The following is a 99,840-nucleotide window of genomic DNA, read 5'->3' on the forward strand; positions in this document are numbered from 1 at the left end:
TGTTTTCCGGCCAGGACTTCAACAGCCTCCTTACCCCGGTGGGCAAGGAGATGCTGCGCCAGCAGGCCACCAGCAAGGTTCAGGAGCTGGCGAAGAAACTGACCGGCCAGACTGCCATCGAACAGGTATTGTTCACCAATCTCGTCCTGCAATAGGTAACACCATGGCCGTGCAAGATCTGCTCTCTCAGGATGAAATCGATGCCCTGCTGCACGGGGTCGACGATGGCATCGTCGAGACCGAGACCGATGCCGAGCCGGGCACCATCAAGGGCTATGACCTCACCAGCCAGGATCGCATCGTCCGCGGACGCATGCCGACGCTGGAGATGATCAACGAACGCTTCGCCCGCTATACCCGGGTCAGCATGTTCAACCTGCTGCGGCGTTCGGCGGACGTCTCCGTGGGCGGGGTGCAGGTTACCAAGTTTGGCGAGTACATCCATTCGCTATACGTCCCCACCAGCCTCAACATGGTCAAGATGAAGCCACTGCGCGGCACCGCGCTGTTCATCCTCGATGCCCGGCTGGTATTCAAGCTGGTAGACAACTTCTTTGGCGGTGACGGCCGACACGCCAAGATCGAAGGCCGGGAATTCACCCCCACCGAACTGCGCGTGGTGCGCATGGTGCTCGACCAGTGCTTCGTCGACCTCAAGGAAGCCTGGGGCGCCATGCTCGACTGCCAGTTCGAATACATGAACTCCGAGGTCAACCCGGCGCTGGCCAACATCGTCAGCCCCAGCGAAGTGGTGGTGGTGAGCACCTTCAACATCGAACTGGATGGCGGTGGCGGCGAACTGCACGTGACCATGCCCTATTCGATGATCGAGCCGATCCGCGAAATGCTCGACGCCGGTTTCCAGTCGGACGTGGACGACCAGGACGAACGCTGGGTCAAGGCCCTGCGCGAGGACCTGCTCGATGTGCGCGTGCCGCTGGAGGCGACGGTTGTCCGGCGCCAACTCAAACTCCGCGATATCCTCAACATGCAGCCCGGCGACGTGATTCCGGTAGAAATGCCGGAGGAAATGCTCATGCGAGCCAACGGCATGCCCACCTTCAAGGTCAAGATGGGCGCACGCAAGGGCAACCTGGCCCTGCAGATTCTCGAACCGGTCAGCCGCGGCCGCTGAGCGACAACCGTTTTCTTGTCCGGGCCGAGGCCCGGCGTAGCACGAGACCCATACGATGGCAGACAACCCCGAAGAACAAGCCCTGGCGGATGAGTGGGCTGCGGCCCTGGTCGAGGCCGGCGACGCCAGCCAGGACGACATCGACGCCCTGATGGCCCAGGGTACCCAGGTCGAAACCCCCAAGCCGCCCAAGGCGCCGGTGGAAGAATTTGGTCAGAGCAGTGGGGGGTTGGCGGTGAGCGGCATGGAAGGTCCCAACCTGGATGTGATCCTGGACATCCCGGTGACCATCTCCATGGAGGTCGGCCACACCGATATCTCCATCCGCAACCTGCTGCAACTCAATCAGGGCTCGGTCATCGAGCTCGACCGTCTGGCTGGCGAACCGCTGGACGTGCTGGTGAATGGTACGCTGATCGCCCATGGTGAGGTGGTGGTGGTGAACGAGAAATTCGGGATCCGCCTGACCGACGTCATCAGCCCCACGGAACGTATCAAGAAGCTGCGGTGATCCATGAAGAGTCTGCTCCTGCCGCTGGGTCTCCTGCCCCTGACCGCGCGTGCTGCCGAAGCCACTTCACCGGGGCTGGATGTGGGGGCCCAGCTCGGCCAGCTGCTGCTCGGCCTGTTGCTGGTGATCGCGCTGATTCTCGGTCTGGCCTGGCTGGTGCGCCGGGTACAGCAGCAGGGACCACGCGGCCAGCAGCTGATCAAGGTGATCTCCACCCAGCACCTGGGGCCGCGCGAGCGGCTGGTACTGGTGCAGGTCGGTCAGGAGCAGTTGCTGATCGGCGTCGCCGGGGGGCGCATCACGCCGTTGCACAGCCTGCGCGAGCCGGTGCGGCTCGGCGAGACGGAAGCGCCGGCCCCGGAATTCGCCCAGCGCCTGCTGGAGCTCATCAGCCGCGATCCCAAGGCGAAACCATGACCCCTTTGCGTCTACCGGCCGGCTTGGGACGTACCCTGGGCTGGTTGCTGGGACTGGCCGTGCTGCTGTTCGCGCCCCTGGCGCTGGCGCAGCAGGCCGGGCAGGCCAATCCGCTGTCGATTCCCGCCATCACCCTGAGTACCAATGGCGAGGGGCAGCAGGAGTATTCGGTCAGCCTGCAGATCCTGCTGATCATGACCGCGCTGAGCTTCATCCCGGCGTTCGTCATGCTGATGACCAGCTTTACCCGCATCGTCATCGTCTTCGCCATCCTGCGCCAGGCGCTGGGGCTGCAGACCACGCCGTCCAACCAGGTGCTGGTGGGCATGGCGCTGTTTCTCTCGCTGTTCATCATGGCGCCGGTGTTCGACCGTATCAACACCACCGCCGTGCAGCCCTATCTCAACGAGCAGCTCAGTGCCCAGGACGCCATCGCCCGGGCCCAGGTGCCGATGAAGGACTTCATGCTGGGACAGACCCGGCAATCGGACCTGGAGCTGTTCATGCGGCTGTCCAAGCGCACCGACATCCCCAGCGCCGATCAGGCACCGCTGTCGATCCTGGTGCCGGCCTTCGTCACCTCCGAACTCAAGACCGCCTTCCAGATCGGCTTCATGATCTTCATTCCCTTCCTGGTCATCGATCTGGTGATCGCCAGCGTGCTGATGGCCATGGGCATGATGATGCTGTCGCCGATGATCATTTCCCTGCCGTTCAAGCTGATGCTGTTCGTGCTGGTGGATGGCTGGGCACTGATCATGGGCACCCTGGCCAGCAGCTTCGGCACCGTCTAGCGGTGCCCCTTTGCGTGGAGAAGCGAAATGACCCCTGAAGTCGCCGTCGACCTGTTCCGCCAGGGTCTCTGGCTCACCGCGTTGCTGGTAACGGTGCTGGTGGTGCCGAGTCTGATCGTCGGTCTGATCGTGGCGGTCTTCCAGGCGGCGACCCAGATCAACGAACAGACCCTGAGCTTTCTGCCACGGCTGATCGTCACCCTGTTGACGCTGATCGTGCTGGGCCCCTGGATGGTCCGGCAGCTGATGGAATTCATCCAGACCTCGGTCGCCAACATCCCGCGGCTGATCGGCTAGGCCATGCTGGCCCTCAGCGACGCGCAGATCGGCGGCTGGGTCGGCAGCTTCCTGTTTCCGCTGTTCCGCATCGCCGCGCTATTGATGACCATGCCGATCATCGGCACCACCCTGGTCCCGGTGCGGGTGCGGATGTACCTGGCTCTGGCCTTGAGCCTGGTGCTGGTACCGACCCTGCCACCGATGCCTCAGGTGGACGCCATCAGTCCCCAGGCGCTGCCATTGATCGTCGAGCAGATCCTCATCGGCGCGGTGATGGGGTTCAGTCTGCAGCTGTTCTTCCATGTCTTCGTGGTGGCGGGGCAGATCATTTCCACTCAGGCGGGCCTGAGCTTCGCGTCCATGATCGATCCGGTCAACGGCGCCTCGGCCCCGGTCATGGGGCAGTTCTTCACCATGCTGGTGACGCTGCTGTTCCTGGCCATGAACGGTCATCTGGTGGTGTTCGAGATCCTCGCGGAAAGCTTCGTCACCCTGCCGGTGGGCGATACCCTGAGCGTCGAGCACTTCTGGCAGGTCGCCGGACGACTGGGCTGGGTCCTAGGCGCCGGCGTCCTGCTGGTGCTGCCGGCCATCACCGCGCTGCTGGTGGTCAATATCGCCTTTGGCATCATGACCCGCGCCGCACCGCAGCTGAACATCTTTTCCGTCGGCATGCCGCTGATCGTGGTGCTGGGCATGGTCATTGTCTGGCTCGGTACCGCCGATATCCTCTCTCACTATGAAAGTCTCGCCAGCGAGGCGCTGCGATGGCTGCGCGAACTCGCCCGAGCCCGCTAGGAGATACGCCACATGGCTGAATCCGATGGCGAAGACCGCACAGAAGACCCCACGGAGAAACGCAAGCGTGATTCCCGGGAGGAGGGTCAGCTCCCGCGATCACGCGAACTCGGTACGGTGGCGGTCATGCTCTCGGGAGTCGGCGGCCTGCTGATGTATGGCGCCTTTCTGGGCGGCAAGCTGCTGGAGGTGATGCGCAGCAACTTCTCACTGCGGCGCGAAGAGGTCATGGACGAGCGCTTCATGGGCACCTTCCTGCTGGCCTCGGGCAAGGCGGCGATGATCGGGATGCTGCCGATGATCGTCCTGGTGGTGATCGCCGCCATCATCGGTCATATCGCCCTGGGCGGCTTCCTGTTTTCCGGCAAGATGCTCGCGCCCAAGCCGAGCCGGATGAATCCCATGTCCGGCATCGCCCGGATGTTTTCCAAGAATTCCCTGGTGGAATTGCTCAAGGCCCTGGGCAAGTTCTTCATCATCCTCGGCGTGTCGGTACTGGTGCTGATGAGCGAGCGCACGGCGCTGTTGCAGATCGCCAAGCTGCCGACCGAGCAGGCGCTGCTGCACAGCATGCAGGTGGTGGGGCATGCCACCCTGCTGCTGGCCCTGGGATTGCTGATCATCGCCGCCGTGGACGTACCCTTTCAGATCTTCAGCAATCGCAAGAAGCTGATGATGACCAAGCAGGAGATCAAGGACGAGTACAAGGACAGCGAGGGCAAGCCGGAGGTCAAGGGCAAGATCCGCCAGATGCAGCGGGAGATGGCGCAGCGGCGGATGATGGCCGAGGTACCCAATGCCGATGTGGTCATCACCAACCCGACCCACTTCGCCGTGGCGCTCAAGTACGACGCGGCCAAGGGCGGGGCGCCCGTACTGGTGGCCAAGGGCAGCGACTTCACCGCGCTGAAGATCCGCGAGATCGCCCAGGAGCACCAGGTCTCGCTGCTGGAGTCGCCGGGACTGGCGCGGGCGGTGTATTTCTCAACCGAGGTGGATCAGGAGATCCCGGCCGGTCTCTACGTCGCCGTGGCTCAGGTCCTGGCCTATGTCTATCAGCTCCGGCAGTTCCGTGCGGGGCGCGGGCGCAAGCCCAAGCTGTCCGATCTGCCCATCCCGCCAGATTTGCGGCGGGATGAGGAGGGGAAGGCGCCTACTTGATGACGCCGCAGGCGACACGGGCGCCGCCACCGCCCAGGGGTTTGGGCTGGTCGGAGTAGTTGTCGCCACCGGCATGCACCATCAACGCATGCCCCTTGATCTCTTCCAGACGTTTCAGCCGCGGCGCCAGTACCGGCTGGGTGGCCTGGCCGTCGGCGGTCACATAGAGCGCCGGCAATTCGCCCAGGTGACCGTCGTCCGACCAGGGCGCGCTGTGCTTGCCGGTATTGCGTGGATCCAGGTGGCCGCCCGCGGCGCCCCCGGCGGTCAGGGTGCCGTTCACCTCGGCCGCGCCGCAGTTGGGCTTGGTATGGACATGGAAGCCGTGGATGCCGGGCTCCAGGCCCTTAAGGTCGGGGGTAAAGACCAGACCGTACTTGGAACGGGTCACCTGCACGCTGCCGACGCTTTCGCCTACACCGTCGGTGGTGACCTTGTTCACCGGGATCGTCAGGGATTCGGCCGCCTGGGCGGTACCGACCAGGCAGGTGGCCAACAGCGTCGCGGTCCAGATTTTCATGGTGATGTTCCTCGGATAGGCGCGCTAGCGCGGGTCCCTAGACAGACTCATGGCCTGTGCCCGCGGTTCAGCCAGCGGCTCAGGCGATCCGTAACCAGTCCTGTATCACCCGCGGGAAAACCTCGCTGATTCAAGGTCTTGAGCAGTTGGCCCGGAGCTTGCTCAAGCCCCTGCGAACAGTGCGCTGCGTCAACTTTCCGTGACGCCGGCACCGGCAAGCGAGGAATGGGTGTGAAAGTCGACAAATCCCTGATGATGGGCAACATGCGTGGTCTGGCGCGCGGCAACCTGGGCGTGCCGCTGGCCGTCTTGGCGATGCTCGCCATGATGACCCTGCCGATGCCGCCGTTCCTGCTGGACGTGCTGTTCACCTTCAACATCGCCCTGTCGATCGTGGTCCTGCTCGTCAGCGTCTATGCCCTACGACCGCTGGATTTCGCGGTCTTCCCGACCATTCTGCTGGTTTCGACCCTGCTGCGTCTGGCGCTGAACGTGGCCTCGAGCCGCGTGGTGCTGCTGCATGGCCAGGACGGCCACGACGCCGCGGGCAAGGTCATCCAGGCCTTCGGCGAGGTGGTGGTCGGCGGTAACTACGTGGTCGGTGCGGTGGTGTTCGCCATCCTCATGATCATCAACTTCGTGGTGGTGACCAAGGGTGCCGGCCGCATCTCCGAGGTGTCGGCGCGCTTCACCCTCGACGCCATGCCCGGCAAGCAGATGGCCATCGACGCCGACCTCAATGCCGGCATCATCGACCAGGCCGAAGCCAAGAAGCGCCGGACCGAAGTGGGCCAGGAAGCCGACTTCTACGGCTCCATGGACGGTGCCAGCAAGTTCGTCCGCGGTGACGCCGTCGCCGGCCTGCTGATCCTCTTCATCAACCTCATCGGCGGCATGGCCATCGGCATGGCCCAGCACGGTCTGCCGTTCGGCGAAGCGGCGCGCATCTACGCCCTGCTGACCATCGGTGACGGTCTGGTCGCCCAGGTTCCCTCGCTGCTGCTGTCGGTCGCTGCCGCCATCATGGTGACCCGGGTGTCCTCGTCGGAAGACATGGGCCAGCAGGTCAATCGTCAGATGTTCGCCTCGCCCAAGGCGCTGGCGGTCTCAGCCTTCATCATCATCGCCATGGGCCTGGTTCCGGGCATGCCGCACCTGCCGTTCCTCGGCCTGGGCGGCGCCGCCGCCGCCGGTGCCTGGCTGATCCACAAGCGCCAGCGTCAGGCCAAGCAGACCGCCGAGGTCGAAGCCAAGAAGCAACAGGACCTGGCCCCCGTGCAGCGCCCGGCCGAGGCCAAGGAGCTGGGCTGGGACGACGTGACCCCGGTGGACATGGTCGGTCTGGAAGTCGGCTACCGCCTGATCCCCATGGTCGATCGCAACCAGGGTGGCCAGCTGCTGGCGCGGATCAAGGGCGTGCGCAAGAAGCTGTCCCAGGACCTCGGTTTCCTCATGCCTTCGGTGCACATCCGCGACAACCTGGACCTGCTGCCCAACGCCTATCGTCTGACTCTTATGGGGGTGAGCGTGGCCGAAGCCGAGATCTATCCCGATCGCGAGCTGGCCATCAACCCCGGCCAGGTCTATGGCACCCTCAATGGCGTCGCCGCCAAGGATCCGGCATTCGGTCTGGAGGCCGTCTGGATCGACGTCACCCAGCGCGACCAGGCCCAGTCCCTCGGTTACACCGTGGTCGACGCCAGTACCGTGGTCGCCACCCACCTCAACCAGGTGCTCTTCAAGCACGCCCACGAGCTGATCGGCCACGAGGAAGTCCAGCAATTGCTGCAGGTGCTGGCCAAGAGCTCGCCCAAGCTGGCCGAAGAACTGGTGCCCGGCATCGTCTCCCTGTCGACCCTGCTCAAGATCCTCCAGCAGCTGTTGCAGGAGCAGGTACCGGTCCGTGACATCCGTACCATCGCCGAAGCCATCGCCAATGTCGGGCCGCGGAGTCAAGATCCCGCCGCCATCGCCGGTGCCGTGCGCGTCGCGCTGTCCCGCGCAATCGTCCAGAACATCGTAGGAATGGAGCCTGAGCTGCCTGTTATCACCCTTGAGCCAAGGTTGGAACAGATGTTGCTAAGTAGTATGCAGAAGGCCGGTCAAGGCGCCGAGGACGGCATGTTCCTCGAACCTGGCATGGCCGAAAAACTGCAGCGTTCCCTCGTCGAGGCGGCGCAGCGTCAGGAAATGATGGGTAAGCCAGTGGTGCTGCTGGTAGCCGGTGCGATCCGCGGGATGATGTCCCGCTTCGCCCGGATGGCGGCACCGAACATGAGTGTGCTGGCCTACCAGGAAATTCCGGACAACAAGCAGGTCACCATCGTCGCTACCGTTGGCCAGAATGGCTGAGGTCTAGATCATGCAAGTCAAACGTTTCTTCGCCGCCGATATGCGTCAAGCCATGAAGCTGGTACGCGACGAGCTGGGCCCGGACGCTGCCATCCTCAGCAACCGCCGGGTCGCCGGCGGGGTCGAGCTGACCGCGGCGCTGGACTACCAGGCTCCGGCACCGGCCGCGCCCAACGCGGAGCTGCAGGCGGAGTTGCGCAAGACCCATGCGAAGATCGCCCAGGCCCATGCCGACCTCAGTATCCGTGCGCCGGGCGTCCCCTCGGCCGCGCCGAAGGACAAGCAGTTGCTCGGCGCCATCAGCGCCGCCGACAGCCGCCGCGAGCCGGTGATCGCGCCGCCGCGCGCCCCCCAGCCGGCTGCCGCCGCGCCTGCCGCCAGTGCCGCGCCGGAAGACCGGCGTGCCCTGGAAGCCATGCGCAGCGAGCTCAGCGGCCTGCGTGAACTGCTGGAAGTCCAGCTCGGCTCCATGGCCTGGACCCAGGTGCAGTCCACCCGTCCGCAGCAGGCTGGCCTCTGGCGTCGCCTGCAGCGCATGGGCCTGCCGGCCGATCTGGCCCGGCACCTGCTCGACAGCGTGGCCAAGATCCAGGATCCGCGCCATGCCTGGCGCATGCTGCTGGCCAACTTCGCCCAGCTGGCCAAGACCACCGACGCCAAGATCCTGGAGGAGGGCGGTGTCGTCGCCTTCGTCGGTCCGGCCGGCATGGGCAAGACCACCACCCTGGCCAAGCTCGCCGCCAATTACGTGCTCAAGTACGGCCCCCAGAGCCTGGCGCTGGTCAGCATGGACAGCTTCCGCATCGGTGCCCAGGAGCAGATCAAGACCCTGGGCCGCATCCTCGACGTGCCCGTCACCCTGGTCGATCCTGGCCAGTCCCTGGCACAGGCCCTGGCCCCCCTGGCGCGCAAGCGCCTGGTGCTGATCGACACCGCGGGCATGCCCGCCAACGATCCGGCGCTCAAGGCGCAGCTCGAAGCCCTGGCCAACCGCCAGCTGAAGATTCGTAACTACCTGGTGCTGGGCGTCACCAGCCAGAGCCAGGTGCTCAAGGCGGCCTACCACAGCTATCGGCGCTGCGGCCTGAGCGGCTGCGTGCTGACCAAGCTGGACGAAGCCGCCAGCCTCGGCGAAGCCCTGGGCCTGGCCATCAGCCAGCGCCTGCCGGTGGCCTACATCGCCGACGGCCCGCGCATCCCGGACGACCTGCATCCGGCGCGCAGCCACCAGTTGGTAAGCCGCGCCGTGAGCCTGCAGGCACCTGAGGAGCCGAGCGAAGAAACCATGGCTGGCATGCTGGCCGGCCTGTATCAGAGCAATGCCCGCCGCGCCGGTTAGCGCAGACGAACGGTAGTGGTGCATCGCATGCCTGGGCACGCCAAATGCACTTGGTCTAAAGTGTGACGGATTTCAATCAAAGGTATCAGGCAATGGGTAGCATGCATCCCGTCCAAGTCATAGCGGTCACGGGCGGTAAAGGCGGTGTCGGCAAGACCAACGTGTCGGTCAACCTGGCCTTGGCCCTGGCCGATATCGGGCGGCGCGTCATGCTGCTCGACGCCGACTTGGGCCTTGCCAACATCGACGTTCTGCTCGGCCTGTCGCCCAAGCGCACCCTGGCCGACGTCATCTCCGGCGAGTGCGAGCTGCGCGACGTGCTGCTGCAAGGCCCGGGCGGCATCCGCATCGTCCCGGCGGCCTCGGGCACCCAGGCGATGGTCAATCTGACGCCGGCCCAGCACGCGGGCCTGATCCAGGCCTTCAGCGACATTAGCGAGAACCTCGACGTGCTCATCGTCGATACCGCTGCCGGCATCGGCGATCAGGTGGTCAGCTTCGTTCGCGCCGCCCAGGAAGTCCTGGTGGTGGTGTGCGACGAACCCACCTCCATCACCGACGCCTACGCCCTGATCAAGCTGCTCAATCGCGACCATGGCGTCACCCGGTTCCGGGTTCTGGCGAACATGGCGCTGACGCCCCAGGAAGGTCGCAATCTCTTTGCTAAGCTGACCAAGGTGACCGACAGATTCCTGGATGTCGCCCTGCAATACGTGGGCGCCATTCCGTTCGATGAGGCGGTGCGCAAAGCCGTGCAGAAGCAGCGCCCCGTGTTTGAAGCCTTTCCGCGTGCGAAGGCCTCGCTGGCCTTTCGTGCGGTGGCCCAGAAAGTCGATGGCTGGCCGCTGCCGGCCAATCCGCGCGGCCATCTCGAGTTCTTTGTCGAGCGCCTTGTGCAACCAGCCATCGGTACCCACGCATGACAGCATCCAGCGGGCTTCGCATGTACAGCAAAACCTCGGAACGTACCCAGCAGGAGCAACTCATCAACCGCTATGCGCCGTTGGTGAAACGCATCGCCTACCACCTCCTGGCGCGTCTGCCGGCCAGCGTGCAGGTCGAAGACCTGATGCAGGCCGGCATGATCGGGCTGCTGGAGGCCTCGCGCAAATATGACGCCGGCAAGGGCGCCAGCTTCGAGACCTACGCCGGCATCCGCATCCGCGGCGCCATGCTCGACGAGGTGCGCAAGGGTGACTGGGCGCCGCGCTCGGTGCATCGCAATACGCGTATGGTCACCGACGCCATTCGCGCCGTGGAGGCACGGACGGGTCGCGACGCTAAAGATTCCGAGGTCGCGGCCGAACTTAAATTGAGTCTGGATGAGTACTACGGCATCCTTGGCGACACCATGGGGAGTCGCCTGTTCAGTTTCGACGACCTCATGGAGGGTGGTGAGCATGGGCTCGAGGAGAGCGGTTCGCATGAACTCGAACCCGGTCGCGGTCTGGAAGATCAGCGCTTCCGCAAGGCCCTGGCCGACGCCATCGCCAATCTTCCGGAGCGTGAACGTCTGGTGCTCTCGCTGTATTACGACGAGGAACTCAACCTCAAGGAAATCGGCGAGGTGCTGGGCGTGAGCGAGTCACGCGTCTGCCAGCTTCACAGTCAATGCGCGGCACGCCTGCGGGCGCGGCTGGCGGAATGGCGTTCGCGTTAACCGGCTGGTACTCAGGCTACTACGATTGCTTAGACGCGCCTCATGGCGTGTGTGCGGATTAGGACGGAGGTCGACTTGGACAAGAACATGAAAATCCTCATCGTGGACGATTTTTCCACGATGAGACGCATCATCAAGAATTTGCTGCGCGATCTGGGATTCACCAATACCGCCGAAGCAGACGACGGCAACACCGCACTGCCGATGTTGCAGAGCGGCAACTTCGATTTTCTCGTCACCGACTGGAACATGCCTGGCATGACCGGCATCGACCTGCTGCGTCAGGTCCGCGCCGACGCGCGGCTGAAAACCCTGCCGGTGCTGATGGTGACCGCCGAAGCCAAGCGCGAGCAGATCATCGAGGCCGCTCAGGCCGGCGTGAACGGCTATGTGGTCAAGCCTTTCACCGCCCAGGTGCTGAAAGAAAAGATCGACAAGATCTTCGAGCGGGTGAACGGCTGAAGAAAGCCGCGGGGACGTTATGGATCAGCTTGGCTCCAACAGCTTCAGCGACTTCGAGTCGAATCTCAAACAGCACGCCCAAGAGTTGGTGAAATGCCTGGAAAGCGGCGATTTCACCCAGGCCGTGCATGTCATCAACGAGCTCAATCAACTGCGTGACCGGGGGCTCTATCAGGAAGTCGGCAAGCTGACCCGCGAGCTGCACAACGCCATCGTCAACTTCGAGATCGATCCGCGCGGCATGGCCGGCGAAGAGGTCTCCCAGATCAGCGATGCCACCGATCGTCTCTCCTACGTGGTGAAGATGACCGAGAACGCCGCCAACCGGACCATGGATCTGGTGGAGGAGAGTGCCCCGCTGGTAGGTAACTTCGGTGACGAAGCCCGTGCCGTGCATGCCGACTGGAAGAAGTTCATGCGCCGGGAAATGGGCGCGGACGAATTCCGCGAGTTGGCCAAGCGCGTCGATGCCTTTCTCAGCCACAGCGAGAGCAGCGCCGAACAACTGTCGTCCAAGCTCAACGACATCCTCCTGGCGCAGGATTACCAGGACCTCACCGGTCAGGTGATCAAACGCGTGGTCAACCTCGTCGGGCAGATCGAGAAAGACCTCGTCAAGCTGGTGATGATGGCCAGCCAGGTCGATCGCTATACCGGCTTCAGTCACGATCACACCGCGCTGATCGAACAGAATCGAAAAGAAAAGACGATGAAGGGTGAAGGTCCGCAGATTCATGCCGATAAGCGTGAAGACGTCGTGGCCGCTCAGGTCGACGTCGACGATCTTCTATCCAGTCTGGGCTTCTGACCCAGACCCTCTTGGGGAGTGCAGGAATGAGCTTCGACGCCGATGAAGAAATCCTCCAGGATTTCCTGGTAGAGGCCGGCGAGATTCTCGAACAGTTGTCCGAACAATTGGTCGAGCTGGAAAGCCGCCCGGATGACATGGATCTGCTGAACGCCATTTTCCGTGGCTTCCATACCGTAAAGGGCGGTGCCGGTTTCCTGCAGCTCCATACCCTGGTCGAGTGCTGCCATATCGCGGAAAACGTATTCGACATCCTGCGCAAGGGCGAACGCCGCGTGGATGCCGAGCTGATGGATGTGGTGCTGCAGGCACTGGATTCCGTCAACGAGATGTTCGGTCAAGTCCGTGAACGCGAAGAGCCGACCCCGGCCTCGCCTGAATTGCTGGCGGCCCTGGCCCGCCTGGCCGAGCCCGCTGGCAGCGAGCCGGCGCCGGTCCCGGCTGCGCCCGTGGCTGCCACCCCGGTCGTGGCCGCCGCGCCGACCGCCCCGGCGGCCGCCGAGCCGGAGCTGAGCGATGCCGATTTCCAGAATCTGCTCGATGCCCTGGGCAGCGAGCCGAGCGCGGCAGCGGCAACGCCTGCGGCCGCCAGTGGCGACGACATCACCGATGACGAATTCGAGGCCCTGCTCGATCAGTTGCATGGCAAGGGCAAGTTCAACGAGGCACCGGCCGCCGCGCCGGTTGTCGCTGCGGCTCCTGCCTTGGCTGCGGCTGGTGGCGACGACATCACCGACGACGAGTTCGAGGCTCTGCTCGACGAATTGCACGGCAAGGGCAAGTTCGTCGCGGACGAGGCCGCGGCACCGGTTGCAGCAGCGCCTGCTGCGGCGGCTCCAGCCGCCGCGACGGGTGGTGACGAGATCACCGACGACGAATTCGAATCCCTGCTCGATGAATTGCACGGCAAGGGCAAGTTCAGTGGTCCTGCGGTAGCCGCCGAGTCCGTGGCTGCGCCCGTTGCGGCAGCGCCGGCGCCCGTCGCCGCGCCTCAGCCTGCGCCGGCACCCGCACCGAAGCCGACGCCGGTCGCCGAGGCCGCGGCGCCCAAGCCTGCGGTGGCGGCAGCGCCTGCCGAGCGTCCCACCAGCGAGGCGGAGACCACCGTGCGGGTCGATACCGCGCGCCTGGACGAGATCATGAACATGGTCGGTGAACTGGTGCTGGTGCGTAACCGCCTGGTCCGCCTGGGCCTGAACAGCGGCGATGAGGCCATGGCCAAGGCCGTGTCCAACCTCGACGTGGTTACCGCCGACCTGCAGACCTCGGTCATGAAGACCCGGATGCAGCCGATCAAGAAGGTCTTCGGCCGTTTCCCGCGCCTGGTCCGCGATCTGGCGCGCAGTCTGAAGAAAGAGATCAACCTGGAGCTGGTGGGCGAAGAAACCGACCTGGACAAGAACCTGGTCGAGGCCCTGGCCGATCCGCTGGTGCACCTGGTGCGCAACGCGGTCGACCACGGCATCGAAGGCCCTGCCGAGCGAGAAGAGAACGGCAAGTCCCGCGCCGGACGGGTGGTGCTCTCCGCCGAGCAGGAAGGCGACCACATCCTCCTGTCGATCTCCGACGACGGCAAGGGCATGGACGCGGATCTGCTGCGCAACAAGGCAGTGGAGAAGGGCCTGCTCGACCGCGACGCGGCCGATCGTCTGACCGAGACCGAGTGCTTCAACCTGATCTTCGCTCCAGGTTTCTCCACCAAGGCAGAGATCTCCGACATCTCCGGCCGCGGCGTGGGCATGGACGTGGTCAAGACCAAGATCAGCCAGCTCAACGGTACCCTGAACGTCTACTCGACCAAGGGCCAGGGCTCCAAGATCGTCATCAAGGTGCCCCTGACCCTGGCGATCATGCCGACGCTGATGGTGATGCTGGGCAACCAGGCCTTCGCCTTCCCGCTGGTCAACGTCAACGAGATCTTCCACCTCGACCTGTCCCGCACCAACGTGGTGGACGGCCAGGAAGTGGTGGTGGTACGCGACAAGGCGCTGCCGCTGTTCTACCTCAAGCGCTGGCTGGTGCCCAATGCGGCCCATGTCGAGCAGGGGGAAGGGCATGTGGTGATCCTCTCGGTGGGCACTCAGCGCATCGGCTTCGTGGTCGATCAGCTGGTGGGCCAGGAAGAGGTGGTCATCAAGCCCCTCGGCAAGATGCTGCAGGGCACGCCCGGCATGTCCGGGGCGACCATCACCGGCGACGGGCGCATCGCGCTCATCCTCGATGTGCCCAGCATGCTCAAGCGCTACGCCCGTCGCGGGCTCTGAGTCGGCCAGGTACGAGCGGCGTCGGGCCCGTACCCGGCGCCATCGGGTGGCCTGCGCCGCCCCAGGTTAGGAGTTTCAACGTATGCCGGTAAAAGTACTGGTGGTGGACGATTCCGGCTTCTTCCGGCGTCGGCTCAAGGAAATCCTGGCGGCCGATCCCAACATCTCGGTGGTGGGCACGGCCAGCAACGGGCGCGAAGGGGTCGACCAGGCCCTGGCGCTGCGACCCGATGTCATCACCATGGACTACGAGATGCCGATGATGGACGGCATCACCGCGGTCCGCCACATCATGCAGAAGTGCCCGACCCCGGTGCTGATGTTCTCCTCGCTCACCCATGAAGGCGCCCGGGTCACCCTGGATGCCCTGGATGCCGGCGCGGTGGACTACCTGCCGAAGAATTTCGAGGACATCTCGCGCAATCCGGCCAGCGTGCAAAAGCTGCTGTGCGAGAAGATCCACCATATCGCCCGCTCCAACCGGCGCTTCGCCGTGGCCCCCAGCGTCGCCCCGGCGGCGCCCGCCAGTGCCTCGGCCGCGCCTGCTGCAGCCCGCCCGGCACCACGTCCGGCGGCGCCCAGCGGCGCCCAGTCCGCGCATGCGCCCGTGGCCCCGGCTTCGCCGCCGCCCAAGCGCAAGCACTATCGCCTGGTGGCGATCGGCACCTCCACCGGTGGCCCGGTGGCCCTGCAGCGGGTGCTCACCCAGCTGCCAGCCAATTTCCCGGCGCCGCTGGTGCTGATCCAACACATGCCCGCGGCCTTCACCAAGGCCTTCGCCGAGCGTTTGGACAAGCTCTGCCGCATCAGCGTCAAGGAAGCCGAGGATGGCGACCAGTTGCGTCCGGGGCTGGCCTTGCTGGCACCCGGCGGCAAGCAGATGATGGTGGACGGTCGCGGGATGGTGAAGATCCTGCCCGGCGACGAGCGCCTCAACTACAAGCCTTGCGTCGACGTGACTTTTGGCTCCGCGGCCAAGGCCTATGCCGACAAGGTGCTGGCAGTGGTCCTGACCGGCATGGGCGCCGACGGTCGCGAAGGCGCGCGGATGCTCAAGCAGGTCGGCAGCCAGGTATGGGCCCAGGACGAAGCCAGTTGCGTCATCTACGGCATGCCCATGGCCATCGCCAAGGCCAATCTGGCCGATGCCATCTATGGCCTGGACGACATCGGCAGACACCTGACCGAGGCCTGTTCGTGACGCCAGACGTTCACCGGCCGGAAGGGCATTGAGCGTGGACGTGCTCAGTCTCATCGGCATCCTGCTGGCCTTTACCGCCATCATGGGTGGCAACCTGCTGGAGGGCGGTTCCTTTACCGCCCTGGCCAATGGACCGGCCGCGCTGATCGTGGTCGGCGGCACCCTGGGCGCCGTCCTGCTGCAGACCCGCCTGCCGGTGCTGCGCCGCGCCCTGACCATGCTGGCCTGGGTGTTCGTGCCGCCACGGCTGGACCTCGTCGGCGGCATCCGCAAGGTGGTCAACTGGAGCAACGTGGCGCGCAAGGAAGGCCTGCTGGGCCTCGAACCCCTGGTCGCCCGCGAAGCCGATCCCTATGCCGCCAAAGGCCTGCAGTTGCTGGTGGACGGCACCGAACCGGAAGCCCTGCGCAGCATTCTCGAAGTGGACCTCTACGGCCAGGAAGACCGTGACATCGCCGCCGCCAAGGTCTACGAGGCCATGGGGGGCTATGCGCCCACGGTGGGCATCATCGGTGCGGTGATGGGCCTGATCCACGTCATGCAGAATCTGGCCGATCCCTCGCAACTGGGCAGCGGCATCGCCGTGGCCTTCGTCGCCACCATCTATGGCGTCGGCTTCGCCAACCTGCTGTTGCTGCCCGTCGGCAACAAGCTTAAGGCGCTGGCTCAGCAACAGTCCCGCTATCGGGAAATGTTGCTGGAAGGCCTGATGTCCATTGGCGAGGGCGAGAATCCCCGCTCCATCGAAATGAAGCTGCAAGGTTTTCTGGACTAGGAGGACGCCGCATGCCTCGTCGTCGTCGCCGTCCCGAAGAACACGAGAACCACGAACGCTGGCTGGTCTCCTACGCCGACTTCATCACCCTGCTGTTCGCTTTCTTCGTGGTCATGTATTCCATCTCCTCGCTGAATGAGAGCAAGTACAAGGTGCTCTCGGACAGCCTCTCGGGCATCTTCAGCCAGCCAGAGCGCTCGCTCAAACCCATCCCCCTCGGCGACCAGCGTCCGGCGGGCGTGACGCCGACGGTGATGGATGCGAGCGCCGCTCAACCGGCCAAGGGCACCCCCAGCGATCCGCTGCAGCAGATCGCCGACAGCGTGCGAGCCACCTTCGGCGATCTCATCGCCGGTGACCAGCTGAACATCAAGGCCAGTGAAATGTGGCTGGAAATCGAGCTCAGCTCCAATCTGCTCTTCGCCAGTGGCGATTCGCTGCCGAGCAATCCCGCCTTCGGTCTCATGGAGAAGGTGGCCAAGATTCTGGCGCCGTTCAAGAATCCGATCCAGGTACAGGGCTACACGGACGACCGCCCCATCAGCACAGCGCTGTACCCCACTAATTGGGAACTGTCGGCGGCCCGAGCCGCCAGTATCGTGCGGCTGCTGATCGGCAATGGCATCGCCCCGCAACGCTTGGCCGTGGTGGGCTATGGCGCCTATCAGCCGGTGGTCGACAACACCAGTGACGTCAATCGAGCCCGTAATCGGCGGGTCGTCCTGCTGATCTCGCGCAATCTCGACCTGTTCCGGCCGCAGAGCACCTTGCAAAATTCGTCGACTGGCACACAATCTGCAGCATCGCCTGGAGAACCGGCGCCCAAGGTGGCGCCTGTCAAATCTTCGTCGCCGGCTGCTGAGCCGGCACCTTGACCCGGCTGGTCGTGTCGTCGGGAGGAAGTCTGCACATGAGAGTCTGGGCTGTCGCCAATCAGAAGGGTGGGGTGGGCAAGACCACCACCACCGTTGCCCTCGCCGGGTTGCTCGGCGATGAGGGCAAGCGCGTCCTGTTGGTGGATCTCGATCCCCACGGTTCCCTGACCAGTTATTTCGGTCAGGATCCGGACAGTCTCGAACACAGCGCGTTCGACTTGTTCCAGCACGGTGGCCAGGTGCCGGAAGGCCTGCCGAAGCGGCTGCTGCTGCCCACCAGCCATCCACAGCTGTCGATGCTGCCGTCCAGCACCGCGCTGGCTACCCTGGAACGTCAGTCGCCGGGTCAGAGCGGCCTGGGCCTGGTGATCTCTAAGAGCCTGGCTCAGCTGTGGAACGACTTCGATCATGTGTTGATCGACAGTCCGCCGCTGCTCGGCGTACTCATGGTCAATGCCCTGGCGGCCAGCCAGCATCTGGTGATTCCCACCCAGACCGAATTCCTCGCGCTCAAGGGGCTCGAACGCATGGTCAACACCCTGACCATGATCAACCGCTCGCGCAAGCAGGCACTGCCCTACACCATAGTGCCGACCCTGTTCGACCGCCGGACCCAGGCTTCCATCGGTACCCTCAAGGTCTTGCGCAACACCTATCCGGCCCAGCTGTGGCAGGCCTTCATTCCCATCGATACCCGGTTGCGCGATGCCAGTCGCTCCGGCCAGGTGCCATCGCGCTACGAGGCCAACAGCCGCGGCGTCATCGCCTACCGGGCGTTGCTGCGGCATCTGCTCGAAGGCGCGCCCAGCAGCCAGGTGGCCTGATTCAAGTTTTCCACCCCTCCGGCCGATAGGCTGGACAACTCACCCACGTAGAACGCCATGAGCCAACCGACGTCCCTCGACAATCGTCCTCAGCGTGTCCTCCAGGGCTATCTCGATGCCCTGTTGCTGGATGCGTTCCTGGAACTGCCCACCGCCGAGGCCACCCCAGTGGAGGCTCCCGTGGTGGCTGCGGCCGCGCCGATCGTCAGCGTGAGCGAAGACGAATTCGCCGCTGCGGTGCGTGAGGAGCTCGAACGGGATGCCGCGTGGCAGCCCCGAGTCGTGCCGCTGGCCACCCGCCGTGCCGGGATCGCCCCGCCCGAGGTGCTGCTGCCTGAGCCCCAGGCGCTGCTGGCGCCGGAAACCGACATCGAGCTGGACTGGCGCGTCCCCGAACTGACGCCAGTCGCCGAGCCGGTGCGTCCGGTGGTGGAGGGCATTGCCGTGGGGACTCCGGCGGTGCAGCCGGTAGTGGCGGCTGGCGTACCGCCCAGCGCCGTATATCTGGAAGGTCGACCCGAGTGGGGTGAAGAGCCCTTCGAATGCCTGCTGTTCGACGTCGCCGGCCTGACCCTGGCCGCTCCCCTGGTCTGCCTGGGCTCCATCTATCCGCTCGCCGCCGAAGAGTTGACGCCGCTGTTCGGTCAGCCAGACTGGTTTCTGGGCCTGCTACCCTGCCAGGCTGGTAACCTGCGCGTGCTCGACGCCGCACGTTGGGTAATGCCCGAACGCTATCGTGACGACTATCGCGAAGGGCTGAAATTCGTGATATCGCTGCAAGGCCTGGATTGGGGGCTGGCCGTGCATGGCGTCAGCCATTCGGTACGGCTGGATCCTGCCGAGGTCAAATGGCGGAATCAGCGGGCCACTCGCCCGTGGCTGGCCGGTACGGTGATCGATCAGATGTGTGCGCTGCTGGATGTGGCGGCGCTCGCTGAACAGGTGGTGGGTGGCCGTCGCTAGGGCTGCTCGCTGCAACTAACCAGCGGGTTCGCCCGCTTCGCCGCACGTGCGGTATTTGACGAGGCTAGGGAACATGAAAAAAACGTCCGCACAGGGTTCCGAAGATCCGGTCCTGCAATGGGTCACCTTCCGCCTGGATAACGAGACCTATGGCATCAACGTGATGCAGGTCCAGGAAGTCCTGCGCTACACCGAAATCGCTCCGGTCCCCGGTGCGCCGAGCTACGTGCTGGGCATCATCAACCTGCGCGGCAACGTGGTGACGGTGATCGACACCCGTCAGCGCTTCGGTCTGTTGCCCACCGAAGTGACCGACAACACCCGTATCGTCATTATCGAGGCCGACAAGCAGGTCGTCGGTATCCTGGTCGACAGCGTGGCCGAGGTGGTCTACCTGCGGCAGTCGGAGATCGAGACCGCGCCCAACGTTGGCAATGACGAATCCGCCAAGTTCATCCAGGGCGTGTGCAACAAGAACGGCGAGCTGCTGATCCTGGTCGAGCTCGACAAGCTGATGACCGAAGAAGAGTGGTCGGAGCTGGAAAGCATCTGATGCTCGTCGGGCTGATCCTGCTCAGCGTCGCCCTGGGGCTGGCCTGTGCCGGCCTCGGTGGCTGCTGCTGGCTGCTCTGGCAACGCCAGCAGCAGCAGGCGGCCAAGCTGGCCGAGCGGGAGGCCCTGGTCGACAAGCGCATGCAGATCCTGCTCAAGCGTCTAGAAACCTACCAGGCCGGGCAGGTGCGCATGGGTGAGCAGGTGCAGGGGCTGGCCAAGGTGGTGGCACCCTTGCCCGATCGGTTGACCCAGATCGAGCAGAGCGACCCCACCAGTCTGTCGTTTTCCCAGGCCGCGCGTCTGGTTGGACTGGGCGCCAGCGCTGATGATCTCACCCAGGCCTGCGGCCTGTCCCAGGCCGAAGCCGAGCTGGTGGCCCGTTTGCATCGGCAGCGCCAGCAGCGTTCCGGCTGACCGCCGCCGCCGCAGGATCGCCGCCTTAGCTGACTATCCAGTGATAGAGCGCGATCACCACCAGCACCGCCAGCACCGGCTTGGCGACGCGATAGGCCTTGGGGTGGCGCCGCTTGAATTTCTTCACACCGCCGCCGATACGATCCCCGAATCTCTTGCTGAAGGCATAGGCCTGGTTGATGCCGCCGACGCGTTCGCCTTCGACATTCTGCGGCGCCGTGGCGCTGCCCAGGAAGCGGCTGACCGCCTGGTTGACGCGGGTCAGCAGACGATTGCGCAGAGGGCGCTCCACGTCGCAGAAGAGGATGACCCGGGTCTGGTCGGTCTCGTTCTTGACCCAATGCACATAGGTCTCGTCGAACATCACGTCCTCGCCGTCACGCCAGGCATAGGGCTCGCCGTCGACATAGATGCGGCAGGCGTCCGAGTTGGGCGTGGCCAGACCCAGGTGGTAACGCAGCGAGCCGCCGAAGGGATCGCGATGGGGATTCAGATGACTGCCGCCCGGCAGCAGGGCGAACATGGCGCCCTTGACGTTGGGAATCTGCCGCACCAGTTCGACGGTGCGCGGGCAGAGGGTCTGGGCGGAGGGCAGCGGTTCGCCGTACCAAGTCAGGTAAAAGCGCTTCCAGCCCTTCTTGAAGAAGGAACCGAAGCCGGCGTCATTGTCCTTTTCCGCGGCGCGGATATAGCCCTCGTCGAACAGCCGTAGGGCTTCGACGCGAATCTCCTGCCAGTTGTCCTTGAGCACGTCCAGCTCGGGAAAGCGGCTGCGATCCAGGTAGGGTTTGGAGGGCACGCTGGAGAACAGGTACATCAAGGCGTTGTAGGGCGCGAACACCGCGGAGTGGTTGACCAGTTGGCGCAGGAAGGGCAGGCGAGCGCGTCCGCGAAGATGGACGAAGAGCACGCTGGCGACGAAGAGCAGGACGATCGCGAAGGTAATCATGGGCGAATGGTGATCGGCAGCGCCCGAACCAGGGGCGGATAGGTAATGACTGCATTATTTCACCCCAGAGAAAGGCTTGCACTCGCTTCGTCGGCTGCGCAGGATGGACACCCTGGCGCGCGGCCGCTTCCGAGCCGCGCCCCCTTGGATGATCTAGACGAGTCGTATCGATGAGCATGTCCCTACGCGACCAACTGCTGAAAGCCGGCTTGGTCAATGAAAAGCAGGCCAAGCAGGCCGTCAAGCAAAAGCAGAAGCAGACCCGCATGGAGCATCGTGGGCAGACGGAAAAGGACCGCTCCCAAGAGCTGGCCGTCCAGCAGGCCCAGGCGGAAAAACTGGCCAAGGACCAGGAACTCAACCGTGCCCAGGAAGAGAAGAAGAAGCGCAAGGCCGAGCAGGCGCAGATCAAGCAGCTGATCGAGACCAGCCGCCTGCCCAAGCTGAGCACCGAGGACTACTACAACTTCGTCGATGACAAGAAGGTCAAGCGCCTGTCGGTCAACGTCATGATGAGGGACAAGCTCAGCAAGGGCAGCCTGGCCATCGTGCGCTACGAAGGCCGCTACGAGGTGGTGCCGCGGGCTACCGCCGAACGCATCCAGGAACGCGATCCCAAGCGCGTGGTGCTGCTCAACGTGCAGAGCGGCGAGCCGGATCCGGACGATCCCTACGCGGCCTATCAGGTGCCGGACGACCTGATGTGGTAAGGCGGCGGGTCAGGCGTTCTGTCTGACCAGCATATAGATGCGATAGACGGCGATGCTGGGGATCAGCTGCAGAAAGCCCGACAGGGTTTGCAGCATGATCTCCGGCACCGCGGCCTCGGCGAACTGCCGGGTGATCCAGGCGTCGAGCAGCCAGGCCGGCAGCACCGTAGCCAGGATGCAGGCCAGCAGGGTGAAGAAGTGCCCGCGGCTCAGACGCAGACTGCCGCGCAGGGCGTCCAGCGGTGCCCGTCCTTCAAGGACCAGCAGATTCTCGGCGAAGGCCAGCTTGGCCATGATCAGGAAGCCCGGCACGATCAACAGCGAAAAGCCCAGCATCACCAGCCCCGAGGTCAGGGCCGCGAGGAGGGCGAAGCGTGGCCAGAGCAGCAGGGCGGCGCCCCAGGCGCCGCTCAGACGCGGTGTGGTGCCCTGGGTGCGTGCTTCCAGAAAGATCAGCAGCGCGGCGGTGTACAGCGGATAGCAGAGCAGGCTGACCAGCATGTCCCACAGCCCGCCGTCGACGCCGAAGCGTTCCAGCACCTGATAGCGCAACAGGGCTTCGAGCAGCAGCCAGGGCAGGGTCAGGACAGCCAGGGGCCGCAGATTGCGAGCAAAGAAAGACAGCGAGTCGCGCAGGATATCGACAGGGTTCATGCAGCTCTTCCAGACGGGCAGGAGGGCAGTCTAGCAGGGCGACCCGGTCGCCCGCAGGCGTTCGAGCATGGCCGTGCTGGAGGTGACGGTGGCGTATTCGCCGTGCAGATTGGCCATGGCCATCGCATGGACTTCTTCGGCACTGCGCGGCTGCCCGGCGAAGTCGCGCTTGGCGAAGGTGTAGCAGGCATCTTCGGCGACCCAGGTGGTGAAATCCAGATTGCCGGCGCTGCGCGCCGTGGCCTCCACCGAATTCTCGCTGGCTACGCCGCAGATCAGCAGCGACGCGATGCCGCGCTGGTGCAGCCAGCGCTCCAGACCGCTGTTGGCGAAGGCGTCGGGGACCTGCTTGTCGAACACTGGCTCGCCGGGCAGGGGCGCCAGAGCTGGCTGGAATTCCACCCCGGGCTGGCCCGGCCAGAACACCGAACTCGGACTACGCGACAGGTGCCGGACATGCAGCAGGGGCGCTCGGGCCTGACGCCAGGCCGCCAGCAGATCGGCCATGCGCCGTTCGGCTTCGGGATGGTTGCGCGGCCCCAGGTGCTGGGCGCGGATCCCCTGTTGCTGGTCGATCAGGATGAGCAGGGGCGGCATGGGAGGCCTCGCTGACAAAGGCTCAGATTCCCGCAGCCCTGGCCGGTTGTCCAGTCATGGATGCCCACCCGGAACTACCCATTAGGGCGGCTCTTCAGATGGAAAGGGCATCCACGGGTCACTGGCTGAACCCCTGCTGAATGCCTTGTGGACTCAACTTGAAAAGCGACCACTGCGCCTTTATCTGGCATAACGGCGCACAACCTTGCGCCTTTCGACATCCAGGCCGTTCCCAGGGGAAGGCCACCAGTAGACCGTCTGCGGGAGGGTCATCATGCAACGCGAAGAAAGCCAGCTGATCGAAGGTCTGTTCGACCGTCTCAAGACCACGGAAGCCCAGACGGCGCCCCGTGACCGGGAAGCCGAGGCATTGATCCAGCAGCGCCTGCGCGAGCAGCCCGCAGCGCCCTATTACATGGCCCAGGCGATGCTGATCCAGGAGGCCGCCATCAAGCGCCTGGACCAGCGCGTCAAGGAACTGGAAAGCCAGATGGCCCAGGTCCAGCAGAATCGTCCAAGCAGCGGCGGCTTTCTCTCCAGCCTGTTCGGCGGCGGTAGCAATCAGCCCGCGGGTGGTCAGGCACCGGTCAATGCCGCGCCGTCGCGGGGCTGGAACGATCCTGGTCCGGCCGCCTCACGTCCTGGCACTCCGGGCTATGCCCAGCCCAACCCCGGCTATGGCCAGCCTGCCCCGGGCTATGGCGCGCCCCAGGCGGCGCCCTCGCGCATGGGCGGCTTCATGGGCGGCGCGCTGCAGACCGCGGCCGGGGTCGCCGGTGGCGTGCTGGCGGCCCAGGCCATCTCGGGTCTGTTCCATCATTCGCAGCCGGAGGAGATCGTCAACGTCATCAACGAGACCCCAGCCGCCGATCAGGGCCTGGCCGATGCCGGCGCCCAGGGTGGCTGGTCGGACAACGCCAGCTACGACAACGGTGGTGGTTTCCAGGATGCCGGCTACCAGGATAACGGCGGCTTCCAGGATGCGGCCGACTATGGCGATACCGGCGGCGGTTTCCTCGACGACAGTGGCGACGACGATTCCTTCATCTAGCCTGTCGTGTCGAGCCAGCCCTGGTGCCATGAGGCCCCAGGGCTTCTTTGTCGGCGCTTTCAGCTGGAGGCAAGCGGCAGCGGGCGTTCGAAGGGTGTCGACAGCACCACCACGGTACGGCTCATGCCGAATTGGGTGAGGGTATCGATGAGGGCCTCAAGTTCGCTCATGTCGCGCACGGCGGCGCGTAGCATCAGACAGTCCTCGCCGGTGACCCGGTGGCAGGCGAGAAGCTGGGGGAGGGCTTCCAGTTTCTTCAACAACGGTCCCTGGCTGGTGCTGTGCAGACGCAGGGAGATCAGGCATTCAGTGCCGTAGCCCAGGGCGCGGCGATCGATGCGGGCGCCATAGCCGGTGATGATGCCGGCGTCCTCGAGTTTGGCGATGCGCTCGGCGATGGCCGGCGCGGAAAGACCCAGCCGGCGACTCAGGTCGGCGTAGCTGGCGCGCCCCTCTACCAGCAGCAGGTCGATGAGGCGGCGATCAATATGGTCCATTTCCGTTTCCTGCCTTCGAATCGAAGGTCACTGTCCTTAAAGTCTGCTGAATCAAAGGCTGGTTAGGCCCTTTCTGTCTCGACTGTATCTTAGCCGTCCGGTCGTGCGCTCCTACAATGTCAGCCTGACCCATCAGGAATCTCTCGCGCATGGATACCTCCGCCTCGCCCTGCCTCGCGCCGCGCCTACCCACCTGGCTGCCCTTGCTGGCGGCCTTTTTCGCGCTCTATGTGGTCTGGGGTTCCACCTATTTGGTGATCCGCATCGGCGTGGCCCACTGGCCGCCGCTGCTGATGGCGGGGCTGAGGTTCCTGATCGCGGGGAGTCTGCTGCTGGGCTGGCTGCGCCTGCGCGGTGTGCCCTGGCCCAGGGCGCGTGAGACTGCGGCGGCCGCGGTGATCGGCATCCTGCTGCTGGGCGTGGGCAACGGCGGCGTGACCCTGGCCGAGCACTGGGGCGTGACCTCCGGTATTGCCGCGCTGTCGATCGCCACGGTCCCACTGTTCACCCTGCTGTTCGGCCTGCTCTGGGGGCAGCGCAATACCCTGCTGGAGTGGGCCGGTATTGCTCTGGGCCTGGTGGGGATCGCCTTGCTCAACCTGGGCGATACCATGAGCGCCACGCCGCTGGGGGCCGCGGTAATCCTGCTCGCGGCGGCGGCCTGGGCCTTCGGCTCCATCTGGAGTCGCTATCTGCCGTTGCCACGCGGGGCCATGGCCAGCGCGGTGGAGATGCTGGTGGCCGGTGCGGTGCTGCTCGGCGCCAGCTACCTTAGCGGCGAGCGCCTGCAGCACTGGCCGGCTCTGGGCGGCTGGCTGGCGCTGGGCTATCTGGTGGTGTTCGGTTCGCTGATCGCCTTCAGCGCCTATCTCTATCTGCTGGGGCGGGTACGTCCGGCCGCCGCCACCAGCTACGCCTACGTCAATCCGGTGGTAGCGGTGCTGCTGGGCACCCTGTTCGCCGGTGAGCGGATCGGTCCGGCGGAAATGCTGGCCATGCTGGTCATCGTCGGCGCGGTGGTGCTGATCGGGCTGCCGCAGTGGCGACGGCGCTGAGAGCCTGATCAAAGTCTGCTGCGCGTCGGCCAAACTGCGTTGAAAAGGCCTGGAAGGCCAGCCCCGTCGGAATGCTCATTTACCGCTCGTAAACTCCGCTTCCTCAGCCATTTTCGCCTTGCTTGGCTCTAGCTCGCGAGACGTTGAACAGGCTCAGAGGGCAGGCTAGGCTGGCGCGTCATCCCAGCGGAGTCCGCCATGAGCCAAGCAGTCACCCCCGCCTTTGCCGAAGAGCCGCTCGAAGCCAGCGAGATCCGCGTCCTCGGCAGCCTCATCGAAAAGCAGCTGACCACGCCGGAAAGCTATCCCCTGACCCTCAATGCCCTGGTGCTGGCCTGCAACCAGAAGACCAGCCGCGAGCCGGTGCTCAACCTCACCCCGGGCGACGTGGGGCAGGGGTTGCGGCGTCTGGAAGAGCGCGGCCTGGCGCGCCTGGTCATGGGCAGCCGTGCGGATCGCTGGGAGCAGCGGTTGGACAAGGCCCTGGAGCTACCGCCGCCCCAGTGGGTGCTCTGCGCGCTGCTGTTCCTGCGGGGCCCCCAGACCCTGGGTGAGCTCCTTGCCCGCAGCGGTCGGATGCATGCCTTCGACGATACCGAGCAGGTGCGCCACCACCTGGAGCGCCTGATCGCTCGCGGTCTGGCCACCGGCCTGGGTCGGCAACCCGGTCAGCGTGAAGAGCGCTATCTGCATCTGTTCGGCCATGTGGCGGAACGCGATGCCCAGGTCGCCCAGCTCGGGAGCGCCGCCGAAGGCAGTCCGTCCGCAAGCGGACGCGAAGGCCGACTGGAGGCACTGGAAGCCCGGGTCGTCGCCCTGGAAGAGCGCCTGGCGCGGCTGGAGGAGGCCGCTCAGCGCGGATAGAGCGGCGGCAGGGTATCGTGCACGGCCGCGGGCGTCAGCGGCGGCAGGGCATTGATCGCCTGCCACAGCGTCTCGCCCTGCCAGCGCTGACCGGCTTCGCTGTAAAGCGCCCCATTGAGATCGTCGAGGGCAGCGGCCAGGGGCTCGAATCGCGCGCCCATGGCCGCCAGGGTTTCCGGCTGCTGCCGCGCCCAGGCGTCCAGGGCGTGGCGGGTCACATGGGGATCGTTGCTTTGGCAGGCACGGCGCAGCTCTTCGCGCTGCAGGCGACTGTCGAGATCGGGGGCCGTCGGCAGGACCGCTGGCTGGCGGCGGGCGCGCCACCAGAGGCCGAAGCCGAGCAGCGTGGTCAAGGCGAAGAAGGCCGTCGCCAACTGCCAGCGCCAGAGTCCCTTGGCATTGACGCTGGCCTGGGGAGCGACCGGAGCCGCTACGGGCTGCAGGGTCGGATCCTCGGCGACCACCAGCGGCTGAGCGGGCAGGGTGGCGCGTTCGAGGGTATCGGTCTCGGTGTTCCACCAGACCACCTCCACCGGCGGCAGGACCTTGTCCCCCGTGGACGTGGGTATCAGGGCGACCCGTTCCTCGCGCTGTCCGACCAGGCCGCGCGCCTGGGTCTGCAGGGACAGCCGCGGCTGCTCGGCATAGCGCTTCACGCCCTCGATATCGGGCAATACCAGCGGGGGCAGCTGACCGGGCGCCAGGCCTTCGGCACGCAGCTGCAGGGTGCGGGTCAGGGCGCTGCCTTCGCGGGCGTCTGCCGGCGCGGGATTCCATTGCTGCGTCAGGGTCAGGCTGCGCGCCGGCACCCAGGGGGTCTGCGGCGGATAGCTGGCCGGCTGCGGCAGGACTTCCAGGGTCAGCGCGGGGGTGCGTAACTGGATCGGCTGACCGGCACGGGAGCTGTCGTCGAGACCGCCGGCCAGGGTGGCGCTGAAGGTCTGGGGCGGCAGCACCAGGGTGCCGCTCTGCAGCGGATGGATGGCGTAGCGCCATTCGATCACGCCATGCCGTACCCCCTCGACGTCGCGCTCGTAGACCTGCGGGGTGCCCAGCAGATCCACGCGCGCCTCGCTGGGGTTGGGCGGGGTGAGCACATGGTCGTCATAGAGCGCCACGGCGTGGTAGAGGCGGATGGTCAGGATGGTTTCCGCCTGCACATAGAGCCGGGTGCGCTCCACTGCGGCTTCCAGATAGACCGGTTCGCGGGCTTGGCGCTTGGCGGCAGTGGCCTCCACGGTGACGGTCAGCGGCTGGCTGCGGGCGCCGCCCAGGGTCAGGGCGGGAATGGTCAGGGCGCCGCTGGCCTTGGGTTGCAGGGTCACGTTCCAGCGGGTGGTCACCCGCTCGCCGGGCGGCAGGCTGTTCTGTCGCACCCCGAGTACCCGGAAGTCCTGGTCCAGTGGGCCGAGATCGGGCTTGCCGAACTGGGCGGGATCGGTGGTCTCGAGAATGAGTTCCAGGGTCTCGTTCTGACTGAGCTGACTACGCTCCAGGCGCGCACTGAGATCCGCCGCCTGGACCAGGGGCGCGAGCAGCATGAGGGGCAGCAGCAACGGATGGGACTTCATTGCAGCGCGTTCTCCTCGCGTTGTTGTTGCTGGTACCAGAACTTGCGGCGCAGCAACTCGGCCGGGTTGTCGGGAATCTCTCGCAGCCATTGCTCGGCGGCCTGACGCTGTTCTTCCGCCAGGGGATCTTCGGCATAGGCCGGCGCGACGAGCCAGTCCGCGCCGGCCTGGGCCTGCTGCTGCGGACTGGCCGCAGCGGTCGCCGTGGACGGCGAGGTACTGCTGCTGGCCGGCTCGTCCGCCTGGGCGCTGCTCTGGCTGGCGTTCTGCGCCTTGCGACTGCGGGCGGCGGCCTCGGCCTGGGCCGCGGCGCGCTGGGCGAGCAGGCGTTCGAGACGGTTGCGATTACGCAGGGCAGCGGTCAGATCGGGGCGCAACACCAGCGCCGCCCGGTAGGCGCGCAGAGCCTCTTCCAGGCGTCCGGCCATGGCCAGGGCATTGCCGCGATTGTAGTGGCCGTCCGCCGACGGATCCCGGGCGAAGGCCGCGGCGGCGCCGCTGAAGTCGCCCGCGCGATAGCGTGCCACGCCGCGCCAGCGCTCGTCGGTGAAGAGGTCGGCGGCCGCCGCGGGCTGGTCGTCGGCCAGCAGCTGCAGGGCCTGTTGATCGCGGCGCAACCAGAGGTCGTCCCAGCTGCCGGCTTGGGCGGGAGGCGGCGTCAGCAACAGGCAGAAGGGCAGGCACAGCAACCAGCCGCGGCGTGCACCGCAGGCGACCAGAAGCAGTAGGGGCAGGAGCAGCAGGTAGCCCTGGTCGCGCCAGTCCGAGGGGCCCTGGCCATCGCCGGCCCGCACAGCGTCGGGGCGTTCCAGCAGACCGAGGCGACGCAGGTCGCTGTCGTCGCGCTGCAGACGTTGATAGCGCCCGCCCAGCTCGCGGGCGACGCCCTGCAGGTGGCCTTCGTTCAGTCGAGCGATGCGGATGCCGCCGGCGGCGTCGCTCAGGTAGTTGCCGGTCTCGGCTGCCACCGGGGCGCCCTGAGGCGTACCCGGACCGAGGATCGCCAGCTGGCGCAGCCGACCTTGCAACTGACGCTCGATCCCCTGCCGTTCGCGGTCATCCAGGTCGCTGGCGATGAGCAGCAGTCGGGCGCTGGCACTGGGGGCCGGGCCGAGCAACTCCAGGGCCTGGGCGATGCCCAGGTCGGCGCGCTGGCCTGGCACCGGCATGATCGACGGCCGCAGCGCCTTGAGCAGATTGTCCATGGTCGGCAGATCGTCGGTCAGGGGTACCAGAGTGTGAGCGCTGCCGGCATAGACGACGAAGGCGGTCTCGCCGTCCTGGCGCGCCTTGAGCAGGTCCTGCAACTTGCGCTGCACCGCCAGCAGGCGATTGGGGGTGACGTCGGTGGCGAGCAGGTCGGGCGTCAGCGCCAGCACCACCACCAGCGGATCGTTGCGGCGAAAGTTCTGCTGTTCGCCCTGCTGCCAGCTGGGGCCGGCCAGGGCCAGGCAGGCCAGCAGGCCGGCCAGACCCAGCAGCACCAGGCCGAGGGGCGAGCGCTGGCGCTCGCTGTCGCTGAGCAGCCAGGGTTGCAGCGCCGGCGGCAGCAGCGCCTGCCAGCGCCCGTGGCGATGGCGGCGCTGGCGAAGTGACCAGATCACCAGAGCGACCGGCAGCAGCGCCAGCAGCCACCAGGGACGCAGGAACAGCGGCAGCCAGTCGTTCATGTGGCCTTGCCTCCGCGCCGCCAGCGCCGTGGCCACGGCAGGCGGCCAAGGGCCAGGGCCAGGCCGAGCAGCAACGCCCCGGCCAGCGGCCAGGCATAGAGCTCGCGGGTGGGACGGGCCTGGTCCGGCTGCTGGCGGATGGGTTCGAGACGGTCGAGCTGGTGCGACACGGCGGCCAGTTCGGCGCTGGATCTCACCCGGAAGTAGGCGCCGTTGGTGACCTCGGCGAGGTGCCGCAGCATGGGTTCGTCAAGGTCGCTGGGCGTCGTGCCGGCACCCAGGGTATCCGGGTCGGCGCCGATGCCCAGGGTATAGACGCGCACCCGCTCGCTGGCCGCCAGGCTGGCTGCCACCGCGGGCGTCAGCACGCCGCCGTTGCTGGCCCCGTCGGTGACCAGGATCAGGGTGCGGCTGTTGTCCGGGCGCTTACGCAGGTGCTTGACCGCCAGGCCCACGGCGTCGCCCACCGCCGTGTTGCGCCCCGCGAGTCCGATCTGGGCTTCTTCGAGGAGGGCATGCACCGTGCGCCGGTCGGCGGTCAGGGGCGCCTGCAGATAGGCCTGGGAACCGAACAGGATCAGCCCGACGCGATCGCCCTGGCGGCTGTCGATGAAGCGGCCAAGCAATTGCTTGACCAGGCTCAGGCGGCTGACGCTCTCGTCGCCCAGCTGCATGTCCGGGGTGTCCATCGAGCCGGAGACATCCACCGCCAGCAGCAGGTCGCGACCGCTCACGTCCAGCGGCTGGGGCGGTCCCACCCATTGCGGCCGGGCCGCCGCGCCCAGGATCAGCAGCCAGCCCAGCAGAAAGGGCAGCAGACGGCGGGCGCCGCCCAGGCCGCCGGTATGGCGGGTGCGCCCGCCGAGGTGTTCGAGTTCACCGAGGAATTCCACACGCAGGGCCGCCTGGCCGCTGTCGGCCGCCGGCAGGAGTACGCGCAGCAGCCAGGGCAGCGGCAGCAGCAGCCACAACCAGGGCCATGCGAATTCAAACATGCTTGCGGATCCAGGTGGCGACGGCGTCCTGCAGGCCGTCGATGGCGCGGTCGTCCAGCCGGCAATCCGGGCGATAGCCGCCATCGACCAGGATCATGTAGCGCGTCAGACCGGCCGCCGGACAGCGCGAATCGAGAAAGGCCAGCCAGTCGCGCCCGCTCAGGGTCTGGCTGAGCTGATCCGGATAGCTGGCCCGGCAAAGGCGCTTGAGCAGGGCGTTCAGGGCCTGCAACCAGGGCCCGGCCGGAGCACCATAGGGGCGCGGCAGCCGCGCCAGCTCGGCCAGGGCGGTGGTGCGCAGGTCCTCTTCGGTAGTCGGCTCGACGAGGGGCGCGCTGACCAGGGGCCGCCGACCATGGCGGTGACGCAGAAAGAAGCCCAGCGCTACCACGACCAATACCAGCAGCCACCAGCCCGGCGCCGGTGGCCAGAAGGCCGGTTCCGGCGGCAGCCGTAGCGGCTCCAGACTTGGCAGCCCGGGCGTCACGAGGTGTACCCCGGACGGTGCTGGCGCAAGAGATGCCGCAACTGCTCGATCAGGTCGTCCGCGGTGGACAGCGGCAGCAGCGGAATGCCCAGCCGCAGACTGAGTTCCGTCCAGCGTTCGCGGCGCTGGGCGGCCTGCTCGGCATAGCCCTGGCGGACGTCGGCGCGGTCGGTATCCAATTCCACTTCCGCCTGGCCACTGGCGAAGCGCAGCAGACCGGCCTGGGGTAGTTCGTGATCCAGAGGATCGGAAAGCGGCAGCAGGACCAGGTCACTGTGCCGCGAGAGCAGGGTGAGATGCTGCTCGGTGGCCACGTCCAGGCTGCGCTCGTCGCAGATCACCAGCGCCAGGCTGCCGGGGCGCAGCACCTCACGGGCGCGGCGCAGCACCTGGTTGAAGGTAATGCGCGGCACCTGGGCCAGGGCCGGATCCTGCAGCGCCCGATTGGCGTTGATCAGGTGATCGAAGAAGCGCAGCAGATTCTGCTTGCTGCGCCGTGGGCGGACCTCGTGCAGGCGTTCGCCGCCAAAGATCATGCCGCCGATGCGGTCGTTGTGCTCCAGCACCGCCCAGCCGATCAGCGCGGCCAGGCGTCCGGCCAGCACCGACTTGAATTGCCGGCGGGTGCCGAAGAAGGTGCGCGGACTCTGCTCCAGCAGCAGATAGACCGGCCGCTCGCGCTCTTCGTGGAAAAGCTTGGTATGGGGTTCCCGGGTGCGGGCGGTGACGCGCCAGTCGATGGCCCGTACGTCGTCACCGGGCTGATAGGCCCGTACCTGGTCGAAGTCCACGCCGCGACCGCGCAGGCGCGAATGGTGCAGGCCGATCAGCGGGCTGCGCCGTCCGGCGGCGGAAAACAGCTGCACCTCGACCACCCGGTGGCGCATCTCGATGAGCTCGGCCAGGCCCAGGGTCACGCCGTCGCGCTCGGGCATCTCAGGCCACGGCTACCAGATCGAGGATGCGTTGCACCACCCGGTCATGGTCGATGCCGGCGGCCTCCGCCTCGAAGGACAGGATGACGCGATGACGGAGGACGTCGAACACTACCGCCTGGATGTCCTCCGGGCTGACGAAGTCCCGCCCGGCCAGCCAGGCATGGGCGCGGGCGCAGCGATCCAGGGCGATGGAGCCGCGCGGACTGGCGCCATAGGTGATCCAGTGCGCCAAGTCCTGGTCGAAACGGCCCGGGGTACGGGTCGCCATGATCAGCTGGACCAGGTACTCCTCCACGGCGTCGGCCATGTACAGACCGAGCACCTCGCGGCGCGCGGCGTTGATGGCCGCCTGGGTGACGCGCTCGGTCGGCAGGGTCTCGCCGTCCAGGGCTTCGCCACGGGCCTGGGCCAGGATGCGGCGCTCCACCGAGGCGTCGGGATAGCCGATCTTGACGTGCATCAGGAAGCGATCGAGCTGGGCCTCGGGCAGCGGATAGGTGCCTTCCTGCTCGATGGGGTTCTGGGTGGCCATCACCAGGAACAGGTCGGGCAGGGGATAGGAGGTGCGGCCGATGCTCACCTGGCGCTCGGCCATGGCTTCCAGCAGCGCCGACTGCACCTTGGCCGGCGCCCGGTTGATCTCGTCGGCCAGGACCAGGTTGTGGAAGATCGGGCCCTGCTGGAAGGAGAAGCTCGCCGTGTCGGGACGATAGATCTCGGTGCCGGTGATGTCGGCCGGCAGCAGGTCGGGGGTGAACTGGATGCGGTGGAAGTCCGCTTCCAGGCCTTCCGCCAGGTCCTTGATGGCCTTGGTCTTGGCCAGCCCCGGGGCGCCTTCCACCAACAGGTGACCATCCGCCAGGACTGCGATGAGCAGGCGCTCCACCAGGGTTTCCTGGCCGAGGATCTGGCTGGTCAGGTAGGTGCGAAGCACCTGCAGAGCGTCACGGTGAGCCATGGGGCATCCTGAATACGGCGCTGGAGCGGTCAAGGGTGCTGGATTTTACTGCAAGCGGCGGCTGCCGCCCATGCCTGCGCTGACGTCGCGTCCAGAGCAGCCCTTGACGAAATTTTGACGTGCTCCTGCTCAGGCTGGGCGACTGTCGACGCGGCAGAGGTCTCGCTTCGGCATGGCGCGGTGCGGCAAGACTGGCGTGCTACCGCTGGATGGTTAAACTCCCACGCCTACCGACCGCGCCCGAGGCCTCTGCGTGGCCGATCCCGAGCCGCTGGCCACCCGCCGCGAATCCCTGCTGCTTTTGACAAGGTGTTTTCATGTCGCAAACGGAAGTCCCCCAAACCCCGCGCGCCGCGGGCGCTCGCCCGCTGCCGACGCTGGGCAGCCACCTGAGCTTCGTCCTGGGCTGCGGCCTGGCGCTGCTGGTCATGTTCACCCTGCTGCGTCTGGCGCTGCTGGGCTACAACACCGATCTGATCGGTGAGTCGCCCTTCGCGACCTTTGCCGAAGCCTTCTTCAACGGCGCCCGCTTCGACCTGCGCCTGGTGGTCTATATCTGCGCCCCCTCGCTGTTCTGCCTGTTCAGCCTGAGAGCCATGGCCGCACGCCGGCTGCAGGCCGGCTGGTTCACCCTGGCCGCCAGCCTCTGCCTGTTGCTGGGCGTCGCCGAGCTAAACTTCTATCGGGAATTCCACCAGCGGCTGAATAGCCTGGTGTTCCAGTACCTGCAGGAGGACCTGCACACCGTCACCAGCATGATCTGGAACGGTTTCCCGGTGGTGCGCCTGCTGCTGGCCTGGGCGGTGGCGACCCTGCTGCTGGGCCTGGTGTTCTTTGGCATCGAACGAGCCACCCGGCGCCATGCCGTGCTGCGACCGGCCGCCTGGTACCGCCGGGGTGCGGTGTTCATGCTCTGCCTGGTGGTGGCCGTCATCGCCGCCCGCGGCACCCTGAGATCCGGGCCGCCGCTGCGCTGGGGCGACGCCTATACCACCGATTCGATGTTCGCCAACCACCTCGGCCTGAACGGTACCCTGACCCTGATCGACGCCGCCGAGAACAGTTTTTCCGATCACCGCGACAACAGCTGGAAGGCCACCATGCCGGCCGCCGAGGCGCTGGCCACCACCCGGCAGCTGCTGCTGACCCCGCGCGATGAGCTGATCGACGCCGACAAGGCCGCCGTCCGCCGGATCTATACCCCGCCCGCCGACGGCCAGCTGCCCAAGGTGCGCAACGTGGTGGTGATCCTCATGGAAAGCATGGCCGGTCGCTACATCGGCGCCCTGGGCAATGAAGACGGCATCACGCCGAACTTCGACGCCCTGGCCAAGCAGGGCACCCTGTTCACCCGCTTCTTCTCCAACGGCACCCATACCCACCAGGGCATGTTCGCCACCATGGCCTGCTTCCCCAATCTGCCGGCCTTCGAGTATCTGATGCGCATGCCCGAGGGCGCGCACCAGTTCTCCGGCCTGCCGCAGCTGCTCAGTACCCGTGGCTTCGACGACGTCTACGTCTACAACGGCAACTTCCAGTGGGACAACCAGTCCGGCTTCTTCAGCAACCAGGGCATGACCCGGTTCGTCGGGCGCGAGGACTTCGTCAATCCGGTGTTCATGGATCCAACCTGGGGTGTCTCCGACCAGGACATGTTCGATCGCTCGGTGCAGGAACTGGACAAGCTGGCCAAGGCGCCGGACGGCAAGCCCTTCTATGCGCTCTTGCAGACCCTGTCCAACCACACCCCCTATGCGCTGCCCAAGGACCTGCCGGTCGCGCCGGTCACTGGCCACGGCTCGCTCGACGAGCACCTGACCGCCATGCGCTACGCCGACTGGTCGTTAGGTCAGTTCTTCGCCAAGGTCCAGCACGAGCCCTGGTACCAGGACACCCTGTTCGTCATCCTCGGCGACCATGGCTTCGGCAACAACGAGCAGATCACCGAGATGGACCTGTCGCGCTTCAACGTGCCACTGCTGCTGATCGGTCCGGGCGTGCAGGACACCTTTGGTGCCCGTCGAGACACCGTGGGCAGTCAGATCGACGTGGTGCCCACCGTGCTGGCGCGCTTCGGCAAGCCGACTCAGCACCAGTGCTGGGGCCGTGACCTGCTGGGCTTGCCCCAGGGCGATCAGGGCGTGGCGGTGATCAAGCCCTCGGGCAGCGACCAGACCGTGGCCCTGGTCACCGGCGATCGCATCCTGGTCAAGCCACGCGATCGTGACGCCGTGCTCTATCGTTACCACCTGGGCACCCAGGCCGGTGGCGAGGTGCTCAAGGGCGATGCCAGCGCGCCCGAGCTGCAGAAGCGCCTGGAGGCCTTTATCCAGACCGCCACCGCCAGCCTGCTCGGCAACACCACCGGCATGAACGACAGCAAGGCCGCCGCCGCCCAGCGGCAGTAACCCTTGCCCATGAAAAAGGCCGCCCGCGGGCGGCCTTTTCTTTGGTCGGCAGAAGTCAGGCGGCGATGACCACGTCTTCGGCCTGCAGGCCCTTGTCCCGCTGGATCACCGAGAACTCCACGCGCTGGCCTTCCATCAGCACCCGATGACCTTCGCCGCGGATCGCGCGGAAGTGCACGAAGATGTCGTCGCCGGTGTCGCGGGAGATGAAGCCGAAGCCCTTGGAGGTGTTGAACCACTTCACCGTGCCGCGCTCGCGGTCATCGGCCAGCGGCCGTGCCGGGATCGCTGCGGCCGCTACGGGGCGCGCCGCCGGGCGAGGACGAGCCTCCGCATCGAGCGCGGGCGCATTGCCGGCCGGGATGCGAAACTTTTCCGGCAGACTGGCCAGGGCGGCGACCAGGGTCAGACCCAGGGGCAGCAGCTCGGCCGGCAGCCCGCCGATCTGCTCCAAGGGCGCCAGCAGGATAAAGGTTTGGGCCACGACGGCGATCACCAGCAGGGCGCTGGCGAGTTTCTGGGCGCCACTGCTGCGGCTGCGGGAGAAGGGTGTGAAGAGGAGGGTGGCAAGACCCAGCAGGGCCAGGTGGATGGACTCGGGTTGATCGAAGGACGAGGTGTCGGACTGCAGTCCGGGAATCGCCGATAACAGGAGCGCAGCAGCGCCCACCACGACATGGACAGTAGATAACGTGTTCAATGTGAAATCACCTTGGGATAGAGAACACGGGTCTGCCGAAACTGCCGAAACAGTGCTCGACAGCGGCGTGACCCGGCGCTAGGTGCGCGTCCTTATTAAACCCAAAAGGTGAAGGCCACTCAATCGTGGCACCGTCGCAGGTCCGCGCCTGCGACGGTGCCCGGACTCAGGCGGCGAGCAGGCTGCGCAGCATCCAGGCGGTCTTCTCGTGGGTCTGCATGCGCTGGGTCAGCAGATCGGCGGTGGGCTCGTCGTTGACCTTGTCCAGCAGCGGGAAGATGCCCCGCGCGGTGCGCACCACGGCTTCCTGACCCTGCACCAGCAGGCGGATCATCGCCTCGGCGTCCGGTACGCCTTCCTCTTCCTTGATGCTCGACAGGCGCGCATAGGCGGCGTAGGTGCCCGGTGCCGGGAAGCCCAGGGCGCGGATGCGCTCGGCGATGTCGTCCACCGCCACGGCCAGTTCGGTGTACTGCGTCTCGAACATGAGGTGCAGGGTGTTGAACATCGGCCCGGTCACGTTCCAGTGGAAGTTATGGGTCTTCAGATAGAGGGTGTAGGTGTCGGCCAGCAGGCGCGACAGGCCCTCGGCGATCTGGGCGCGATCCTGTTCGGCGATGCCGATGTTGATTTCCATGCTGATGGCTCCTGTGCGGCGGTTACGAAAGGCTCCGAGGCTATCACAGAACCGCTGGCCGTTTAGCCAGTGTTGGCATGTCGAGCTGCGTGCCCGGCTACGGTAAAATCGTGGCGGATGATATAGAATCTCCCGTTCAGTCGAGCGCCCGGTCTTGCTGGCCCGGCGCCTCCACGCATTCAGCCTGTTCTAGAGAAGCGAAACCACGACCATGATGCGCAGCCACTATTGCGGCCAGTTGAACGAGAGCCTGGACGGCCAGGAAATCACCCTCTGCGGTTGGGTCCACCGCCGCCGTGACCACGGCGGGGTCATCTTCCTCGACATCCGCGATCGCGAAGGCCTGGCCCAGGTGGTGTTCGATCCGGATCGCGCCGAAACCTTCGCCAAGGCCGACCGCGTGCGCAGCGAATACGTGGTCAAGCTCACCGGCAAGGTACGCCTGCGTCCCGAGGGCGCGCGCAACGCCAACATGGCGTCCGGTGCCATCGAGGTGCTGGGCTATGAGCTGGAAGTGCTCAACGAAGCGGAGACCCCGCCGTTCCCGCTCAACGAATACACCGACGTCGGTGAAGAGACCCGCCTGCGCTATCGCTTCATCGACCTGCGTCGTCCGGAGATGGCCGAGAAGCTGAAGCTGCGTTCGCGCATCACCTCCAGCATCCGCCGCTACCTGGACGAAAACGGTTTCCTCGACGTGGAAACCCCGATCCTGACCCGTGCTACCCCCGAGGGTGCCCGCGACTATTTGGTGCCCAGCCGCACCCATCCCGGCAGCTTCTTCGCCCTGCCGCAGTCGCCCCAGCTGTTCAAGCAGCTGCTGATGGTCGCCGGCTTCGACCGCTACTATCAGATCGCCAAGTGCTTCCGTGACGAAGACCTGCGCGCCGACCGCCAGCCGGAATTCACTCAGATCGACATCGAGACCAGCTTCCTCGATGAAAAAGACATCATGGACATCACCGAGACCATGGTGCGCAACCTGTTCAAGGAAGTGCTGGACGTCGAATTCGGTACGCTGCCGCACATGACCCTGGCCGAAGCCATGCGTCGCTTCGGTTCCGACAAGCCGGACCTGCGCATTCCGCTGGAACTGGTGGACGTGGAAGACCAGCTCAAGGACGTCGACTTCAAGGTCTTCGCCGGTCCGGCCAACGATCCCAAGTGCCGCGTCGCCGCGCTGCGGGTACCGGGCGGGGCGAGCATGCCGCGCAAGCAGATCGACGACTACACCAAGTTCGTCGGCATCTACGGCGCCAAGGGCCTGGCCTACATCAAGGTCAACGAGCGCGCCGCTGGCGTCGAGGGTCTGCAGTCGCCCATCGTCAAGAACATCCCGCTGGACAACATCAACGTCATCCTCGACCGCGTCGGCGCGGTGGATGGCGACATCGTGTTCTTTGGCGCGGACAAGACCAAGATCGTCTCCGAAGCCCTGGGCGCGCTGCGCATCAAGCTCGGTCACGACCTCAACCTGCTGACCTGCCAGTGGGCGCCGCTGTGGGTGGTCGACTTCCCGATGTTCGAGGAAAACGACGATGGCAGCCTGACCGCCATGCACCACCCCTTCACCTCGCCCAAGTGCAGCCCGCAAGAGCTCAAGGCCAACCCCGGTGCCGCGCTGTCGCGCGCCTACGACATGGTGCTCAACGGCACCGAACTGGGCGGCGGTTCCATTCGTATCCACGACAAGAAGATGCAGCAAGCCGTCTTCGAGGTGCTGGGGATCAGCGAAGCGGAACAGGAAGAGAAGTTCGGCTTCCTGCTGGACGCCCTGAAGTTCGGCGCACCGCCCCATGGCGGCCTGGCCTTCGGCCTGGATCGTCTGGTGATGCTGATGACCGGCGCCTCGTCGATTCGTGAAGTCATCGCCTTCCCGAAGACCCAGAGCGCGGCCGACGTCATGACCCAGGCGCCCGGCGCCGTCGACGCCAAGGCCCTGCGCGAGCTGCACATCCGCCTGCGCGAGCAGGCCAAGGCGGAATAAGCCTTACCGGAGGAGGGCGCCCAAGTCGGCGCCCTCCGTTTCCCTTTTTCATTGCGTCGCGGCCCTCGCGGCCGGCGCAGTCTTCGTCAAGACATTGGAGTAGCTTATGGCCGGTCATTCCAAATGGGCCAACATCAAGCATCGCAAAGAACGCCAGGATGCCAAGAAAGGCAAGATCTTCACCAAGATCATCCGTGAGCTGACCGTGGCCGCGCGCCAGGGCGGCGGCGTTCCAGCCGACAACCCCCGTCTGCGCCTGGCGGTGGACAAGGCGCTCACCGCCAACATGACCCGCGACACCATCGACCGGGCCATCGCCCGTGGCGTGGGCGCCGGCGAAGGCGAGAACGTCGAGGAACTGACCTATGAAGGCTACGCCCCGAGCGGCGTCGCCATCATCGTCGAAGCCATGACCGACAACCGCAACCGTACCGCGGCCGAAGTCCGCCATGCCTTCAACAAGTGCGGTGGCAACCTGGGTACCGACGGCTCGGTCGCCTATCTGTTCGAGCGCAAGGGCCAGATCAGCTACGCCCCTGGCCTGGACGAAGACGCCCTGATGGAAGCCGCGCTGGAAGCGGGTGCCGATGACGTGGTGGCCAACGACGATGGCTCCATCGACGTCTTCACCAGCTTCGCCGACTTCATCGCCGTCAACGAAGCCCTGACCGCCGCCGGCTACAAGGCCGACGAAGCCGAGGTGACCATGATCCCCTCGACCTCCGCGACCCTGGATCTGGATACCGCGCAGAAGGTGCTCAAGCTGATCGACATGCTCGAAGACCTGGACGACGTGCAGAACGTCTATTCCAATGCCGACATCCCCGACGACGTCATGGCGCAGCTCGGCTGATGTCCCTCTACGAGCGCCTGCCGCCCGATGCGCCCGGCACCCTGGTGCTGGGCATCGACCCGGGCTCGCGGCTGACCGGCTTTGGCGTGGTGCGCGACACTGGGCGGGGCTGCGAGTACGTGGCCTCCGGCTGCATCCGCACCGGTAACGGTCCGTTGCCTGAGCGGTTGCAGATCGTCTATCGCGGTGTGCGCGACGTCATCGCCCAATACGGGCCGGTCACCATGGGCATCGAGCAGGTGTTCATGGCGCGCAACGCCGACTCGGCGCTCAAGCTGGGTCAGGCTCGGGGCGCGGCCATCGTCGCTGGCGCCGAGGGTGGCCTGGAGATCTCCGAATACACCGCGAGCCAGGTCAAGCAGGCCGTGGTCGGCAACGGCGGAGCGGACAAGCAGCAGGTGATGCTGATGGTCATGCACCTGCTGCGGCTGACCGAAAAGCCCCAGATCGACGCCTCCGACGCCCTCGCCATCGCCCTGTGCCATGCCCATACCCGGCAGAGCCTGGTCCCCCATGGCCTGCTGGCGACTCGCCGCCGCGGCGGCCGGCTGCGTCTCTAGCTTCATCCGCTCAAACATCTCGCTCCAGAAGTAGGAAGGTATCCCTGTGATCGGTCGTCTACGTGGCACCCTGGCGGAAAAGCAGCCGCCCCATCTCCTGCTCGACGTGGGCGGAGTCGGCTACGAGGTCGAAGTGCCCATGACGACCCTTTATCGGCTGCCGGCCCAGGGCGAGGTCGTCACATTGCATACCCACCTCGTGGTACGGGAAGATGCGCACCTGCTGTACGGGTTTGGCGAAAAACGCGAGCGAGAGCTGTTTCGTGAGCTGATCCGACTCAATGGTGTCGGCCCCAAGCTGGCCCTGGCGTTGATGTCCAGTCTCGAGGTGGATGAATTGGTTCGTTGTGTTCAGGCCCAGGACACCTCTGTCCTGGTCAAGGTGCCGGGAGTGGGCAAGAAGACCGCCGAACGCCTGCTGGTCGAGCTCAAGGACCGCTTCAAGGCCTGGGAAAATCTGCCGACCATCGCGCCTCTGGTTCTGCCGAACCAGGCCGCCGGCGCCGCCAGCGCCGAGGCCGATGCGGTCAGCGCCCTGGTCGCCCTGGGCTTCAAGCCCCAGGAAGCCAGTCGCGCCGTCGCTGCCGTGGAAGGGGAAGACCTTTCCAGCGAGGAACTCATCCGTCGCGCCCTGAAGGGCATGGTCTGATCCCATGATAGAAACCGATCGCCTGATCTCGGCTGGTGGCCGCGACCGAGAGGAATTCCAGGATCGCGCCATCCGTCCGGTGCGCCTGGCCGACTACATCGGCCAGCCGGTGGTGCGCGATCAGATGGGCCTGTTCATCCAGGCGGCCAAGGGCCGGGGCGAGGCCCTCGACCATACCCTGATCTTCGGCCCACCCGGCCTGGGCAAGACCACCCTGGCCAACATCATCGCCCAGGAAATGCAGGTTTCCCTCAAGAGCACCTCAGGCCCCGTGCTGGAGCGCCCGGGCGATCTCGCGGCGCTGCTGACCAACCTGGAAGCGGGCGATGTGCTCTTCATCGACGAGATCCATCGGCTCTCGCCCATCGTCGAGGAGGTGCTCTATCCGGCGATGGAGGACTACCAGCTCGACATCATGATCGGCGAGGGTCCGGCGGCGCGCTCCATCAAGCTGGATCTGCCGCCCTTCACCCTGGTTGGGGCGACCACCCGTGCCGGCATGCTGACCAACCCGCTGCGTGACCGCTTCGGGATCGTCCAGCGCCTGGAGTTCTACGGCACCGCGGACCTGGCCACCATCGTCACGCGTTCGGCCGGCATCCTGGGCCTCGCCATCGAAGCCGAAGGGGCGATGGAGATCGCCCGCCGGGCACGGGGCACGCCGCGGATCGCCAACCGCCTGCTGCGGCGGGTACGGGACTTCGCCGAGGTCCGCGGGCAGGGCCATATCAGCCACGACATCGCCAGTCGTGCCCTCGACCTGCTGGACGTCGATGCCCAGGGCTTCGATCACCAGGATCGCCGTCTGCTGCTGACCATGATCGACAAGTTCGACGGCGGCCCGGTGGGGGTGGATAGCCTGGCGGCAGCCATCAGCGAAGAGCGTCACACCATCGAAGACGTGCTGGAACCCTATTTGATCCAGCAAGGCTATATCATGCGCACGCCGCGCGGGCGGGTGGTGACCCGGCATGCCTATCTGCACTTCGGACTCAACCTGCCGACGCGTCTGGCCCAGGGCGGTACGCCCGATCTGTTCGAGGTCAATGGTAACTAAATGCAGTTGCGAACATTTCTGATTGGCAACGGCGAGGCTAGGTTCTAGAGTATGCACGCGCAATCGCGGAGCCCGTCGCCGTCCGTCCTCAGGTGTCGTGTCTACTACGAAGACACCGATGCCGGCGGCATCGTCTACTACGTCAACTACCTCAAGTTCATGGAACGCGCCCGCACCGAGCGACTGCGCGCGCTGGGCTATGCCCAGTCCGAACTCGCCCGGGACGGTCTGCTCTTTGTCGTCCACAGCAGCGAAGCGCGCTACCATGCGCCCGCGCGCCTGGATGACGAACTGCTGATCGGCGCCGAGGTGGTCGAGGCGAAGCGCGCCAGCCTTAGGTTTTACCAAGAGGTGCGGCGGGCAGAAGACGAGGTCCTGCTCTGTGAAGGGTGGGTGACGGTCGCCTGCGTGCGTGCTGACAGCTTCAGGCCCCGGGCGATCCCGACGGCCATGCGAACGGTTCTTGCCGGAAATCCGGCGTCAATTCAATCAGGAGATTAAGCGTGCAACCCAACGTCGACCATATGTCCATGTGGAGCCTCGTCGCCAATGCCAGTCTGGTAGTGCAACTGGTGATGCTCATCCTGGTCGCAGCCTCTGTCACGTCCTGGATCATGATCATCCAGCGCGGCAATGCCATGCGTGCCGCCAAGCGTTCCCTGGATGCCTTCGAAGAAAAATTCTGGTCGGGCATCGATCTGTCCAAGCTGTATCGCCAGGCCGGCAGCAACCCCGACCCGGACTCCGGCGTCGAGCAGATCTTCCGCGCCGGCTTCAAGGAGTTCTCCCGCCTGCGTCAGCAGCCCGGCGTGGATCCCGATGCCGTGATGGAGGGTGTCTCGCGCGCCATGCGCGTCGCCATCTCCCGTGAGGAAGAGAAGCTCGAGCAGGCCCTGCCGTTCCTGGCCACCGTCGGTTCCACCAGCCCCTACGTGGGTCTGTTTGGTACCGTCTGGGGCATCATGAATTCCTTCCGTGGCCTGTCCACGGCGCAGCAGGCGACCCTGGCCACCGTGGCGCCCGGCATCGCCGAGGCCCTGATCGCCACCGCCATCGGTCTGTTCGCCGCCATTCCCGCCGTCGTGGCCTACAACCGCTTCGCCGCCCGTTCGGAAATGCTGATCAACCGCTACTACACCTTTGCGGACGAGTTCCAGGCCATCCTGCACCGCAAAGTCCACGCCAGCGACGAATAAAGAGGTATCCCATGGTTCCTCGCCGCCAGAAACGCAAGCCCGTCGCCGAGATGAACGTGGTGCCCTACATCGACGTGATGTTGGTGCTCCTCGTCATCTTCATGGTGACGGCGCCCATGCTCAATCAGGGCGTCAAGGTCGACCTGCCCAAGGTCGACAGTCAGGCCCTGCCGCAAGACAACGACAAGCAGATCCTCACCGTCTCGGTGAAGTCCGACGGTACCTACTACTGGAACGTCGGGTCCGAGGTGGATACCGATCAGAAGGCCAAGTCCGAGACCGCCGTGTCGCTGCCGCAACTGAGTCAGCAGGTCGGTGCCATCATGCGTCAGCGTGCTGACACCCAGGTGTTCATCCGCGGTGACAAGGCCGCCAACTATGGTGTCGTCGCCGGTGCCATGGGTGCTTTGCAACAGGCCGGCGTGCCCAACGTCGGGTTGATTACCGAGGCGCCTTGATGCGACACCGCGAGCGTTCGTCGTCCGAAAGTTATTTCTGGCCGGTCATCTGGGCAGTCGCCCTGCATGTGCTGATTTTCGGCCTGCTGTTTGTCAGCTTCGCCTTTACCCCTGAATTGCCCCAGTCGCGCCCGGTGGTTCAAGCGACCCTGGTCCAGCTCAAGTCGAAGAGCTCGGCGCAGGTCCAGACCGAGCAAAAGTTGGCAGGGGAGGCGAAGAAGACCGCGGCCAAACAGTACGAGCAGGAGCAGCTGGAGCAGCGTCGCGAGCAGCAGGAAGCCCAGCGTGAAGCGGCGGCGGCCAAGGCGGCTCAGCAACAGAAGGAAGCCCAGCACCAGGCCGCGGAACAAAAGAAAGCCGACGACGCTCGAAAGGCGCAGCAAGCGGAAGCGGCGGCCAAGGCCGCCGAGGCCAAGGCTGAGGCCGAGAAACAGTCCGAGGCCGCCAAGGCGGCTGCGGAAGCCAAGCAGGCTGCCGAGCAGAAGAAGCAGGCGGACATCGCCAAGAAGAAAGCCGACGAAGCCGCCAAGCAGAAGGCGGCCGACGAAGCGGCCAAGAAAACGGCGGCAGAAGCGGCCAAGCAGAAATCGGCGGAAGAAGCCAAGCAGAAGGCCGCAGCCGAGGCTGCCAAGAAGGAAGCGGCAGCGGAAGCGGCGAAGAAGAAAGCGGCTGACGACGCCAAGAAGAAGGCTGCCCAGGCAGCTGCACGCAAGGCGGCAGAAGACAAGAAGGCTCAGGCGCTGGCGGAGCTGTTGTCCGATGATACCCAGCGGCAGCAGGCCCTGGCCGAAGAGCAGGGCGACGAGGTGGCATCGAGCTTCGATGACCTGATCGTGCGTCTGGTCAGCGAGCAGTGGACGCGTCCGCAATCGGCGCGCAACGGCATGAGCGTCGAAGTGCAGATCAACATGCTGCCGGATGGGACCATCACCAGCGCGACGGTGACCCGTTCTAGTGGCAACAAGGAATTCGATAATTCAGCGGTATCGGCCGTGCGTAACGTCGGTCGTATCCGTGAGCTGCAGCAGCTGGATCGCAAGACCTTCGATCAGCTGTACCGTCAGCGCCGCATGATCTTCAAACCGGAGGACCTGAGTCTGTGAACACCCTGATCCGTTACATTCTGCTGGGCCTGGTCCTGGTGGTGGGCTCCGCCCAGGCGGCCGATCCGCTGGTGATTTCCAGCGGTAGTGATCGCGCCATCCCGATCGCCGTCGTGCCATTCGGGTGGCAGGGTGGTCAGCCACTGCCGGAAGATCTGGCCAACATCGTCAGCGACGACATGCGCAATTCTGGGGTGTTCTCGCCGATTCCGCGCCAGAACATGCTGAGCCAGCCGAGCCAGGCCAGCGAGGTGATCTTCCGCGACTGGAAGGCCCTGGGCGCCAACTATGTGCTGGTGGGCAACGTCGTGCCCAACGGTGGTCGACTGCAGATCAGCTACGCTCTGTTCAACGTGTCCACCGAACAGCAGGTCCTGACCGGCAATGTCGGCGGCAGCACCGATCAGCTGCGCGACATGGCGCATTTCATCTCCGACCAGGCCTATGAAAAGCTGACCGGGGTGAAAGGTGCATTCTCCACGCGCATCCTCTATGTGACCGCCGAGCGCTTCTCCGCGACCAACACCCGCTATACCCTGCAGCGCGCCGACTATGACGGTGCCCGCTCGGTGACCCTGCTGCAATCGCGCGAACCCATCCTGTCGCCGCGTTTCGCGCCGGACGGCAAGCGCATCGCCTACGTCTCCTTCGAGCAACAGCGTCCGCGCATCTTCCTGCAGTACATCGATACCGGTCGTCGCGAGCAGCTGACCAACTTCGAAGGTCTGAATGGCGCTCCGGCGTTCTCGCCCGATGGCAATCGTCTGGCCTTCGTGCTGTCCAAGGACGGCAACCCCGAGATCTATGTGATGGACCTGGGCTCCCGTGCCATTCGTCGTGTGACGAATGACTCCTCCATCGATACCGAGCCGTTCTGGGGCAAGGATGGTCAGACCATCTACTTCACCTCCGATCGCTCCGGCAAGCCGCAGATCTACAAGGCCAGCGTCAGTGGCGGGGGTGCTGAGCGCGTGACTTTCGTTGGCAACTACAACGCCAACCCGAAACTTTCGGCGGATGAAAAGACGCTGGTAATGGTGCATCGCCAGGAAGGTTTCACCAACTTCCAGATCGCTGCGCAAGACCTCCAGCGCGGCTCTGTGCGGGTACTTTCCAACACCAGCCTCAACGATTCGCCCACTGTTGCGCCCAATGGCACCATGCTAATCTACGCCACCCGCCAGCAGGACCGAGGCGTACTGATGCTTGTCTCCATCAATGGTCGCGTCCGGATTCCTCTTCCCACCGCCCAGGGTGACGTGCGCGAGCCTTCCTGGTCTCCTTACCTGAACTGACGGCTAATTAGAAAAGTCCTTAGAAACACCAACATTGCGGTTCTTTTAGGAGTTACATGATGGAAATGCTGAAATTCGGCAAGTTCGCTGCACTGGCTCTGGCCATGGCTGTCGCCGTGGGCTGTTCCTCCAAGGGCGGCGACGCCTCCGGTGAAGGCGCTGGTGCTGGCGCTGGCGCCGGTGCTGTCGACCCGAACGCTGGCTACGGTGCCAACGCCGGTGCCGTTGACGGCAGCATGGGCGATGAAGCCGCTCTGCGCGCCATCACCACCTTCTACTTCGAGTACGACAGCTCCGACCTGAAGCCGGAAGCCATGCGCGCTCTGGACGTTCACGCTCGCGACCTGAAGGCCAGCGGCCAGCGCGTCGTTCTGGAAGGTCATACCGACGAACGCGGTACCCGCGAGTACAACCTGGCGCTGGGCGAGCGTCGTGCCAAGGCCGTTCAGCGCTACCTGGTGCTGCAGGGCGTATCCCCGGCTCAGCTGGAGCTGGTGTCCTACGGTAAAGAGCGTCCGGTTGCCGTCGGTCACGACGAGTCTTCCTGGGCTCAGAACCGTCGCGTCGAGCTGAAGAAGTAATAAACGATGTCCAAGCGCCTGCAGTTCTTGATCGCCCTGACCCTTGGTGTACCGGTTGTCGCCGCGGCTCAGGTTCCCGTACAGGATGGTAGTTATGGTGTTGCCCAGTCCGCTGGGCAAGGCTATGGCAACGCAGGCGCGGCCAGTGCCGGAAACGGGGCTCCCGTTTCCGGCATGGGTCAACTGTTCATGCAGTTGCAACAGATGCAGGATGACATCGCTCGCCTGCGTGGCCAGGTCGAGGTTCAGGAAAACGAGATCCGCCAGCTCAAGCAGGAAGGATTGGATCGTTACCAGGATCTGGATGGTCGACTCTCCCAGCTTTCTTCCGCTCCTGCCAATGCAGGTGCCGGAGCCGCTGCAGGCGCCGCCCAGGGTGGCGCCATCGCGGCAAACAACGCGCCAACGCCGCCTGCTTCCGCGGGGGCACCGGCCGCCAGTAGCGAACCGGGTGATCCGGCGAAGGAAAAGCTGTACTACGACGCTGCCTTCGATCTGATCAAAGCCAAGGATTTCGACAAGGCCAGTCAGGCGTTCAACGCCTTTCTGCGCAAGTATCCCAATAGCCAGTATGCGGGCAACGCCCAGTACTGGCTGGGTGAAGTGAATCTGGCCAAGGGCGATCTGCAGGCCGCTGGCCAGGCATTCGCCAAGGTCAGCCAAGCCTATCCCACCAGCAACAAGGTGCCGGATTCGCTGTACAAACTGGGTGGCGTCGAGCAGAAGCTCGGCCGCACGGATCGGGCCAAGGGCATGTACCAGCAGGTCATCAGCCAATATCCCGGAACCTCCGCTGCGCAGCTGGCGCAGCGGGATCTGAAAAGCCTGCCCTAGCGCAGGCTTTTTTCTTCTATCTCCCGCAACGGAGGCGGATGGCCTGTTTAGCCGTCACGCCCGTGGCTTCTATGCAAAAAGATACCCTACGTCTTACCGAAATCTTCTATTCGCTCCAGGGTGAGGCCCGCACCGTCGGTCTTCCCACCGTCTTCGTCCGGCTCACCGGCTGCCCCCTGCGCTGCCAGTATTGCGATACGGCCTATGCCTTCACCGGTGGTGAGATCCATCATCTCGATGCCATCCTGGAGCAGGTCGCCAGCTACCGGCCACGCCATGTCTGTGTGACCGGTGGCGAGCCGCTGGCGCAGCCCAATTGCCTCAAGCTGCTCGAGCAGCTGTGTGATGCTGGCTACGAGGTATCCCTGGAAACCAGCGGTGCTCTGGATGTCAGTGGCGTGGACCTGCGCGTCAGCAAGGTCGTCGACCTCAAGACCCCGGGATCCGGGGAAATGGGGCGCAACCTCTACGCCAACATCGCTCATCTCACACCGAACGATCAGGTCAAGTTCGTCATCTGCTCGCGTGAAGACTACGACTGGGCGGTTTCCAAGCTGATCGAATATCGCCTGGATCAGCGGGCGGGGGAGGTGTGGTTCTCGCCCAGCCATGGCCAGGTGGTGCCGCGTGAGCTGGCGGAATGGATCGTGGCCGACAATCTGCCGGTGCGTTTCCAGTTGCAGCTGCACAAGATTCTCTGGAACGACGAGCCGGGACATTGAGCATGAGTCAGCCTAAAGCGGTCATCCTTCTTTCCGGCGGCCTGGATTCCGCCACCATCGTTGCCATGGCCAAGGCCCAGGGCTTCGCCTGCTACACCATGAGTTTCGACTACGGCCAGCGCCATCGCGCCGAACTGCAGGCCGCCGAGCGCGTAGCGCGTCAGCTGGGTGTCGTCGAGCATAAGGTGATCGGCCTGGATCTCAACGGGATCGGTGGCTCGGCCCTCACCGACCCGGACATCGCCGTGCCGGAGACGCCGGGCGAGGGCATCCCCGTTACCTATGTGCCGGCGCGCAACACCGTGTTCCTGTCGCTAGCCCTGGGTTGGGCCGAGGTGATCGGCGCTCGCCATCTCTTCATCGGGGTGAACGCGGTGGATTACTCCGGCTATCCGGATTGCCGGCCGGAGTTCGTCGAGGCCTTCGAGCGCCTGGCCAATCTCGCTACCAAGGCGGGTGTGGAAGGGGATACCTTCAGGATCGAAGCCCCGCTGCAGTACCTGTCCAAGGCGCAGATCGTCGAGACTGGTACCCGGCTGGGCGTGGACTACGGTCTGACCGTGTCCTGCTATCAGGCCAACGGCGAAGGCGAAGCCTGCGGCCGCTGCGACAGCTGCCGTCTGCGCGCCGAAGGCTTCAAGGCGGCCAAGATTTCCGACCCCACCCGCTACCAGTAAAAAAATTCATCTAGGGTGTTGATTCTCCTGAGAAAATCGCTAGAATGGCGGCCACTAACGGGTCGTTAGCTCAGTCGGTAGAGCAGTTGGCTTTTAACCAATTGGTCGTAGGTTCGAATCCTACACGACCCACCATCTTCACCCAGAACCCTCCTTGCGGAGGGTTTTGGCGTTTCTCGCAGCTAATACAAGCAGCCGTCTGTCGCGAAACATAGCTTCGCAATGAAGTGATGTCAAACCGCGATATGTCATGTCTATCGCGCTCTGGCACTGGCTTAGGCGGCTGGAAGGCATGCTATTACGGTCGTTCTCTATCGAAAGGACACGCGCACTCCTTGAGAGCTAGTTCTCAATTTCAGATGAACGGCCTTTTCGATGAGGTGAAGCGGAGCGCTTAGCCTGACTTGGCCCGAGCTTCGAATCGGCGTATCTGGGTACTGGTAACAGCCCCCGATCGCGAAGACCCATCGCTCTTTAGTAGCTGCTCTGTTTTTGAGAGCAACTGATCCAGTCCGCCTGATGCTAGGAGCTGACTCAGCTTTCTTACCTGTCGCGCCATCTCCTCTAGCCCTAAGGAGCCTTCAGCTTGCGTAGCTACGGTCTCCTGTTGCAGTGCTGCTTGCGCAATGCTTGGAGGTACGGGAGACCCTTCAGTAAGGTTCGAATGATGCTGGACCAGGTTCTTGCTGGTAGGAGGAGGGGGCGGTAGCGCGGGCACCTTCTGGTGCGCTGGTGATTTTGCAATGGCGGGAGCAGCTGCGCCGTAGTCAACGCGTGCGCGCTGCCGGTGCTTAGGTTTGGCTGCTTCAACCCTATCGTTCATCGCGTCCCGCATTACCTCATAGTCGGGCTCGATGTATTCCATCGTGGTCGCTAAGTTCGAATGGTTCAAAAGCTGCTTGGTGACGTGGATGTTTCGGTCAGGCTGACGCATCAGGTCGCTAGCCAGCGTGTGCCTGAAGCGGTGTGGCGTCATTCTCACGCCGGTCATGCCGATCAGCTTGGTGTACATCGACTCGACCTGGTTGTCGTTCATTTCAGTACGGCGGTAGTAGGCTGAGAAACGATTGACGTTGAATAGCTGATCCTGCGGTTCAAAACCGCACGAAGTCGCGGTGTCTATCAGACGGATTATGTGTGGGTAGAGTGCCGCAGGGATCGGTACCGCAAACTCACGGTGTGTCTTCTCAAGCTCCCCACGGATCACGATCAGATTCTCTTCCAGGTCAACGTCCTGTAAGCGTATGGAGAGCAGCGCATTCAGTCGTATGCCGGTCAGATGGAAGGTTTCGAACACTATCAGCCAGAACCAAGCTGGGGTAATTTTGGCTCTCTTTTGCTCTCTGCGTTCGTCTTGCTCCAGAAGAATCAGGATGTCTCGGGCCCGCTCGATCGCGCTTCGTGCCACTGTTTTCTTTCGTCGCTTCGGAGGGACCACGCTCGTTTTCTTAAACGGGTTACGGCGCAGATCCACGAAACCTTCGTCAATGCCAAACTCGGCAATAGTCTTGAGGTGGCTGCTGTAGGTATTCCAGCTGCGCTTACTGAGCCCGTCCTCGAGTAACCGCTTGCGCCACTCGATGACCTGCTCTCGATCCAACAACTCAATCGCGACATTTCCGAAATGACGGACGAAAGCTCGGGTTGCCGCCCGATAGATTTTTTCGGTGGCAGGCCGAAAATCGCTAAGTACGATGAATTTTTCGGTGAGCTCAAACACAGGCAGATTCATTCTCCTGCCTCCGCGGCTTGCAGCCGGACGCTAGGATTGTCGAACACGGGCTGAGTGAAAATCGCCGTGGGATCCTGCAGGAGATAGCCTTTGAGTGATTTGGATTTGCGGGGGCCGACTACCTCACAGGTCCATATGTTGAGGTTGTCTGCTGTCTTCCGATTGATCTTCAGCTTTTCAAATGCTCGCTGTACCAGTTGCCAGGCTTCTACCCCGCGGTCCTTGGCCTCTTTCTGGAGATGGGGGTGTTCCAGCGCGTAGCGCTTGAGCAATCCGGGGCTGACCAGAAATGCAGTGCCCTCCACTGTATGGATCAAGGCTTTGGCATCATTGATCACCAGCTTATGGGAGAGCACCCCATGGCGAGCCCAATCTACAAATGCTTGTCCCAGTCCTTCAGCACCGGTTACAGGTTTAACCGGTGCTGGCTGCACCTCACCGCTGGAGATCGTTTCCTGGGCGGAATCATCTCTCTCAAGTTGGACACTTGTTGAGGCTTCAGGAGGAGTGAGAAAGCCGAATAGATCATCGGCGAGGGCAAGGGTGTCGGCCATGGGATCAGAACTGCTCTGCAATGCGGATAACAGAGGCGTTTCGGTTGTGCCGGGAAAATCTGAAGGTGTGACATGCGTCACGACTTGTGATAGGTCTGACTTATGCTCCGTTGGCTCTGGGTCGGTACTTAACGCTACTTCCGGCGACACATTTTCTTCAGTTTGCTCCAGAGTTAGAGTCCCTGTGAAAGGTGCTGGACGTTCTGCAGGATCTGGCCAGATCAACGCGGGTGCGACCTTTAGAAGCGTGAAGGTATTTTTCCAGCCGCGACCGGTGTCGATCGTAGCTTTCCAGATAGCTTTGTCCTGACCGTTTACCTGGATGATGGCCTGGTCTTGGATCAGGTTGAAAAAGGGAGCATTCGAGCTTGGAATGCCTTCAACACCCTGGGAAAGCATCAGTGCCCGCAACTGGTCTGAGGCAGGCTTGCTGACGAGCCATAGCGCATCCTGGGTCAGCCACCCATCCGACGGCCCATCTGGCTGGTTCAGCTTGAACTTCTCTATGACCAGGGTACGTAGCCCGTCGGCCAGCTGACGCTGGATCGTATTTTTCGGTGCCTCCATCGCGCGTTGCGGGTTGGCGCCAAGCTCTTGAGCGACACTCGCCTGGTCAGCCTGGACGATCATCTCTCCGAGTACGCCGGCATGCTGGTATTGCCCGGCCAAGACGAAGATCAGCGATGACCAGAGCTCACGATAGCCGCTGAGCCAGTCCAGTACGTGGGGCGGCAGCACCTGGAAATAGACGAGTGCTGAGGCAGCGCCATGAAGCTGGTAGTCGCGACCTTTGACGTATCTGAAGCGGTAGGGCTTCTCAATGCGACCGTGCCAGGGGTGCCATGGCTTGCCGTCTTCGAGGACGACCTCGATGTCGACGGCGATCTTGCCCAAGTCGTGGAGGAGGGCGCCGTAGGCTACCGCTGCTGACCATGCTTCGGCTTGGGCTGCTTGTGACTCAGGCGGTGCGCCGATGGGGAGGAGATAGTTCTGCCGGATCTTCAGTGCATAGGCGACGATCTCCAGGCCGTGGTCTAGCAGGCCCCCAGGGTAGGCGTGGTGGTGGTTTTCCGAAGCGGGGAGCTGCTGGACCAGGTCGGCGTAGCGTTCGAGGGGCGCGCGGTACAGCGAGGCGAATTGCTCGCGCGACAGCGACGTCCGCTGCCAGATGTTTTCGATGAGCTTCTGCCGGCGCGGGAGTGCCAGAAGATCCCTACCTGGGGACGGCTGTGTGAAACCTTGTTTGCCTGAGCCCGAAGGAGGGGATGGTGGGGCTTTCTTCCTGAAAAAGAGATCGAACATGGCATGCCCTTGGTGGTTCTTGGGCCTGCGTTGTCGATCAGCGAGGTCGGCCGGACAATGGTAAACCGCTATCACTACTCAGGAGGTTGAGCCGGCGGATGGCTACCATTGGAGAAGGTCAGGGCACCCTTTGCCCTCGCAGCCATGAAATGACCCCCAAATGTTGGACAGGGTTGGTTTCAAGCAACGAGCACTGGTCTGAACGGGAACTAGAGAGGTGGCCTCTGCGAGATCGCCTCACGCAAGGTATCAAACGATGCTTCGCTAGGACTCACCAACGCAAAGTTGTAGCCCTGTCCTGACCAATAGTCAGCCGTAACATCGCTTTCCCTACGAGATCCGTGGCCAACGTCGCGCTGGCTGTTGGGATGCCGCACATAGAAGATCACTTGGCGCCCTTTCGTATCCCGGTAGAGCACCATCGCGGCGGCGCCGGTGTCCGTGGCCATGAGACGACCACCCACTGGGATCAAGCCGAAGCGCTCCAGGTTAGGGAGGGCGGGCGCCTGCACAAATGTCCTTTCAAGCCAATGCTGAATCGCACCGTCCTGGCCGGTTACATCGACTGGCGGCCGCCCCTCGGCGCTCGCAAATAGTCGATAAGCCTCCACGGCATCCGCCATTGGAACGTGCGCCCGCCGCAGCATCGATTCCCGTGCCTGCCACCCTAAGCCGCTACCCAGGCCTAACGTCAGCACTAGCGAAGCGAGATAAGTCATACGTCTTTTACGTCTGGCGACTATCCGGTGTCGCACGACTGCTGGCATAAGGTGTGTCGGTAAAGGCTCAAGCACGGGAGAAAAAATCAGCCGTAGCCGACGATTCTGCTCGCGGATATCAGCTACCCGTGCGGCATCTTCCGGATGGGTTGCAAGATAGCGCATCACCTCCTCGTGCCGCAGCGCATCCAACTGATTGTCGGCATAAGCCATCAACTCTTCAGGAGTAGGAGGTCGATACATCATTTCAATACTCGCAAAGCGGCGGTAGCCAAAGGACTTTCGTGGATCTGTCTCAAGGCCGCGCGTGCCCGCGCCAAACGAGACATGACGGTTCCCAGTGGAATGCCAAGCGCCTGTGATACATCGCGATAGCTCATGCCTTCCACCGCGACCAACAGCAGCAGGGCACGCTGTTCGTCATTGAGTCTCTCAAGATTCGTCAACGCTTCTTGATCCAGATAGATCGTCTCAGCCGAAGGCTCAACCGGGACCTCTTGGAATCCCAGCCACTCCAACAGACGACCATAGCGGCGCTCACGACGTCGGCCATCAACGAATTGGCGGTACAGGATGGTGAACAGCCAGGCTCGCACATCACCGGCGGGACAGCGCGTGTTCCCATGCGTAAGCGCCCGTTCTAGACAACTCTGGACCAAGTCATCGGCGCTGGCTTCGTGACGAGTAAGCGATCTTGCGAAGCGACGCAGAGACGGTAGTAGCTGAGAAAGCATGGCGTCATCAAGCATGGACATTCCCCTGGTATCGCTGACAGACGCTTGAGCTGACCTTTTATTCCCCACAATTTTTATTTTTGTAGGTATGGAATAACCCAGACCGTACAAACGTCTGCATTGGAAACTCACCAGTCTGCTGGAGCGCCACGTGTTTTCAGTCAAACACCCGTTGTTGGCAGTCACCCTTCTGGTGCTCGTGCTTCCCATTGCCTGGGCCGAACCTGATAGCAGCGCCGCCACGGCGCAGGCCGACAACCGCCAGGCCATGGATCAGATGATGGCCGCGATGCACAAGCCCAGCAGTGGCAACGTAGACCGCGACTTTGTGACCCAGATGACGGCACATCACCAGGGTGCGATCGAAATGGCACGGATCCAATTGCGGTATGGCCATAACGAACGCCTACGCCGTCTGGCCCAAGAGATCATTGTCACCCAACAACAGGAAATCGCCGTCATGCAGCAGGCGCTTTCTGAATTGCCCGCCTCTCCAACTCGGTAATCCTCATGCCTCGATTGTCGCTCACCCCGCTCGCCGCTGTGTTGTTAGTAATCTCCTGCACCGCTTCAGCCGGTCAAGTTCCGCGTGCTGCTGCACAACCGGACATCACGATTAGTTCCCAAGACCGTGTGTATACGGCGGAGCAGTTCTCCAACACGGTATCGGTGATTGATCCCAGCACGGAAAAATTGCTCGGCGTCATCACCCTAGGCGACAGCCAACCCAAGAACTTGAGTCCTTTGTACAAGGGCGAGCTACTGGTGCATGGCTTGGGATTTTCGCCAGATGGGCGAACCTTGGCCGTCGTAGCGATAGGCTCGAACTCCGTGTCCTTCATCGACACCGCCAACAACCAGGTGAAGGGTAAAACCTATCTGGGTCGCGCGCCTCATGAAGCCTTTTTCACCCCTGACGGCAAAGAGCTCTGGGTCACGGTACGGGGCGAGGACTATATCGCCGTGATCGACCCGGTGACTTTCAAAGAGAAGACGCGAATTGGCGTACCGCCAGGCCCTGGCATGCAGATCTTCTCCCCTGATGGCCGCTATGGCTACGTCTGCTCCTCGTTCACTCCGGAAACCGTAGTGGTTTCGGTTGCCGAGCATCGAATTGTTGGCCGCGTCGCTCAGGCGAGTCCCTTCTGCCCCAACATCGCTGCGTCTGCAGATGGCCAACAGGTCTGGCTCACCCTAAAAGATGTCGGTAAGACCCAGGTGTTCGCAGCCAAACCGCCGTTCAGCTTGATTAAGACGCTTGATACTGGCGCGATCACTAATCACGTCAACTTGGTTCGCAATGCCCGCGGAAGCTTCGCCTATGTAACGGTAGGCGGAGAAAATCGAGTCAAGGTCTTCCGAACCGATGATTTCAGCCAAGTCGCCAGCATTCCTGTTGGCGCTTTGCCCCACGGTCTCTGGCCGTCAGGAGATGGCACGCGGTTGTACGTGGGACTAGAGAATGCTGACAGTGTGGCCGTCATCAATACGCTGACCAATAGCGTTGAAACCACTGTACCCGTGGGGCAGGCGCCCCAGGCTTTGGTCTACGTTCCCCGCGCCGCTACCCAGGGCGCTGGGCTGGCAAATCTTAAGCCGTTAGGGAGCGCCGCCAAGAGTATTCAGATCGCCCTGGCTCCGCCGGGTCAACACGAACGTCATACCACTCAGGTGACACTTTTCGACCAGGGCTTGACTCAGGTCCTGCAGGCCTCGGTTACGGGCCTGGTGGCCAAGCAGCCCTATGTACTAGCGTTGGCTCGTCATGCAGACGGTAGCGGCGCTCTTGAGTCTCTCGCCGCTTTTCAAACCAATCCCGCCGGCGCAGCTATCGTGAATGCGGTAGGACCGATACGCCAACTGGTTCAGCAATCCCAGGCGGATGAACAGCGCTACCTCGTCATCGCACCTGGTGCAGCCGATGCGCCAGGTGCTCCCGTGCAAGTGCAAGTGCTCCAATCGAAATACTAATAACCAATAACCATCGAGGTCCAGCATGCTCAGACAAGTGTTGATTGCCACTGCCATTTTCTCCATGACAGGGCTGGCCGTGGCGGCCACGCCCGCCAAGGTTGGCGACACCACCTTGGGTAAGGTGCTTGTGGATGAAAAGGGTATGACGCTTTACACCTTCACCAAGGACAGCGAGGGTAAGTCCGCCTGCAACGGCCCGTGCGCCAAGAACTGGCCGCCGCTGATGGCACCGGCAGGGGCCAAGAGCGGTGACGGCTATACCGTAGTACAGCGTGAGGATGGTAGCCAGCAATGGGCCTATAAGGGGCAGCCACTCTATACCTGGGTAAAGGACAGCAAGCCCGGTGAAACGACCGGTGAAGGTGTCAATCAAGTCTGGCACGTCGCGAAGCCTTGATCGTGGAGCAGTCCCTGCGGACAGCGGGGACTGCTTATCTATTTAGTAGATTACTTTTTATATCATATTCAATTTTTCAGATAATCGAGCCGGGCTAGACTGTTTGCATTCCTCAGCGGAGCTCACCTCATGACATTAAAGGATGCTATAGCCCTGCGCACTGGCGGCAAGCCGCTCAGCCAGCTCAAGCAGCCGCTCGAAGTCGTTCGCCAGTTCACCCCCAACTGGTTTGCGGCAACGATGGGCACCGGTATTTTGGCAATCGCCTTAGCGAGTTTTCCCGCGTCGGTACCCGGCTTGCGTCTGATCGCCGAAGGACTGTGGCTGTTCAACATCTTGCTTTTCGTTCTATTCAGCGGCTTGTATGCCGCTCGCTGGATCTTGTTCTACAACGAAGCCAAGCAAATTTTTGCCCACTCCACCGTATCGATGTTCTTCGGCACCATTCCGATGGGGTTGGCAACAATCATCAACGGGATGCTGATCTTTGGGCTGCCACGATGGGGTGAGGTGGCTGTCACGATTGCCACCGGACTTTGGTGGGTCGATGCGGCCATGGCACTGGTTTGCGGAGTAGCGATTCCGTACCTGATGTTTACTCGTCAGCAGCACAGCATCGATCAAATGACGGCGGTATGGTTGCTACCTGTGGTAGCCGCCGAAGTGGCCGCTGCCAGTGGCGGGCTGTTGGCACCGCACCTAGCCGATGGCGGGCACCAATTCACCGTGCTGGTGACCAGCTATGTGCTTTGGGCCTATTCGGTACCTGTCGCCCTAAGTGTCCTCGTGATCCTGCTATTGCGGATGGCACTGCACAAGCTGCCTCACGAGAACATGGCTGCATCGAGCTGGTTATCGCTTGGCCCCATTGGTACAGGTGCGTTGGGTCTGCTCGTGATGGGCAGCGACGCGCCGGTCATCTTCGCTGCTCACGGTATGGCCGGAATTGGCGCCGTCGCGCAGGGGCTAGGCGTAATTGGCGGGATCCTACTATGGGGACTCGGCTTGTGGTGGATGAGCCTTGCCATACTGATCACGCTGAAGTACGCGCGCCACGGCATCCCTTTCAACCTGGGATGGTGGGGTTTTACTTTTCCACTGGGCGTCTATGCCGTCACGACGCTACGTTTGGGAAGCACGCTTGGGTCAGGTTTCCTTACCGTCTTCGGTGCCTTTTTGGTCGTCGCCTTGACTGCTCTGTGGGCGGTGGTCGCGGGACGCACCCTAGCCGGTGCCTACCGCGGGACGCTGTTCGTCTCGCCTTGCATTGCTCATCTGCAACCACGCAAATGAGGTCGATTAGGTGGCGCCTCGCTGAGCAACGCTACCAAGCTAGGACCATCAGCCCACTCTCTACGACGAGTGAGCTGATGAGTCCGCAAATGGGGCTCAGTGAAAGCCATCCCTTGATGCCGTTGGTTACCGCGGCCGCCTTAACCGATTCAAAGGTGCGTCAGCTCAGGACGAGGATGACTCTGTCTCTTGGGAAGGGCGGTGGCGTCCTACCGTGCCAATCTCGGCAGGCGTCTTGATGTAGAACAGTGCCAAGTCTTCCGATTCGAGGCGTTGAAACAGCATGTCGTGTTGAATTTGAGTCAGCGCCATCGTTACCTGGATGGGCTGATCGGCAAGCTCAAAAAAATGAGCGGAGTGGCGTTTTCCATCTTGGCCAAAGCCTTCAGCCGCCACTGACAACGTTGCGCCACTTAGGTGAAGCTCTTTAGCAAGATCCAGAAGCCAATCTCCAATCTGCTGATGTTCATGGCGACGATTTTGTTCGGTATAGAACGTAACGAGATAGTCGTTCATGCTATTGCCTTTAGCGTGGGTGCAGCAGGTTGATGGTCAAGATACCCAGGGCTGTCATGCACAGGGACCCCACGACATGAACGCTGATTGCAGTCAGCGCCATGAGCAGCCTTCCTTGCTGGATTAGCATCAGTGTCTCAGCAGAAAACGTCGAGAAGGTGGTTAAGCCGCCGCAAAATCCGGTGATCAGAAACAGCCGCCATTCAGGCGCAATCCCGGGCCAAGCAGCGAAGATGGCTACGGCCATTCCGATGATGTAGCCACCTACAAGATTCGCAACGACCGTCCCAGGCGGGAGCGACGGGAACCAGGCATTTAGCTTCAAGCCCAGTATCCAACGGAGCCAGGCACCCAAGGTCGCACCGAGTGCGATGGCTATGAGCGGCTTCAGCATGGAACGTCTCCCAAGGGGAATGGAAGACTAGGGGCCGGGGAGGGATATGGTCGGTGCATAGCGCTGTCCTCGAAAAAGACAGGGCGCACCTACGCACCCTGCCAAGGGGTTACGTAGGCATCATCAGCACGAGGCGGTTTGAGGAGGAATGCCATCTCCTTAGCGGATCATAGCAGCGCAGCAGATGACTTTGAAGATGGCTCGTTCTTGAAGCCGACATGCCTGCCACTGCTTATTGAGACCCGGAGCATGCCTGCACTCCTCAAACGCCGAGGGTCTAGAAACCGATCGACTCTGCGGTAGCTATGAGGCAAACGTCCTATTCGTCACAGGTATTCACAGCTTTCTCTATTGCCAGACGATATTCAGCTGGACTGCGCCCACCCAGTGCCAATTTGATTCGCTCCTTATTGTAGTAGTCGATATAGGCCCGAATTGCTACTGCCAGCTCCTCTACGCTTGAGAACCTGTTGCAGTGGAAAAGCTCAGATTTTAGTACTGCAAAAAAGCTTTCCATTGCCGCATTGTCGAGGCAATTGGCTCGCCTTGACATACTCTGAGTCAGTCCATGCTGACGGATCAGCTGTTGGTAGGCAGGGTATTGATAGTGCCAGCCTTGATCGGAATGGATGAGCGGTTTCTCATGAGGCCGAAGGGTCTTCAATCCGTCTTTCAACATACGTAAGACCATCTCGAACGATGGGCGCTCACTTATCTCGAAAGCCACAATTTCCTTATTGAAGAGGTCAAGAATCGGTGACAGGTATAGCCGGTTTTGATTGACACGAAACTCCGTTATGTCAGTCGCCCACCGCTGATTGGGCTGCGGTGCGGTAAAGCGGCGTTCCAGCAGGTTAGGCGCCACGCAGGACTCCGGCCCTGTGAATGGACGATAGCGACGGCGTCGCAGCGTGCACTTTAACGACATTTCGCCCATCAGCCGCTGTACTGCCTTGTGATTGATCTGCTGCCCCTGATTGCGTAGCGCCTGCGTGATGCGGCGATAGCCATAGCGACCCCGATGATGCGCGAACATCGTCCGGATGCTCTCTTTGCGGGCACCTTGTTTGTCTGGTTGGCGAGTGACCTTGAGGTGGTAGTAGAAGCTGCTTCGAGGAAGACATGCTCCCTGAAGAAGCGCATCAAGTGGATATCGTGACCGCAACTCCTGCACGATAAGTGCTTTCTGCTGATTGTCCAGGTCACTGTCCTTGAGACCCAAGCTCATGGCTTTGCGCAGAAAGGCGTTTTTGACCTGCAGATAGGCAACCTGCTTTTCCAGCTCTCGGACTGGGTTTGCGATGTGGGGCTTGAAAGCGGATGGATCTGGAACGGGAAGAAGGGGCAAGGAGTCACCTCTGCGTTTGCTGGCCAACCCCTCGATACCATACCTCTGCCACGCATCGACCCAGCGCTGCATTTGGGAGCGATTGAGACTAAATCGCTCACTAGCCCGTCGGATTGATAGGCCTTCGACGATCTGTCGCACCACCTCGATCTTGAAATCGATGCTGTGATAACGATAACGCTTTTGTAGAGCCGCTTTTCCGTGATTGGCATAGGCGCCAATCCATCCTTTTACCTGCACCACGCTGACGTCATGCACCCTAGCGAGGTGGCCGTAGCTGCAATCGCCCTTTTGGTACTGAGCGACGATCTTCAATTTGAACGCTAGAGAGTACTTGGGCATGGTACGCCTTCAAGGCAGCGTCCAACTTTCGGGGGTCATTTCACCAACGGCGGAGCCCTTTCTGGTAGGGCTTTTACCCTTAAAGCCCCCTTCCATTCCGTCCTTTGCTCCAGCCCATTTGGCCATTAACCCTTTGTTTTATAAGCCAATAAATGCGAAATACAGTGAGGCTTAGCACAAAATAGCTGTTGCAGGCTATGAGGTGGGGGCGTATAAATGATGTCATTCCACCACTACATGTCCGTGAGGGGTCTTGAAGTAATGGCCACTTCCAACGCTATCCCTGCGCAAATCGGTAACGCTATAGGACGCTTGCTGTCTGCTGTTCTCATTGCAGAGGCTGCTGTCTGGCGAGTAGCTAAAAAGACAGGTCTGCCAATTTCTGTGATTGGTGCCCTGCGTTGGATAGTTAGGGCGCTTGCCATAGCTTTCATGGCCTACACCTCACTATACCTTCTACTTCCGGCGTTGCTTGTCATCGGCGTTGGATTGGCCTTTTCCAAATTACCAGCTGGCACTACTGAGCTGTTCAGTTCCCACGTTTACCGAGACGGTACTGAAGGACATGGTTATTACTGCGAAGTGAGTGGTAGACGGATCTCTTGATCCGCCTACCTTTCATAGATCTATTCTCCTAATTCGTCCTCACTTTGCGCCATTTGCAGCTACTTTTTGAGCTACATCCGCTCCCTTCTGACTGGATGCCTTAGCGTCCTGTGTACCTTTGGTCAGACCGTCAGCTAGTCCTCCCACCTTGAAGCCGGTCCACGTCATAGCTGTCATCCAAAACGCCGGCAAGATCAAAAACATCGCGCCCATTACGTAGTTCAGCAGCATGTCGCCCTGCATGTTGCTCAGGCCGATGATGGGATCGAAGTTCGCATGGGGCGCGGTGTTATTCACCTTGTAGATCCCGGTGCCATACAGCGCGTCCATGATGGTGCTGTCGACCCACCTCGCTAGTTGCAGCCAGAAATCCACGAATATAAGCGCGAACTGGGCGAATGTAAGGGTCATCGCTACCTTGAGGTCATAAGTCCCCAGTACCAGCACGATGGGGATGCAGATGATGAAGGCCATCTTGAGAAAGGCCATCACCATCGGTGCGGCCTGCCGGACGCTATCCATTGCCGGGAAGTAAGCGAGTGACCCTACCGCCTGTCCAAGACCTGCAGTGACCCTGGCGGCGTCGTTATACAGCGAGCTGCCGATCTGGCCGCCGTAGTCCCCGTATACCTGCCCCTGCGTCAGCGTTTGCTTCTTCGGGGACACCAGGTCCCGAATCACTGAGTCATTCACCTCGTCCTGAGACATGAAGCTTGCCCACTTAGCCAGCTTGGTCAGGATGTCCGGCTCAACCTGTGCCAGCAGTCGTGCTCTGAGGCCCTTAGAGCCGTCCGACCACCACTGGGTGCAGGTGGGATAGCCACCGCCGCCCGTGGTCTGTGCCAGGCCCGCGTCCCGGGTAGCATCGTAGGGCCATGCCGTACGCGGGGTATGGGAGCGGAAGCCCGAGCTGCCGTCGCTGTAGTAGCCGCTGGTATTGAGGAAGTACTTCGAGCCGATCCAGCTGACGTCCAGGTACTGCTTGTCGGTCAGGGTGGGCTGGGTCATGAATAGCTTGGCACGAGCCCGGGCGTAGCAGTCGTTGGTGAAGTCGGCGACCTCCTGGGCGAGGAGGGGATTGTCGATCCGCTCGGCGTTGACCTCCATGCGGAGCTGCTGCAGATCCTGACCACAGGGAATGCTGGCCACAGCGCCGGCCGCCATGCCCTTCGACAGGGCGTGGACCACCATCCACCAGACCGGCACCTGGGCGCTCTTGCCGTTCAGGGTGCTGAACGACGTCCCCCAGCCCGTTCCGTCCGGCTTGGGCAGGTCGACCTGGCATTGCTTGGAGCGGGTCTGGTCGTACTGGATGGTCGAGAAGCTGACGTTCGCATTCGGGAGCGGCATCAGGCCGAGCATGATGACGACCAGGGCCACGAAGAACCGGTTCTCGATGCGCGCCAGGCTCAAAGCCCCCTTGTTGCCTTCGTCCTGGCCCTCGCCGCGGGCGCGCAGCCACTCCTGGATGATGATGGCGGCGAACGGCGCGGCAAACAGACCGGTCCCGCCGATCATCTCCCATATGCCGCTGTTGATGATCCAGCCCACGAGGGTCAGGTAGTACTCGAGGTAGTCGTTGGTATAGAGCTGCATGGCAATCTCCTACAGCACGCCGGCGTTGCGCAGTTCAAATAAGCCGATGACCGCCAGAGCCAGCGCTTCGCAGCGATAGATGCGGCCACGCTCATCGGTCATGGCTATCAGCCGGCGTCTCACCGGCCACCAGCAGCAGATCAGTCCGGCGTACAGGCACAGCCGCCACACCAGGAAGTGGGTATGGTGATTGGCCTGCCACTGGCGGTAGCTCTGCAGGTCGCCGAAGCCCCAGGCCGTCACAATCACGAAGCCCAGGGCGATAGCTACCGCCAGCAGGAAGGGCCAGAGCAACGACCAGGTCAGACGAAGGCCGCGCTGGCCGATCCGGAGTCCGGTTCGAACGCGCTGAGTCCACGAGGATGTCGTCATGGTCATTCGCCTTTCTTCGCCGGGTTCTCGGTGCGATCAAGCCGGTTCGGCAGCGGATCGCCCTGGAAGATGCCTTTGGAGGCGTCCTTGCGGATCGAGGCGCGCTGCAGGATGGTGGTCGGCGAGTTGCCGGCCAGCTCTCGGCGCATGTCCAGCTCGGTCTTGAGGTTCTGGATCTCGGCCTGCAGGTTGGCGGCGTTCTGGTCGACCTGCGTCTGGGCGACCTGGTTGGCGGCGACGTTAGGCTCTTGGCGGCCGGCGGCCAGGGTACGCACCAGCGACAGCGCCTTCTCGATGACATCGGCCAGGGAGACCTCGGACACGAGCCGCTTCGCCAGCACGTCCTGGTCTTGCTCGGTGCGCAGCGACTCGATGATGCCGCGGGTGATCGGGATGGAGTTGCTGCCGGCCGCGGCCAGGTTCTCAGCGGTCATCGGCTGGGTGCCGGCGATCAGTGCATTCACCGCCTTGAGCTTGAAGTCGTAGGTCTCCTGAATCAGCGGGGTGAGCCCCACCCCGGCCTGGGTCACGGTCTTCTGGCAGTTATCGCAGGTCTGCTGCTGTTGCTCGCCCAAGACGCGGGTAGCGAAGGTCGCGGCCTCCTGCGGCGACGACCAGGTGCTGCAGACGAGGCCGCCGTTGCAGCTGCTGGCCGGGATCGAGCCGGTGGCAGTGGGCGAGCGGCCACTGAGCAGGTTGTAACCCGCCTTGGTGACGTCGCTGACCACCTTGATGGGCTGCTGGCTACTGCCCCCGGCTTTGCTCCCGCCGACCCAGGTTACGCCCTCATTCCCGCTCTTCTGCTCGACCTGGTTGATCGCGGCGACGGCATCAGTGGTGCCGGCGGCGGCCGACTTCATTGCCTCACCCTCGGCAAGCTTGTTCCAGCCGACCTGGCCACCGGCGACATCGAGCATCTTGTCGGCGATCGCGCGGCAGGTGCCCTTCGAGCGATCGAAGTCCAGGCGCGCCTGGCCAATGCCGTTGGTGATGAGGTTGTACAGGCCGGGGTTGGCGCGCTGCAGGATCAGGCCGGGTAGGGAAGCAACGGCGCCGGTGGCGTTCTGCAGCACCGAGCTCATGATGGTCTGGAAGCCCTGAGTAGCCCCGTTGAGCTGGTTCTGCAGTGTGTTGGTGAGGCTCATGTTTCCGCAGATCAGGTTGGTGTTCCAGCCACCGCCAATTTGGATGCTGTCCATGTTGCCGACGCTGCCCATCGACACGGCATTGCCACCGCCGATGCTGTAGAGCACGTCGTCGCCGATGACGCTGCCCTGGGACTGCACACGGTAGGGCTCGGTCGCCTGGACAGCGCTGCCGAGAAGAAGGCCGGCCAAGCAAGTGCTGGCCAGCAGGGTGAGGCGAGTGGTGCTCATGATCGACGGCTCCCTGATCATTGAAAGTCGGTGCTGCCGAGGAAGACCTGGCCTTCACGCTTGCAGCAGCTGTAGGGGCGCCACAGCGCCCAGGCATAGGCGCCCACGGCGTCCTGGACGTGTGGGCCCGGGTTGGGAAATGCGGCGCAGCTCTGGCTCAGCGTCGGCGTGAGCTCCTGCCACTTGCCGGTGGTGGCATCGCCCTCGAGCAGCTCGCCAGCGGGCCAGTAGCCGTCTTCGGGTTGGGCCAGCAGCGACTGGTAGACGTGGATCTGGCCAGAGCGCGTGACCACGTCGCCGGCGCGTTGGGCCATGACCGCCGCGGCCTTGTAGTCGTCGGGCTGATGCAGGAAGCCGCTGCGCGGATAGACGTTGCCCCACAAGTCACCGGACAAGGTGCCGCCCACTTCACGCTTGCCCGGGATGAGGGCCTCCGGGTAGACGGACTCGGGGATGCCGTACCGCCAGGCCAGGTAGTCGTAGTTGCTCAGCAAATAGGGCATGTAGGCGGTACCGGCGCCCTTGCAGACGTAGCCAGAGCCGCTGGCGAACTGGGCGAAGGCGTAGCCGCCCGGGTGACCGATGACATCGGTGTTCTTGAAGCGGGCGCTGATCGTAGTGTTGGCCTGGGTCGCGCTGTCGCCCGGATCGTTGCCGCCGGCGGCGACACTGCTAACGGGGCTGAAAGAGGCCATCTCCGTCCACGGGTTCTCGCCGGTATTGGCGTAGCTGGATACCACCGCATCGGGCACGAAGTGTCGTACCTTGGCCGAGGTCTTCACCTTGCAGCCGTAGGGGGTGCAGAACAGCCAGTAGCAGATGCCGACCACCTTGTATTCGAGGCAGTCGGGCGAGAGCGAGGACGACACGATGGTCGCGGTGGTGACCGCCGCGGTAGCCTGCAGGCTGGTGGCCAGCGGGATCGCCAGGGCAAGGCGCCGTAGACGCTGCACAGGCCGACTCATCGTCCACTGCTCCGGTAGCGCTCAATGCTGGCCACGGCGGCCGCCACGTCAGGCTGGCCATAGACCACATACTGACGATCCACCACGACGGCCGGCAGCTTGGCCACACCCAGGCTCCAGGCATCGGCCACGTCCTGGTGCGCCCTGGCAAGTTCCCGCCCCAGCTGCTGCGCGGAGGCCGAACGCATCCGCTGCTGCATGATGGCTACGGCCTGTCGCGGATCCGCCGGCAGGCCTTCGGAGAGTTGCTGCTCAAGGCGATCCGGGGCATCCAGGAGCACAACCCGGGCGCCGGCGCTGTTGACGAGCGGGTGAGCGGCGTCAGAGACGGCCAGCACATCCGCTGTGGCGAAGGGGGAACAGCATGTGGCCAGGGCAAAGCCCAGCAGGCGTGCTTTCAGGCCTGCTGAGACGGTAGGAGGAGAGATGGGCATGCGCGGTACCAGGCAGAGAGGTGGCTGGTACAGGAAACGCGATCAGGAGGACTGGGTCAGCGGGAAACCATATCTACATGCCAAACGGTTGCAGTACCGTTAGACGGCGGATCATTGCCGCTGATAGCTAGTGGCTAGCTCTCATAGTAAGTAGTAATGCTAGTCTCCCCATCAGGACATGACGTACTACCAGAAAAGGAAGGGATGCTATGAAGGTGCTACAGACGTTAGGCGCTCACGGCGGTGCACAGACCGGTATATTCCAATATCGCCGAACTCCTGATGGCGTTCATATTGACGCTAGTGTGGGTCGAGCTCAGTTGACTCCTGATAATGTCTTGCTGAGCTCCGTTGAGTGGCAGGCATTGCTGACAGAGATTCGGGCGGTTTCGAACAATACCTTCAGATTGACGGGGCAGGGCCCCTTTGCCAATCCACCGAGCCAAAGCCTTTATTCGTTGATAAATCGAGCGATTCCCAATCCAAGTGCTGGTTGGCATTGGAATGACTCCTGGCGCTCCTACGTTTGCGCGATTTTGGAGCATGAAGGAAGTATTGATCTGTATCACGGTCCTCTGGGGCAAGGTCACGCGGCCATCATTAACCTAGCTAGAGACGTGTAGATTCGGATTCTTGAGACAATTGCTTTGGTCGCTTATGGGAAAGCTCCGAGCAGCGTTGGGATCTCACGGTGGTGTCGCGGCGGTGTAGCTCGGCGTCGATCACTCGTAGCAAATAGGTGAGGCGGCTGTTGAGCCGCCTTAGGGTCCGATCGGAAAGGCTGGCCAGCCAAGAGGGGATGTCATTGGCGCTGCTGCGCATCCGCATCTCCCTGACTCGCCAACCAGTCCATAGCCGATAGCATGCCGGCATCGTCCAGCAGAGCCGAAAGCCGAATCGTACGACCAGACCGGTTGTCCCGGAGCTCGAAGGTAGGGGTGGCATCGATCCGCTTCTGCGCTGCGGTTGCGGTCTGCTCAGCCACTACCCGCCGCACGGTCGTATTGTCCTGGATGCACGCCTGCAGGTGCTGCAGCGATACGGCTGGTTGCAGGCCGAGCTGTTCGATCGGCACTGCCAGGCCGGTACCGTTGCCGCGGCTGTGCTGGTAGACCGCTTCGACCGCCCGCCAGAACACCGGATTACCGCCCAGCCAGCCGGCGCAGGTGACAAGGCGTGCTTCCTGCTGCGCTGCTTCGCCGTGCACGGGCAGCGGCAGGTGATGCCACTGCCAGCTCAGCGCTTCGTGCCGATCAATTAGCTGCTTGACCTGCGGGTAGGCTTCCTTGCAGTAAGGGCATTCCAGGTCGCCGTACTCGATCAGCGTGAAGCGGGCTTTGGCATTCCCATAGATGAACGTCGGCGGCTCAGGAGTAACTCGTGGCTCCACTGCTGCGAGCCATCCAAAGAGGTGCCATAGGACATAGAGCAACACGGCCAGCAGTATGAGTGCCATTGCTGCTGGTTGCCGAGATATAGCTCCCCTAATCATGCCGAAGCTTCATGGGCAGAAGGCTGATCGATTTGCCGGCCCAGCACGTCGCGATGCAGCACCTCCAGCAGCGCCTGTTGTGCGTCATCCGGCTGCGGATGCTTGGCCAGCCAGTGCTTGAGCGCTGTGTCGAGCTGGGCCTCGATCTCACGGCGATCCACTGCGCGTGATTTCACTGCCTGCAGGTTGCTGATCAAGACCGGTGCGCAGATCTGCAGGGCCGTGAGCGTCTCGGGCAGGTGCGGCTGCCGAAGCAAGCCAGTCAGGCTGTCGATGAGGTCCTGGGTGAATTGGTCCATCGCTCTCATCGCCGGGCTCCTCGAGCCGGTGGCAGCTGGAAGGGGTAGGGTTCGATCCCTCGCAACCGGTCCAAACGGGCGGCGACGGCCAGCGCGGCGCCCAGCTCGTCGGTGCCGAGCTCTTCCATCAGCTGGGCGCGCTCCGCTTTCTCTTCAGGCTCCGTCATCGCCAAGGCCAGATAGAGACTGGGCGGTACCGCGCGGAAGAGCGTCTCCATCGACTTGGACAGCACTACGCCTTCGGTATAGGCGCCGCTCTGCTTGCGCGCTGACAGCATCAGCTCCTTCTGCGCGGTACTCAGATTGCGGAATTTGGAGATCTTCTCGACTTCATCCGGCGGCATGTTCAGGCAGATCCACCACTCGATCATGTTGAGCATCGGCGCGCCGGAAATCGGGATGTCATCGATGTTCTGGGTCGCCAACCAGAACCAGGCGCCGAGCTTTCGCCACATCTTGGTGATCTTCATCGCATAGGGCAGCAGCAGCGGGTGCTTGGTGATGATGTGGCCTTCGTCGGTCAGCTTGATCAGCGGCCGGCCCTTGTACTGGTCACGCTCAGCGATGTTGTTGATCGAGTTCAGCAGCGAGATGTAGGCGATGCCGAGCTGCGCCTGATAGCCCTCTCGGGCGTAGGTGGCAAAGTCCACGACAGTCAGGTCAGCCTCTGGCCAGGGCGTGCCGGGACGGTTGAACATCTCGCCGTCGGCGCCCATGCAGAACATCTCCATGGCCTCGGCCATCTCCTGCAGGCGCTCCCGTCGCGGAGCTGGCAGGCGTTCGTCACGTGAAGCTTCGCTCAGGGCATCGCGCACGTCCTGGGTGAGGACCGTCTTCTCTGCCTTGGAGCAGGCCTTGGCCGCATTGATGATGGCGTGGCGGATGGCAGCGCGGTCGGCGCGCGTCATGCGGGCGTCTTCCTTCTCCTCGCCGCCGGTGATCATCAGGCGCGCCACGATCTCCATCTCGCCGAGCACGTCGCGTTGATCGTCCTCCAGGTCGGGCTTCGGGCTGCTGGCTTTGTCAGAGGCGTCGAGGTCCTCGGCATCGAGCACGGCCACGTGAGCCGGATCCTCGGCCAGACGGATGGCGTCGGCGAAGGGTGCCAGGCTGACCCCGGCGCCGGGGACCAGACGGACCTTGTGAACGGTCAGGCCAAGACGCTGGGCAAAGTCCGCCAGCAGTCCGAAGCTGTTACCGGCTTCGGCCACGAAGATGCGCGGCCGGTAGATAGCCAGCCACTGGATCAAGAGGTTGTTGAGGGTGGCTGACTTGCCCGCACCGGTAGGACCAAAGACGAAGCCATGCGCATTCATCTGGCGATCGAGCTTGCTGAGCGGATCGAAGGTCAGCGGACTGCCACCGCGGTTGAATTGAGTGATACCCGGATGTCCCGTTCCGGTTGAGCGGCCCCAGATGGGCGTCAGGTTGGCGACATGCTGAACCAGCATGAGCTGGGTGTACCACTGCAGCGCTCGTGGCTGGTTGGGGTCAAAGTTGCCGGGCAGCCAGCGCAGGTAGCTGTTGAGGGAGGCTACCTCATCCTCGGGTCGTACCGGCTCGATACCGGCACTGGTCAGGATGCTGGTGAGGTCGTTGCAGCGCTGCTCCAGCTCCTGCTCATCTTTACCCCGGACGTAGAAGGCCACGCTGCCTTGGTAGAGCTTGTGCTTACGCCCGATCAGCTGGCGGGCGTCCTTGATGGCCTCTCGGGTGAGTGCAGAGGCCTGGTTGTCTCCGACGGCTTTCTTGTGCAGCTTGTTGAGGTGGGCTTCGAGCGTGTCTTGGGGCGTGGCCACCAGCGTGATGGCCAGCACGGTGTCCTCGGGCATCTCATCGAAAAGTGCATGCAGGGCATCGCCAAAGGTACGCTCGCCGGTCATGTGGCCGGTCATCGGCGCTTTACGCAGCCGATCCAGCATCACTACACGATGGGGTTGGCCATCGAAGAACCACAGGCCCTTCTGCGCATCCGAGCGAGGCTCGCGGTACATCAAGCACTGGGAGAAATCGGTCCCGCTGGCCAGGAAGGGAATGGTGCCTTCGGCCAGCAACTCGTCCTGGTCGAAGGCGCTGTTGACCACCTCGAAGAACCGCTGCTGGTCCTTGGCCGAGGTGCCCAGGTGATCCGGGCACGGATTGAACCATTGCAGGAGCCAGTGGCGAATGGCGCGCTCATCCATGCGATGAGCCGTCACGCCGGCGTTGCGCAGCGCGCCGGTCAGCCGGCTGCAGATGTTCGCCAGGTAGGCGGCGGGCGCCTGCCCCCTAACCAGACCGTCGCCGATGCTGCGGCGGGAAACGACCATCCGGACGCGCCGATGCTGACCACGCCAGGGCAGGTGGGATACGGCCGTGTCGTTGAATAGACCGCCAGGCTTGGCGATGGCATGCAGGTGGTGCTTCATCAGGCTCTGATAGAGCTTGGTGAATTCGGAGCCGCGGGCGCGCGGCTGGATGTAGTTGGCCAGCCCCGTGAGATAGCTGTCGAATTGGATCTCGTCGCGGGCATAGAACTGGATGACCCAAGGACTCTGCTCCAGCTCATCGAAGGCATCCTGCAGAGCGTTCTCCAAGGCGTCGCGGGCCTGGCGAAGCCAATTGGCTTCGCGGCCCTCGGTACCGATCGGCACCAGGTCGAAGAAGGCGGCCAGCGACTTGCCGTCCTCCAGCAGCATCGCCTGATGCTCGGGCAGGTATTCGACCCAGGGCAGTAGGTTGGTAAAGCTGGGATTGACCTGGTGCATGTTGGCGATGTCAGCGACCGTCGCGGGCTTCTCCTTGCCCGTCATCCAGGCACCTGGCTCAGGGATACCGTGTGCTTTCAGGCGGTCCAGGTAGCGCTGGTAGGCGGCTTCCTCGTCGACCTCAAGAGCGCGGGTGGCACGGATGGATTCGGGATGCAGGGCCGGCTCAGCGCTGGCTGATAGACCCGCTTCCTCAACCGGCTCAATAAGCTCTGGCTGGCTAGGCACAGGATCTGGCTCAGCCGTCGAGGTGTCGGCGGTTTTCTTGCCACGCAGGCGTTCGAAGATGCCCATCAGTAGTTCTCCACCCGCTCACCGGGCATGGCGTACTGCACACGCTGGTAGAGCGGGAAAACGGTGGTGTAGCCGGGGATGGGGGCCGGGTCGGAGCCGGCCAAATGCGGGAAGACGTACATGACCAGGTCCGGATTGGGCAGGCGTTTGAACTGGCTATAGATCTCGTTCTGCGCGGTGCGCGAATAGCCGGCGTTGTCAGCCAGCGGCCGAGCCTGGGCCGTGTCCACTGGACGGCGCAGCTCTGCCCGGGCATCGACGAGTTGGCGACCCTGGCTGCTGCCGTCCGAGCCGGTGGTACCGGCGTTCCAGACGTCCATCATGGTCTGGTCGCCATGGGGGAGCATCTTATCCTTGTCGACCGCGCAGCCGCTGGCCAGTAGGGACAGAGCCAGTACAGCCGCTATCTGAAGTCGTGTGCGATTAATCGAGGGCAGCCGAGGCATGGCGAGCTCCTGTCCGATAGTCGACCTTGCGGCCCTTGAGTTCGTAGTCGATGGCCAGCTCCTGGTCGAGGTGGATGGCCACCTTCGCCCCGGGTTGCACGTAGACGGCGGCAAAGGCCTGGCCGTAGAGCTTGTTCACCCAGGTGGAGATGTCGCTGACGCCCTGGTTCAGAATCTTGCCCATAGCCTCGTTGCCGGACATGCCGGTCGTGCCGATGGTGCCGTTCGGGGTCTGGACGTAGCTGGAGCTGGTGCCGTCGTTCTTGATCAGCGAGGCGGCGCCGGCGCCGGCGGCGGTGATGAGTGCCTGGGAGCCGATGTACTGGGCGGCGTTGCTGCGGCGCTCGCCCGCGATGCAGGGGATACCGTAGGGATCGCTGATCCAGCCCATGCCACCCTGAACCGCAGCGGGCTGGCCGTTGGTTGAGGCGTTCTGGTTGTTCTGGCCGTTGCTCTGCTGACCGCCGTTCTCCTGCGGCGCCGGCAGCGTACGCACGGTGCCGTCGGTGAAGACGAAGGTCATGCTGCGGATCTGGCCGCGCACACAAGACAAGGACCAATCGCCCGAGGCGGTCCCGCTCACGACGGCGCCGGCGACGTCGGGCAGGTCGATGCCGTTGGCGGTCAGGTTGTCGGGGCCGATCAAGACCTTGAAGGGGTAGGGGTCGTTGACCGTGCCGTCGACCGGTACGCGGCCCACCAGGGCGGTCATGGACACCGAACCCATCAGCGTCGAGTTCTGCGGCAGGGTGTAGACCTTGCGGACCTTCTTGCGGGTCTGCTCATCACCCCCCATGCCATCGGCTGCGCGCTGAGCGCCACCTGAGGCAGCGTCCAACGTCTTCTGGCCGGCGGCGCCGAAGGCGGTCGGGAAGGCGAAACCGCTGGCGGCCTGGCTGCTGCCGGCAGCAATGGGCTTGCCAGCGGCATCTACTGCGGTGCCATCCTGCGGCTCGATCCAGACCAGGTCCGAACTACCGCTACCTTTCTTGAACTGATTGCCTTCTCCGGGAGCAATGCCGAGCCCGATGGGCATGTCCGTGCCCGAACCCCCGTTGCCGCCTCCTTGGTTACCCATCTGCGACAGGGTGTTGAGCTGCTTCTGCAGACCATCGAACAGACCCTGTGTCTGCTTCTGCTGGCTCTCCAGGCCCTGGTTGATGCCTGCCTGAACGCGACTATCGACCGTGGTGTTGATGTTGCTCAGCTGGGCCTTGAGACCATCGTTCTCCCGCTTGGCCTCTTCGTTGTCCCTCAGGACCTTGTTCAACTGCTCTTTGAGCTGGCGACTTTCGACGACGATGGTGCGCAGGGTGTCGTTGGCCGTGTCGCCCTCGATCCCCAGCGCCTTGGCCTGCTCCGGCGTGAGCTGGGCGGACTGTGGCTGCTCGGGCGTTTGCGGTTTGCCTTTGCCGAATAGGGTCACACCGACATAGACCACCAGGACCAGAACCCCCAGCAGCGCATACTTGAGGAGCGGATTACTTCTGAGCTGCATGACGGGCCTCCGCAGTGACGCGAGGATCTGCGGCGCCCAGGCTGGGCAGCAGCGATTGGCCAAGGCCATGATCCCGGGTGACCAGGTACAGCACCGTGGTGTCGCTGGCATCGCCCCGGGCGCCGAGGTAGGGGTGCTGGAAGGTCGCGGTCGCGAAGTCACCCATGAGCTCGCGCGGATCCAGGGCTAGGCGCTGGCCGGTCTGGTTGCGCAGCTTCACAGCGGTCACCCAGTGATCGTCCAGACGCCAGGCGCCCAGCTGGCTGACCTCAACCGGCAGCGCCGGTAGCAGCGTCGACAGATCCAGGCGCTTATCGACCTTGACCTGGGCGACGCCGTCTACTGGCTCCACGGTGCGCAGCGGAGCATAGAGCATCTGGGCGGCGTAGCGGGTGAGCACAACGGGGATCGGCGTTTCCCGCTTGGGCGGGGCCGGCTCGTCATCATCCTCTTCGGTCTGGCGGCTGGCCTTGGCCGTCGATTTCGGAGCCGGTGCAGCGGCTTGGCCGTAGCGAGTAGGCGTGGTGTCGCCTGGCACGATCTTGATGGGCTCAAGCGCAGCCTGGCCTTCCAGCGCCGGCGTTGCGGCGATGTCGACCAGCATGATCTCGCCGGTGGCTGCATTCTGCAGCTGCAGCCGGCTGGGCTCGATCGGGTCTTTGGCCCGTAGATAGATCGCGCCGCCGGTGCTCTGCACCCTGAGCTTTTCAGCGATGGCGGGAGGGACGCCGACACGCACGTTGGCATCAACGAATAGGATTCGCTCCTGGCCTACCACGAGCGGGATGGCCAAGGGGACACGTTCCCACTTGCGAATCTCGATGGCCTGGGCAAGGCTGGTCAACAGCAGTCCACCCAGCATCAAGGCGAGGGAGCGGCGGGATCTCATGGTGTACCTCGAGCTTTGACTTCGACGCCGGCCTCGATCCGCTGCGGCTGACCGCTGTAGCAGTCCCACTTCATACCCCAGGGGTTCTTCTCGGGATCGACGTCGGACCTGACGATGTGGAGCGGGTAGCGCGTGAGCGCCGTCTTGACCTTCTCGCCGCCCAGGTACTCGTTTGCAACGACATCGAGCATTACCGTCCACTCGCTATTGCCGAGCACCTGGACACGCCGGGTGGGATCGTCGCCATAGCCCGACCCAGGGATTTCCGCGACATTGCGCACTCGCTTGCGGAGCTCGCCGCTGTTGCGTTTGAGTGCTTCATCCCCCTCCAGATAGGTCTTGCAAGAAGGGGTGATGAAAGGGGTCAAGCGGGCGATGTTGTCGCTGTAATTCTTTTCGCCGTCAGCTGGCCAGCTGTTCATCTGCTGGAAGATGTAGAAGGCGTAGGAATAGACCGACTCGGGAGGGATCTCCCACCAGGGACGTGTGCTTCCAGATCGCAGGTCCGGCGGCACGTGCACGGTCAGATCCTTGGGCGCGCTGTACCAGCCGTAGCCGTTCCAAATTGCGATGCCGCTGACCAGGCCCAGGGCAAGGCGCAGGGTCGTGATATGGGCGCGCTGCGAATCGGACAGCTTCCACGCGCGGCTCATAGCCCCACCATCCGCTTGCAGGTCCAGGCACCACTGCGGATGACCAGGCGGCGACCCGCCAGCCCCCAATGCGCGAGGCGCCACTCGACTTGACGCCAGAGCCAGGTTTCCGGACGGCCGCGCTTCCAGCGACGCAGGATCCGTCCGGCGAGTACCAGGCCCAGGGCGCCACACGCCAGCGCGGCGAAGATTGGCATGGCTGGTGTGACGAAAAATGCAAACGGGATGCCGACTGCGAATCCAAATGCAGCAGAGATGCCGACCGTGGCGAACATCTCGTCCGTGGTCAGGCCGCCGACGACGACGGGTTGAAGGTTGAGGCGATTCGGCAAGAAGCGAAGGGTGCCGTCCTCATGCAAGTCCTGGGTAATGTCCATCGGCGCGGTCCTGCGTTACATGATGCCGGTGGCTTTGGTGACGATGAAGATCACCAAGCCGATGAGGACCACGCCAACGGTGATCGTCACGCCCAGGTCCTTCCAGGTTTTCTTGCCCACGTGGATCTCGTGGTAGACGGTAATGCCGTGCGCGGCGACGACGATCAGGCAGAAGGCGCATATGGCCAGCGCAAACAGCGAGATGAGATCGAAACCGTAGTTTTTCAGCGTTTCCAGCCAGGTAGAGCCTTCGCCTCGCGAGGGGGCTTGGGCCTGGGGAAGGGCTGCTTGGCTGATTGCAGGCAGCAGGGCTGCGCTTGCCAGGGCGGCTTGTGTTCCGGCGCGGGCGCCGAGAGTGAGCAGGTGTTTGAGGGACAGCATGGATTTCTCCTCGAGGGGTTAATGCAAAATGAGCCAGGACAGTGCGCAGTAGAGGAGCAGCCCGCGAATGAGAGCGCCCTTGGCAGCTGCGGCTTTGAGGTTCTGGTTCGCCCAGCCCTTGTAGAGGCTGATGGAAAGCCAGGCGAACCAGAGGGTGACGACGGCCATGGCCAGCGAAAGCCAGAAGGTGTTGCTGGCCGCCGGCGTAAGGCCGCTGGCCGCCTGAAAGGCAGCGGTCTGCGCGGCGGTCATGCTCATGCCTGGGCGCCTTCACGCTGGTACTGGCCGGAAAGCTCGGCTGCATCGCGAGGCTGGGCACGGCTTGGAGCCAGGTAGTCCTGCAGGCCCTGGCGGATCCGGGCGATGTCGGCGGCGAGACGGTTGTAGTCCAGGTGATAGCGGGAGCTGCCATCGCTGGGCAGCTCAGCGCTGCGCCTGGCGACCGCCTCGACAGCGTTGAGCTGGCGGATCATCACGTCGACGTTGGCTTGCTCGCTGGCGGTGCCGGCGGCGCGAGCGGCGCCCGTCGTGAGTCCAAGCGTGAAGACTAGGCTACTGACGAGACGGAAGCGGGCGAAGAGCTTGCGTGGAGGAGGGGACAGTTTCACAACGGGGCCCTAGGCAGCGGGTTGATGCCGCACAGGATGCCGAGGGCCACCAGGGAGGTCAGCGGGAAACCATTACTGCACCCAAATAGGTTGCAAACCCGCTTGATTATTGGCTCTGCGAAGGGATGATGAGGCGCTTGAAAAACAGCAGAAAGCCGGTGGCCACCGCGTAGCCTACGCCCCACCCCTGGTTGCCCTGGGCGGTCTGCTGACCGATCTGGGCCCGGCCTTCCAGCACCGGCTGCACGCTGACCAATTCCCAACCGTCAGCGCCCAGAGCCTGCAGGCGAGCCTGCCGTTCTGGATCGGCCAGGAAAGCAGCGACGTCTGGGGTGCCGGTCTGCTGTTCGTGCTTGAACATGAGCCAGCCGCGCTCTTGGACGCGGTAGGTGAGAGGGGAGAATTCAGTGTGGTATTCGAAGCGGGCAGGGGACATGGACGGCTCCAGTTCGATGGGGTGGCCATCGTCCTGTGGTCCACAGTAGCCTCACCAGGCTAAACCGTATCCAGGTCTCATGAGGTTACGATCAGGGCGTCGAACGATCCGCTTGGCTATGCTGTCATCAGACAAATAACGGGAGGTCGTATGACCGACATTGCGTTTCTTCCCGAAGATGCCAGACAACGCTGGCGGGACCTGACTAATGCGATGGCTGTCATGGGGCTAGGGCATCTGGCCAGGCTGTACGGTCAGCTCGAAGGCTATATTCTCGCGCTGCTCGACTTTGGGTGTGTCACCGCACCGCAAGGCAAGCAGTTGCTCAAGGTGGCGGCCGACCTATTCAGTCAGTGTCGGTCTGAATACCTGAAGCACAAACAAAAGCCGCGTCGGCATATCGCTGGCGCAGTGGGGGAACGTATCAGGCTGAGTCAGCGTTGATCCTAGTTCCCTTGCCGAGCATACCTATCGGCTTCATCAACGTTCTGTCCGACCACGCGCCCAATCCAAGAGCGCTTGCTGCAGCTCCTTTATCGTCGATAGGCAAAGCGTCACGAAAAGCGAAAAAAGGGGGGCTTGCGCCCCCCCTTTACTCACTTCTACCACTCAAGTGGCAGAGGGATCTGCGGCTCCGGCATGCTACGGAAATGCCACCGGACGTCTTCCCAACGACCAAGACGAAAGCGGCGATAGCGACGGACATAGACGGATTTGACGCGAGGTATTTTACGCCGACGACGGCTGCTGAAGTGGTGTCGCATGTCTGGTCTCCTTGAGCAGACAAACAGCATTACGATCAGCTACCGGATGATCAGCAATACATTGACCCGAAGTCGACGTAGAGCGATAGAATGAATTCCCCGGTAGCGCCTAGGTGTTGCCTGGAACCACGAGTGGCTGCGTTTAAGCCGTGAGAAGCGCGCAGCTCACTCGTTCTTCTAACGATCCTTGTCAGCAAAGATGGCGTCCTGCCTCAGGGGCTGACAGCTCACCCCCCTAAATCTATAACTCGGGCGACAGGTTAAGCCCTCCACGTTAGGGAAGACAGTCTTGACAGAGGGGTGTTTCGCCGTCCCGAGCACTATAGTTATCTGTGGATAAAGCGCTAGGTCGTCCACTATGAGTGGATTTCGTATGGAGACAACCTGTGGATAAAGTTTGTATAAGCTGTGATTAAGGCCTCCGGCGATGACCTAAATTTCACTGTATGTCTGACCTTTTTATGAACTTTATTCGCGCTGGTTATTTTTTGATCAAATTTAGGATGACGGTTCGCAGATCGCCGTCACCTTATTCCTGCGTGTGATGCTCATTCTTTTTCTTATATGAAATCGGTATTGTCTTAGGATTAGACGCTCGCTGAAACCCGTTCTGTATTCCGCAATCTGTTCACTCGATAAGTAGGCTTAGGCATTCATTTCGGCGTCGGCGCGAGGCTTCCATGCAGCTCCTTGTACCGCTGCATGATGTCGATCACCAACGAATTCACCGCCAGGATGTGCATGGCTCGGGTCACGGAGACGTAGAGCAGGTTCAGCTCATCGTCGCGGCTGGCTCGGTCGATCTCCGGTGCCAACGGATCCGCGCTGAAGTCGTCATAGAGCCCTACGAAGTCCCATTCCAGGCCCTTGGCCTTATGCGCTGTAGTCAGGGTGACGGTGGCATCCAGCTCGCTGGCCACCGCGCAGCGCCGCAGCTGTTCGATGCGCTTAGGCAGGTCGAAGTAGGCCTCGATGATCCGCACCGAGCGCTGCATCTCTGGATCCTGAGTAGCCTTGGCGATCTCCTGGTACTGCTCGAAGTCCCGGTAGTCGCGCAAGAGCTTTTTCTGCTGCACCAGGTCATTGCGACCTCGGCTGAACTGGAACAGGTCCTCGAGCTCGCGCAGCGAATAGCTGTCGATCCCGCCAATCCAGTACATGCGGTGGCCACCCTGTTTTTCCAGGCGAAGAGCGTTCTCGATCACCCCACTGACGGTGCGATGCAGCCAGGTGCGGTGGGCGAGGTCCTCAGGAAGCGATCGCTTTACCAGGGTGCGCTGGCCGAGGCCCTGCAGCTTCACCGTCTCGCCCTTGAACGACAGGATGACGTTGGCCACGTGGGCCACCGCCGGGCCGAAGCGGAAAGACTGGGTCAGGTAGTGCTTCTCGGCGTCCGCCATCCAGGTCGCGCTGAGGGCATCCTGGGCACCACGAAAGCGGTAGAGCTGCTGGTGGCGATCGCCGACCATGACCTGGATGGTGCGCTGCCGCTGCACCAGGTCGGCGATTACCGGGTTCACGTCCTGGCCCTCATCGAGCAGGATGGCGCCGAAGCGGTTGGACAGGTCCGGGCGACTCATCTGGTAGAGCTTGAGATAGCCGTCGTGGGTGATCTGCACGCCGGCGTCCTGCAGGTCGATCATGCGCTTCCAGACGCTGATGGCCATGCCCACCACCTGGGTGATCCGTCGCTCCTGCAGCGGCGTCAGGCCGCGGCCTTCGTAGCGGGCGAAGTGGCGACCGTCTAGGGCCATGTCGGCGCTTGCCATGAAGGTGTTGAGAGTGTTGACCACGTCCCTGGCCAGCTCCCAGTCCTGGGTGTCCAGCACCCGGGCAACCTCGGTGATGCGCAGATTGCCGGCCTGCTTGTGCTGGTACTGGGTGCCATAGACGGCATAGGCGAGGCCGTGGGCGGTCTTGCAGGTTACGTTGCGCGGAAAGCGATTCTTCGCCGCCATCTCCACCGACTTGTTGTAGCAGAGGTAGAGCATCTTCACGTCCGCATGGGCGCTGGCGTAGCCCACCAGGGTAGTGGTCTTGCCGGTGCCGGCAAAGGCCTGGATCAGCAGCTTGCGCGCGTTTGACGCGATGGCGGGGGCTTGCTCAGAGGTCCACTGCATGGGGTATCTCCAGATCGGCTGGGACAGGGGTTCAATACCACCCCTGCATATTGATGGGCATGAAGGCGCTCCTTGTGGCCAGGTTGCGGCCACGGAGCACGCCGGTGGCTACAGGTATTTCTTGAACGAAGCGGTAGTGAGGTTCACCGACAAGGCCAGCAGCGCTGCACACGGCAGCAGCACCAGGAGTGGGCTCACACTGATAGGCAAGGCGAGGTACAGCGACCAGGGCAGCAGGGCCAGCGGAAGCATGGTGCTACGGGCCTTGTGGTAGAAGTAGCTCGACTCGCGGCCGGCGCTGAACTTGCGGATGTCCCGCCGCACAAGGCCGTCGATGAAGCCGACCAAGGCGGCCATGGCGAAGAGCGGTACCGCTAGGATCAGGATCACCAGGCGCACGCAGAACACCAGGATGGTGAAGAGGGCAGATAGGCCATAGGTCTGCACCGTCGTGACACTCTGGGCGGCCAGGTAGCGCACATCGAGCTCGCTCCGCGGGCCGGCAGCCGCCAGTTGCTGCATCCCGGTCAGCCACTGAACCAGTCCTGTTTTCACAAAGAGCCAGTCGTAGAGCAGCCCTACCAGCCAGGTCGCCGTGTGCCCGGGCTCCTGAACCACGACGCTGGAGAGAAATCCCTGGGACAGCCAGCCCAGCTCGTGATCAAGCATGCCTTTCGCGTGGTGCCAGCCAGCCTCCGGCCAGAAGAAGTAGAGGCAAAGCCAATCAACCAGGATGGCACCGCCCAGGGACAGGAACATCACGCCGATGAAGTGAAAGGGGAAGCTGAGCACCGACCCGATAAAGGTCTGCTCCTTGACCTGCTGTTGCTGAGCGCGCTGGGCGACGTCGGCCATTATCGGCGTCCTCGAGGAGCGGCGCTGGCGCGCCGGGCGATGGAGAAGAGCGCCTGGCGCTCGGCGGCAAGATCCGGCTGATGCTGGAAAGCTTCCCATTCGGTGCCTACAGCTCGCCCTGCCGGCGGCCAAAGGTTGCCGCGGGGCCGCACGACCTCGGCCACCTGGCGGCCGGTGGCCACCAGCAAGCCCCAACCCGGCGGTAGGTCAGCGGCCTGCAGCAGCCCTTCGGGACAGAGGTAGAAGCGATAGAGCCCTAGGCCGCCGGCGGTGCGCTCAGGCTTGTTTCGGTCGGCCAGGAAATCGGCGCGGCTGGTCTTCACCTCGATCAGCGTCGAGCAGTTGCTGCGAAAGCCCAGCACATCCGGCTGCTCGCGTGATCCGAAGCACCGCAGCTCGGTTGCGACCAGGGGAAAGCCCTGCCGGCGCAACCAAGCGGCGCCCAGGGCGACGAGACGGGCATGATCAGGTTCGGTGGTCATGCCGCGTCTCCTTCGTCTGCAGCGCCTTGGGCCATCTGCCGGAAGTCGTCCTGCAGGTCCAAAGGCAGATCGTCTGCGACCCGGCGCTGCCCTGGGGCCTCCCACCACTCACTGCCGGTGGCCTGGCCCACCTGGTAGGCCTTGCGCATCTTCTCGGCGAGCTCCTGCAGGTCCTTGGGCATCGCTTCATCCGGATCCACCGCCGGCAGCGGCATCCGCACCTTCCATAGGTTGCCGCCCTCGATCAGTGCGTAGCATTGGCCCTTGGGTAGGCCCACCACATGGGCGGGCTCCAGCATGGGCACGCTGGTAGCGCTAAGCTGGTCATGGGTGTTGGAGGTGAAGGCGGTCTTGCCGTTGACGGCGTCGCTCGCGCTGCTTGCCGGTGTGGCGGTGAAGACCTGCACCTTGGGCAACTGGTTGGTCAGCAGCTCAGCCGTCGCAGTCTCGCGGACCCGCAGCATGAAGAGGTTGTTGAAGTTGCCGATGATCTGCCCGGCCTTGGCGCGGTTGCCGATCTTGGCCTCGATGTCGGATAGGGTCTGGGTGTAGGCCGTCACCTGCAGGCCGGCGCCGCCACCCTTGTTGATCATGGGGATGAACTCATCGCCGATCAGCTCGTTGAACTCGTCGGCGTGCAGGTTGATGGCCACCTTGCCGCTGGCCTCCCCGGGCAAGCCATCATCGATGCCGTACTTGTAGATGTGGCCGGCAACCGAGACCAGGTCCGAGAACATGGAGTTGCCAACTGCCGCGGCGACCTCGGTGTCGGAGAGCGCGTCCAGGCCGACGTAGACTACTGCGCGTTTGCGCACCACCTGCATCCAGTCGAAGATCGGCCGGGGGTCGTTGACGTCGTGGTAGTCCGGCGCGATCAGCTCGGCCATGCGACCGGTGGTGAGCTTTTCCAGCAGCGGTAGCAGCGAGGCGACGATCTTGTCGAAGTAGGTCTTGTCATAGCGTACGGCGCTGCGCAGGCCATCCATGACCGGATCCAGCACGCGCGTCTGGTTCAGGTACTGGTCGATCGCGATGACCCGCAGCGGTCTGCCCTTCATGTTGAACGGGACGTTCTTATCGTTGAGCTTGCTTTCGATGAAGATGATCTTTTCCCAGGCCTTGGGGTCGTGCTCATCGAAGTATTTCTGGGCGTATTCCAGAAACAGCCCTTCGATGTTGATCACGTGCTGCTGGATCTGCAGGTAGTCCGGCCGCCGGCCGAGAGCGACCAGGGCCCGAGCGATGATGTTGACGAAGCGCCAGGCGAATTCCTTGAACGCCGCCGAGTTGCCCTCGCTGGACAGCTGGCCCGCGACACGGGTGGCCACCTCCGAGATCCGACCAAAGCGGCCCACGGCGTTGTAGCGCGCGGAGTGGTCCGGCCAGCCCAGATGGAAGACGTAGAACTCGTTGGCCCGACCGGCGCGTTCGCACTCGACGTACATGCGCTTGAGCAGGTCGGCATCGCCCTTGGGGTCGAAGACGATCACCACCTCATGCTGACCGCGCCGCTTGCGGCGGATGTCCTGGGTGATGAAGAGCTCGGCCAGGCGCGTCTTGCCCACCCGGGTAGTGCCCAGGACGATGGAATGACCTACCCGCTCGCCCAGCGGCAGGGTGACGTCATGCTCCTCGGGCTCAATACCATGCAGCCGTGGTAGGCCGCCCACCGGGGGCAGCGGGCGCAAGGGGTTCACGGCGTTATCCCAGGCCGTGGCCTTGGCCAGCAGGGTGAGCGGGAAGGGCGCGAACTCAAGGCGCGCCTCGAGGCGCCGTGCCTTATTGGTCCACTCCGACGGCTCGACATAGGGCGCGTACTGCGGCAGGTAGGTGTCGACCAGGCGCTGGGTGTGCTTCTGCTCCCAGCGAAAGCCCTTACCCACGAACAGCCGCTCATTGCTGACCGGGATCTCCTTGCTGGTCATGCTGTAGTACGACAGGCGCCGGATGTTGCGCCGATAGCGCAGCACGCGCAGCGCCTGGCGCAGGCGGTAGATCCCGAAGCCAAGAAAGGCGACGGCCGTGACCAGGCCGAACAGTGGCGTCAGGGCGATGGCCCAGGGTGCGAACACGCACAGGAAGGCCATGGCCAGGCACACTTGGACCGTGTAGAGCTCAACGGCAGGGCGTAACAGCGTGTCCAGTGCATGGTTGCGGGCCATGGCTAGCGCTCCTGCTCGTCAGCGCCTGGCAAGTGCAGTCCAGCGGCATGGTCCCTGCGGATCGCCTCGGCTTCACCGGGTGGAAGTGCCGCTTCGAAGCGCTCACAGAGGGTTATCTCATCATCCATTGAGCGTCCGGTGATCTCGCCGCCATGGAGATCGACCAGAACCTCGACGTCACCGGCCAGGGCAGCGCGTGCTTTTTCATGGTCAGGTAAACGAATGACCATAGTCAGATAGAACGAAGCCCCCGATCGTGTTGGGCCGAAGGTGACGTGATGACCGACGTCTTCGTCCTGAGGTGGGCCTACCTCATGCGCACCTTGTTTAATGGCACTAGCAGCAGCTGGGCATGGAATCTGAGACTTGGGCACTGGGACCTCCTATTGCTCAAGGGCAGTGGGGGTGATGAGTACGGGGTAGTGGGCGAGCCCCAGGCGGCTGGCCAGGTCATCACCAATGACAGGGCTGACGGTCAGGCCGCCGGTCCAACTGCGGATCACTCCCAGGCGTTCGGCGCTGGCGACGTTGACGGCCAGGCCGACGGCGCCCAGGCGCCGGAGCGTCTCGCCGCGGCTGGCCAGCCACCGACGGGATAGCTCGTCGTCACCCACCAGAAAAAAGGGCTGCAGACCGGGTGCGTTAAGTGCACGGCCCTGGACGGTACCGGGCGTCAGCCGCGGCGATCGCACCGGGAAGCCTTGCGCCATGCTGGGCTGTGGCAACGGTGCCTGACGCTGCGCGGGTGCAGGCTCAGGATTGAGTCCCTGGTAGTAGGGCAAGGCGGAGACGCCGCCGCGGTCTTCGACCACGGTGAGACTGGCGGCCTGGACTGCCAGCGGAAGCGTCAGGGCGAGGAGCGAGAAAATGCGTTTCATGGATTCGAGGCCAGTAGATTCAGGCCGGTGACCCGGCTTAGGTGTTTGGCGAAGAGCTCGCGGTACTTGGCAGCAGGCGCGCCGCCGGCAGGCCGGTGGTAGCGGCCGGCGACGTTGATCCAGTCGCCGCCCTGTGCACGCAGCTCAGCGAGCATCCGGGCCGCGACTTCCAGATTTTTGTAGGGGTTGAGTGCTTCGCAGGGCGAGACGCCGCGGCCGAAGCGATGCCCGTTCCAGCCCATGTTGACCTGGGCGATGCCAACGTCGACCCGCTTGGCGCCGGCGGTGTTGAGCGCGACCAGCAGCGCGGTACAAGCGTCGGCTCGGGTGGCGAAGCGATAGCCGGCGCCGGCTACGTTAAGGGTCCAGGGCCAGGGCACCAGCTGCGTGCCTTGGCCACGTAGGCGGGTACCACTTTCCTGCAGGGCAACCGAGTACAGGACTTCGGAAGGGATACCGGCTTGGTAGGCAGCCAGTTGATAGGCCGGTGGCGGGGTCTCGGTCGCAAGTGCGCCGGCTGCGAGCGCCTGCAGAATCACGCCGGCGCCGAGCGCCTTGATCATTGCCTGAGCCATTGCCCGTTCACCTCGCGGACAGCCGCCGGCAGCTCGCCGCCGAGGCCCAACTGGACCCAGCGGCCAGCGTCATGGTTGAGGGTGATCTGCCGCGTACGCACCTTGGCCGGATCTATGCCGGCGAGCACGGCCCAGCGGCGGATCCGGGCATCGTCGTTCTGACTGCCGATCAAGTAGAGGTCGAAGGCCTGGCCAGCGCTCTGCAGCGCCTGAACCCGCTCGGTGCAGGCGGCGCAGCTATCGGTCACGAACACGGCGAGCCGTCCGTTGCCGCGTACGGCTGGGCTTGCCTGGGGCGCCGTCTGGCCGCCGGCCTGCACCGGCTGCAGGTTCGGGTAGAGGCGATTCCAGGCATCGCGGTAGGCCTGATCGTAGGCCAGCTCCTTCTGCACTCGCTGCGCCTCGGCGCGGACCTGCAGCTCGGCGTACCGGCGCCGCTCAGCATCGGACTGGGCCTCGATACCCAAGGCGGTAAGTGGATCCAGACCGGGCGAGTAGACGCCACGACTGCCCTGCATCAGGGTGCGGTAGCGTTGAAATTCCTGGCTGCTCAGACCCCATTCCTGGGCGACGGCACTGTCATTACGCTGGACCGTACTTTGGCGCTCAGCGCTACCCGTTTCGCCGGAGAAGACTTGGGGGGCGACAAGGTCGGCGGTGAGTGCCGGTGCGGACGGCGAGAGCAGGATCAGGGCGATCGCAAGGCTCGCCGGAAGGAGAAGGGACTGTGGGCGCATGAGTTGCCTCTACTATTTGACGGAAAGGGTGCGGGTCGCGCCGTCGACGCTGAACTGCGCCTGGCGGTCGTCGAGATTGGCCAGCCGCCAGCGGGTGCCGCCTACGTTGTCCCCTGGGCGCACCAGGTAGAGCTCGCTGAGTTGAGTGCTGCCGGGCGGTGCGACGGAGAGGAAACGCTCGCCACCGCGGTACTCGATGCCCACGACGGTGAAGGGGGGAGGGGTGTCGATCGGCTTTGGTGGCTCAGGCTTGCGCGCGATTGCCGGAGCGCTGCGCTGCTTGGGAACGATCAGCGGGGGCGGTGCCTTGGCAGGCTCCACAGCTTTTCGGCGCAGGTCGCCAAGGTCGTTTTGCAGGCCTTCGATCTTCGCCTCGAGCACGACCAGGTCGCCCGCCTGGGCCATGCCCTGCAGCGCGGTCTGATTGGCACGCTGGATCTCCACCAGCATGGCCTGGGCGGTGTCGATCCGTTGAGACAGCGCTTGCTGACTGGCCCGGAAATCAGCGTCCTGGACAGGCTTACCGCCGGCGAAGCCATCCATCTGGTCCTGCATCTTGTCCAGACGCTGGGTGATGGCCTGGACCGTGTTCTGGTCTGCCGTCGCGTTCAGGTCACGATTGACGTGGGACAGCTCAACGTAGAGATAAAGGAACGCGCCCGACAAGGCGGCAAAGCCGATGGCAGCGAGCGTTTGGGAGAGGGAAGGGCGCTTCATAGGGGACCTCGCACAGGATGCCGTGCACGGTCGCAGAAGCGCGGAAGGGGGTCAGCAGCAAACCTTATCCAGGTCTTAGGAGGTTAGGTTTTGGGCTTGATCTGGCCATAGGTCGGCCTTCGGCCGGCTGAGCGAAGCAGTCAGGTTATGCTGTTGGCTTTCACAAAGGGACGATCAGGATGCTGGTGATTCGGCTGGAAACGGGGAGGGTTATTAACCTGGAGCGCCAGGTGAGTACCTCGAATGGGTATGGGATCTGGGAATACCATCGGAGCCAGAGCTCTACGATGTTTAGACCCGATTTCACAGTCTATCGTCATGTGGCTTTGAAGCCGGCCGATCCGCAGGCTGGACAACAGGTGACCGTGGCGATCTGCCTAGCTGGTACGCCGGAGAATGAATGGAAGCCCTTCCGGGTAGGGATCGCTAGCTTCGACGGAATCTGATTCGTCCCCCGTTGCTATCGAGATGCCTTCACCTCTTTATGCGGGATCTAGAGCAATGCGATTTAAAGACGAGCTTCGTGATATTGAGCCGATCACGGCCACTGAGATGTATCGAATTGAAGGGCCTATCCCGAGCTATATATACGTGGAACGTGCGCTCGCAGAGCTAGCTGAGGCTGAAGCGAAAGCCAACGCCGGCTTCTTAGAAAAGCTTGGACGGGGCGTAGGCGCCATCAGATCACAGCCCAGCTGGGAAGGCTGGAAGGGATGGGGTGCAGCACGCAAGTTGAAGTGCGCAGCTCTGGCAGCAGCGGGCTGGCACTACGACGAGAGTCACCTGCCCTATGAGCAAGCCGCCCGCGCATATGAGAAGGTGCGCCAAGTTCTGCTTTCACCTCAGTGCAACTCTGCGCAAGAGCTGCTGGAGCTGCTTGATAGGACCTAGCTGATCCGGGGTTGGAAGCTATCTGGACAGAAAAATCCTGTGCAGTCGGAACGACCACGTTATACATCCAGGTTTCGGGCGATATGGCGGACCAGATCCAAGGGATACTGAGCCTGAACGACGTTCAGCATCAGGTCGCGCTGCCGCTTAGGAAGCAGCTTTACACAGCGCCGTGCCGTATCGCGGACGGCACTTTCAGTCCCGTGAATTCGTACCGTCAGCAGCAGAGCCAGCGTGCAGTAGGTCAGATCACGCTGAGTAGGCTTGGGCATGTATAAATCTCCAGTCGTCGGCGACGAGTGACGTCAGATGGACAGCATAGCGATTCCTTTGCTAACTGTATAAATACACAGTCTGACGAAAGGAGGCTCGCTTTGCCATGTCTATCGAATTTGTTGCCAATCTGGCTCCGTCTGAAACGGCCCTACCAGTCTTCCTCTTCCGTGTCCCCTGCGGGTTCCCATCGCCTGCGCAGGACCACCTCGAGTCGGTCATCTCGCTCGATGACCTACTGAACATCAAGGCTCCACACACCTACATCGTCCGCGCTACCGGGGACAGCATGATGGGCCTCGGCATCTTCCCGAATGACTTGCTGATCATCACGCGGGCACGTGAAGCGGTGCCAGGTGATGTTGTGGTGGCGGCGCTCAACCGCGAGCCGTTGATCAAGACGTTGCAGAGAAATGCCAGCGGCCAGTACGAGCTGCACTCGGCCAATCGCCACTACAAACCGATCCCTGTGCGGGAAGAAGACGAATTCGAGGTCTGGGGCATCGCTACCGATTGCCTGCGGCGCCTCGGTCATGCCTGACCAGGTCTATGCCCTCATTGATTGCAACAGCTTTTACTGCAGCTGCGAGCGAGTGTTCAGGCCGGACCTTAACGGGGTGCCGGTGGTCGTGCTTAGCAACAACGATGGATGTGTCATCGCGCGTAGCGCCGAAGCCAAGCAGCTCGGGATCAAGATGGGGGCGCCATGGTTCCAGCTGCGGGAGTTTGCGCGTCAGCATGGCGTTCAGGCATTCAGTTCCAATTACGCGCTCTATGGTGACGTCAGTGACCGGGTGATGCGGACGATCGGCAGCCTGGTACCCGCGTACGAGATCTATAGCATCGACGAGTGCTTTGCTGATCTGACCGGTATACCGGAGCCGCTGATCGACGTGGGCCGAGCGATCAAGGACAAGGTCTTTCAGTGGACACGGATTCCGGTCGGCGTTGGAATCGCTAATACGAAGACGCTGGCCAAGCTCGCCAATCATGCGGCCAAGCGCTGGATCGATCGCACCGGTGGAGTAGTAGATCTCCGCGATCCAGAGCTACGAGACAAGGTACTGCGAAAGCTGCCGGTCGACGAGGTCTGGGGCGTCGGCCGCCGGCTGAAGGTCAAGCTCGAAGCCATGGGTATCCAGACGGCTTGGGATCTCGCCCATTACGATGCCTGGTCATTGCGCAAGCAATTTAGCGTCGTCCTGGAGAAGACTGCTCGGGAGCTCAGGGGGGTGCGGTGTCTCGACCTCGAAGAGGTCGAGCCGCCAAAGCAGATGATCTGCAGCAGCCGGATGTTTGGCGCCCGTCAGTATCAGCTTTCTGCTCTGGCTGAGGCGGTGGCCAGCTACACCTCGCGAGCGGCAGAAAAGCTCAGGGCTCAGAACTCCCTGTGTCAGATCCTTCGTGTCGGCATTCAGACCGGCATGTTCAATCCCGAGCAACCCCGCTATGCCAATAGCGTGACCCTACAGCTGCCCTATCCCACTGATGACACCCGAGTGCTGATCCAGTACGCCCAGTTCGGGCTGGCCCGGATCTTCCGGGAAGGGTACGCATACTCCAAGGCCGAGATTCTGTTGGCCGAAATCTGCCAGCGCGGCGAGATCACCGGTGACCTCTTCACGCCTGCGCAGCCTGCTATTGCTGACCAGCTGATGGCCACCCTGGATGCGGTGAACCGAAAGTACGGCCGTGGCACCTTGCGCGCAGCGCGGATCCGCGAAGCACCAGGATGGAGCATGCGACGCGAGTTGCTCAGCCAGGGGTTCACTACCAGGGTCGACCAGGTCTGGACGATCTAAGAACGCGCGATTGCGGTGTGCATTTAGGGTAGTCCCTAAGCCACACACTAGTATGCATGCCGTTCCGTATGGTTTAGGGTGGGTAATCAGCACTAAAATGGCACGCGATCAAAACCACACACTAAAACCATACAAACGGACGCCGAAATGATCATTCGTGCCTATTTGCGAGCATCGACTAAGGAGCAGGATGCCAACCGAGCGAGGGAGCAGCTCAAGGCATTCGCTTTGGGTCACGATGCGAAGATCACTACGTTCTATGTTGAGAACGAATCAGGGACCACGGTCGGACGTCCTGAGCTGCAGAGGCTGATAAGCGAGGCACAGGGAGGTGAGGTGTTGCTTTGTGAAGCTGTTGACCGGCTGAGCCGACACGAGCACGACGACTGGAAGCAGCTCCGGGCTCAGATCGACGGCGCGGGCTTGCGCATTGTGGCAGCAGACATGCCCATGACCTGGGCTGCGCTCAAACCAATCGAAGGCGACCCGATGTTGGCGTGGATGCAGAGCGCCATGACCAACATGCTGCTCGACGTAATGGCCGCGTTTGCACGGAAGGATTATGAACGCCGCAGGCATGTGCAAAAGCAGGGCATAGAGAAGGCTAAGGTCGCAGGCTTGTATCGCGGGAAGGCACCCAATCAGGTTCTTCACCAGAAGATTCGCGACATGCTTGGTGGCCCGTATTCAGTACGAAAAATTGCTCACCTGCTTGGCTGCTCACCGAGTACGGTGATGAACGTAAAGCGAATGGTAGACAAAGGTGCAATTGGTCAAGCATAGGTGATGATGCGATTCTCGTATCACAGGGTTTTAGCTGATTAACTAGAAGTCGATAATTAATCTCGCCGCATTTTTTTGCAAGGATGTAGTCATGAAGTTAGTTTCGCAGTTTAATGATTTTTTGCAAGATACGGTTAATCTAAATCAGACCAGGTTTAATCAGCTTGAAAGTAGTATAGGGGCTGTTCAGCGGTTTCTATCAGGCTCTAGCTGGGAGCCAAAAATCATTCGATATGCTTCTCACGGATCGTGGGCTCATAAGACCATCATCAAGCCTGTTGAAGACGCTTCATTTGATGCGGATTTGCTAGTGTATGTGGATCCAGTGGATGAGTGGGAGCCTAAACAATATATAAATTCCCTGTACGAGGTTTTCCGTACAAGTGCTGCGTACTCAGATAAAGTGAGGAAATCCTCACACTGTATCACTATTGAGTATGCCGGTGAGCGAAAGATAGACATTGCACCATGCATCAAGGAACGTACTTATAGTGATTTCTATGAGGTTTGCAATAGAAATAGTAACGAGTTCGAAGAGTCTAGACCGGGCGATTATACAGATTGGTTGATCAATAAAAACTCGGAGTCTTCACTGAATAATTTGAGAAAAGTGACGCGGTTACTCAAGTATCTCCGCGATATAAAGACCACCTTTACATGCCCTTCTTTTCTACTCACTACGATGCTGGGTGAGCGTATTCAAAATGGAGATAAATCAAGTCCTAAATTCTCTGACGTACCGTCCGCACTAAAGGAGGTGGTTGGCAGGTTAGATGACTGGCTTCAAAGTAATTACTTTCTTCCTGAGATCCACAATCCTGTGCTTTGGGGTGAGGTTCAAAGTAAGTGTTGGGATCAAACAAAGTATTCAAACTTTAGAAATGTGATCAATCGATACCGCGGCTGGATCGATGAGGCATATGACGAGCAAGATAAAGATGAAAGTATAGCGAAGTGGCGTCGAGTTTTTGGAGATGAATTTGCTAAGGCTGAGGTGGTAGAAAAGGCTGCTCGTATTAAGCCCGTAGTAGTCGCAGCGTTTGAGTCGGCAGGTTCATGGAGTGATATGGTGTCTGCGGTTATAGCCTTGGGTCGCCGCGCTCTTCCGGAAAATTTTACGAAACTTCCTCATATGGAGAGGCCGAAGTGGCGTAATGCAGGAAATGCTCCTGTGAATGTTCGAGTAAAGGCAAATAGGGCTGATGGTGAATATGGTGCGCGGCAGGCCGAAGTTCAAAGTTTAACGCCATTGCATCCAGGGGCTTGGCTTGAATTTAGTGCCTTGAATTTAAATAGCTTGCCTTTTCCTAAAGAGTATTCGGTAAAGTGGCGGATCACAAATACTGATGCTGCCGCTCATGAGGCAAAGTGTATGCGAGGCCAGTTTTATCCATCGGATACCCACGGCGTGAGAAGGGAGTATCTAAAATATCACGGGGTCCACATGGTTGAGGCGTATGTAATCAGGAAGAGTGACGATTCTGTTTACGGGCGTAGTGAAGTATTTTATGTAGTGGTTAATTAGTAGGTCTGTGAGGTAGTTATGTCAAAGTCAGATCCTGTAAACATAAAGTACTATATTCCGCTAGAAAATGCGAGTCGCCTTTCAGATGTTGCTTTCTTTTTGAGTGCCGTTTTATCCATAGTATGTCTCTATGTCGATAAGGCTGACTTTCCTATTTTGTACGCGGTCGTCAATGTTTCGTTCGTCCTCGCAGTCGCTGCTGTTTTTGTGAGTGGGTTAGCGGTTAAGTTGTACTATTTTCCTAGGGCTGAAGACGAGAGAATTAAAGACTTCTTGGGTCACGCATATCAGATGGATGTAATTTCGGATCAATCTGAAGCATACTACAACAACAATGCAAGGACCGCTAGCGAGAGGATGGGGGCCCAGCTGTTAGAGAATAGTCTTTTTAGCAAAGAAATTGCTTCTAAAATGCTAAAGGGTATGTCCGTAAGGTATGCGATATATTTTTTGGCTTGGCTTGCAATTGCCCTCACAAGAAACGTTGACTATGGGATAATACTAGTCGCGTCTCAAGTAATTTTTGCAGAGCAGGTTTTTGCAAAATTTATAAGGCTGATATGGCTAAAAGCAAGATTTGAAAAAACCTATGAGCAAACTTATCGGTTATTTTTTAATGGCGTGACGGGAAAGCGATTCCATTGCGCAGTGGTAGAGAATCTCGTGTTTTATGAGACCTCTAAAACTAGTGCTTCTATACAGTTGTCATCTAGAGTCTTTAACAAGGTCAACCCAAAGCTGAGTGCTGATTGGGATTCAATAAGGCAGAAATTAAAAATAGACCTGTGAAAAAAGAGCCCCTCCGAAGAGGGGCTATTGTCAGCCGCTGACAAGTTGCCTTGCCAATGCCATTTCGACCGAATCACCATCCTGGTTCAACGCATCGAGCCCTGACTCTGGAACGTCTCCCGACGTGCTCTGAGCCACCGCGATCTTCTTGGCCATCAGCTGCAGGCAGGTGATCTGCGAGCTGCCGGCATAGCCGAAGAAGAGCACCCGTACCGCCTGCTTCTGACCGATCCGCCACGACCGGCGCGCTGCCTGCTGCAGGGTGTAGACGTTGTAGCCCGTCTGCAGGAAGACGATGGTCGGGAAATCCAAGAGATCTAGACCGGTCTTCACCAGCTCCGGGTTGGTGACCAGCACGTCGACGCCGCGGTCGACCTGGTCGAGGATCCAATCCTCGCGCCGGGCCGTGTCCACCGAAGCACGCAGTACCGCCACCTTCAGGCCGGCTTGCTCGAGCAACCGCTTGAGCCGACTGGTCGTGTCCCGGGTGCCGCTGTAGACGGTGTAGGCCAGCACCTTGCGGCCCAGCGCCTTCTCCTGACGGCAAAGCTCGATCAGCGCCTCCTCCTTGGGGCTGGCCTGGTCTTCGTCAAAGATCGCGTCGACCCTGGCCAAGGTGTCCCGGGTCCGAGGGTGTTTCACCACCTCCGGCCGGAAACAGCAGTCCGGCCAAGCCAGCAGCACGTTGAGCACCACCCCGAGTAGCGTGGTGTCTCGCCGTGCCAGGGCCTGGCGAAGCTCCGCGGTCAGTTTGCCAGCCAGCTGCCGATAGGCCGCGTCCTGGTGCGCCTCCATCGGGATGTCTACGAACTCCTCCTGGTACGCCGGCAGCACATTGCCGCCGATGTCCTTGAGCTTGAGAAACACGGTAAAGGGCAGCACGAAGCGGTGGATGCCTTTGGGGCCGAAGCCTGGGGCCTTCACCGTCCGTACCGAGAGCTTCTTGCCCCGGGCCGTCTTGTGCGATTGGCTGTCGCGCTCGGTGTAGATGTCCTTGAGCACGCCGTGGTCGCGCATGAACGACATGGCCGCAGGGGCCATGCTGCCGCGCGCGTTCGGCCGGTAGCCGTCCTCGATCATGCGCCGGGAGAGGATCCGGAACAGGAGGTAGAACAGGTCGTCGGCGTAGCCGCCCATGAGCGTGCCCGTCAGCAGCAGCGTCTTGCGCGCTTTTGCTGCCAGCACTCCCATGGCCTGGCCCTGGGCCGAGCCGCTGTTCTTGTACTCGTGTCCCTCGTCCACCACCAGCAGGTCGAAGTAGCCGTCCGGGAGGTAGCGCTTGATGAACTCGGTCGGCTGGTAGCCGCCTTCGCCGAAGCCGAATTCCAGGTTGGCCATCGCCCGCTCCATGCGCTTGGCCTGGCGGTCACTGAAGACGAAGTTGCCCTTGGCGTCCATCAGGTTGATGAACTCATGGACGTTGTCAGCCAGCATCGTGGCGAGAAACTCTTCGCCGAAGTCCGCCACCAACTTCTCGGCCCGGATGGGGCCAATGGTCGGTATGCGGCACATCGACTTGAGGATCACGCTGCGCCTGTCACCGCCGGCGGCCTTGCCCGGGCGCATCAGCGTCCAGAGGGGCGCCTTGCACTTCGGGCACTGCCGGCGCCGCTCCTCGCGCTGGAAGTCCTCCAGGGTGAGGTAGTTGCCTTCCTCGTCCTCGAGCACGCGACCACAGTCTGTACAGCAAGCCAATCGTCTTCCGCCGGCGGCGCGGCGCGTACCGCACGCCAGCCGCCAGTGGAAGCCCATCCTCATCCGTACGCGGCCCAGGATGAAGAACTCCTGACGGCCATCGTACGGCTCGCCCAGGGCCTGGCGGAGCTTGAGCAGCTTCACCAGGGTGTCCGGCCCGTTGAGTACCCAGACGCGCGCGCCCGGGACAGTTTCGAGGATCTCGCGCCGCCACTTGTAGACCAGGTGGGGTGGCGAGACGACCAGGGTGCGGCGATAGCCCTCGGCGTGAAGTACAGCTGCCACGGCGATGGCCATCATGGTCTTTCCGGTCCCCATCTCGGCGTTGATGATGCCCGCCTGTTCGCCGCGGTCGAGCAGCAGCGCGGCAATCGCCTGGACGACATCGGCTTGCGCCGGGAAGGGTGTGCGTTTGAGACCTGCCATCACGGCCTGGCGTCCGGTGTGAGCGGCGCCGGCATAGACGGGTGGGTTGGAGCGGTTGAGGGAGTCGAGCAGACCCTCGCCGAACTCGGCGATGAAGTCGGTCAGGCTGACGGTGGTGAGCAGGGCCGGTTGGCCTGCGTTGAGGTCGGTCATGTGGATCTCCTGGGATGAGAAACGGGCACGACCGACCCCGGACGGGTATCGGCGTACCCAAGGGGTTGAGGTGATAGAACGGTTCCGCCAGCGGGCGGTGTTGGTTAGTAGTCGGAGGGCAACAGCAGTGTGGTCACGCTGCGATCGGCTTCGGTGATGATCCAGAGCCGGGGCTCATCGGACATCGGGGTGTCGTAGCTGGAGAACAGCCGATTGCCCAGGCGCAGAGCCTGGTCGTTACTGTGCTTGTCCTCTTGGTCAAGCTCGCCCCAGTCCGCCTGCAGGTGACGCCGCAGGTAGGTCACGGGATTGAGCTCACCACGCTCCACCAGGTCGCTTACGGCTGCCGTCATGACGATCCGACCAGGGTCGAAGCGTCCGGCCGGTAGCCGGAGCGGTTCAGGTGCTGCCGGTGCGGGTGGCTCGGTCGCCGGCGCCGACGTAATGGTCAGAACCTGTCCCAGCGTCTGAGATCCTGGTGTCATGTCCCAGGCCCGGATCACGGGCACGAAACGGTCGGTCAGGATCCGCGACTCCAGGACGTTGCCGTCCTCATCCTCGGTGAACTCGGTGCGGCTGACCTTCTCCTTGTAGGTGTCGCCCTTGAGCACCAGGACGCGCCCATTGGGAGAGGTGACCACGCCCGAGATCGCTCCGGCTGCAAGAGCCAGGGCTAGGTGCCATTGCGACAGCGCCTTGACCGGTGGTCGTGGTACTTGGCCAGCCTGGCCAAAGTGCAGGGTGAAGTCGCTCCAGAGTCCGCCCAGTCGACCTGTCTCCAGAGCGAGCTGCTCGGGCTCCAGGGTAACGCGGTAGAAGTGCTCCAGCTCCGTGACGGCGGCCGGCACACCATAGGGTTCACCGAGCCATACCTCTGGTAGCTGTTCGGCCGAGGTCTCACCGCTACCGATCGCACGTAAGCGCTCTCGGGTTGCCTTGACGTCAGCGGGTCTCGCCAGGTCCTGCCGGCGGATCCGGATGCCGAAGATCACCACCTGCTTGAAGGTCGGATCCGCAGCCGTGTGGATTCGCAGGCCTGTGAAGTGATTGCAGAGCCAGCCACACAGCTCATCGTCCAGGACGTAGTGCGGCACGATCAGCACTAGGGTGCCACCGTACTGCAGCAGCGGTAGCGAGCGCTGATAGAACAACTTCTCCAGTCGCCGGCGGCTGCTGCCCTGGTACTGGGTGGCGCCGCTGTGGTCGGCGACCAGGTCGCCATAGGGTGGGTTGAGCCAGAGCAGCCCAAAGGCCTGCCGCGTGACGATGGTGTCCATCAGGTCGCCCTGCAGGACGCGATCGAGCAGGCTGCGGGCGTGCTCGGCGCGCTCCCGGTCGTACTCCACAGCGCAAGCCTGGACGCGCTCACGTCCGAGGGTATGAGCCGCTTCCGCCAGAGCCACGCCTTCGCCGGCGCACGGATCGAGGATCCGCATGGTGCCGGTGGAGGCAGGGCTCAGGGCCTGCAGGGTACGTTCGAGGGTGACCTCATCGGTGGGGTAATAGCCGTTCTTGGCGAAGTTGCGCGCCAGGCGCGGAAACATCAGGGCCATAGGTAAAGCTCCCGTTAGTTAGAGTTAAAGAACGTTAAAAACGTTAATGAGTGAGGGCCGCAAGCGGCCCGATCAGGAGGTGGTGAGCTGACCCGCGCGGATGCGCTTGCCAAGGTGGTACTGCAGCTCGTCGAGCTTGAGTCGGAGTCTCCAGCCGGCCAGGTCGCCCAGGGCGCCGGGTAGGCGCTCGAGCATCTGCTCCTGCAGGAGCAGCTCCATGACCGGTCCCTGCCAGTGCGGCAGGAGCGGGAGTGGGCAAGTGTCGACCACCAGCGGCCAGAGGCTGGCCAGGGGATCGATGTTGTCGCGCACCAAGGCGTAGGCCAGATGATTGGCGCGATCCGGTACCGCGCAGCGCCCGTCGAACAGCCAGACGTGAAGCAGGCTGCCAAACAGGGTGCCGCGCAGCTGGCGGGTCGTGCGTTTCTCCAGGCGCTCGGCGTCCGGAAAGACCGGCAGGCTGCGGCCGCTCTGGACCAGGTGGAATTGCTCGAGGCCGCCTTCGCTGCGTCCCAGGGTGAGCCTGGCCAGAAACTCCTGGACGGCGGTGTCGCGGCCCCAGGCCGAGAGAAAGATCAGCCGCCGCTCTTCATCGCAGACGCAGGCGTCCACCAGCAGATCGGGGCACTCATCGATAGGGTAGAGGGGCATCGTCAGCTCCTGAGGGAGGCAACGCGCCAAGGGGCGGTTGCCCCGAGGTGGGTGAGAGAAGGCGCTCAGCGCGCCGCGTGGTATCGCCGGACGCCTTCGCGCCATTCGGGGTTGATGCCGTGGGTGGCCCCGGGCAGAAAGTGCATCGGGCAACTCCAGTAGAAGGGGCCCGAGCTTTCGTCCAGGGACTTATGGCCCCATTGACCACCGTGAACGTCCAGTAGGTCGCAACCGATCAAGACGCAAGCCTCGCCGGCGGCGACGCCGGGAAAGATACCGTCGCGCTTGGGGACCAGCTTCACGACCTGCCACAGCACATTGTCGACCAGGTGATGATCGATGACCGTACGGGTGCAGTTGTCGGTTTCGCCATTGGCGATCAGTTCGGAGATCAGCGCATCGCGCGTGGGGTGAGAAAACAGCCAGCCCATATGGAAGGTCCTTAAGTGATGGCCAGGCCTTCCCGCTGGGAGAGGTCCCAGCCGGGTGTGGTTGTGAAGGGTGAGGTCAGGCCGCGCGGTTCCAGGCCTGCGACTTGAAGTCCATGGTGTAGCCCAGCTGGCCCAGCCGCTGGCATTGCTGCCGGAGGCGCTGCCGGTCGACCGTAGAGTCCAGCCGCACGGTCTCGCCAAGTGGCCAGACCGTACCGAAGAGCTCCTGGTCAGCATCATCGACATCCGGCTCAGGTATCAGCTGAGTAGAGGCAGGTGATGCCGGCATCCCGAAGGGGGTGTTGTCGTCTGCAGGCGCGACCGAAGCGCTAGCGGGCCTGGCAGAACGAGAGGGTTGGGGTCGAGCCTTTGGCGCAGGTGCCGCGACAGGTTGCTCCTCATCGAGCGGATCCGGCGACTGCGCATCGATCTGCGCGTTGTCGTAGGCCGTCAGGGTGTCGAGGTCCTCGAGCACCATGCTGTCCAGGCGCGCGCGAATCTCGATGACCAGGCGGCCGCCGGTACTGTAGGACGAGGCACGGATCTCGGTAATGACGAACTCGCCGCGGTACTTGCCCTCGACGTGTTGCTCGAGCACAGCGTCCTTGATGACGAATTCGCCGATAGAGGTAGAGAGCCGGCCGACGTTGAAGGCGCCGTTGCGTCCCTGGATGGTGCGGATGGCCAGATGGCCGGGGATCTTGATCATGGCGGTCCTCGTGAGTAGGGGGCACGCCATGCCCGACAGGGGATGGGTACCCTGTGGGAGAAAACGGTGAGAGGTGCATCCATCGGCGGAGCCGACCGCTTGCGCTACCGGATGCTCGGCAAGCTTGGGGTTGGATCAGCGCAGGGCGCTGTGGTCTTGAGATCCTGACCACCTGGGCATGGCTGACAACGTCAGCGGCATGTGGGATGAATTTTGAAAGCGACGCCGTACCTGGTCAATAGCTCAGGCAAAAGAAAGGCGCCCGAAGGCGCCTTATAGGGGGGTTAGAACTGAGGCAGGCCTTCGAGCAGGCAGCCATTTGGATCAAGGATCAGGATCCTGACGTCGGCCTGGCCTGCCAAACCGAGCACCCGTATGGTTTCGGGCATGAATCCTTGGCTATCCATAGCAGCTTCAACGTCCGAAAGTGAACTAGCGCAGGCATAAGCGAGATGCTCATCCGTCCAGGGCGTACAGTGCAGCTTAAAGCCGACGGCATCGCTGTCTGGCAGGGTGAAGCACTCGAACATCAGTTGGTGGGTATCGGCGTGCTGCACCAGGTCCTGCAGTTCGTCCCACTCGTCATCCGGCAAATGCGCCGAAGTGATCTCGAAGGATCGGCTGTAGAAGCCCGTCTCGAACTGGATGCGCTTGAGCAGGCCTTGGGCCCGTTCCAGCGTTTCCGTATCGCCGAGGTGGAGCTCCTGGCCGTTCTCCATAGCCCGAACCGCGTAGACCACGGCGCGTATTTGCCCGTTGGCTGGGTAGAGGGCGTGCTGGTCTTCCGTAACGTCACCGGGCTCCACAGCCACAGCATGGGTATCATTAAAGATGCAGTAGTGGCCTGCGACCTCTTGGTCGGCTGCATCTTTGTGCCCATCGGGTATCTGCCGGTAGCAGGGTTGGAAGTGATCGTCATAGGTGATCAGCAGCTCGCGGCGGATGTACAGGTCCTGGTAACCGCGGATGAAAGGGTTAGGCGTTGTCACGGGCGTTTCCTCGAAACGAGGAACCGCCCAAAGGGTCGGCCCCTCTGGGTTGTGTAGTGGTTGCGTTCGGTTGAGAAGGGTTACAGCTGGTCTAGATCGTCAGCGAAGAACATGGCGCTGTCTTGATGCCGGCAGGTGTTGCAGGTCATCTCGCAGGTGTCGTTGCAGGCGGCCTCACCATCCTCGAGAGAATCCGTCACAGGGTGAGGGGGTTCCACGCCACCTTCTGCCGAGACATCAGCCGATCCGCATTTTGGGCAAGCCCAGCGGATGGCCGCTTCATCGTCAGGGTAGTGTGGCCAGACCGTCCGCTGAGCACGTTCGACGGCCTCAGCGAAGCCATGGGTCATGGTCGTGTCGGCGATCAGCTCGATGGGACTGTTGCCCCAAACCAGCAGCATCATGCCTTCGTAACCCGTGTGGCTTTCTGATAGGAAGCGCACTCGAGACAGCTCGGTCTCTGCTGCGTGTTCGGCTATCTCGTCCGCGGACCAGTTGGCCTGGATGGGAACCCATTCCTCGCCATCCCAAAGCTCGGTGGCGCGCCAACCTTGACGCTGCAGGTCGGCCAGCACGGCTACCAGAACGGAGTGTTCGGTGAGAGCTTGAGTGGTGAAAGTCGAATCATTGTTCATGTGCAGCTCCTCGGACGAAGAGCTGCCCAGAGGGTAAGCCCCTCTGGGTAATGGTCAGGTGTTGCTACAGGTCTTCGAGAGCCATGAGGCCCTGGCTGACACGCAGCAGATGGGTATGGACGCGAATGTCAGAGGGTTGCTCTGATCCGTCCTGGTAGTGAAGCTCAGCTATGAAGCGTTCACGACCCTTGTAGGCCCCGAACACGTTGAAAAGCGGCGCTGATAGGGTGGGGCGGTCGAGATCGTGATCGCGGGCGTATCGGACCTGACGAAACCTCTTGAGGTACTCGGTAAACTCCGCCGCGCTCATCGACGTGTAATCGCGCAGGGTCTTGCCCGCGTCATCAATCTCATCACCGAGGTGATCAATTGACATCGAGTAGAACAACCGTGGCTTGTGGCCTAGTGCTCGGTAGAAGGTCAGGGCCTGACCGGCAGCCTCCAGGCTGACGACCGCGCACTCGACGCATCCTGAGATCACAACGTTATATGGCATGGTTCACATCCTGTTGAGGTTGCAGCATAGCAATCGATAGCTAGCTGGCAAATACCTAGGTGCGTCAGGGCCATATCCCACCAGGGAGAGAGCCCTGGTGGGTGGTGTTCAGGTGGTCAGATGCTCAGCGAATGCCGAGCCCACTTTCCCGAATGAAGAGCGTCTGCTGCAGCTTTATGGCTGCGGAAGTATTCGGCCGACTCACGGCTAAAGGGCAGGCCTTCATCGTCCAGGGTACCGAGGTAGAAACCGCGGCGGGACTGCAGGACCTGTAACGGGTAGTTGTTGCCGGCGTCGTCGTGATCGAACTTGCTGTGAGCAGGTGCGGTATCGGTTGCCATAGGGCCTCCAAAAGACAAAGGCGCCCGAGGGCGCCTATAGGGTGTGGTCAGTCAGGCCTGGACGCGATCAGCGCTGGTGGCGTTCATCTCGAACAGAAACCAGGCGTTGTCGCAGAACAGGTCGCTGCTCAGCAGCTCTTCGGTTGCGTCGTCATAGGACACTTCGGCAACGATGGGCAGGGCGGGCAGCTCGGACTTGATGGTGGCGATGACTTGCATGATGGGCTCCAAAATTCAGCTAATGGAGATCACCATGCCCCGGTCCGGGGATGGTGCCCCCGGATGGGTGTGCGAAGAGAAAGGTGGCAAAGCCTGGGTAGAGCAGGGGCGCCCGGTGGGCGCCTGGAAGAACTGGGTGAATCAAGCAGCCGATTGGTCGCTGTCATCCCCTTGATCCGTACCTTGCTGCTCAGCCGGGGCTGCGTCGCGCGGTTTGGCTTCGTAGACGAACTCACCTTCTACTTTGATCCAGCCGATGTACAGGAGGCGACCTTTCAGGCTTGCGCCGTGTTGTCCCTGCTTCGGTCCGGAAGAGTAGGTGAAGGGATCAGCCCAGCAATCACCGATGCGGAAGGACACGAGGACCTTCTTCTCAGCGTTGACGGCTTCAATGCAACGACGAACCAGCTTTTCAGCTTCGGCGCCGACGACATTGCAGTCGATGTAGCGGTATTCCACCGCTTCTTTGCTGCCGCACAGGGCTGCTACGGTGACGGCCAAAAACGGCTTGGCGCCTCTGCCTTTGGGTTTCACTTCGCGGATGCGGTTGAGGTAACCGATACCGGTGGTGTGCAGGTCGAAGTATTGGCTTTCG

General features: G+C 62.7%; 111 protein-coding genes, 1 tRNA gene, 1 pseudogene and 1 riboswitch (1 of these 114 cut by a window edge). Of the genes and pseudogenes, 54 read left to right on the forward strand and 59 right to left on the reverse strand.

Annotation, left to right across the window (positions count from 1 at the left end):
- The 8 genes in view from fliL to flhB are tightly spaced (at most 55 nt apart) and all read left to right on the forward strand, a layout consistent with a single transcriptional unit that may run on beyond the window.
- A protein-coding gene (fliL, locus tag BMZ43_RS15515; protein WP_017642076.1) for a flagellar basal body-associated protein FliL crosses the window boundary here: on the forward strand, positions 1 to 155 show its end. Its footprint begins 367 nt before the window's first position; the window shows 155 of its 522 coding nt (coding positions 368-522); its start codon lies beyond the left edge, outside the window; its stop codon occupies positions 153 to 155.
- Between the two features lie 8 nt (positions 156 to 163).
- Complete coding sequence (gene fliM, locus BMZ43_RS15520; RefSeq protein ID WP_017642077.1) at positions 164 to 1,135, forward strand: flagellar motor switch protein FliM; 972 nt, start codon at positions 164 to 166, stop codon at positions 1,133 to 1,135.
- A gap of 55 nt (positions 1,136 to 1,190) precedes the next feature.
- A complete protein-coding gene (gene fliN / locus BMZ43_RS15525) occupies positions 1,191 to 1,646 on the forward strand; it encodes a flagellar motor switch protein FliN (protein WP_017642078.1) in 456 nt (151 codons plus the stop codon).
- A 3-nt stretch (positions 1,647 to 1,649) separates the two neighbouring features.
- The gene (gene fliO, locus BMZ43_RS15530) at positions 1,650 to 2,063 is read left to right on the forward strand and encodes a flagellar biosynthetic protein FliO (RefSeq protein ID WP_064308325.1); all 414 of its coding nucleotides are present in this window, start codon (positions 1,650 to 1,652) and stop codon (positions 2,061 to 2,063) included.
- On the forward strand, positions 2,060 to 2,857 hold the full coding sequence (gene fliP / locus BMZ43_RS15535) for a flagellar type III secretion system pore protein FliP (RefSeq protein WP_093254838.1): 798 nt from the start codon (positions 2,060 to 2,062) through the stop codon (positions 2,855 to 2,857). The genes fliO and fliP overlap by 4 nt, the downstream gene beginning before the upstream one ends.
- A 27-nt stretch (positions 2,858 to 2,884) precedes the next feature.
- Positions 2,885 to 3,154 (forward strand): flagellar biosynthesis protein FliQ, encoded by a 270-nt coding sequence (fliQ, locus tag BMZ43_RS15540; RefSeq protein ID WP_093254840.1) that lies wholly within the window; start codon positions 2,885 to 2,887, stop codon positions 3,152 to 3,154.
- 3 nt (positions 3,155 to 3,157) lie between these two features.
- A complete protein-coding gene (gene fliR / locus BMZ43_RS15545; protein ID WP_017642082.1) occupies positions 3,158 to 3,934 on the forward strand; it encodes a flagellar biosynthetic protein FliR in 777 nt (258 codons plus the stop codon).
- Between the two features lie 12 nt (positions 3,935 to 3,946).
- Positions 3,947 to 5,095, forward strand: a complete 1,149-nt coding sequence (gene flhB / locus BMZ43_RS15550; RefSeq protein ID WP_064308324.1) for a flagellar biosynthesis protein FlhB — start codon at positions 3,947 to 3,949, stop codon at positions 5,093 to 5,095.
- Here flhB and sodC read toward each other — a convergent pair.
- On the reverse strand, positions 5,088 to 5,615 hold the full coding sequence (gene sodC, locus BMZ43_RS15555) for a superoxide dismutase family protein (protein WP_017642084.1): 528 nt from the start codon (positions 5,613 to 5,615) through the stop codon (positions 5,088 to 5,090). The two genes, flhB and sodC, sit on opposite strands and share 8 nt — an antisense overlap.
- A gap of 225 nt (positions 5,616 to 5,840) precedes the next feature.
- Here sodC and flhA point away from each other — a divergent pair, with 225 nt between their 5' ends.
- From flhA to BMZ43_RS15625, 14 genes are all read left to right on the forward strand, one after another.
- Positions 5,841 to 7,967 carry a flagellar biosynthesis protein FlhA gene (flhA, locus tag BMZ43_RS15560; protein ID WP_037064353.1) on the forward strand — a complete coding sequence of 709 codons (2,127 nt, stop codon included), beginning with the start codon at positions 5,841 to 5,843 and terminating at the stop codon, positions 7,965 to 7,967.
- Between the two features lie 10 nt (positions 7,968 to 7,977).
- Positions 7,978 to 9,306, forward strand: coding sequence for a flagellar biosynthesis GTPase FlhF (gene flhF, locus BMZ43_RS15565; protein ID WP_064308323.1), 1,329 nt, complete (start codon positions 7,978 to 7,980; stop codon positions 9,304 to 9,306).
- A gap of 92 nt (positions 9,307 to 9,398) precedes the next feature.
- Positions 9,399 to 10,229 carry a flagellar synthesis regulator FleN gene (gene fleN / locus BMZ43_RS15570; protein WP_093254842.1) on the forward strand — a complete coding sequence of 277 codons (831 nt, stop codon included), beginning with the start codon at positions 9,399 to 9,401 and terminating at the stop codon, positions 10,227 to 10,229.
- Positions 10,226 to 10,966 (forward strand): RNA polymerase sigma factor FliA, encoded by a 741-nt coding sequence (gene fliA, locus BMZ43_RS15575; RefSeq protein WP_026083964.1) that lies wholly within the window; start codon positions 10,226 to 10,228, stop codon positions 10,964 to 10,966. Before fleN ends, fliA begins: the two co-directional genes overlap by 4 nt.
- A gap of 87 nt (positions 10,967 to 11,053) precedes the next feature.
- On the forward strand, positions 11,054 to 11,428 hold the full coding sequence (locus BMZ43_RS15580) for a chemotaxis response regulator CheY (RefSeq protein WP_169853335.1): 375 nt from the start codon (positions 11,054 to 11,056) through the stop codon (positions 11,426 to 11,428).
- Positions 11,429 to 11,447: 19 nt separating this feature from the next.
- On the forward strand, positions 11,448 to 12,236 hold the full coding sequence (locus BMZ43_RS15585) for a protein phosphatase CheZ (RefSeq protein ID WP_093254844.1): 789 nt from the start codon (positions 11,448 to 11,450) through the stop codon (positions 12,234 to 12,236).
- 26 nt (positions 12,237 to 12,262) lie between these two features.
- On the forward strand, positions 12,263 to 14,500 hold the full coding sequence (locus tag BMZ43_RS15590) for a chemotaxis protein CheA (RefSeq protein WP_093254846.1): 2,238 nt from the start codon (positions 12,263 to 12,265) through the stop codon (positions 14,498 to 14,500).
- Positions 14,501 to 14,582: 82 nt separating this feature from the next.
- Complete coding sequence (locus BMZ43_RS15595) at positions 14,583 to 15,701, forward strand: protein-glutamate methylesterase/protein-glutamine glutaminase (RefSeq protein WP_093254848.1); 1,119 nt, start codon at positions 14,583 to 14,585, stop codon at positions 15,699 to 15,701.
- 34 nt (positions 15,702 to 15,735) lie between these two features.
- Positions 15,736 to 16,476, forward strand: coding sequence for a flagellar motor protein (locus tag BMZ43_RS15600; protein WP_026083965.1), 741 nt, complete (start codon positions 15,736 to 15,738; stop codon positions 16,474 to 16,476).
- A gap of 11 nt (positions 16,477 to 16,487) precedes the next feature.
- Positions 16,488 to 17,351, forward strand: coding sequence for a flagellar motor protein MotD (gene motD / locus BMZ43_RS15605; protein ID WP_093254850.1), 864 nt, complete (start codon positions 16,488 to 16,490; stop codon positions 17,349 to 17,351).
- Positions 17,352 to 17,386: 35 nt separating this feature from the next.
- Positions 17,387 to 18,175: a ParA family protein gene (locus BMZ43_RS15610; protein WP_017642094.1), complete on the forward strand. Its 789-nt coding sequence runs from the start codon at positions 17,387 to 17,389 to the stop codon at positions 18,173 to 18,175.
- 57 nt (positions 18,176 to 18,232) lie between these two features.
- Positions 18,233 to 19,138: a chemotaxis protein CheW gene (locus BMZ43_RS15615; RefSeq protein ID WP_017642095.1), complete on the forward strand. Its 906-nt coding sequence runs from the start codon at positions 18,233 to 18,235 to the stop codon at positions 19,136 to 19,138.
- A 73-nt stretch (positions 19,139 to 19,211) separates the two neighbouring features.
- Positions 19,212 to 19,691 carry a chemotaxis protein CheW gene (locus tag BMZ43_RS15620; protein ID WP_007160357.1) on the forward strand — a complete coding sequence of 160 codons (480 nt, stop codon included), beginning with the start codon at positions 19,212 to 19,214 and terminating at the stop codon, positions 19,689 to 19,691.
- Complete coding sequence (locus BMZ43_RS15625) at positions 19,691 to 20,107, forward strand: DUF2802 domain-containing protein (protein WP_007160356.1); 417 nt, start codon at positions 19,691 to 19,693, stop codon at positions 20,105 to 20,107. The genes BMZ43_RS15620 and BMZ43_RS15625 overlap by 1 nt, the downstream gene beginning before the upstream one ends.
- A gap of 25 nt (positions 20,108 to 20,132) precedes the next feature.
- On the opposite strand, the gene BMZ43_RS15630 is transcribed toward BMZ43_RS15625, so the two are convergent.
- Complete coding sequence (locus tag BMZ43_RS15630) at positions 20,133 to 21,056, reverse strand: aspartyl/asparaginyl beta-hydroxylase domain-containing protein (protein ID WP_017642096.1); 924 nt, start codon at positions 21,054 to 21,056, stop codon at positions 20,133 to 20,135.
- A gap of 170 nt (positions 21,057 to 21,226) precedes the next feature.
- Here BMZ43_RS15630 and BMZ43_RS15635 point away from each other — a divergent pair, with 170 nt between their 5' ends.
- Positions 21,227 to 21,766, forward strand: a complete 540-nt coding sequence (locus BMZ43_RS15635) for a DUF2058 domain-containing protein (protein ID WP_017642097.1) — start codon at positions 21,227 to 21,229, stop codon at positions 21,764 to 21,766.
- 9 nt (positions 21,767 to 21,775) lie between these two features.
- Here the strand turns inward: BMZ43_RS15635 and BMZ43_RS15640 are convergent, their stop codons facing one another.
- Together BMZ43_RS15640 and BMZ43_RS15645 are read right to left on the reverse strand one after the other, a co-directional pair.
- On the reverse strand, positions 21,776 to 22,420 hold the full coding sequence (locus BMZ43_RS15640) for a YciC family protein (RefSeq protein WP_093254852.1): 645 nt from the start codon (positions 22,418 to 22,420) through the stop codon (positions 21,776 to 21,778).
- A 30-nt stretch (positions 22,421 to 22,450) separates the two neighbouring features.
- Positions 22,451 to 23,017, reverse strand: a complete 567-nt coding sequence (locus BMZ43_RS15645) for a cysteine hydrolase family protein (RefSeq protein WP_093254853.1) — start codon at positions 23,015 to 23,017, stop codon at positions 22,451 to 22,453.
- 274 nt (positions 23,018 to 23,291) lie between these two features.
- Here BMZ43_RS15645 and BMZ43_RS15650 point away from each other — a divergent pair, with 274 nt between their 5' ends.
- Positions 23,292 to 24,068 carry a DUF2076 domain-containing protein gene (locus tag BMZ43_RS15650; RefSeq protein ID WP_017642100.1) on the forward strand — a complete coding sequence of 259 codons (777 nt, stop codon included), beginning with the start codon at positions 23,292 to 23,294 and terminating at the stop codon, positions 24,066 to 24,068.
- A 59-nt stretch (positions 24,069 to 24,127) separates the two neighbouring features.
- Here the strand turns inward: BMZ43_RS15650 and BMZ43_RS15655 are convergent, their stop codons facing one another.
- Entirely contained in the window at positions 24,128 to 24,565 is a 438-nt protein-coding gene (locus tag BMZ43_RS15655; protein WP_017642101.1) for an Lrp/AsnC family transcriptional regulator, read from the reverse strand.
- A 149-nt stretch (positions 24,566 to 24,714) separates the two neighbouring features.
- Between BMZ43_RS15655 and yedA the strand changes: the two genes are divergently transcribed.
- Together yedA and BMZ43_RS15665 are read left to right on the forward strand one after the other, a co-directional pair.
- Positions 24,715 to 25,620, forward strand: coding sequence for a drug/metabolite exporter YedA (yedA, locus tag BMZ43_RS15660; protein ID WP_017642102.1), 906 nt, complete (start codon positions 24,715 to 24,717; stop codon positions 25,618 to 25,620).
- A gap of 198 nt (positions 25,621 to 25,818) precedes the next feature.
- Positions 25,819 to 26,484 carry a YceH family protein gene (locus tag BMZ43_RS15665; protein WP_093254855.1) on the forward strand — a complete coding sequence of 222 codons (666 nt, stop codon included), beginning with the start codon at positions 25,819 to 25,821 and terminating at the stop codon, positions 26,482 to 26,484.
- Here BMZ43_RS15665 and BMZ43_RS15670 read toward each other — a convergent pair.
- From BMZ43_RS15670 to BMZ43_RS15695, 6 genes are read right to left on the reverse strand one after another with little or no spacing between them, the layout of a single operon-like run.
- The gene (locus BMZ43_RS15670) at positions 26,472 to 28,055 is read right to left on the reverse strand and encodes a BatD family protein (RefSeq protein ID WP_017642104.1); all 1,584 of its coding nucleotides are present in this window, start codon (positions 28,053 to 28,055) and stop codon (positions 26,472 to 26,474) included. The genes BMZ43_RS15665 and BMZ43_RS15670 overlap by 13 nt on opposite strands.
- Positions 28,052 to 29,725, reverse strand: coding sequence for a tetratricopeptide repeat protein (locus BMZ43_RS15675; protein WP_017642105.1), 1,674 nt, complete (start codon positions 29,723 to 29,725; stop codon positions 28,052 to 28,054). The genes BMZ43_RS15670 and BMZ43_RS15675 overlap by 4 nt, the downstream gene beginning before the upstream one ends.
- Positions 29,722 to 30,720 carry a VWA domain-containing protein gene (locus tag BMZ43_RS15680; RefSeq protein ID WP_017642106.1) on the reverse strand — a complete coding sequence of 333 codons (999 nt, stop codon included), beginning with the start codon at positions 30,718 to 30,720 and terminating at the stop codon, positions 29,722 to 29,724. Before BMZ43_RS15680 ends, BMZ43_RS15675 begins: the two co-directional genes overlap by 4 nt.
- Positions 30,713 to 31,207, reverse strand: coding sequence for a DUF4381 domain-containing protein (locus BMZ43_RS15685; RefSeq protein WP_064308313.1), 495 nt, complete (start codon positions 31,205 to 31,207; stop codon positions 30,713 to 30,715). Before BMZ43_RS15685 ends, BMZ43_RS15680 begins: the two co-directional genes overlap by 8 nt.
- Positions 31,204 to 32,142, reverse strand: a complete 939-nt coding sequence (locus tag BMZ43_RS15690) for a DUF58 domain-containing protein (RefSeq protein WP_064308312.1) — start codon at positions 32,140 to 32,142, stop codon at positions 31,204 to 31,206. Before BMZ43_RS15690 ends, BMZ43_RS15685 begins: the two co-directional genes overlap by 4 nt.
- Position 32,143: 1 nt before the next feature.
- Complete coding sequence (locus BMZ43_RS15695; protein WP_017642109.1) at positions 32,144 to 33,103, reverse strand: AAA family ATPase; 960 nt, start codon at positions 33,101 to 33,103, stop codon at positions 32,144 to 32,146.
- A 317-nt stretch (positions 33,104 to 33,420) separates the two neighbouring features.
- Here BMZ43_RS15695 and BMZ43_RS15700 point away from each other — a divergent pair, with 317 nt between their 5' ends.
- Positions 33,421 to 35,511: an LTA synthase family protein gene (locus BMZ43_RS15700; RefSeq protein ID WP_093254857.1), complete on the forward strand. Its 2,091-nt coding sequence runs from the start codon at positions 33,421 to 33,423 to the stop codon at positions 35,509 to 35,511.
- A gap of 55 nt (positions 35,512 to 35,566) precedes the next feature.
- On the opposite strand, the gene BMZ43_RS26920 is transcribed toward BMZ43_RS15700, so the two are convergent.
- The 3 genes and pseudogenes from BMZ43_RS26920 to BMZ43_RS15710 form a co-directional block, all read right to left on the reverse strand.
- Positions 35,567 to 35,782 carry a cold shock domain-containing protein gene (locus BMZ43_RS26920; RefSeq protein WP_160923550.1) on the reverse strand — a complete coding sequence of 72 codons (216 nt, stop codon included), beginning with the start codon at positions 35,780 to 35,782 and terminating at the stop codon, positions 35,567 to 35,569.
- A 120-nt stretch (positions 35,783 to 35,902) separates the two neighbouring features.
- Positions 35,903 to 36,211, reverse strand: a pseudogene (locus tag BMZ43_RS27080) (cold shock domain-containing protein membrane protein); the annotation flags it as partial.
- Positions 36,212 to 36,377: 166 nt separating this feature from the next.
- Positions 36,378 to 36,848, reverse strand: coding sequence for a Dps family protein (locus tag BMZ43_RS15710; RefSeq protein ID WP_017642112.1), 471 nt, complete (start codon positions 36,846 to 36,848; stop codon positions 36,378 to 36,380).
- A 211-nt stretch (positions 36,849 to 37,059) separates the two neighbouring features.
- On the opposite strand from BMZ43_RS15710, the gene aspS reads away from it, so the two are divergent.
- The 15 genes from aspS (at position 37,060) to BMZ43_RS15785 (ending at position 48,955) form a co-directional block, all read left to right on the forward strand.
- Positions 37,060 to 38,835: an aspartate--tRNA ligase gene (aspS, locus tag BMZ43_RS15715; protein WP_017642113.1), complete on the forward strand. Its 1,776-nt coding sequence runs from the start codon at positions 37,060 to 37,062 to the stop codon at positions 38,833 to 38,835.
- A gap of 106 nt (positions 38,836 to 38,941) precedes the next feature.
- Complete coding sequence (locus BMZ43_RS15720; RefSeq protein ID WP_017642114.1) at positions 38,942 to 39,688, forward strand: YebC/PmpR family DNA-binding transcriptional regulator; 747 nt, start codon at positions 38,942 to 38,944, stop codon at positions 39,686 to 39,688.
- On the forward strand, positions 39,688 to 40,248 hold the full coding sequence (ruvC, locus tag BMZ43_RS15725; protein ID WP_007160336.1) for a crossover junction endodeoxyribonuclease RuvC: 561 nt from the start codon (positions 39,688 to 39,690) through the stop codon (positions 40,246 to 40,248). Before BMZ43_RS15720 ends, ruvC begins: the two co-directional genes overlap by 1 nt.
- A 46-nt stretch (positions 40,249 to 40,294) precedes the next feature.
- Positions 40,295 to 40,897, forward strand: coding sequence for a Holliday junction branch migration protein RuvA (gene ruvA / locus BMZ43_RS15730; protein WP_017642115.1), 603 nt, complete (start codon positions 40,295 to 40,297; stop codon positions 40,895 to 40,897).
- Between the two features lie 4 nt (positions 40,898 to 40,901).
- Positions 40,902 to 41,954 carry a Holliday junction branch migration DNA helicase RuvB gene (gene ruvB, locus BMZ43_RS15735; RefSeq protein WP_017642116.1) on the forward strand — a complete coding sequence of 351 codons (1,053 nt, stop codon included), beginning with the start codon at positions 40,902 to 40,904 and terminating at the stop codon, positions 41,952 to 41,954.
- 51 nt (positions 41,955 to 42,005) lie between these two features.
- Positions 42,006 to 42,455: a tol-pal system-associated acyl-CoA thioesterase gene (gene ybgC / locus BMZ43_RS15740; protein ID WP_017642117.1), complete on the forward strand. Its 450-nt coding sequence runs from the start codon at positions 42,006 to 42,008 to the stop codon at positions 42,453 to 42,455.
- A gap of 2 nt (positions 42,456 to 42,457) precedes the next feature.
- Positions 42,458 to 43,150: a protein TolQ gene (tolQ, locus tag BMZ43_RS15745; protein WP_026083969.1), complete on the forward strand. Its 693-nt coding sequence runs from the start codon at positions 42,458 to 42,460 to the stop codon at positions 43,148 to 43,150.
- Between the two features lie 11 nt (positions 43,151 to 43,161).
- Positions 43,162 to 43,608 carry a protein TolR gene (gene tolR, locus BMZ43_RS15750; protein ID WP_017642119.1) on the forward strand — a complete coding sequence of 149 codons (447 nt, stop codon included), beginning with the start codon at positions 43,162 to 43,164 and terminating at the stop codon, positions 43,606 to 43,608.
- Positions 43,605 to 44,711: a cell envelope integrity protein TolA gene (gene tolA, locus BMZ43_RS15755; protein WP_026083970.1), complete on the forward strand. Its 1,107-nt coding sequence runs from the start codon at positions 43,605 to 43,607 to the stop codon at positions 44,709 to 44,711. Before tolR ends, tolA begins: the two co-directional genes overlap by 4 nt.
- Positions 44,708 to 46,006 carry a Tol-Pal system beta propeller repeat protein TolB gene (tolB, locus tag BMZ43_RS15760; protein WP_017642121.1) on the forward strand — a complete coding sequence of 433 codons (1,299 nt, stop codon included), beginning with the start codon at positions 44,708 to 44,710 and terminating at the stop codon, positions 46,004 to 46,006. Before tolA ends, tolB begins: the two co-directional genes overlap by 4 nt.
- 59 nt (positions 46,007 to 46,065) lie before the next feature.
- Positions 46,066 to 46,587, forward strand: a complete 522-nt coding sequence (gene pal, locus BMZ43_RS15765; RefSeq protein WP_017642122.1) for a peptidoglycan-associated lipoprotein Pal — start codon at positions 46,066 to 46,068, stop codon at positions 46,585 to 46,587.
- Between the two features lie 6 nt (positions 46,588 to 46,593).
- A complete protein-coding gene (gene ybgF, locus BMZ43_RS15770; protein WP_017642123.1) occupies positions 46,594 to 47,421 on the forward strand; it encodes a tol-pal system protein YbgF in 828 nt (275 codons plus the stop codon).
- A gap of 71 nt (positions 47,422 to 47,492) precedes the next feature.
- Positions 47,493 to 48,143: a 7-carboxy-7-deazaguanine synthase QueE gene (gene queE / locus BMZ43_RS15775; RefSeq protein ID WP_017642124.1), complete on the forward strand. Its 651-nt coding sequence runs from the start codon at positions 47,493 to 47,495 to the stop codon at positions 48,141 to 48,143.
- A gap of 2 nt (positions 48,144 to 48,145) precedes the next feature.
- Complete coding sequence (queC, locus tag BMZ43_RS15780) at positions 48,146 to 48,820, forward strand: 7-cyano-7-deazaguanine synthase QueC (RefSeq protein ID WP_017642125.1); 675 nt, start codon at positions 48,146 to 48,148, stop codon at positions 48,818 to 48,820.
- A gap of 59 nt (positions 48,821 to 48,879) precedes the next feature.
- A tRNA-Lys gene (locus BMZ43_RS15785) sits at positions 48,880 to 48,955 on the forward strand.
- A gap of 259 nt (positions 48,956 to 49,214) precedes the next feature.
- Here BMZ43_RS15785 and xerC read toward each other — a convergent pair.
- The 4 genes from xerC to BMZ43_RS15805 form a co-directional block, all read right to left on the reverse strand.
- Positions 49,215 to 50,552, reverse strand: coding sequence for a site-specific integrase (xerC, locus tag BMZ43_RS15790; RefSeq protein ID WP_058788597.1), 1,338 nt, complete (start codon positions 50,550 to 50,552; stop codon positions 49,215 to 49,217).
- Positions 50,549 to 52,408, reverse strand: coding sequence for a MobH family relaxase (gene mobH / locus BMZ43_RS15795; protein ID WP_058788596.1), 1,860 nt, complete (start codon positions 52,406 to 52,408; stop codon positions 50,549 to 50,551). Before mobH ends, xerC begins: the two co-directional genes overlap by 4 nt.
- Before the next feature lie 209 nt (positions 52,409 to 52,617).
- Entirely contained in the window at positions 52,618 to 53,340 is a 723-nt protein-coding gene (locus tag BMZ43_RS15800) for an anti-sigma factor family protein (RefSeq protein WP_108576350.1), read from the reverse strand.
- 29 nt (positions 53,341 to 53,369) lie between these two features.
- Entirely contained in the window at positions 53,370 to 53,882 is a 513-nt protein-coding gene (locus BMZ43_RS15805) for an RNA polymerase sigma factor (RefSeq protein ID WP_027597937.1), read from the reverse strand.
- Between the two features lie 130 nt (positions 53,883 to 54,012).
- Between BMZ43_RS15805 and BMZ43_RS15810 the strand changes: the two genes are divergently transcribed.
- The 4 genes from BMZ43_RS15810 to BMZ43_RS15825 all read left to right on the forward strand — a co-directional run bounded on the left by BMZ43_RS15810 (position 54,013) and on the right by BMZ43_RS15825 (position 57,525).
- Positions 54,013 to 54,366, forward strand: coding sequence for a DUF305 domain-containing protein (locus BMZ43_RS15810; protein WP_051398701.1), 354 nt, complete (start codon positions 54,013 to 54,015; stop codon positions 54,364 to 54,366).
- 5 nt (positions 54,367 to 54,371) lie between these two features.
- Entirely contained in the window at positions 54,372 to 55,832 is a 1,461-nt protein-coding gene (locus BMZ43_RS15815; RefSeq protein ID WP_037007585.1) for a YncE family protein, read from the forward strand.
- A 25-nt stretch (positions 55,833 to 55,857) separates the two neighbouring features.
- Positions 55,858 to 56,232 (forward strand): COG4315 family predicted lipoprotein, encoded by a 375-nt coding sequence (locus tag BMZ43_RS15820; RefSeq protein WP_027597935.1) that lies wholly within the window; start codon positions 55,858 to 55,860, stop codon positions 56,230 to 56,232.
- A gap of 129 nt (positions 56,233 to 56,361) precedes the next feature.
- Entirely contained in the window at positions 56,362 to 57,525 is a 1,164-nt protein-coding gene (locus BMZ43_RS15825) for a TDT family transporter (protein ID WP_027597934.1), read from the forward strand.
- 165 nt (positions 57,526 to 57,690) lie between these two features.
- Here the strand turns inward: BMZ43_RS15825 and BMZ43_RS15830 are convergent, their stop codons facing one another.
- From BMZ43_RS15830 to BMZ43_RS15840, 3 genes are all read right to left on the reverse strand, one after another.
- Entirely contained in the window at positions 57,691 to 58,041 is a 351-nt protein-coding gene (locus BMZ43_RS15830; protein ID WP_027597933.1) for a DUF190 domain-containing protein, read from the reverse strand.
- A 10-nt stretch (positions 58,042 to 58,051) separates the two neighbouring features.
- Positions 58,052 to 58,435, reverse strand: a complete 384-nt coding sequence (crcB, locus tag BMZ43_RS15835; RefSeq protein ID WP_027597932.1) for a fluoride efflux transporter CrcB — start codon at positions 58,433 to 58,435, stop codon at positions 58,052 to 58,054.
- Between the two features lie 107 nt (positions 58,436 to 58,542).
- Positions 58,543 to 58,603, reverse strand: a riboswitch (Fluoride riboswitch).
- Positions 58,604 to 58,754: 151 nt separating this feature from the next.
- The gene (locus BMZ43_RS15840; protein WP_081320768.1) at positions 58,755 to 60,125 is read right to left on the reverse strand and encodes an IS3 family transposase; all 1,371 of its coding nucleotides are present in this window, start codon (positions 60,123 to 60,125) and stop codon (positions 58,755 to 58,757) included.
- Positions 60,126 to 60,386: 261 nt separating this feature from the next.
- On the opposite strand from BMZ43_RS15840, the gene BMZ43_RS27435 reads away from it, so the two are divergent.
- The gene (locus BMZ43_RS27435; RefSeq protein WP_193756757.1) at positions 60,387 to 60,731 is read left to right on the forward strand and encodes a DUF3742 family protein; all 345 of its coding nucleotides are present in this window, start codon (positions 60,387 to 60,389) and stop codon (positions 60,729 to 60,731) included.
- A gap of 39 nt (positions 60,732 to 60,770) precedes the next feature.
- On the opposite strand, the gene BMZ43_RS15850 is transcribed toward BMZ43_RS27435, so the two are convergent.
- The 17 genes from BMZ43_RS15850 to BMZ43_RS15930 form a co-directional block, all read right to left on the reverse strand.
- Positions 60,771 to 62,327: a conjugal transfer protein TraG N-terminal domain-containing protein gene (locus BMZ43_RS15850; protein WP_058788595.1), complete on the reverse strand. Its 1,557-nt coding sequence runs from the start codon at positions 62,325 to 62,327 to the stop codon at positions 60,771 to 60,773.
- 9 nt (positions 62,328 to 62,336) lie between these two features.
- Positions 62,337 to 62,699 carry a hypothetical protein gene (locus tag BMZ43_RS15855; protein ID WP_143075265.1) on the reverse strand — a complete coding sequence of 121 codons (363 nt, stop codon included), beginning with the start codon at positions 62,697 to 62,699 and terminating at the stop codon, positions 62,337 to 62,339.
- 2 nt (positions 62,700 to 62,701) lie between these two features.
- Positions 62,702 to 64,075, reverse strand: a complete 1,374-nt coding sequence (locus tag BMZ43_RS15860) for an integrating conjugative element protein (RefSeq protein WP_093254859.1) — start codon at positions 64,073 to 64,075, stop codon at positions 62,702 to 62,704.
- 17 nt (positions 64,076 to 64,092) lie between these two features.
- Complete coding sequence (locus BMZ43_RS15865) at positions 64,093 to 65,040, reverse strand: TIGR03756 family integrating conjugative element protein (protein ID WP_058788592.1); 948 nt, start codon at positions 65,038 to 65,040, stop codon at positions 64,093 to 64,095.
- Positions 65,037 to 65,474: a TIGR03757 family integrating conjugative element protein gene (locus BMZ43_RS15870; RefSeq protein ID WP_081320765.1), complete on the reverse strand. Its 438-nt coding sequence runs from the start codon at positions 65,472 to 65,474 to the stop codon at positions 65,037 to 65,039. Before BMZ43_RS15870 ends, BMZ43_RS15865 begins: the two co-directional genes overlap by 4 nt.
- Positions 65,475 to 66,276: 802 nt before the next feature.
- Entirely contained in the window at positions 66,277 to 66,930 is a 654-nt protein-coding gene (locus BMZ43_RS15875; protein ID WP_058788591.1) for a DsbA family protein, read from the reverse strand.
- Positions 66,931 to 66,962: 32 nt separating this feature from the next.
- Entirely contained in the window at positions 66,963 to 67,274 is a 312-nt protein-coding gene (locus tag BMZ43_RS15880) for a hypothetical protein (RefSeq protein ID WP_058788590.1), read from the reverse strand.
- The gene (locus BMZ43_RS15885) at positions 67,271 to 70,306 is read right to left on the reverse strand and encodes a conjugative transfer ATPase (RefSeq protein ID WP_058788589.1); all 3,036 of its coding nucleotides are present in this window, start codon (positions 70,304 to 70,306) and stop codon (positions 67,271 to 67,273) included. Before BMZ43_RS15885 ends, BMZ43_RS15880 begins: the two co-directional genes overlap by 4 nt.
- Positions 70,306 to 70,752 (reverse strand): TIGR03751 family conjugal transfer lipoprotein, encoded by a 447-nt coding sequence (locus BMZ43_RS15890; RefSeq protein WP_058788588.1) that lies wholly within the window; start codon positions 70,750 to 70,752, stop codon positions 70,306 to 70,308. Before BMZ43_RS15890 ends, BMZ43_RS15885 begins: the two co-directional genes overlap by 1 nt.
- On the reverse strand, positions 70,730 to 72,250 hold the full coding sequence (locus BMZ43_RS15895; RefSeq protein ID WP_093254861.1) for a TIGR03752 family integrating conjugative element protein: 1,521 nt from the start codon (positions 72,248 to 72,250) through the stop codon (positions 70,730 to 70,732). Before BMZ43_RS15895 ends, BMZ43_RS15890 begins: the two co-directional genes overlap by 23 nt.
- Positions 72,234 to 73,139: a TIGR03749 family integrating conjugative element protein gene (locus BMZ43_RS15900; protein ID WP_058788586.1), complete on the reverse strand. Its 906-nt coding sequence runs from the start codon at positions 73,137 to 73,139 to the stop codon at positions 72,234 to 72,236. Before BMZ43_RS15900 ends, BMZ43_RS15895 begins: the two co-directional genes overlap by 17 nt.
- Positions 73,136 to 73,792 carry a PFL_4703 family integrating conjugative element protein gene (locus tag BMZ43_RS15905; RefSeq protein WP_058788585.1) on the reverse strand — a complete coding sequence of 219 codons (657 nt, stop codon included), beginning with the start codon at positions 73,790 to 73,792 and terminating at the stop codon, positions 73,136 to 73,138. Before BMZ43_RS15905 ends, BMZ43_RS15900 begins: the two co-directional genes overlap by 4 nt.
- Entirely contained in the window at positions 73,789 to 74,169 is a 381-nt protein-coding gene (locus BMZ43_RS15910) for a TIGR03750 family conjugal transfer protein (RefSeq protein ID WP_058788584.1), read from the reverse strand. Before BMZ43_RS15910 ends, BMZ43_RS15905 begins: the two co-directional genes overlap by 4 nt.
- A gap of 15 nt (positions 74,170 to 74,184) precedes the next feature.
- Positions 74,185 to 74,550, reverse strand: a complete 366-nt coding sequence (locus tag BMZ43_RS15915; RefSeq protein ID WP_058788583.1) for a TIGR03745 family integrating conjugative element membrane protein — start codon at positions 74,548 to 74,550, stop codon at positions 74,185 to 74,187.
- Between the two features lie 18 nt (positions 74,551 to 74,568).
- A complete protein-coding gene (locus BMZ43_RS15920; RefSeq protein ID WP_058788582.1) occupies positions 74,569 to 74,808 on the reverse strand; it encodes a TIGR03758 family integrating conjugative element protein in 240 nt (79 codons plus the stop codon).
- Positions 74,805 to 75,158, reverse strand: a complete 354-nt coding sequence (locus tag BMZ43_RS15925; protein WP_093254863.1) for an integrative conjugative element protein, RAQPRD family — start codon at positions 75,156 to 75,158, stop codon at positions 74,805 to 74,807. Before BMZ43_RS15925 ends, BMZ43_RS15920 begins: the two co-directional genes overlap by 4 nt.
- Before the next feature lie 106 nt (positions 75,159 to 75,264).
- On the reverse strand, positions 75,265 to 75,594 hold the full coding sequence (locus BMZ43_RS15930; RefSeq protein WP_042133082.1) for a DUF4177 domain-containing protein: 330 nt from the start codon (positions 75,592 to 75,594) through the stop codon (positions 75,265 to 75,267).
- 150 nt (positions 75,595 to 75,744) lie between these two features.
- Here BMZ43_RS15930 and BMZ43_RS15935 point away from each other — a divergent pair, with 150 nt between their 5' ends.
- A complete protein-coding gene (locus BMZ43_RS15935; protein ID WP_042133083.1) occupies positions 75,745 to 76,038 on the forward strand; it encodes a hypothetical protein in 294 nt (97 codons plus the stop codon).
- Positions 76,039 to 77,011: 973 nt separating this feature from the next.
- On the opposite strand, the gene BMZ43_RS15940 is transcribed toward BMZ43_RS15935, so the two are convergent.
- The 9 genes from BMZ43_RS15940 to BMZ43_RS15980 form a co-directional block, all read right to left on the reverse strand.
- The gene (locus BMZ43_RS15940) at positions 77,012 to 78,478 is read right to left on the reverse strand and encodes a UvrD-helicase domain-containing protein (RefSeq protein WP_058788581.1); all 1,467 of its coding nucleotides are present in this window, start codon (positions 78,476 to 78,478) and stop codon (positions 77,012 to 77,014) included.
- 108 nt (positions 78,479 to 78,586) lie between these two features.
- The gene (locus BMZ43_RS15945; protein WP_058783943.1) at positions 78,587 to 79,333 is read right to left on the reverse strand and encodes a TIGR03747 family integrating conjugative element membrane protein; all 747 of its coding nucleotides are present in this window, start codon (positions 79,331 to 79,333) and stop codon (positions 78,587 to 78,589) included.
- On the reverse strand, positions 79,333 to 79,815 hold the full coding sequence (locus BMZ43_RS15950; protein ID WP_058788580.1) for a hypothetical protein: 483 nt from the start codon (positions 79,813 to 79,815) through the stop codon (positions 79,333 to 79,335). Before BMZ43_RS15950 ends, BMZ43_RS15945 begins: the two co-directional genes overlap by 1 nt.
- Positions 79,812 to 81,977, reverse strand: coding sequence for a type IV conjugative transfer system coupling protein TraD (gene traD / locus BMZ43_RS15955; RefSeq protein WP_058788579.1), 2,166 nt, complete (start codon positions 81,975 to 81,977; stop codon positions 79,812 to 79,814). Before traD ends, BMZ43_RS15950 begins: the two co-directional genes overlap by 4 nt.
- A gap of 2 nt (positions 81,978 to 81,979) precedes the next feature.
- On the reverse strand, positions 81,980 to 82,351 hold the full coding sequence (locus BMZ43_RS26095) for a hypothetical protein (protein ID WP_143075266.1): 372 nt from the start codon (positions 82,349 to 82,351) through the stop codon (positions 81,980 to 81,982).
- A gap of 9 nt (positions 82,352 to 82,360) precedes the next feature.
- Positions 82,361 to 82,855, reverse strand: a complete 495-nt coding sequence (locus tag BMZ43_RS15965) for an integrating conjugative element protein (RefSeq protein ID WP_058788577.1) — start codon at positions 82,853 to 82,855, stop codon at positions 82,361 to 82,363.
- Complete coding sequence (locus BMZ43_RS15970; protein WP_058788576.1) at positions 82,852 to 83,430, reverse strand: transglycosylase SLT domain-containing protein; 579 nt, start codon at positions 83,428 to 83,430, stop codon at positions 82,852 to 82,854. The genes BMZ43_RS15965 and BMZ43_RS15970 overlap by 4 nt, the downstream gene beginning before the upstream one ends.
- Positions 83,415 to 84,167, reverse strand: a complete 753-nt coding sequence (locus tag BMZ43_RS15975) for a TIGR03759 family integrating conjugative element protein (RefSeq protein ID WP_058788575.1) — start codon at positions 84,165 to 84,167, stop codon at positions 83,415 to 83,417. Before BMZ43_RS15975 ends, BMZ43_RS15970 begins: the two co-directional genes overlap by 16 nt.
- A 12-nt stretch (positions 84,168 to 84,179) precedes the next feature.
- Positions 84,180 to 84,884, reverse strand: coding sequence for a hypothetical protein (locus BMZ43_RS15980; protein ID WP_058788574.1), 705 nt, complete (start codon positions 84,882 to 84,884; stop codon positions 84,180 to 84,182).
- 501 nt (positions 84,885 to 85,385) lie between these two features.
- Here BMZ43_RS15980 and BMZ43_RS15990 point away from each other — a divergent pair.
- The gene (locus BMZ43_RS15990; protein ID WP_058788572.1) at positions 85,386 to 85,775 is read left to right on the forward strand and encodes a hypothetical protein; all 390 of its coding nucleotides are present in this window, start codon (positions 85,386 to 85,388) and stop codon (positions 85,773 to 85,775) included.
- A 59-nt stretch (positions 85,776 to 85,834) separates the two neighbouring features.
- On the opposite strand, the gene BMZ43_RS15995 is transcribed toward BMZ43_RS15990, so the two are convergent.
- Positions 85,835 to 86,047 carry a DUF7740 domain-containing protein gene (locus BMZ43_RS15995; protein ID WP_081320763.1) on the reverse strand — a complete coding sequence of 71 codons (213 nt, stop codon included), beginning with the start codon at positions 86,045 to 86,047 and terminating at the stop codon, positions 85,835 to 85,837.
- A 107-nt stretch (positions 86,048 to 86,154) separates the two neighbouring features.
- Here BMZ43_RS15995 and BMZ43_RS16000 point away from each other — a divergent pair, with 107 nt between their 5' ends.
- From BMZ43_RS16000 to BMZ43_RS26100, 5 genes are all read left to right on the forward strand, one after another.
- A complete protein-coding gene (locus BMZ43_RS16000; protein WP_042133106.1) occupies positions 86,155 to 86,589 on the forward strand; it encodes a LexA family protein in 435 nt (144 codons plus the stop codon).
- On the forward strand, positions 86,582 to 87,850 hold the full coding sequence (locus tag BMZ43_RS16005) for a Y-family DNA polymerase (RefSeq protein ID WP_058788570.1): 1,269 nt from the start codon (positions 86,582 to 86,584) through the stop codon (positions 87,848 to 87,850). The genes BMZ43_RS16000 and BMZ43_RS16005 overlap by 8 nt, the downstream gene beginning before the upstream one ends.
- Before the next feature lie 147 nt (positions 87,851 to 87,997).
- Positions 87,998 to 88,633, forward strand: a complete 636-nt coding sequence (locus tag BMZ43_RS16010; RefSeq protein ID WP_093254867.1) for a recombinase family protein — start codon at positions 87,998 to 88,000, stop codon at positions 88,631 to 88,633.
- A 91-nt stretch (positions 88,634 to 88,724) separates the two neighbouring features.
- Entirely contained in the window at positions 88,725 to 90,158 is a 1,434-nt protein-coding gene (locus tag BMZ43_RS16015; RefSeq protein ID WP_093254869.1) for an SMODS domain-containing nucleotidyltransferase, read from the forward strand.
- A gap of 18 nt (positions 90,159 to 90,176) precedes the next feature.
- Positions 90,177 to 90,947 carry a hypothetical protein gene (locus BMZ43_RS26100; RefSeq protein ID WP_143075267.1) on the forward strand — a complete coding sequence of 257 codons (771 nt, stop codon included), beginning with the start codon at positions 90,177 to 90,179 and terminating at the stop codon, positions 90,945 to 90,947.
- Positions 90,948 to 90,977: 30 nt separating this feature from the next.
- Here BMZ43_RS26100 and BMZ43_RS16020 read toward each other — a convergent pair whose 3' ends face one another.
- The 11 genes from BMZ43_RS16020 to BMZ43_RS16065 all read right to left on the reverse strand — a co-directional run.
- Positions 90,978 to 93,221: a DEAD/DEAH box helicase gene (locus BMZ43_RS16020; RefSeq protein WP_093254870.1), complete on the reverse strand. Its 2,244-nt coding sequence runs from the start codon at positions 93,219 to 93,221 to the stop codon at positions 90,978 to 90,980.
- Positions 93,222 to 93,325: 104 nt separating this feature from the next.
- Positions 93,326 to 94,774 carry a DUF6094 domain-containing protein gene (locus tag BMZ43_RS16025; RefSeq protein ID WP_093254872.1) on the reverse strand — a complete coding sequence of 483 codons (1,449 nt, stop codon included), beginning with the start codon at positions 94,772 to 94,774 and terminating at the stop codon, positions 93,326 to 93,328.
- Between the two features lie 72 nt (positions 94,775 to 94,846).
- Entirely contained in the window at positions 94,847 to 95,425 is a 579-nt protein-coding gene (locus BMZ43_RS16030; protein ID WP_093254874.1) for a hypothetical protein, read from the reverse strand.
- Between the two features lie 65 nt (positions 95,426 to 95,490).
- Positions 95,491 to 95,856 carry a hypothetical protein gene (locus BMZ43_RS16035; protein ID WP_093254877.1) on the reverse strand — a complete coding sequence of 122 codons (366 nt, stop codon included), beginning with the start codon at positions 95,854 to 95,856 and terminating at the stop codon, positions 95,491 to 95,493.
- Positions 95,857 to 95,932: 76 nt separating this feature from the next.
- Positions 95,933 to 96,565: a DUF3275 family protein gene (locus BMZ43_RS16040; protein WP_044340838.1), complete on the reverse strand. Its 633-nt coding sequence runs from the start codon at positions 96,563 to 96,565 to the stop codon at positions 95,933 to 95,935.
- A gap of 284 nt (positions 96,566 to 96,849) precedes the next feature.
- Positions 96,850 to 97,554 (reverse strand): DUF5983 family protein, encoded by a 705-nt coding sequence (locus BMZ43_RS16045; RefSeq protein WP_044340837.1) that lies wholly within the window; start codon positions 97,552 to 97,554, stop codon positions 96,850 to 96,852.
- A gap of 80 nt (positions 97,555 to 97,634) precedes the next feature.
- Positions 97,635 to 98,189: a hypothetical protein gene (locus tag BMZ43_RS16050; protein ID WP_044340836.1), complete on the reverse strand. Its 555-nt coding sequence runs from the start codon at positions 98,187 to 98,189 to the stop codon at positions 97,635 to 97,637.
- Between the two features lie 64 nt (positions 98,190 to 98,253).
- Entirely contained in the window at positions 98,254 to 98,685 is a 432-nt protein-coding gene (locus BMZ43_RS16055) for a hypothetical protein (protein ID WP_044340835.1), read from the reverse strand.
- Between the two features lie 116 nt (positions 98,686 to 98,801).
- Positions 98,802 to 99,026, reverse strand: coding sequence for a hypothetical protein (locus BMZ43_RS16060; RefSeq protein ID WP_044340834.1), 225 nt, complete (start codon positions 99,024 to 99,026; stop codon positions 98,802 to 98,804).
- Positions 99,027 to 99,077: 51 nt separating this feature from the next.
- On the reverse strand, positions 99,078 to 99,245 hold the full coding sequence (locus BMZ43_RS26540) for a hypothetical protein (RefSeq protein WP_167497031.1): 168 nt from the start codon (positions 99,243 to 99,245) through the stop codon (positions 99,078 to 99,080).
- Between the two features lie 141 nt (positions 99,246 to 99,386).
- On the reverse strand, positions 99,387 to 99,840 hold a 454-nt coding region (locus BMZ43_RS16065), incomplete at its 5' end, for an STY4534 family ICE replication protein (protein WP_093254880.1).

It is taken from the genome of Pseudomonas sp. Snoq117.2 (assembly GCF_900110545.1).
Lineage (GTDB): Bacteria > Pseudomonadota > Gammaproteobacteria > Pseudomonadales > Pseudomonadaceae > Chryseomonas > Chryseomonas benzopyrenica.

Bases quoted from the DNA above. Each gene is read 5' to 3' on its own strand.
- fliM (WP_017642077.1), top strand. From the start codon at position 164: ATGGCCGTGCAAGATCTGCTCTCTCAGGATGAAATCGATGCCCTGCTG.
- fliN (WP_017642078.1), top strand. From the start codon at position 1,191: ATGGCAGACAACCCCGAAGAACAAGCCCTGGCGGATGAGTGGGCTGCG.
- fliO (WP_064308325.1), top strand. From the start codon at position 1,650: ATGAAGAGTCTGCTCCTGCCGCTGGGTCTCCTGCCCCTGACCGCGCGT.
- fliP (WP_093254838.1), top strand. From the start codon at position 2,060: ATGACCCCTTTGCGTCTACCGGCCGGCTTGGGACGTACCCTGGGCTGG.
- fliQ (WP_093254840.1), top strand. From the start codon at position 2,885: ATGACCCCTGAAGTCGCCGTCGACCTGTTCCGCCAGGGTCTCTGGCTC.
- fliR (WP_017642082.1), top strand. From the start codon at position 3,158: ATGCTGGCCCTCAGCGACGCGCAGATCGGCGGCTGGGTCGGCAGCTTC.
- flhB (WP_064308324.1), top strand. From the start codon at position 3,947: ATGGCTGAATCCGATGGCGAAGACCGCACAGAAGACCCCACGGAGAAA.
- sodC (WP_017642084.1), bottom strand. From the start codon at position 5,615: ATGAAAATCTGGACCGCGACGCTGTTGGCCACCTGCCTGGTCGGTACC.
- flhA (WP_037064353.1), top strand. From the start codon at position 5,841: ATGGGTGTGAAAGTCGACAAATCCCTGATGATGGGCAACATGCGTGGT.
- flhF (WP_064308323.1), top strand. From the start codon at position 7,978: ATGCAAGTCAAACGTTTCTTCGCCGCCGATATGCGTCAAGCCATGAAG.
- fleN (WP_093254842.1), top strand. From the start codon at position 9,399: ATGGGTAGCATGCATCCCGTCCAAGTCATAGCGGTCACGGGCGGTAAA.
- fliA (WP_026083964.1), top strand. From the start codon at position 10,226: ATGACAGCATCCAGCGGGCTTCGCATGTACAGCAAAACCTCGGAACGT.
- BMZ43_RS15580 (WP_169853335.1), top strand. From the start codon at position 11,054: ATGAAAATCCTCATCGTGGACGATTTTTCCACGATGAGACGCATCATC.
- BMZ43_RS15585 (WP_093254844.1), top strand. From the start codon at position 11,448: ATGGATCAGCTTGGCTCCAACAGCTTCAGCGACTTCGAGTCGAATCTC.
- BMZ43_RS15590 (WP_093254846.1), top strand. From the start codon at position 12,263: ATGAGCTTCGACGCCGATGAAGAAATCCTCCAGGATTTCCTGGTAGAG.
- BMZ43_RS15595 (WP_093254848.1), top strand. From the start codon at position 14,583: ATGCCGGTAAAAGTACTGGTGGTGGACGATTCCGGCTTCTTCCGGCGT.
- motD (WP_093254850.1), top strand. From the start codon at position 16,488: ATGCCTCGTCGTCGTCGCCGTCCCGAAGAACACGAGAACCACGAACGC.
- BMZ43_RS15610 (WP_017642094.1), top strand. From the start codon at position 17,387: ATGAGAGTCTGGGCTGTCGCCAATCAGAAGGGTGGGGTGGGCAAGACC.
- BMZ43_RS15615 (WP_017642095.1), top strand. From the start codon at position 18,233: ATGAGCCAACCGACGTCCCTCGACAATCGTCCTCAGCGTGTCCTCCAG.
- BMZ43_RS15620 (WP_007160357.1), top strand. From the start codon at position 19,212: ATGAAAAAAACGTCCGCACAGGGTTCCGAAGATCCGGTCCTGCAATGG.
- BMZ43_RS15625 (WP_007160356.1), top strand. From the start codon at position 19,691: ATGCTCGTCGGGCTGATCCTGCTCAGCGTCGCCCTGGGGCTGGCCTGT.
- BMZ43_RS15630 (WP_017642096.1), bottom strand. From the start codon at position 21,056: ATGATTACCTTCGCGATCGTCCTGCTCTTCGTCGCCAGCGTGCTCTTC.
- BMZ43_RS15635 (WP_017642097.1), top strand. From the start codon at position 21,227: ATGAGCATGTCCCTACGCGACCAACTGCTGAAAGCCGGCTTGGTCAAT.
- BMZ43_RS15640 (WP_093254852.1), bottom strand. From the start codon at position 22,420: ATGAACCCTGTCGATATCCTGCGCGACTCGCTGTCTTTCTTTGCTCGC.
- BMZ43_RS15645 (WP_093254853.1), bottom strand. From the start codon at position 23,017: ATGCCGCCCCTGCTCATCCTGATCGACCAGCAACAGGGGATCCGCGCC.
- BMZ43_RS15650 (WP_017642100.1), top strand. From the start codon at position 23,292: ATGCAACGCGAAGAAAGCCAGCTGATCGAAGGTCTGTTCGACCGTCTC.
- BMZ43_RS15655 (WP_017642101.1), bottom strand. From the start codon at position 24,565: ATGGACCATATTGATCGCCGCCTCATCGACCTGCTGCTGGTAGAGGGG.
- yedA (WP_017642102.1), top strand. From the start codon at position 24,715: ATGGATACCTCCGCCTCGCCCTGCCTCGCGCCGCGCCTACCCACCTGG.
- BMZ43_RS15665 (WP_093254855.1), top strand. From the start codon at position 25,819: ATGAGCCAAGCAGTCACCCCCGCCTTTGCCGAAGAGCCGCTCGAAGCC.
- BMZ43_RS15670 (WP_017642104.1), bottom strand. From the start codon at position 28,055: ATGAAGTCCCATCCGTTGCTGCTGCCCCTCATGCTGCTCGCGCCCCTG.
- BMZ43_RS15675 (WP_017642105.1), bottom strand. From the start codon at position 29,725: ATGAACGACTGGCTGCCGCTGTTCCTGCGTCCCTGGTGGCTGCTGGCG.
- BMZ43_RS15680 (WP_017642106.1), bottom strand. From the start codon at position 30,720: ATGTTTGAATTCGCATGGCCCTGGTTGTGGCTGCTGCTGCCGCTGCCC.
- BMZ43_RS15690 (WP_064308312.1), bottom strand. From the start codon at position 32,142: ATGCCCGAGCGCGACGGCGTGACCCTGGGCCTGGCCGAGCTCATCGAG.
- BMZ43_RS15695 (WP_017642109.1), bottom strand. From the start codon at position 33,103: ATGGCTCACCGTGACGCTCTGCAGGTGCTTCGCACCTACCTGACCAGC.
- BMZ43_RS15700 (WP_093254857.1), top strand. From the start codon at position 33,421: ATGTCGCAAACGGAAGTCCCCCAAACCCCGCGCGCCGCGGGCGCTCGC.
- BMZ43_RS15710 (WP_017642112.1), bottom strand. From the start codon at position 36,848: ATGGAAATCAACATCGGCATCGCCGAACAGGATCGCGCCCAGATCGCC.
- aspS (WP_017642113.1), top strand. From the start codon at position 37,060: ATGATGCGCAGCCACTATTGCGGCCAGTTGAACGAGAGCCTGGACGGC.
- BMZ43_RS15720 (WP_017642114.1), top strand. From the start codon at position 38,942: ATGGCCGGTCATTCCAAATGGGCCAACATCAAGCATCGCAAAGAACGC.
- ruvC (WP_007160336.1), top strand. From the start codon at position 39,688: ATGTCCCTCTACGAGCGCCTGCCGCCCGATGCGCCCGGCACCCTGGTG.
- ruvB (WP_017642116.1), top strand. From the start codon at position 40,902: ATGATAGAAACCGATCGCCTGATCTCGGCTGGTGGCCGCGACCGAGAG.
- ybgC (WP_017642117.1), top strand. From the start codon at position 42,006: ATGCACGCGCAATCGCGGAGCCCGTCGCCGTCCGTCCTCAGGTGTCGT.
- tolR (WP_017642119.1), top strand. From the start codon at position 43,162: ATGGTTCCTCGCCGCCAGAAACGCAAGCCCGTCGCCGAGATGAACGTG.
- pal (WP_017642122.1), top strand. From the start codon at position 46,066: ATGGAAATGCTGAAATTCGGCAAGTTCGCTGCACTGGCTCTGGCCATG.
- ybgF (WP_017642123.1), top strand. From the start codon at position 46,594: ATGTCCAAGCGCCTGCAGTTCTTGATCGCCCTGACCCTTGGTGTACCG.
- queE (WP_017642124.1), top strand. From the start codon at position 47,493: ATGCAAAAAGATACCCTACGTCTTACCGAAATCTTCTATTCGCTCCAG.
- queC (WP_017642125.1), top strand. From the start codon at position 48,146: ATGAGTCAGCCTAAAGCGGTCATCCTTCTTTCCGGCGGCCTGGATTCC.
- xerC (WP_058788597.1), bottom strand. From the start codon at position 50,552: ATGAATCTGCCTGTGTTTGAGCTCACCGAAAAATTCATCGTACTTAGC.
- mobH (WP_058788596.1), bottom strand. From the start codon at position 52,408: ATGTTCGATCTCTTTTTCAGGAAGAAAGCCCCACCATCCCCTCCTTCG.
- BMZ43_RS15800 (WP_108576350.1), bottom strand. From the start codon at position 53,340: ATGGCTTATGCCGACAATCAGTTGGATGCGCTGCGGCACGAGGAGGTG.
- BMZ43_RS15805 (WP_027597937.1), bottom strand. From the start codon at position 53,882: ATGTCCATGCTTGATGACGCCATGCTTTCTCAGCTACTACCGTCTCTG.
- BMZ43_RS15815 (WP_037007585.1), top strand. From the start codon at position 54,372: ATGCCTCGATTGTCGCTCACCCCGCTCGCCGCTGTGTTGTTAGTAATC.
- BMZ43_RS15820 (WP_027597935.1), top strand. From the start codon at position 55,858: ATGCTCAGACAAGTGTTGATTGCCACTGCCATTTTCTCCATGACAGGG.
- BMZ43_RS15825 (WP_027597934.1), top strand. From the start codon at position 56,362: ATGACATTAAAGGATGCTATAGCCCTGCGCACTGGCGGCAAGCCGCTC.
- BMZ43_RS15830 (WP_027597933.1), bottom strand. From the start codon at position 58,041: ATGAACGACTATCTCGTTACGTTCTATACCGAACAAAATCGTCGCCAT.
- crcB (WP_027597932.1), bottom strand. From the start codon at position 58,435: ATGCTGAAGCCGCTCATAGCCATCGCACTCGGTGCGACCTTGGGTGCC.
- BMZ43_RS15840 (WP_081320768.1), bottom strand. From the start codon at position 60,125: ATGCCCAAGTACTCTCTAGCGTTCAAATTGAAGATCGTCGCTCAGTAC.
- BMZ43_RS27435 (WP_193756757.1), top strand. From the start codon at position 60,387: ATGGCCACTTCCAACGCTATCCCTGCGCAAATCGGTAACGCTATAGGA.
- BMZ43_RS15850 (WP_058788595.1), bottom strand. From the start codon at position 62,327: ATGCAGCTCTATACCAACGACTACCTCGAGTACTACCTGACCCTCGTG.
- BMZ43_RS15855 (WP_143075265.1), bottom strand. From the start codon at position 62,699: ATGACGACATCCTCGTGGACTCAGCGCGTTCGAACCGGACTCCGGATC.
- BMZ43_RS15860 (WP_093254859.1), bottom strand. From the start codon at position 64,075: ATGAGCACCACTCGCCTCACCCTGCTGGCCAGCACTTGCTTGGCCGGC.
- BMZ43_RS15865 (WP_058788592.1), bottom strand. From the start codon at position 65,040: ATGAGTCGGCCTGTGCAGCGTCTACGGCGCCTTGCCCTGGCGATCCCG.
- BMZ43_RS15870 (WP_081320765.1), bottom strand. From the start codon at position 65,474: ATGCCCATCTCTCCTCCTACCGTCTCAGCAGGCCTGAAAGCACGCCTG.
- BMZ43_RS15875 (WP_058788591.1), bottom strand. From the start codon at position 66,930: ATGGCACTCATACTGCTGGCCGTGTTGCTCTATGTCCTATGGCACCTC.
- BMZ43_RS15880 (WP_058788590.1), bottom strand. From the start codon at position 67,274: ATGAGAGCGATGGACCAATTCACCCAGGACCTCATCGACAGCCTGACT.
- BMZ43_RS15885 (WP_058788589.1), bottom strand. From the start codon at position 70,306: ATGGGCATCTTCGAACGCCTGCGTGGCAAGAAAACCGCCGACACCTCG.
- BMZ43_RS15890 (WP_058788588.1), bottom strand. From the start codon at position 70,752: ATGCCTCGGCTGCCCTCGATTAATCGCACACGACTTCAGATAGCGGCT.
- BMZ43_RS15895 (WP_093254861.1), bottom strand. From the start codon at position 72,250: ATGCAGCTCAGAAGTAATCCGCTCCTCAAGTATGCGCTGCTGGGGGTT.
- BMZ43_RS15900 (WP_058788586.1), bottom strand. From the start codon at position 73,139: ATGAGATCCCGCCGCTCCCTCGCCTTGATGCTGGGTGGACTGCTGTTG.
- BMZ43_RS15905 (WP_058788585.1), bottom strand. From the start codon at position 73,792: ATGAGCCGCGCGTGGAAGCTGTCCGATTCGCAGCGCGCCCATATCACG.
- BMZ43_RS15910 (WP_058788584.1), bottom strand. From the start codon at position 74,169: ATGGACATTACCCAGGACTTGCATGAGGACGGCACCCTTCGCTTCTTG.
- BMZ43_RS15915 (WP_058788583.1), bottom strand. From the start codon at position 74,550: ATGCTGTCCCTCAAACACCTGCTCACTCTCGGCGCCCGCGCCGGAACA.
- BMZ43_RS15920 (WP_058788582.1), bottom strand. From the start codon at position 74,808: ATGAGCATGACCGCCGCGCAGACCGCTGCCTTTCAGGCGGCCAGCGGC.
- BMZ43_RS15930 (WP_042133082.1), bottom strand. From the start codon at position 75,594: ATGTCCCCTGCCCGCTTCGAATACCACACTGAATTCTCCCCTCTCACC.
- BMZ43_RS15935 (WP_042133083.1), top strand. From the start codon at position 75,745: ATGACCGACATTGCGTTTCTTCCCGAAGATGCCAGACAACGCTGGCGG.
- BMZ43_RS15940 (WP_058788581.1), bottom strand. From the start codon at position 78,478: ATGCAGTGGACCTCTGAGCAAGCCCCCGCCATCGCGTCAAACGCGCGC.
- BMZ43_RS15945 (WP_058783943.1), bottom strand. From the start codon at position 79,333: ATGGCCGACGTCGCCCAGCGCGCTCAGCAACAGCAGGTCAAGGAGCAG.
- BMZ43_RS15950 (WP_058788580.1), bottom strand. From the start codon at position 79,815: ATGACCACCGAACCTGATCATGCCCGTCTCGTCGCCCTGGGCGCCGCT.
- traD (WP_058788579.1), bottom strand. From the start codon at position 81,977: ATGGCCCGCAACCATGCACTGGACACGCTGTTACGCCCTGCCGTTGAG.
- BMZ43_RS15965 (WP_058788577.1), bottom strand. From the start codon at position 82,855: ATGAAACGCATTTTCTCGCTCCTCGCCCTGACGCTTCCGCTGGCAGTC.
- BMZ43_RS15970 (WP_058788576.1), bottom strand. From the start codon at position 83,430: ATGGCTCAGGCAATGATCAAGGCGCTCGGCGCCGGCGTGATTCTGCAG.
- BMZ43_RS15975 (WP_058788575.1), bottom strand. From the start codon at position 84,167: ATGCGCCCACAGTCCCTTCTCCTTCCGGCGAGCCTTGCGATCGCCCTG.
- BMZ43_RS15980 (WP_058788574.1), bottom strand. From the start codon at position 84,884: ATGAAGCGCCCTTCCCTCTCCCAAACGCTCGCTGCCATCGGCTTTGCC.
- BMZ43_RS15990 (WP_058788572.1), top strand. From the start codon at position 85,386: ATGCGATTTAAAGACGAGCTTCGTGATATTGAGCCGATCACGGCCACT.
- BMZ43_RS15995 (WP_081320763.1), bottom strand. From the start codon at position 86,047: ATGCCCAAGCCTACTCAGCGTGATCTGACCTACTGCACGCTGGCTCTG.
- BMZ43_RS16000 (WP_042133106.1), top strand. From the start codon at position 86,155: ATGTCTATCGAATTTGTTGCCAATCTGGCTCCGTCTGAAACGGCCCTA.
- BMZ43_RS16005 (WP_058788570.1), top strand. From the start codon at position 86,582: ATGCCTGACCAGGTCTATGCCCTCATTGATTGCAACAGCTTTTACTGC.
- BMZ43_RS16010 (WP_093254867.1), top strand. From the start codon at position 87,998: ATGATCATTCGTGCCTATTTGCGAGCATCGACTAAGGAGCAGGATGCC.
- BMZ43_RS16015 (WP_093254869.1), top strand. From the start codon at position 88,725: ATGAAGTTAGTTTCGCAGTTTAATGATTTTTTGCAAGATACGGTTAAT.
- BMZ43_RS26100 (WP_143075267.1), top strand. From the start codon at position 90,177: ATGTCAAAGTCAGATCCTGTAAACATAAAGTACTATATTCCGCTAGAA.
- BMZ43_RS16020 (WP_093254870.1), bottom strand. From the start codon at position 93,221: ATGACCGACCTCAACGCAGGCCAACCGGCCCTGCTCACCACCGTCAGC.
- BMZ43_RS16025 (WP_093254872.1), bottom strand. From the start codon at position 94,774: ATGGCCCTGATGTTTCCGCGCCTGGCGCGCAACTTCGCCAAGAACGGC.
- BMZ43_RS16030 (WP_093254874.1), bottom strand. From the start codon at position 95,425: ATGCCCCTCTACCCTATCGATGAGTGCCCCGATCTGCTGGTGGACGCC.
- BMZ43_RS16035 (WP_093254877.1), bottom strand. From the start codon at position 95,856: ATGGGCTGGCTGTTTTCTCACCCCACGCGCGATGCGCTGATCTCCGAA.
- BMZ43_RS16040 (WP_044340838.1), bottom strand. From the start codon at position 96,565: ATGATCAAGATCCCCGGCCATCTGGCCATCCGCACCATCCAGGGACGC.
- BMZ43_RS16050 (WP_044340836.1), bottom strand. From the start codon at position 98,189: ATGAACAATGATTCGACTTTCACCACTCAAGCTCTCACCGAACACTCC.
- BMZ43_RS16055 (WP_044340835.1), bottom strand. From the start codon at position 98,685: ATGCCATATAACGTTGTGATCTCAGGATGCGTCGAGTGCGCGGTCGTC.
- BMZ43_RS16060 (WP_044340834.1), bottom strand. From the start codon at position 99,026: ATGGCAACCGATACCGCACCTGCTCACAGCAAGTTCGATCACGACGAC.
- BMZ43_RS26540 (WP_167497031.1), bottom strand. From the start codon at position 99,245: ATGCAAGTCATCGCCACCATCAAGTCCGAGCTGCCCGCCCTGCCCATC.